Genomic DNA, 89,540 nt, shown 5'->3' with positions numbered 1-89,540 from the left:
TCTCTAAGCTGTTGGGAGTCGCAGATACCAGTTGGCTGCAACTGTTTATTAAAAACACAGCACTGTGCTAAATCGAAAGATGACGTATACGGTGTGACGCCTGCCCGGTGCCGGAAGGTTAATTGATGTGGTTAGCGCAAGCGAAGCTATTGATCGAAGCCCCGGTAAACGGCGGCCGTAACTATAACGGTCCTAAGGTAGCGAAATTCCTTGTCGGGTAAGTTCCGACCTGCACGAATGGCGTAATGATGGCCAAGCTGTCTCCACCCGAGACTCAGTGAAATTGAAATTGCCGTGAAGATGCGGTGTACCCGCGGCTAGACGGAAAGACCCCGTGAACCTTTACTACAGCTTGACACTGAACATTGACCCTACATGTGTAGGATAGGTGGGAGGCTTTGAAGCGTTGTCGCTAGATGATGTGGAGCCGACCTTGAAATACCACCCTTGTAGTGTTGATGTTCTAACGTTGGTCCCTTATCGGGATTGCGGACAGTGTCTGGTGGGTAGTTTGACTGGGGCGGTCTCCTCCCAAAGAGTAACGGAGGAGCACGAAGGTTGGCTAAGTACGGTCGGACATCGTACGGTTAGTGCAATGGCATAAGCCAGCTTAACTGCGAGACAGACACGTCGAGCAGGTACGAAAGTAGGTCATAGTGATCCGGTGGTTCTGTATGGAAGGGCCATCGCTCAACGGATAAAAGGTACTCCGGGGATAACAGGCTGATACCGCCCAAGAGTTCATATCGACGGCGGTGTTTGGCACCTCGATGTCGGCTCATCACATCCTGGGGCTGAAGTCGGTCCCAAGGGTATGGCTGTTCGCCATTTAAAGTGGTACGCGAGCTGGGTTTAGAACGTCGTGAGACAGTTCGGTCCCTATCTGCCGTGGGCGTTTGAGAATTGAAAGGAGCTGCTCCTAGTACGAGAGGACCGGAGTGGACGAACCGCTGGTGTTTGGGTTGTTATGCCAATAGCATTGCCCAGTAGCTACGTTCGGAACTGATAACCGCTGAAAGCATCTAAGCGGGAAGCAGGCCTTGAGATTAATTCTCACTAGGACTTTAAGTCCTCTGAAGGGCCGTTGGAGACTACAACGTTGATAGGCAAGGTGTGTAAGTGCTGTGAGGCATTGAGCTAACTTGTACTAATTACCCGTGAGGCTTAACCATACAACACCCAAGTGGTGTTGCTTATAGATACCTTATTTTTTATGACCAAGAGTACTTGTTATACTCGTGGGATGTTTTCAGCTTTTTCGAATGTTAAAGACAACAAGTTTTTGCCTGGTGGCAATAGCGTTGTGGACCCACCTGAACCCATGCCGAACTCAGAAGTGAAACGCAACTGCGCCGATGATAGTGTGGGGTCTCCCCATGTGAAAGTAGGTCACTGCCAGGCGCCTATTTAGAGAAAGCCTATCCTAAGGGATAGGCTTTTTTTATGCCTGAGGTTTAGCCACAGGCTACCACGCTGAGCTGATAGCCATAGATAGCCAGTGAGCGTCGACAGATACCACCAAACGCTTATTAAATGACCTCGTTGTCGAAAGATAGCGGGTTTTTTTATTGCGTGTTTATCGGTGACAGTGTTTGTATCGTTAAGATGAAAGAATGTGCCAGTATGCTGTTCCCAAAATAAGGGGGTTAAGCGCTCAGCAAATGACTAACAATAATTTCAATTCTAAAGCGATGGGTAGCTAAGATTTTAACGGCTGTTGCTGAAGTTTTGTTGGCAGGAATGATCTCTCCACAAGTCGGCATTGTAATGCCTATTACTTATGTAGAGTAGCTCTCAGTTCGGCTTTAATCGAGACTTAATATTAACCAGAGAAAAACAGCCAGCGCTATTTAAGTGTATATGGGGTTAAAGCGTGGTCGGTGTGTTCTACAATGAGTGAGCGGGTCACAGAGCGTTGTATATGGCTATAGCGTCATACGGTGTTAAATAAATAGAATAGGGTAACAGAGAGCCGATGAAGCGTGGTGAAAGGTCTGAGGAACTGACGGTTGTGTTTGAAATAAAAATGACGAACCGAAGTTCGCCATTAACAATTACGATCTAACTCTACTGGGCAGTAGAAGTAGCAGTAGAAGTCGATGAGCCCGTAGTTGAATCATTGCTTTGATTTGCTGCAATACCTACTACAGCTACACCAGCAGCAACACCACCAACTACACCAGCGGTTACGCCAGTAGCGCCAGCGGCTGAACCACCAGCTGCGCCAGCAGCTGCTTCTTGAGCTAAAACATTACCTGACATTGCAAGTGCCGCAGCTGCAACTAAAACTAATTTTTTCATGAAATTTCCCTGTATAAAAAAATGCATTACTTCTTTATTGTATGACTTCGATGGCATGTTTTCCACACCTGTTTATACTTTTATCACTGATTGCGCTGATTTTCCAGTTATTAAAGTTTTAGATCTGCTAAATATTTCTTAAAGCGATCTTTTAGCTCCGGGTGGCGTAAACCGTATTCGACAAAGGCTTTTAGATACCCAAACTTGCTGCCACAATCATGGCTTTTCCCTACCATATAGTAGGCTTGTGCCTTTTCTTTTTTCATTAAACTGGCGATAGCGTCGGTGAGCTGAATTTCGTCGCCGGCTCCAGGAGGGGTTCTGGCTAATTCTTTCCATATTTGCGCTGATAATACATAGCGACCTACCACGGCTAAGTTAGAAGGAGCCTCATCTACAGAGGGTTTTTCTACGGTTGCAATCATGTCTGCCGATTCACCCGGTCCGATGTTTGCGCCATTGATATCAGCGATACCAAATTTACTGACATCTTCTTGGGCTACAGCTTCAACCATGACTTGACTGGAGCCTGTATCATCAAATTTTCTCACCATATCGGCGAGGTTTTGGGTTTTCAAATCTGAGGTTGAGTCATCTAAAATGACGTCGGGTAACAACACCGCAAAAGGATTATCACCGATTAAAGGTTTAGCGCATAAAATAGCATGCCCTAGGCCTTTAGCGACACCTTGTCGTATATGCATAATGGTGACGTCTTTAGGGCATATAGAACGAACTTCTTCCAGTAACTGGCGTTTAACCCGTTTTTCAAGGGTGGCTTCTAACTCAAAACTGGTATCAAAATGGTTCTCAATAGAGTTTTTACTTGAATGAGTCACTAAAATGATTTCTTTGATGCCTGCGGCGATGGCTTCTTGCACGACATACTGTATTAAAGGCTTATCTACGATAGGCAGCATCTCTTTAGGGATAGCCTTAGTGGCGGGTAACATTCTAGTTCCTAAGCCGGCAACGGGGAGAACCGCTTTTTGTACTTTAGTGGTCATTTCAGTCTCTTGAAATTAAAAATATGCACGGCACTTTAACATGTGAAAATGACAATTAAAATTAGCTTAATTCATAACTGTGTACGAATTGACAGAGTTGTTATTATTTTCGCTCTCAGGTTCACGCCCTAGCATTAATTGCTAACTGCGGGCGCAGTTGTTTGTTTATATATCAGCCTTATTCGACGAACAACTTGTCTTTGTTATCTAGGTAAATCGTCTCTCCCACACCCGGTACCAGCACTATTTGCTCGACATTTTTAAAGTCTCCGTGCTGCTTTCGGTATTCTACTATGGCGATTGATTTACTTTTTCCGATACCTTTTAGAGTTACTAACTGTTCAGCGTTAGCCGTATTAAGGTTTAAGGCCTGGGTGTTTTCAGTCGCATAGAGTGGATTTAGGCCAGCAACGCAAAGCACTAAGGTGAGTAACAGTGTTTTTATTTTCATGGTTTCGCTCCTTTTTGATAAAACCATGAATAAGACTAGAGTAAGTTTTTAAATAACAAATGACTCAATTGGGTGAAATTGACAAAAACGTGAATAAATAGGCGCGAAAAGCTAGGCGAGATAACTCGCCCAGTGAGAATTACGGTAAGACCTTTTTAAAAGGTTTAACAATGACAGTGTCATAGACACCTGCTTCAATGTATGGGTCTGCGTCTGCCCAGCCTTGGGCGTCTTCTAGGCTAGCAAATTCGGCAATCACTGTTGAACCGGTAAAACCCGCTTCAGCGGGGTCTTCTGCATCAATGGCAGGGTTGGGGCCAGCCACGAATAAACGACCTTCATTGAGCAGGTCTTGCAGTCGAGCTAGGTGTGCGGTTCTGGCGAGCTTGCGTTTCTCTAAACTGTTTTCTACATCTTGAGCAAAAATAACATACCACATGGCCATTAATCCTTCTTTTGAGATAGCGAGTCTTGTTGTTCTTTAGGTAAATGTTTGTATAAGTAAATTACCGTAGCAACGGTGAATAATAAGGTTAAGCCAAGTAAACCAAAGACTTTGAAATTTACCCAGACATCTTCAGAGTAGTTGAAAGCGATATAAAGGTTTAAGGTTCCACAGCCGATAAAAAAAAGTGCCCAAGCCACGTTCACTTTGCCCCATACCGCATCAGGTAATTGCATTTCTTTACCAAGCATCTTCTTGATGAGAGGGCTACCAAACGGGAACTGGCTAAGCAATAGCACTACACCAAACAACCAGTTAATAACGGTTGGCTTCCATTTGATAAAATCATCATCGCGCAGTACTAGGGTGAGCCCGCCAAACACCAAAATAAGAACGAAAGAAATCAGATGCATCTTCTCAACTTTCTTATTTTTTAAATACGAGATGGCTAACAAAACCGCCGCTGCGATAATCAGAGCCAGTGTTGCAGCATAGATATCTTGCATTTTGTAAACGGCGAAAAAAATAATTAGCGGAATAAACTCGAAAAACTGTTTCATAATTTCCCAGTGCTAGCTGATAGTAAAAAGCCGCTAAAATAGCGGCTTTTGATAGTAGCAAGTTCTAATCTTAAACGGTAGCGGCTTTCATAGAAGCGGTAAACTCACGCAGTGAGTCTAGCATTTGTGGTTTATCGTCAAGATGTGCCTCTATAATTTTCACCACTGCAGAACCCGATATCGCACCAGCGGCCCCAGCAGCAATGCTGTCTTTTACTTGTTTGGGGGTGGCAATACCAAAACCCAGTAAAGCTGGCGGTGCGCTATATTGTTGCAATTTTTCAAGAAGGTGAGCGATCGGTGCTTCTGCTTTGGTCTCGGTGCCTGTGACTCCTGCGCGGCTGACTAAGTAGGTATAGCCCTGTCCGTATTCAGCCACCTTGGCTAGCGTTGCATCATCGGCGTTTGGAGGGGCAATAAAGATGCTTTGTAATCCGTGCTTATTCGCTGACTCTCTAAAAGGAGCTGATTCGCGAATTGGCGCATCAGCAACCAACACAGAATCTACGCCTGCTTCAGCTAGCTTTTGGTAAAATACATCGATGCCAGTAGAGTAAACCAAGTTTGCGTATAATAATAAGCCAATGGGGACTTCCGGGTGTTTATCACGAATGCTCTTAATCATTTCGATACATTTTGGTGGGGTCACGTTGGCAGCAAGGGCCCTTACGTTCGCGCCTTGTATAGTCGGCCCATCGGCTACCGGATCAGAAAAGGGAATGCCTAGCTCTAAAGCGTCTGCTCCGCCTTCTACTAATGCATCAACAATGGCTAATGACTGCTCAAGGTCAGGGTCACCTAATGTCACAAACGGTACAAATGCGCCTTGCTGCTTAGCTGCTAAGCGTTCAAATAAGTTAGCGTAACGTTGCGTCATTATAGGCCTCCTCGTTGTTCGAAAATTTCTGCCACTGTAAAGATATCTTTGTCGCCTCGACCAGATAGATTCACCAGTAATATTTGTTCTTTGTCTTTATCTTGCTTCGCCAATTTAAGGGCGTAAGCCAAAGCATGTGCTGACTCTAGAGCAGGAATAATTCCTTCACTTTCCGCTAAAGTTTGGAATGCACTTAAAGCTTCTTCATCAGTCGCTGATTCATAGCTGGCACGACCAATCGCGTTTAGGTGAGCGTGTTGAGGGCCTACTGACGGGAAGTCCAACCCTGCCGAAATGGAGTAAGACTCTTCAATTTGACCATTGGGATCTTGCATCAATAAAGAGTGCATGCCAAAAAACATCCCCTTACGGCCATGTTTTAGTGGTGCGCCGTGTTGATCGGTATCTATCCCTTTACCCGCAGGCTCAACACCAATCAGTTGCACGCCTTCTTCTTCAATAAAGTCGGCAAACATGCCAATGGCATTAGAGCCGCCACCCACACAAGCAATCACTGCATCAGGCAATCGACCTTCGGCTTTTAAGATCTGTTGTTTAGCTTCTTCACCAATCATTTTCTGGAACTCGCGCACAATGGTGGGGAAAGGGTGCGGGCCCGCAGCCGTGCCAAGCAAGTAATGGGCGGTGTCGTAACTGGCTGCCCAATCACGGAGGGCTTCATTACACGCGTCTTTCAGTGTTGACGAACCGCTATGAACGGGAATCACTTCAGCGCCCATCAGCTTCATGCGGAATACATTTGGCTCTTGGCGTTCGCAGTCAACCGCGCCCATGTAGACACGACATTTTAAGCCAAGTAGTGCGCAGGCCAACGCGGTGGCTACGCCATGCTGGCCGGCACCGGTTTCTGCAATAATTTCTTTTTTACCCATGCGCTTTGCTAGCAGGGCTTGGCCTAATACTTGGTTAGTTTTGTGAGCACCGCCGTGCAGTAAGTCTTCACGCTTGAGGTAAATTTTCGTTTTTGTCCCCGCGGTGATGTTTCGGCAAAGCGTTAGGGGGGTAGGTCTACCTGCATACTCAGTCAATAGGTGATTGAATTCTTCTAGAAATTCAGGATCCTGCTGGGCATCAATAAAGGCTTGCTCAAGTTGGTCTAAAGCGGGCACCAAAATCTGTGGTACAAACTGGCCACCAAACTCGCCAAAATAGGAATTTAATTTACTCATTATCGACTCTTATTCTTAATAAAGGGCTACTGTTACTAATCAATGTACGATTAGTACTGTCTAATTTTTTCAAACGCCGTTTTTATTTTTGCTGGGTCTTTGATACCGGGCGCTTGTTCTACGCCAGAGTTTAGATCAAGACCGGCAGCGGCAAAAGCTAAGGCGTTTTGAATGTTATCGGGGTTAATACCGCCAGCTAACATCGCACCGTGGCTGTGCTCACCTAACAGTTGCCAATCAAATGCTTGGCCAGTGCCACCACATTGACCTGCCACCTTACTATCAAATAGTACTTTGTCGGCGTTAATGGGGGCTGTCGGTAACTCTTGGTCCACCGCTAGCGCTTTCCAAACTAAGCTGTGTGTAAGTCGATCTTTAAGTTGCGCGATATACTGCTCATCTTCGTCACCGTGTAACTGAACAGCATGCAATTTAAGGTGATTGGCGACCTCAGCTACTTGTTCTACGGGGCTATTTACAAATACCCCGACAAAATTTAGTGGTGCAGCACTAACTAGCTGTTCAGCAAGCTTAAGGCTAACTGCGCGAGGAGACTTTTCAGCGAAAATCAGGCCACCATACACCGCACCAGCTTGATGGGCGGCGACGACGTCTTGATCGCGGGTCAAACCACAAACTTTGTTTTCACCTAAAATTAATTTGCGGCAAGCCAAGTCTACATCGTCTTGACTCATTAGCGAGCTGCCCACTAAAAAGCCGTTGGCGTATTTAGATAGCTCTCTAACCTGCTGATGTTTGTAGATACCAGACTCGGAAATAATGATTCGGTCTTCTGGAATTTGCCTAGCTAGCTCAGGAGTACGATCCAAAGTGATCGAAAGATCGCGCAGGTTGCGATTATTTATACCGATAACCTTGGCATTTAGCGCAATGGCTCTCTCTAGCTCTTGCTGATTACTCACTTCGGTCAATACGCCTAATTTGAGCTTATGAGCAACTTCAGCAAGCAAGCTATATTCATTATCGTCAAGTACCGACAGCATTAGTAAAATGGCATCAGCTTGGTGATAACGAGCTAAATAAATTTGGTATTCATCAATAAAGAAGTCTTTGCATAATACCGGCTGCGGAACTTGCTGTCGCACCGTGGTCACGTAGTCAAATTCACCTTGAAAATACTTGCTATCGGTTAACACTGAAATAGCTGCCGCGTAATGTTTATAGACGCCAGCGATCAGGTCTAAATCAAACTCTGGGCGAATTAAGCCCTTTGAGGGTGAGGCTTTTTTACATTCCAATATAAACTTAGCTGGGCTGCCAGATAACGCTTGGTAGAAATCTCGGTCAGTGGGGACTACTTCATCAATAAAGCTCGCCAGTGGCTGTTGCTGCATTCGTTCGGCTAACCAAATTTCTTTATCGGCGACAATTTTGTCTAAAATAGTGGTTTGTTTTGCTTCGTTCACTTGGCTCACTGACTCATCTCCGCTAATTTATTTGCTAGGATTAGCGGGCGACCAGATGCCATTTCATCGATTGCCATTTGTACGCCTTCAGCGACGTTGTCCGTCTTATTAGCTAACTTGAGTAATACTGCTACGTTTACCGCCACTGCGGCTTGCTGAGCGGCTGTGGCTTTGCCTTGTAGTAAGTCGATAGTAATCGCTTTATTTTCTTCTGGTGTGCCACCTTTAATGGCGTCTAAATCGGCTTGTGTTACGCCAAAATCACTTGGGGTTAATGTATATTCGGTGATGCTATCACCGTTGACTTCAGCGATTTGAGTACGACCATGGATAGCGACTTCGTCGAGCCCGGCACCATGAACCACCATCGCTTTTTTCATACCCAGTTGTTGTAAAGTATGAGCAATAGGGGAAATCAATGCAGGGTCATATACACCCATCACTTCCATGGTGGGATGTGCAGGGTTAATAAGCGGCCCTAGTACATTAAAAATGGTACGTGTTTTTAGTGTCTGGCGCACAGGCATGGCATGGCGTACGCCAGCATGATATTGCGGAGCAAATAGGAAACATAGTCCAAGTTCATCTAAACAGCGGCGGGCTGTTTCAGGGCTCATTTGAATGTTAATTCCCAAGGCGGCTAATAAATCCGATGATCCAGATTTACTCGACACGCTGCGATTACCGTGTTTGGCCACTTTTACGCCTAAACTGGCAGCGACAAATGCAGACGTAGTCGAAATATTGATGGTGTTATGACCATCACCGCCAGTGCCGACTATATCGGCAAACGGGTAATTGGGGCTAGGGAAAGGCGCCGCATTTTCGAGTAATGCACGCGCAGCTCCGGCTATTTCTTGAGGTTTTTCACCCTTAATTTTTAAAGCCGTTAACAAGGATGACAATACAATAGGGTCTACTTCACCTTGAATAACCTGAGAAAATACTTGTTGCGCTTGCTCAGTGCTGAGGTCTTGTCCTTGATATAGCTGTTCGAGAATAGCCTGCATTATTGCTGCTCCTGTTGTATGGCCCAGTCTAGGCTTCGGGCCAATAATGTGGCCCCTTCGCTGGTCAATATTGATTCCGGGTGGAACTGAAAGCCCACCACCTTATCTTGTTCGTTAATAACAGCCATTGGCATCTTTTGATAATGGGCGCTTACTGTTAACTCTTCAGGCATCGAAGTGGCGACCAAAGAGTGGTAACGAGCCACTGGCAGTGGGTTGCTTAAACCTTTAAACATTAAACGGTTGTCGTGCTCAATAGCGGAAGATTTCCCATGAACGATTTCTTCCGCTTTGCCTACAACGCCACCATAGCTTTCAACTAAGGCTTGATGACCTAAGCAAATACCAATTATCGGTACTTGGCCTTTACATAAATCGATAAGCTCTAACATACAACCCGCCTGCTGCGGATTGCCAGGGCCGGGAGACAACACTAATACTGGTGGGTTAGGGCTGTCATCGATGTGTTGTTTAATTTCGCAAGCACTTAAATGGTTACGGTAGATGCGAACATCTAAACCTTGGCTACGAAATTGGTCCACCAAGTTGTAGGTAAACGAGTCAAAGTTATCCAGTAGAAATACACTATGAGTCATGGCTAACGTCCTTTAAAGTAGAGCCGTGGGCGCGAGCAATGGCGTTTAATACTGCCGCTGCTTTGCTACGGGTTTCATCGGCTTCTGCTTGTGGTAGTGAATCATACACGACACCAGCACCGGCTTGTACATGTGCAAGCTGATCTTTTACAAATGCAGAGCGAATCACAATACAGCTGTCCATATCGCCGTTGCCAGTAAGATAACCAACTGCTCCACCGTAACTGCCGCGGCGTTTTTGCTCTACCTGACGAATGAGTTCAGAGGCGCGAATTTTAGGCGCGCCTACTAAGGTACCCATATTCATACAGGCTTGATAAGCGTGCAGGGCATCTAAATCACTCCGTAAGGTGCCAACGACTCGCGACACTAAATGCATAACGTGGCTGTAACGGTCTACTTTGAGTAAATCAGCTACGTGACGAGTGCCGGGTTCACTAATACGCGCAACATCGTTGCGTGCTAAGTCAACCAGCATGATGTGTTCAGCGGTTTCCTTTTTATCTAAACGTAGTTCTAACTCTAGGCGACCATCTAGGTCTTGGTTGATTGAGCCATCTTCATTAAAACCGCGTCTACGGGTGCCTGCAATAGGATAGATTTCTACATCACGGCTATCCGCTGAATACTTAATCGCACTTTCCGGCGAAGCGCCAAACAACACAAATTCGCTGTCTTGCAAATAGAACATGTAAGGGCTTGGGTTAGTGATTTTCAGTTCGCGATAAGCTGCCAAGCTATCAGGGCAAGACAGTGTGAAACTGCGAGAAGGTACCACTTGAAAAATATCGCCTTGGCGAATGTAGTCTTTCATGGTCTCTACATTTTGGCAGAAGTCACGGTCACTAATGTCGGCTTCAATTTTGCCTTGGTAGTTGTTGAGGTCTGGCGTGGCTTGTTGGTGGTTTTCGTGCTCACAGAGTTCAACTAAATGCGCCAAACGTTGGTTTATTCGTGTCTGCTCGGCATCGTCATAAATAGAGCCAATAATGTGGCTAACTTGCGCTTGGTGATCGATCAATAACAGCGTTTCGGCTAAATAAAACTGGTAGTCTGGGCAGATGTTAGTGCTGTCGGCAACATCTTGCAGTTGCTCAAAGCTGGCGATGAAATCGTAGGCAAATACGCCGCCAATAAATACGCCTTTATCTAAATCGCTTAGCTCACCGTACAGTTTGATAATGACCCGCAGCGCATCAACCGGTGAATTAGCTTTTAAGCGTGAATCTTCGTCTAAGTTGGCAGCGGGGAGAGGGTAGTTGAGCTCTAGTTGGGTCGTGTTGTGCAGGCTGATCAGTGAGGCGTCTATATTATCAGCTACAGCTGCGATGACCGATTGACCGTTTAGCGATACGGCTGAAAAACTAACTTGGCGGCCTGTGCAGGTAATTTTTAATGCAGCATCGGCAAGAATTAAGCTTTGCAGGTTTTCCTTACTATCAATCTCACTCGATTCTAGTAAAACATTATGCTGGCTTTCTTTACACAATTCTTGATAAAGGCTAAGAGGATCATGCACATAACTAGCATCTATCTGGGTATTGCTTAATTGCACCCTAGGGTGGTTACTCATGGTTCGTTACTCCTGGTTAAGGCCGTAGCGCAAATATAAAAAAGCCCGCGTTAAGCGGGCTTTTTGTTGTTCTGTACAATGTATTGGAAATACAACAACTCACACCCGTCTATTTCGGAGTGCGCCACCACCAAGATTTATTGGTTAGAAGAAAAGTTGTCATGTTTATCCTTAGTCATTCTGATAAACTAAGTTAACTGTAAATGACACGACCAAGTCAAGAAAAAATTTAGGAAATTTAATGCGATTTGATTTGCATTGCCATACTACTGCTTCAGATGGGGGCCTCAGCCCCAAAGAAATAGTAATGCGAGCCGAAAACATGCAAGTCGACGTTTTGGCTATTACTGATCACGATACCACTGCCGGAGTGGCAGAAGCGCAAGCTAACGCTAAACATTTACAAATTATCGCTGGAACAGAAATATCAACCGCCTGGCATGCCTTTGATATCCATGTGGTAGGTTTAAACCTCGATACTTCCCATCAAGGCCTGCAAGATAATTTGTTGCAGCAAAGAGATAAGCGAGAAATTCGTGCTCTCGAGATGAGCCGTCGTCTAGATAAAGTTGGCATCGTAGATGTATACACGCAAGCTAAACAGCTTGCTGGAAGTGCTCCGCTAACTCGTTCTCATTTTGCTAAAGTACTGATAGAGCGCGGTGTAGCGGCTAACTTCAATAAAGTATTTGATAAATACCTGAGCCGTGGCAATACCGGCTATGTGCCTAATAACTGGATGAGCATTGGCGAAGCGGTAGCCGTTATTCAACAAGCGGGTGGCGTAGCAGTATTAGCGCATCCCACCCATTATGAGTTGTCTAATAAATGGGTCCGCAAACTGATCGCTGAGTTTGCCGAAGCAGGGGGGGATGGTATCGAAATAGCCATGCCTCAAATATCTAAAGACCAGTTATCTTGGTTGGCTGATTTAGCTGAGCAACATCAGTTAAGTGCTTCACAAGGCTCTGATTTTCATCATCCTTCCCCTTGGCGTGAGTTAGGTAGAGGGCTACACTTACCTGAAAAGTGCCAACCGATTTGGCAACGTTGGCAAAGCCAATAGCCTTCAAGTGTTGTTAAGGCTATCGAAATAGCAGGAACCTTTATGAGTCAATTTTTCTACGTTCATCCAGACAACCCTCAGCAGCGTTTAATGAAACAAGCGGCAGCACATATTCAACAGGGTGGGGTGGTGATATATCCCACTGACTCAGGCTATGCCATTGGCTGCCATATTGGTGATAAAGCCGCATTAGAACGAATATGTCGAATTCGTCAACTTGATAAAAATCATCATTTTACGCTGATGTGCCGAGATTTATCCGAAATTTCGGAATATGCGCGAGTAGGTAACCAAGCTTACCGCCTGTTACGCAGCTGTACTCCGGGAGCTTACACCTTTATTTTTAAGGGCACTAAAGAAGTGCCACGTCGCTTACTGAATCCAAAGCGTCGCACTATTGGTATTCGTGTGCCCGATAACAAAATTGCCTTAGCGATGTTAGAAGCCTTGGGTGAGCCACTCATGTCATCAAGTTTAATTTTGCCGGGCAATGATTTTACCGAATCAGATCCGGAACAGATCAGAGATGCCTTGGAGCACCAAGTAGATTTGATTATCAACGGTGGTTATTTAGGTGAACAACCTACTACCGTTATCGATTTATCTGAAGATGAAGCTGAAATTTTACGCCATGGCGCGGGCGATACCAGCCCTTTCGAGTGAAACAAGTCAAGGTGTCGTTAACTCAACAGCTAACCTTAGCCAGTGTTAATGGTGAACCGTGGCTAGACTTTCCCGAAGACTTATTTATTCCGCCCGATGCGATGGAAGTTATTCTTGAGCAGTTTGAAGGGCCTTTAGATTTATTGCTGTACTTAATTCGCAAGCAAAAACTCGACATTCAATACTTACCCGTATTGGCGATTACCCAGCAATACATGGAGTATATTGAAGCCATGCGCTTGCTAAAATTGGAATTGGCCGCAGAGTACTTAGTGATGGCAGCATTGCTGACCGAAATTAAATCTCGAACCCTGTTACCAATACAAGAACATGATGAGGAAGAGGACGACCCTCGCGCGATGTTAATTCGTCGCTTACAAGAATACGAATTATATAAAGATGCCACCGATAAGGTTGATCAACTGCCTCGCCAGCAACGCGATACTTACCCTGCTTCGATTGCGGTACCAGAAAACTTACCCATTAAATGGGTGTACCCAGAAGTCAGCATGGATGACCTCGTTCAAGCTATGCGTGGCATTGCTCAGCGAGTGGCAAATTTTGAGCATCACGAAATTAAACGGGAAAAGCTGTCTACTCGACAACGAATGAGTGATATTTTGGCCAAGTTACAAGAGCACCGTTTTGTGGATTTTTCTCAGCTATTTACTGTCTCTGAGGGGCGTAGCGGTTTAGTCGTGAGCTTTTTAGCCATACTAGAGCTTATTAAAGAGGGCTATATTAAGTGTGTGCAAAGCCAGCCGTTGATGGCAATTCAAGTTATTTTAGTTAACACGGAAGATTGCTAGCCATGGCCTCTAAACCCAACTTAGTGAAACTAGTAGAAGCCGCATTATTTGTCGCTGCTCGCCCGTTATCGCTTAAAGAATTACAAACCACAGTATTGGCCGATGTGGGTTTAGCCCGTGCTCAAGTTAATATGATTTTGGAAGAACTCGGCCAGCGTTACCAAGACTCGGGGATCGAGCTAGTAGAAACTGCTTCGGGCTTCCAATTTCGAGCGCGTCAAGAGTATGCCTCTCAATTGGCGAACTTGTGGGCTGAAAAAGCGCCTAAATTCAGTCGCGCAATGCTCGAAACGCTCACCCTTATTGCATATCGTCAGCCAATAACAAGGGGGGAAATTGAGGCTATTCGGGGGGTAGCGGTGAGCAGCCATATTATTAGTGTATTGAAAGAGCGACATTGGATCCGTGGCGTTGGCCATAAAGAAATACCGGGCAGACCAACCCTATTTGCCACAACATCTGCTTTTTTAGACTACTTTGGTTTGAAAGATCTGGCTGATTTGCCAGAATTAGATCAATCTTTACTTGAAAAACTGCCGCAAGGCTTTCAGACTTAGCGCACTTTACCATCCGGATAAAAAATATGAGTGAAAAACTTCAAAAAGTCCTGGCTCGCAGCGGTCTAGGTTCACGTCGTGAGATGGAAGCTGTCATTGACGCAGGAAGAGTAAGTGTCGGTGGGGAAAAAGCCAAATTGGGTGACCGCATCGAAGAAGGATCTGAAGTTCGAGTTGATGGTCGAATTATAGAAATTTTAAAAGTTGAAGATACGATATGCCGTGTTCTTGCTTACCATAAGGCTGAAGGTGAAATTTGCTCGCGCAATGATCCTGAGGGACGTGAAACCGTATTTGATCGACTACCACGCTTAAAGAACGGCCGTTGGATAGCGGTTGGCCGTTTAGATATTAATACCTCGGGTTTATTGTTGTTCACCACCGATGGGGAATTAGCCAATCGTTTAATGCACCCTAGTTTTGAAGTTGAACGTGAATACGCGGTGCGTGTATTTGGTGATGTTGATGATGATATGATCCGCCGTTTACGTAGCGGTGTCGAACTGGAAGATGGCAAAGCCACCTTTACGACAGTAAGGCGTCAAGGTGGTGAAGGAATCAACCAATGGTATACCGTGACACTTAGTGAAGGCCGAAACCGCGAAGTAAGACGGATGTGGGAATCACAAGGTGTGCAAGTAAGCCGCCTTATTCGCGTCCGTTATGGTTTAATTCCGCTACCAAAAGGCTTACCAAGAAGTGGTTGGCAAGAGATGCCACTCGAACAGGTCAATTATTTGCGTAAGCTGGTGCAGCTAAGCAAGGAAGAAAATACGGTGATAAAGATTGATGATAGAGTGCGTAGCTCGCAACGCATCAGAAAATCAGTACGTAAACACCGTTCCAGAACACAGAGTCAAGCGGCTAAAAGAAGACGTTTGAAATAGAAAAAAGCTCGCAGAATAGCGAGCTTTTTTATTGCAAGTTAATGAACTAGTTAGCGAATATTGGACCCGCGCCACTCGACCAAAGAATCACAGTGGCGATTAAAATAGTCACTAGCATGACTAAGCCTACGGTAACTAGGCTACTAGCATAAATAAACCCGCGCTCTTCAGGTATATGCATGATAATGGGTACACCGGTGTAAAGCAGATAAACCGCATAGGTTACCCCAACTAAACCTGCCACCATCACAAACCAAGGTTCTGGATATAAAGCGGCGAAACCTACCATGAAGATAGGCGTAGCCACATAGGCTGACAATTCTAAGGTTTGCTGATAACTGGTATCGGTGTTAAAGGTTTTTGCCATCCATTGTGCGGCGTACGCAAGGCAAAGCACACTGGTTACTAAGGCCGCATACATTGCCACCGACATGAATATGGCACTTTCGCTAGTCAAAGAGAAGCTATTCGCTCCCACCTTCCAGCCGATATGTACGGTTGAGAAATACCCACAAATGGCTGGAATCAGCGCCATTAGTAGTAAATGTGATAAGCTCGCACCAATCCCTTCGTGGTGCTTATCAATGTCTTGCCATTCTTCTTTTGTGTGTGAAGCTAGTCCCCAAACATGACTAAATAACATAGGCGCATCCTCGCAAAATTAACATTAGTGCAACATTTATAGTTAAGTTATGCGTTATGTCTGCTAAGTCGTCAAGTAGTTTATTAAATAAACAATTTTAACACTTTTAGTCTAAAGCTATTTTAATCAGTCACTTGGGATGTTTTGATGGGATTTGGCAAAAGCAAACTGCGATTGCCTAAAGTTGAATTTATTGACCGAGCTCAAGCTTCTGCTGCTGGTTGTTGGCGCTAAGCGTCAGGCTATCTTTGTCGATACACAGTACGCTCATTTGTTGGTACCAATCACCCAATACAACACGGTACTTTGGTGTTGTACCACTCAGTGCTAATTGATGGATCTCGGGGCGATGAGTGTGGCCGTGGATCATGTAATCGATGGGATATTGGGCAAAGCGTTGTTCAACCGTTTGTTGATTCACGTCCATAATACCTAAGGATTTACTGGTATTGGCTTGCTTACTCTTACTACGAATTTTGTGGGCGATGCGTTGCCGAACGAATAAGGGGAGTAACAAGAACAGTGTTCTCAACCAAGGTTTTTGAGTAACTTCGCGGTATTTTTGATACCCCTCATCATCGGTACATAATGTGTCACCGTGAAGAATCAGTACTTGTTTACCGTATAGCTCAACCAGCTTCTCCTCTTCAAGTAAGATCATACCGCAACGCTTAGCGTAGGCTTTACCCAGCATAAAGTCGCGATTACCATGGATAAAGTAACAGGCTACGCCTTTATCAGTAAGAGTCTTTAATGCGGTTTCAACTTGTTTAGCAACGGTGGTTTTCTCATCATCGCCTATCCAAAACTCAAATAGATCACCGAGTATATAAAGGGCATCCGATGCAGGTGCTTGTTGTTCAAGGAAATCAAGAAAGGCCCGAATGATATCGGGCCGGTCTTCACTTAGATGTAAATCTGAAATGAAATAGGTCGGCACGTGAAGTTTATTCCGCTACGCTAACTGACTTAATCACCACTTCTTCGAGTGGTACATCAGAATGAACGTAGCCAAAATTACCGGTGTCAACACCTTTAATTTTGTTGACAACATCCATACCTTCTACAACTTCAGCAAATACACAATAGCCCCAGCCTTCACTGGTTTCAGCTTTAAAATCGAGGAAAGTATTATCATTTACATTGATAAAAAACTGAGCAGACGCTGAGTGTGGGTCCATGGTGCGGGCCATCGCCAGCGTACCGGTTTTATTTGATAAACCGTTGTTAGCTTCATTTTTAATCGGCGCTTTAGTTTCTTTTTCTTCCATACCAGCAGCAAAGCCACCGCCTTGAACCATAAAGCCGTCGATGACACGGTGGAAAATAGTATCGCTGTAAAAACCGTCTTTAGCATAAGCCAAAAAGTTTGCCGCGGTTTCTGGAGCTTCAGCTGCATTTAGTTTTACGACGATATCGCCAAAGTTTGTATGTAAAGTAACCATTTTTTCACCCTTTTTTGGTAAGTGCACCGATTCTAAACTTTCCTATGCGTACTGACTAGTCACCACGCTTAAATCGGCTGTTTTTCCTAGTGGGCGGTGTTAGAATATCCCGCTCTAGTGTTAGTCAGTGAATGGAACAGGAAACCAATTAGATGTTACAGATATACAATACTTTGACCCGCAAGAAACAAGCTTTTAAGCCCTTAGTAGAGGGAAAAGTGGGTATGTATGTTTGTGGAATTACCATTTACGACTACTGTCATATTGGTCATGCGCGAACGTTCGTTGCCTTTGATACTGTAGCGCGCTATTTACGTTGGTCGGGATATGAGCTGAATTTTGTGCGCAACATTACTGATGTTGATGACAAAATCATAAAGCGGGCAGCCGAAAATGGCGAGAGCTGTGAAGCGTTAACCGAGCGCTTTACTGCCGCGATGCATGCTGATTTCGATGCTTTGAATATGTTACGACCTGATATTGAGCCGCGGGTAACTACCCATATGCCAGAAATCATCGAGGTTATCGAAAAGCTAATCGCTAATGGTCATGCCTACCTTGCAGAAAGCGGTGATGTGCTGTTTGAAGTCAGCACTTATGCCGATTACGGAAAATTAAGTTTACAGAATTTAGACATGTTGCAAGCGGGTGCCCGCGTTGAAGTGGAAGAAGATAAACGTAGCCCTTTAGACTTTGTACTGTGGAAAAGTGCCAAGCCGGGAGAGCCTATGTGGGATTCACCCTGGGGCCAAGGCCGCCCAGGTTGGCATATTGAATGTTCGGCAATGAACATGAAACATCTAGGCGAAGTATTTGATATTCATGGTGGTGGCTCCGATCTCACCTTTCCACATCATGAAAACGAAATTGCTCAGTCTTGCTGTGCCCACAAAACCAATTATGTTAATTATTGGATGCACTCAGGCATGGTTCAGGTAGATAAAGAAAAAATGTCTAAGTCTTTGGGCAACTTCTTTACTATCAAAGATGTACTGGAAGTATACGACCCTGAAACGGTGCGTTACTTTTTGTTATCCGGCCATTATCGCAGCCAATTAAATTATTCTGAAGATAACTTGAAACAATCTCGTTCAGCCCTTGAACGTCTATACACTGCGCTTCGGGGTGTAGCGCTACAGCCTATCACTGACAGCGCAGCGCAAGATTATCGTGCACAGTTTAAAGCAGCAATGGACGATGACTTTAATACGCCAGAAGCTTTACCTGTGTTGTTTGAGCTAGCCAAAGAGATTAACCGAGCTAAAGACAGTGACGCAGCATTAGCCGGGCAATACGCCAGCTTGTTGTTAGAGCTAAGTGCGGTGTTGGGTATTCTTGGCCAGGATGTCGATACTTTTTTGCAAGGCGAGCATGATAGCGAAGTGGCAGAGATTGAAGCGTTAATCGTTGCTCGTAATCAGGCTCGAGCGGATAAAGATTGGGCAGCAGCAGATATTGCACGTAACCGCCTAACTGAAATGGGAATTGTATTAGAAGATGGGGCAGCAGGGACGACTTGGCGTAAGGCCTAGTTCGCTCAAGCCCTGTCCATTAAAAGGCAGCTTAGGCTGCCTTTTTACATACGGTATTTAACAAGAAGTTGTTGATACTGATCGGTTTGGGTGACCTTGGTCAATGCCGCGCGGAAACGTTTCAAATAATTGGGGTCAGTACCTTGGCTAAAGGCAAAACAGCCCTCTAATTCACCTAAACGGTAAACGGATTCAAAAAGCTCTTCATCAAAACCTAGCGCAATCGCCGTTTGAGTGATGACCTCAGGCTCAGAAGCAATAACATCTACGCGTTCACGCTTAAGCATGCGCAGCGCTTTTTCTAAATCTTCGGTTAGGGCAATTTGTTCGTATTCAACGCCTTTATATAATAAAAGCTGCTCACCAACGCTCGCCTTCATTGCGCCAAATAGTAGATTTGAAGTTGAATCAACAGTATCTAATGTTATCGCTCGAGACTTTAAGGCTATTAATTCTATATCGGAAGTGGTGATAGGGCAGGCCCAATGAAACATTTCCTCACGCCTCGGACTACGCATTGTTAAGAAAAGCGCCATATTGGGTCGGTGCTGAAGCAGGTAGTAAGCTTTTTCCCAATTCTGTACTTTAATGGCTTGGGGCTCTTGGCCCATCTCTTGCCAAACCAATCTAAGCAACTCGACTGAAATACCGGTTAAATGCGCATCTTCAACATAATTGAATGGACGCAGGTTTTCCGTTACAAAGGTAACCGTATCCGCTCGGCTGAAAAACGGTAGGCTTAAACTTAAAAGTAATAGGTAACGGATCAACATAGGCATTCCTAAATATCAATTCCTTTTAAAATTAGCTTACTTTTGATTATGTTGCCGCAGAATAAGCGAATGCTTTGTCAAACATTCGCTTTAAGCACTATTTATCGTGAAACTGCTCACAAGCTTCTAAGGTATTCTCTATTAGGGTTGCAACGGTCATTGGGCCAACCCCTCCTGGAACGGGAGTTATATAAGCAGCATGTTGACTGGCAACTGCATATTCTACATCACCGGCTAGTTTTCCACTCTCCAAACGGTTAATGCCAACATCGATCACCATAGCGCCAGGTTTAATCCATTCTCCAGGGATAAATTGTGGTTTACCTACTGCTACAACAACTAAATCTGCGCGGCGAACGTGGGCTTCTAAATCTTTGGTAAATCTATGGCAGGTTGTTGTTGTACAGCCCGCTAGCAATAGCTCAAGAGTCATTGGGCGGCCAACGATATTGGATGCGCCAACGACAACGGCTTCCAAGCCATATGGGCTAACACCAGTCGATTCGATTAGGGTAATGATACCCTTAGGCGTGCACGGGCGAAGTGCAGGTATACGCTGTGCTAAACGACCGATGTTATAAGGATGGAAGCCGTCAACGTCTTTGTCAGGTCGAATGCGTTCAATAATTTTGGTTTCATCAATGCCTTGAGGAAGAGGAAGTTGAACCAAAATACCATCGATAAGTGGATCATTGTTTAGCTCATCAATTGCGGCTAATAAAGCTTGCTCATCGGTGTTGTCATCAAGGTCAATAGACTTTGATATAAAGCCAACTGCTTCACATACTCTACGCTTGCTTCCTACATAAACCTGAGAAGCAGGGTTGTCACCTACTAATATCACCGCTAAGCCTGGAGCGCGTTTTCCTTCAGCTATACGTTGCTTAACGCGTTCAGCGACTTTGTTTTGAACTTGTAAGGCAATTTTTTTTCCATCAATTATTTGTGCAGACATCGATTCTTCTTTAACTAGTGATTGACGATTCTCGATGGCGCTATTTTGGCATGATAGACAAACAAATGTCAGATTTTTTTGAAGTGAATGATGGCTTTTTTTTAACCGCTCGCCTCAGCGGAGGACCAGATTAGCCAGTCGAAATAAAAAAGCCTACCCGAATGGGGTAGGCTTAAAGGTTTAGGCTGCCACCCAAAGTAAAACGGCAATGACTTGTGGTGAGAGGATCCTTAAACACATAACCAAAGGATAAACCGTTGCATATGCCAAGGCTGAAGCCCCTGAGGTACTGTGTATAGAATTGGCAAAAGCTAAGGCTGGTGGATCGGTCATTGAGCCAGCCATTAAGCCGCATAGGCTCAAGTAATTGACTTTGAAAACATAGCGACCAATAAAACCAATGATCAGTAGCGGAATGAGTGTAATAAATGCCCCGTAGAACATCCAATCTAAACCATCACCCTCAACTAATGTTTCGATAAAGTTAGCACCAGAATTAATCCCAACTACGGCGAGAAATAATACGATGCCAATCTCACGTAAGGCTAAGTTGGCACTAGGAGGCATAAACCAATATAAACGCCCGATACTGCCAATTCTAGCAAGTACAATTGCTACAATCAGTGGACCGCCAGCTAAACCCAACTTAAGTGGTGCGGGTAAACTTGGTATCGCTAAAGGTAATGAACCAAGTAAAACGCCTAAGCCAATACCGATAAAGATAGGTAGCATTTGTACATGTTGCAGTTTACTGCGCACATTGCCTAAGCTTTTTGCAACCTTGTCAATATCGGCACTAGGGCCAACAATGTTTAAGATATCGCCGAATTGTAGAGTGGTATCTTTATTTGCTATCAGCTCTACGCCAGCTCGGTTCAAACGAGAGATGACCACATCAAAACTGTGTTTTAAATCTAGCTCACTGAGCTTTTTACCTAATATACGTTCTTCGGTCACCACCACGCGTTCACTGCGTAATAGGGTGCCTTTGGTAGAAAGAGACTCGTTAATTTCTTGGCCAATAATCAATGTGGCTTGCTCGAGTTTTTGGCGGCTAGGCCCCACAAGATGCAGATAGTCACCACGATGCATTAACATATCAGGTGTAGGGACTTTAAGTTCACCATCCGATTTGACGCGTGAGCAAACTAAATCTTCGCCAATGAGCTTGCTCAATTCAGAAAAGGCCAAGCCATCGAGGTTAGGGTTTTCGATAATCACGTTAATGTCTTGTAAGCTTTGTTTCTTCTTACCTTTAGCGCTATCGAAATCTTCAGCTTCTTGGTCAATGTTGATGCGAAAAGCCAATCGAATAATCCACATTGATAATAAAATACCCAGAATCCCAAAGGGGTAGGCCATCGCGTAACCTAAGCCTAGCACCGTGGTTTCTTCGGTAGCCATACCAAGTTCTTGTAATATTTGTTGGCCTGCGGCTAATGAGGGGGTATTAGTTACCGCGCCGCTATATATACCTAAAAATACATTAAGGGGTAAATCAAAGATAAAGTGCAGAGCTACCGCTGTCACCCCACCTAAAAGTACAATGCCTACCGCCAGTAAGTTGAGTTTAAGGCCACTGGCTTTCAGTGAGGCAAAGAACCCTGGGCCTACTTGAATGCCGATGGTATAAACAAAAAGGATAAGGCCAAATTCTTTAATAAAATGCAGTGCGTGTGGGTCGAGGTGCCAACCAAATTGTTTGATAAAGTGGCCAACAAACAGCCCTCCAAACAATACGCCTCCGATACCCAGACCAACGCCACGTATTTTTAAACCGCCAAACCAAAGTCCTAAAACAGCAACAACGGATAAGACTAAGATTGATAAAGCTACTTCGCTCATGAGATTCCATTCCAACGTCAGTAATAGTGTGTTTTTAGCAAACCATGAGAGACTACTACTTTAGTCGTACCTTACTATTGATTTGGATTAATAAACCACCATGAATCAGCCAATTAGAAATAAGGTGGCGATTTTATTTATTTGGCCACAGATCTTAGGCGGCGATCGCGCCGTTAATAAGGTGATTGGTGACATTAAGCGCTGTTTTGAGATGATTATTGTTCAATTTGGCTAAGCTGTGACCAAACGGTAAATATGATTAAAAAACTGTTTGACGCTGACCATTCAAGTGGGTAGTATTCGCCTCCGTTGAAGGGCACAAAACAGTGCTTTAAACAAACCGGTGATAAGCGCAGCTTGGTAGCGCATCGTCGCGAAGCTCATAAAGAGTGGGACCAGAGGGTTAGCCTTCTATATAATATCAAGGTAATCGGTGATTAGCGCAGCTTGGTAGCGCATCTGGTTTGGGACCAGAGGGTCGGGAGTTCGAATCTCTCATCACCGACCAAATTTTAAAACTTAGTGTTACACTAGGTTTATTGACGCTAAAGATGCGCCCTTAGCTCATCTGGATAGAGCAACGGCCTTCTAAGCCGTAGGTAGTAGGTTCGAGTCCTACAGGGTGCGCCAATTATATGCTTTAATTAGCATGAAAAGTTTGTGGTGGGTATAGCTCAGTTGGTAGAGCCCCGGATTGTGATTCCGGTTGTCGTGGGTTCAAGCCCCATTACTCACCCCATTTACTCTGCACATCACCTAGTGATGTGCAGAAAGATAGTTTTGCGGAAGTGGCGGAATTGGTAGACGCGCTAGATTTAGGTTCTAGTATCGCAAGGTGTGAGAGTTCAAGTCTCTCCTTCCGCACCATTATTGGTGTAAGCGTGGGTAACGCTTTAAATATACCAAACAGTTTCGGTGATTAGCGCAGCTTGGTAGTGCATCGTCGCGAAGCTCATAAAGAGCGGGACCAGAGAAAATCTGGTAAACATACTAAGTCAAATTTCGGTGATTAGCGCAGCTTGGTAGCGCATCTGGTTTGGGACCAGAGGGTCGGGAGTTCGAATCTCTCATCACCGACCACTACATTAAGCCTCGTCAGTAATGACGGGGCTTTTTTGTTCTTTGATGCCGGTGGAAAGTTTGTAGGGCATTGGCGCTTACGGATATGCCCAGAGGGTCGGGAGTTCGGCTCTTATCCTTGGCTCATCACCGAGTTCTGCATTAAGCGTAGTCAGCAATGACGGGGCTTTTTTGTTTCTGTTATTTGACCGTAGTTGAACGTACTTGGTTTGAGACCAGAGGGTCGGGAGTTCGGCGTTTATCCTTGGCTCATCACCGAGGTCTGCATTAAGCTTCGTCAGCAATGACGGGGCTTTTTTGTATCTGTTATTTAACCGTAGTTGAACGTACTTGGTTTGAGACCAGAAGGTCGGGAGTTCGGCTCTTATCCTTGGCTCATCACCGAGTTCTGCATTAAGCGTAGTCAGCAATGACGGGGCTTTTTTGTTTCTGGTATTTGACCGTAGTTGAACGTACTTGGTTTGGGACTAGAGGGTCGGGAGTTCGGCTCTTATCCTTGGCTCATCACCGAGTTCTGCATTAAGCGTAGTCAGCAATGACGGGGCTTTTTTGTTTCTGGTATTTGACCGTAGTTGAACGTACTTGGTTTGGGACTAGAGGGTCGGGAGTTCGGCGCTTATCCTTGGCTCATCACCGAGGTCTACATTAAGCCTCGTCAGCAATGACGGGGCTTTTTTGTTCTTTGATGCCGGTGGAAATTTTGTAGGGCATTGGCGCTTACGGATATGCCCAGAGGGTCGGGAGTTCGGCGCTTATCCTTGGCTCATCACCGAGGTCTACATTAAGCCTCGTCAGCAATGACGGGGCTTTTTTGTTTCTGTTATTTGACCGTAGTTGAACGTACTTGGTTTGGGACTAGAGGGTCGGGAGTTCGGCTCTTATCCTTGGCTCATCACCGAGTTCTGTATTAAGCCTCGAAAGCAAAGACGAGGCTTAATAGTGTTGCTCATTATTATTGTGGTTCGTAGTGCTTAGGCGAAGCCTGTCTAGCTTAATCGTCTGCGACTAAACCCGCTCAATAGCACTAAGCCTAAACCTAATATCGCTAAGGTGCTTGGTTCATCAACGGCATGAATTGTCATTTCGCCAGTGATACTTACCTCTCGCGAGGCTAACTCTTCGTCGCCCCGATAAGCCATCTCTTCTGCTCCTGCTATGTTGAAGTCCCAGCGCCACGCTATTTCCACACCTTGTTGCCAAAGTTCATAGATTGAAGCATCCATGCCACCTGTTGTAATGTTAAAAAAGTTTTCGGTGAGGTCATCATCTACACCAGGCTGATACCAGTCGTAATTGAAAAAACCACCAATATGACTATTACCTACTTCTAAATGACCATCAACAAGTTCGAGCTCCGCAATTTTAACTGTTTCTTGGGTTGCTGTGTTGTGAAGGTGGAACCCAAAGGAGGTATAGTTGTCGTAGTTAGCTACACCGTCGATATAGCTTCCAGATAAGCCCTGATATTCGAGATCTAATAACCAATCTTCCCCTAAGTTTAGGGTCTCTAGCCCCGAAGTATAAGGAAGCAGGCCCATCAAACCACCGGTTCCTGAATTGCTAAACGTGGAGCTGTCATTAGGCATGCAACCGTTAGTATCGCAGGTGCCATTATATAGCTCTGAATGGGACTCGCTAACAATGCTTAGTGCCGAAGCCTTGCCGGTGTAGACTCCATCCCCAAAGGGAGATAAGTATATCTCTGCTGCATAGCCACTAAGAGAGGTTGTTGCAAATAAGCTTGTGACAATGATCGTTTTGTAAATATTCATAGTCGTTATCCTAATATTTAATATTCCATTATTAACCTTACTTTTATTGCGGTTATTATTAAGCACCTAACGGGCCAACACTAATAAGTGATTGTTCTATCATTAGTTGTTGCTCAGCGGTAATGATCAAATTATCATTAGTGTAAAATATTCAGACACTACAAAAGCTTGGGTGTTATCTAATTGTTATTTTAATGTTGCTTTTGTGTTCATCGATTGTGTTAAGGAGCGTGAGTGACGGGCACTCTAATTGGGAGGGGAAGCATGCGAGTTAACTATTCGCAACGATAACTAAAAGGCGTTTTAAACGGTAGTTCAACAGCCGTCTGTGATTAACGCATAAATTGGCGGGGTGGTGGCGTTACTTGCTTGGGTATACTGAAAATAACAGTTGTCGTCAGTCACCTGACCATTGTCGTTACGATCGTAACCAAGGTAGGTAAATGCAATGCCTTGTTCTTGCAATACAAAGGTGTCGTCAATATCAATACGTTTTGTGATGTCGGTATTGTCGAGATAACGCCACTTTAAGCGCACATCAGGGCTGTCGGGGTTGAACACATCAAAGATGCCATCACCATCCATATCCACGTCAATTAAGTCTGCTCGGTTCGGTACTTGTTGAGCCACATAGCTAGGCATATAGGATTTTAACGTCAGTAAATCATTGGCGGCTTTTACACTCACTTTGATTTGTTCAATGGTATTAATACGTGCGTCACTAGACAGATTGAGTAATTTAGGTGCAGCTGTTACCGCAAGGATCCCTAAAATTATAATCACTACTACTAACTCGATTAATGTGAATCCGGCGTTCTTCATCGTTCCTTAATGATGACTACATTGGCTAATCGTCGCAGTATACAAACACCTACAATTGTTCACCTAGTGCATTTTAGAGTATTAAGACTAGCTTTGTGACGCGGATAATATTTAACGATGAAAATGGTCCTAAAGTGACTAAGTGGAAAATATACGTAGGAAGTGGTGAGGATTTGCCCAAACAGGTATGCGCAGTAGCAAATATTTACGCGATATCTAGGATAATATAGCGATCAGTCTCGACCTAGGCTAAAACCACGGCTATAATGCGGCGTTTTGAAATTATGGGTCCTTAACCAAGGACAGCGGTCTCGCCAAGGCGAGTTGCTAAATGCCCATTGTTTACGTAAGTAAATTGTCAGCAGGGTGCTGACTATAGCCGAGGTAATAAAATGCAGGTTTCAGTAGAAACAACTCAGGGCTTGGAGCGTCGTGTTACGATTTCGATTGACGCTGCGCAAATCGAACAACAAGTTGAGCAAGCGCTTAAGCAAGAATCACGTCGCGCTCGCATCGACGGTTTTCGTCCTGGTAAAGTGCCAGTAAGTGTAATCAAGAAACGCTACGGTGCTGCAGTACGTCAAGACGTAACTGGTCAAGCAATGCAACGTTCATTCTACGAAGCAATCATTCAAGAAAAACTAAACCCAGCAGGTTCTCCAGCGCTACAACCTGGTGACGTTAAAGATGGTGAGTTTAGCTTTACTGCTACTTTTGAAATTTTCCCAGAAGTTGAAGTAACGGGTTTAGACGCAATCGAAGTAGAAAAGAAAGTTGCTGAAGTTAACGACAAAGACGTTGACGCAATGATCGATACCTTACGCAAGCAACAGGCCGCTTGGAAAGAAACCAAGGGCATGATCAAAGACGAATTCCGCGTTAACCTAGACTTCGTAGGTAAAATTGACGGTGAAGAATTTGAAGGCGGTAAAGCTGAAGGCTTCGATCTAGCTATGGGCGCTGGCCGTATGATTCCTGGTTTTGAAGACGGTATTCTAGGTAAGAAAACTGGCGAAGAATTCACTATTGAAGTGAACTTCCCTGAAGATTACCACGCTGAGAACCTAAAAGGTAAAGCGGCTGCCTTCGACATTAAAATCAATAAAGTTGAAAAGCCTGAACTAGCTGAAGTAAACGAAGAGTTTGTTAAGTTGTTCGGTATCGAGTCTGGTGAACTAGACGCGCTTAAAGCTGAAATCCGTAAGAACATGGAGCGCGAGCTTGAGCAAACGCTTAAAGCTAGCACTAAAGAGCAAGTACTAAGTGGTTTGTTAGATAGCAACCCCATTGATGTACCAGCAGCGTTGGTTTCTCAAGAAGTGGTTGAACTACGCAAGCAAGCTATGCAACGTTTTGGCGAAAACGCTCAAAATGCTCCAGAGCTTCCTGATGAGTTATTCACAGAGCAAGCGCAACGTCGCGTTCGCACTGGTCTTTTATTAGGTGAGTTAATTAAAGTTAACGAGCTAAAAGCAGACGACGAAAAAGTGAAAACTCACATTGCTTCTTTTGCTTCTGCATACGAAGATCCAACTGAAGTACTTGAGTACTACGCTAAAAACGAAGAGTTAATGAATAACGTTCGTAACGTAGTATTAGAAGAGCAAGCTATCGAGTTTGTACTTAATCAAGCTAAAGTAACTGAAAAAGAAGTTGCTTTTGATGAAATTATGAACAAACAAGGTGCTAACTAAGTTCTAATTTGACTTAGTTACCAGTATCTCGCATATAATGGCTCGTATGTACTTCATACGAGCCATTTTTTTTAAGGAAGAGCGCATCAATGTCTAAAGAAGTTAATCAGTCTGCATTCGACCCCATGGCGGCTTTGGTGCCTATGGTTATTGAGCAAACCTCTAAAGGGGAACGCTCTTACGATATTTATTCTCGCTTATTAAAAGATCGAGTTATCTTTTTAACGGGTCAAGTTGAAGACCACATGGCTAACCTAGTGGTGGCTCAGTTGCTGTTTCTAGAATCTGAAAGCCCAGAGAAAGATATCTTCATCTACATTAACTCGCCGGGCGGTTCTATCAGCGCGGGCATGGCGATTTACGACACCATGCAATTTGTTAAGCCAAACATTAGTACCGTATGTATGGGTATGGCGGCCAGCATGGGCGCATTCTTGTTGGCGGGTGGCGAAAAAGGTAAACGTTACTGTCTACCTAACGCAAAAGTAATGATTCACCAACCATTGGGTGGCTATCAAGGTCAAGCATCTGATATAGAAATTCACGCGAATGAGATAATCAAAACAAAACGTCGCATGAACGAGTTGTTGGCCGAGCATACTGGACAAAGTTTTGATACTATCGCTGCAGACACCGATCGCGATAATTATATGACCGCCGAGCAGGCAAAAGAATATGGTATCGTCGACGATATCTTTGCGCGTCGCGAATAGTTATAAGTTATTCACGGTCTGTATAGATAAGAACATAGTGAAAATAGCATTCTCAGCAGTTTGATTTACACTGTAGATAAGACATGAGTGTGCTAAAAGTTTGAGGTTAGCGAATGACAGATAAGCGCAAGGGTGATGGAGATAGTAGTAAGCTGCTGTATTGCTCCTTCTGTGGTAAAAGCCAGCATGAAGTCAGAAAGCTGATTGCTGGGCCTTCCGTCTATATTTGTGACGAATGTGTTGAGTTATGTAATGACATTATTCGTGAAGAAATAAAAGAAATATCGCCCAAGAAAGAAGGCAATGCTTTACCAGTACCTAAAGAAATCAGGGCTCACCTTGATGACTATGTTATTGGTCAAGACCATGCCAAAAAAGTGTTAGCGGTAGCGGTTTATAACCACTACAAACGCTTGCGCAATGGCGATGTTGCAGACGGTATAGAACTTGGCAAAAGTAACATTTTGCTAATTGGTCCTACGGGTAGTGGCAAAACCTTGTTAGCAGAAACGCTCGCGCGTTTGTTAGATGTGCCTTTTACTATGGCCGACGCCACAACCTTAACCGAAGCCGGTTATGTGGGTGAAGACGTAGAAAACATCATCCAAAAATTGCTACAAAAATGTGACTACGACGTAGAAAAAGCCCAGCGTGGTATTGTTTACATCGATGAAATCGACAAGATTTCACGTAAGTCTGACAACCCATCGATAACGCGTGATGTGTCGGGCGAAGGTGTACAGCAAGCGTTGCTTAAATTGATTGAAGGTACCGTGGCATCAGTACCTCCTCAAGGCGGCCGTAAGCACCCACAACAAGAGTTTTTGCAAGTTGATACCTCTAAAATCTTATTTATCTGTGGCGGTGCATTTGCCGGCCTAGATAAAGTGATTGAGCAACGTGCATCTACCGGTGCGGGTATTGGTTTTGGCGCCGAAGTAAAAGGCGAAGCCGATAAACGTACGCTTAGTGAAACCTTTTCTAAGGTAGAGCCAGAAGATTTGGTTAAATATGGTTTGATTCCAGAGTTTATTGGTCGTTTGCCTGTAGTGGCAACACTGACTGAACTCGACGAAGATGCCTTAATCCAAATCTTAAGCCAACCTAAGAATGCATTAACTAAGCAATACGGGGCCTTGTTTAAGCTTGAAGATGTTGAACTAGAGTTTCGTGAAGACGCTTTACGTGCCATCGCTTATAAAGCAATGGAGCGCAAAACGGGTGCTCGTGGCTTACGCTCAATTGTTGAAGCGGTTTTGCTTAACACCATGTACGACTTACCGTCGATTGATAACATCTCTAAAGTAGTGATTGATCAAACGGTGATTCAGGGTGAAAGTGACCCAATCTTGATATACAGCAACGAAGACAAAGCTGCTAGCGCAGACTAAGTCATTGTAATGTATGATTAAAAGCCAGTCTTAAGACTGGCTTTTTTGCTTATAGCGTTTGACTAACTATCATCTGTTGTTGAGGCTGGTGGATAGCTAGCACATACCTGTCCAGAAATAGGCTAGGGCGTATTAGCCCCAACGCTACTCAGAACTGACCGAATTGGCTTACCTGTGGACTTTGCTTGACTTAGCTTTCCTGACACCTGTAACCTCATTATTAGAGGGCATCTTGTTCATCTGTGTTAGGTATAGAACGGTCATTAACCGTCGGAGGGAACTATGCTGAAGGTGTTGGGCAAATCAACGTCGATAAACGTTCGCAAAGTGCTTTGGACTTGCTCAGAGCTTGCCCTTAACTACGAACTTGAAGAATGGGGTAACCAAAACGGTGAGCTGCTTAAAGCCGAGTTTCTTGCTTTAAATCCTAACGCATTGGTCCCTGTCATTACTGACGAGGACTTTGTACTCTGGGAATCAAATTCAATTTGCCGTTATCTGGCCTCCTCCATGGAGCGCTGGGACCTCTTACCTCGCTCCCCCAAGCCAAAAGCACACGTAGAGCAATGGATGGACTGGCAAGCAACAGAACTCAACAATTCTTGGCGCTACGCCTTCATGGCACTCGTTAGAAAAAATCCTTCTTATTCTGAAGATCCCGCGATTGACACAAGCGTTCGCAATTGGAATCAAAATATGATGCTTCTCGAGCGACAACTCGAGCGCTCAGGTGATTTCATACTCGGTAGCGAGTTCAGTTTGGCTGACATTGGAATTGGACTATCTACCCATCGTTGGCTGTCTACACCAATGGAGAGACCAGAGCTTCCAACGGTTCAGGCGTATTACCAACGGCTCTCTCAACGAAAGGGTTTCGTTGAGCATGGATGTAATGGGGTACCGTAAAGAGACTAACGGTGAGCGCCTCTAACAGGGTACCTGCTAATCCATTTGCTGGTTTTTGCCAAAAGCTGTCGTATTTTCTGCTAATTAGGGGGCTATCACCTAACTAGCTTTTGCCCCGTTACGTGTTACCGCTCCCTCAAAACTACTCTTAATAAACCTATGTACCCTTAATTTTTCTACTTTAGTGGACAAAGCGCTGTGATTTTACACAGTGCTTTTGCAATTCCTACTTTCTGCAAGTGATTGCATACTTTCATGCTGATGTTTTTGTTATTTTTCGAGCTAGGTGGCTGATACAGCTTAGGAAAGGTGATAACCTTGTTTTTATCAAATGTATGATAAGAGGAAAAATTCCTTGTTTAAACAAGGAATTTTTCCTATTAATAAGCTGTTATAACCCTTTGAGTACGATAGATGCCTTTTGCTTATGTTGAATTTATGCCAATTACCAGTGTTGTATTCATGCTGGTTTTTACTGTCGTGTGGAGGGTTAATCATTCAAATTTAGTTAATGCAGTGACAGCATTAGTTTCTGTTTTCATGGCCGCCTATGGTTCATTTTTGTCGTGGACTTTGGGTGAAAACTCTTCCATGGCTGATATGGCGATAGGTCTATTGCATGTGGTAAATCTATCCAGCCTGTTGTGGTTTGGTTATGCATTTTTAGTTAGTTTTAAGCAAAAAAATTATGTGGTAGCTTTGTTAAATATTTTCTACTCGCTTAGTTTGATCCTTCATAGCTTCTTCTGGGAAGTACTGATGAGTATTTGAGAACAGGGTTATAACAAGCGCATCAAGTTGCCCAAGCAAGCTTGGGCTGGGACGCCAAAACTACGCGGCGATTTAGTTTTGTGCTTCGCAATTTTTAACCAAATCGCCGCTACATTTTGTCGCCCCTTATGCGGGCGTTACATTTCTAAGGAGTTAACTTGAAGAGTCTTCGCAACTACCAACCAGAGATATTCGGTGTGATCGTTGGCTTAGCAATTTTAAATATTTGGTATTTGTCTTCAGTAGCGATTGAAGAATCGGTAGTACCTAAAAGCTATGATTACGTAATTAGAGCGTTCACTGTTGCTGTCGGTGGTTTTATAGGTGCGTTTTCTGCATTTAGACTCAAGAAACACGAAGAATATAAAATTGATAAAAATAAACAAAAAAGTGCGCTAAATTCAGCGCTTTTTGTATTGATTAGGCAAATTAACGCTATTCAATGTGTTACCAGAGACTTTGATAAGTATAAAACATCGTTCGATCGTGGCTTTTCACTACCTGCCATGAAGCCACCAGACTACTCTGCCGTAAAGCAGGATGTAGTAAACCTAAATTTTCTAGTGGAGAAAGATAAAGCTCAAATGCTTATGGATTTAACAATAGAGCAGGAACGCTTTGAGCAAGCTATAAGCGCAATAGGTATTCGTAATGAGTTCTATGTAAATGAAGTACAGCCAGCTCTTAGTTTTCATGATCTAAATGGGAAGCCTTTACTATGGTCTGAATTTGAGGAGAAACTAGGCGAACGTCTGTTTCAAGGCTCTATTAATGGTGCTGAGACAATGTATGGGCTTGTATATGCTAGTGAAAAATCCTTGCAAGATAAATATACAGACCTAAGGAAACTTGCAAAAGAGCTGTTCCCTAATGAAAAATTTCTCAAATGGGTCAAAATGTAACAAGTTAATTAACTGGACTAAAAACAGCGGGCTATTACGCTTCGCTTCATTTTAGTCCACTATTTTTCGCCAGTTATTAAGGCGTTATGTTTCTTATGAATATTTGTAATCATCAAATTAGCGCATTAAAAAATATATTGTGTACCGAAGCCTTTCCAGCTAAATGCAATCTTTGCGGTTGTAAAGTAATTCGGCAGCATACGGCATTAGCAAATATGTTAATTGGTTTGTTTGCTTTTAGTGGTTTATTGCTTTTATCATTACTAATTGTATTCTTTGAATATGCGGGTTTCATCATATTATCTGTGGTGGGTATTACGTCACTAATTTACTTTATTAGTATTACTAAAATCCCACTGATTGAATATTCACAAGAGGCTCAAGCGGTAAATAAAAAACGTACCCAAAAGTACCTATTAGGTTTGGTTGTCTTTATTTTAGTATTTTTTGCAGTGGTGTTAACCGAAACATAACAAATAAGAATAGGTGTCGCGCAGCCGACACCTTATTCGGGTGTTGAACAAGCCCGATGCTCCTTTCTATAGTAAATAACGGTGTTGATGTTGGCGGGGCCAAGGCCTTGTTAGTTTTCGCAAGGCGAGTTTGGCTAAGACGGGGTCAACGGCGTTAAGCCCTTACCCGTTTGGCGTAGTGCTAAGTTGTTATTTTTTGTGTGTTTTCATCCTCGTGTTAAGCCCTGCCATTATCCTTATACTGTTCGCCTTTCGGCTAGCTCGTTCGACTAATGCCTGTGCAGTGCATGGGGTGTTGGCAGCAAGGGCATGGCCGGGTCGCGCTGTTGTTGTCGGTTTGGAGCGCGGCGAGGTTAACGCGTTGAGGCACTCGCAGTAGTAACTGAATGCGCCGCAATACCTGTTTGGCGTTGCCCCGTAAGAAACCATAATCTCTCACCCGCTGAAATCCCTTGGGTAATACATGCTGCAAGATAAGCTTTAAGAATTGCAAGGTAGGCAAGGTGCGGATTTTGGTGGTGTGGCTTTGGCTATCTTGATACCTAAAACTCACTTGGCCGTTATGGGTACTGATGATGGCGTTATCGGGTAATACCCCGCGATACAAGTAGCGAGATAAGTACTGTAGCGCGGGCAGTCCAAAACCTACGTTGCGACAATCTACCACCCACTTAGCAGGTATCGCCTTGGGCAGAGGCAGCGCCTTGTGGTGGTTAATCGCATCCAGCATTCTCCCTCGCCATACCTTGGCCAGTGCAAAGGCGTTAAACAAGTACTGCTTGTTGGTGTGATGCCACTGCTGCTTAGCAACGTGATAGCGCCCGCCAGCCACCAATACATGTAAATGAGGATGCAGATTACGCTGGCGGCTATGGGTATGCAGTACCGTGGTAAAGCCTAATTCGCCCTTGTTCTGGCGTTTGGCAAAGTCCTTTAACAGGCTTGATGCCACCTTGAACATGATTTGGTATAAGGCTTTAGGCTGCACGTGGGCCAAAGCTCTTAGCTCATAAGGCAGGGTAAAGGTCACCATAAAGTAAGTAGTGGGTAGCAGCTTATGTTGTTGGCGAGTTAACCAGCCAGTGGTGCAATGATGTTGGCACTGCGGGCAATGCCTGTGGCCGCAAGAAAGCGTCAATTGGTCATGATGGGGGCAATGCTCACACTGCCAATGGCTCTGACCTTGTTGCTCAGTTTTACAGCGCAGCATGGCATACATTGCCCGTTTAGCATCCGCCCCTAAAAGCGGGGCAAGCTTGGCCCCATGTTGGTGAAGTAAATCAATAAAGGTGCTCATGGCTACGGCCACATTAAGGTGAGAGAGTCGGTGAGTGTATTCACCGCCCTTGCCGCATCTAATTGTTTCACTTGGGTCAACTGGGTATAGCGCGCGGTGGTGTTTAAACTGGCGTGCCCCAGCAAGTGTTGCAAGGAGCGTAAATCCAAGCCTTGCTCAAGCAGATGGGTGGCATAACAATGGCGCAGCGAGTGAGGACTAATGGGTTTATGAATACCGCAATCGCGCAATACCCGCTTCAAGGCTTTTTGTACACCGCCTTTATCCATCGGCACATCCACCTGTTTACCTTGGCGCGGAAATAACAAACGCGCATGCCGATGGCTTTGCCAGTGGGCACGTAAAACCTGAAGGGTGCGACGCGGCATGGGCACTAAGCGGTCTTTACCGCCTTTAGCATCACGCACATGGACGTGCATGGCCTGACTGTCAATATCATGAATGGTTAACTGTAAGCCCTCGCTCAAGCGCAGCCCCATGGAATACAACACCAAGAAGAAGACTTGATAGCGGGGTTGTTGAGTCATGCTAATCACTAAGCCTACTTGCGCAGGGCTTAAGATATCGGGTAAGCGTTTCACTTGAGGGGGTTTTACAATGTTTAACCACTGCCATTGTTTATCGAGGGTGTAGCGATAAAAGAACTGCAAGCCATTGCGGTCTAACTTCACGGTGCTCCAGGAATGGCTGCTAATCAGTTGAGCAAAATAGGCCTTTAAATCAGCGGTGCTTAAGGTGTCTGGGCAGCGGTCAAAGTGGGCAGAAATACGACGTACCGCACGTGAATACGCATCAATGGTAGCTGGGCGTTTCCCTTGTAAGGTTAAATTGGTAAGGTGTTGTTTATATAAAGCATTATAACGATGTTGTTGGCTAGGGTTCATGCTGCATACTCCGGTTAATCACGACCGATTGGCCGCGTAACATTGAGTATGAGATATCTGCTGCTATGCACTCTGCCGCAGAGCGGCTTCGTTCAACAAGAAATTAAACAAGGACAAAAAACAGTTGGCTTTTTGTTCACTACGTTCACCTATTTTAGCCAACCATTTTTTGCCTGTTAATTGGGCGTTAAGGCTCAAATGAATATCGAGCATAGAATTACAGAAATATTTTCCGGAAAGGCATTTGAAAGGCCTGTATTTTATAGTATTCCGGGAGGCCTGCGGTTTGAGTTGTCCGAAGGCGGAGATTGGCTAGAGCAATTTGATTTGGCTTTCAGGAAAGCCCTCGAAATATGCGAAAGTATTTTCGATGATGAAATACTGGTATGTATTCGAACTTTTGGAGGAAAATCGTTACTTTCGGTTCTACCGGTAGTTAGAGAGCTTAAAAATATAGGTTTGTATCCTCCCACTAAAAAAGAGCATTGGAAGGAGAAAAACCAAGACGATCCCGAATGGGCTACAGACGAAGACGAATATTGGCACACCATTGCATTCCATTTGCCATCAAGTGCATTGAAAAAGCTGCTGTGGTGTAGTTTGGCCTGTGACCAAGGTATAAAGCCTTGCCCTCCCGCGAGCTACTATCTATTCGATCTTAAAAAGTCCATCGAGGTCTTGCCATACGATGATAGAGGTATGGACGTGGTCGGGCCAAATCATGAATTTCTGGCAGAGCTTTATTCGAAATATTCACAATATCTTCTCGATTATGATTTGGATGCAATGAATGCTACATTTTCAAAAAAGCCTTAACAAACGCAATCTGTCGGAACGCCTTTTCGTTCCTTCGTCACTTCAAGTCATCCGCAGTTACGAGCGTTAACACCATATGAATGAGCATACTCCGTATCAAGAAAGACTTAATAGAAATCCAGATTTCATAGTGGAGTATGTAATAGATCTTTCTGAGGAACTAAAGGGAGCAAAACTTGGGCAGGGAATGCGAGTAGATTTTCTCTACGAGGGCGATAATCCTCAAACAGAGGGTGTTCACATGATCTGGCCAGAAATACTTGATTCAAAAGGCGATGTTATTCTTGATACAGTTCCAGGTAACATCCCGCAAAAAGGCAAAGCAAACATGTGGATTGTCGACGAAACTCGTCGTCCATATCATGCAAACAGGATCAAAGTCGGAACTAATGGCATTTGGTGGCGTGGAGGTCGAGTTGCTTTTGTCAAAGTCGTTAATATTGAAGGACTACAGTGTTAACAAGTTGCAGCACCCGCCCGTTCCGGGCTGTGGACTAAATTTCGCTGGCGCTCAATTTAGCCGGTGTGTAAATCGTTATGTACTTATGGAATATTATGTTTGAATGGACTAATCCAAACTGCGTGAATTTAAACGAACCATTTATCTATTTTATTCGGGTTAAAAGCGATTCAAAAGAGTTTAGGTATGTTGGAAAAGCTTCTAAGAAATCTAGACTAAATGAATATCGCCGCAATATTGAAAAAATAATGGATGGAAAACCTCGGCGTCCAGAAGTAAAGAAAGATGGAACACATCAATCAAAAGGGAACTTGAGGTATAGATTCGTTCATTTAGTTCTATCAGTGGCGTTCAAGAATAATTGGACCATTGAACAATTTCCTATTGAAAATGTTCCGAAGGACAATTTAAACGAAAGAGAAACTCAGTTAATTCGTGAACTCGAATGCAATATGAATAATGGTAAAACTTGGTCTGTAGAAGAATTTCAAGATCTAGAAAGCAGCATACTCGGCAATTAGCAGTACATAACAAGAGAATAAAGAATTGGACGTCTTAATGCTTGGCAGACGCTCATTCTTCGCGATTATAGCCAAGCTTAATACGCCTCTTATTCAGACGTGAGTAAGTAATGAGAAAGAAGCTACCGCCCGATCAATTGGAGCTCTATAAAAGAATTGATGAGATTCTTTTCTATAAGTGGGATCCGATCGGAATTTCAGATGGAGACTGGGCTAGGGACGAGTATCAATCTTACCTGCTAAGAGTTTTCACTTACGCAATAGAAAGTGATTCGCCTGATTCAATTGCCAAATATCTAGGCGTAGTCTCAACGGAAAGTATGGGCTTATCTGCAGTGCCGGAACACGACATGAATATTGCAAAAATGATCATTGAAGTAAAAGAGGGCTTGGGGCTGTAGCATGTTGCAAGCAAAACTCATAACAAGGCCAAGCACAATCGTGCAAAGCAAAATGCGCATTGCACTGGACCTCGCTACGCTCGGCCTGTGTTGATTGCTCTAAGCTTTGCTTAGCGCTGTACAGAAAGTGTGAGTGGGGATAAATGATAGTTTTACCTAAAGGGGCAGGTTGTTTACCACCGCGAGATACTGATGCTTGCTAATACCGTAAGTTTGTCTCTAAGGTTGTTTTTGCCATATCAACAGCAAGTTGTTAGCTGGCATGTTTATTTGCTCGGTTAATTGCAACTTCACACTTAAGCCCCATTGCTTTAATTGCTCAATGTCTCTTAAGCCGCCGTAACCTTGCTGGCGTAGCATCAAATCAAAATCACGGTTACTGTCGCTGCTGTATTTACCTGCTAGCTTAAAGGGACCGTAATGATAAAACGCGCCACTTGGCTTTAGGTGTTCGCCAATGGCCAAATACATCTTTTCAGCAATGGCTTCACTCATAATGTGGGTGGTATTGGCGGTATATACTGCATCACAAGGGCAAGGCCAGCTATCTCGACCAATCTGATAATTTAAGGGCCTTGGTTGTGGGCTTAGCGCGAAGAACTGTTGCCAGTAGCTAATGGCTGAGATATTGGCTTGTTGGTCTGAGCATTGCCAGCGAGTTTGTGGGCAGGCTTTGGCAAAAAAAGCCGCGTGTTGGCCAGTGCCTGAACCTATTTCAAGCACCGTGTTGTGCTGGCTGAGCCGAGCCTGTATTTGGCCTAAGATAGCGTGTTTGTTGTTATCTGCGGCGCGGTTAAAGTACTCGGCAGGGTGAGAGCTACTCATCGTCAGGGCGTTGGTGTAAGTAAGCTTTTTTAGCCAATTGTTGATTTTGAGTATTGTCTTTCATGTTTACTTTATAGTGCAAGCCCGCTTTAGCAAGCATGTGCGCCGCCACGGGAGCGGTGATCAACAAAAACATGGTTATTAGCGCTTCTTTCAGGTTTACATGGCCAAGTTCAACGCTAAAAAATATCATCGAAGCAATGAGGATACAGCCTACCCCTAAGGTGCTGGCTTTAGTGGGCGCATGTAAGCGCGTAAAGTAATCAGGAAATTTTGCCAAGCCAATAGAGCCTATCAGCATAACAATACCGCCTAACACCAATAAAACACTCACCACTATTTCTAATAATACAGACATCTGGCTTCCTTATTCGATAATATCGCCGCGCAGTAAGTACTTACAAAAAGCCGAGGTACTTACAAAGCCAAGTAGGGCAATCAATAATGCCCCTTCGTAATAACTGGCAGAGCCTTGGTAAAGGCCTAACAAGATGATCAGGGCAATACTGTTTATGTACATGGTATCAACGGCAATAATTCTGTCGGGTGTCGTGGGGCCAATAATCAAGCGCCAAGCATTTAACGCTAAAGCACAACAAATTAAGCCGCTAGCAATCAGTGTGGCGTAACTTAACATCCGAAAATCTCCTTCAAAGGCGCTTCATAGCGTTGCTTGATTAGGTCTATTAATTGCTGTTCATCTTCAAGATGCAGCACGTGTACATACAGCCATTGTCGGTCATCTGATAACTCTACACTCACCGTGCCGGGCGTGAGTGAAACGCTGCTCGTGAAAATAGTGAGAGGCAAAGGCTCTTTAATCGCTAATGGCACGGCAATAAACGCTGGTTGTAAACTGCGGTTACTTTGTAATACCCGCTTCGCCACATCGTAATTAGAGACCACAATGTCAAACACTAAACGACACGTATATACCAATACTTTGAGAGGTTTTTGGGCTACTGGCTCTTTCTCGCTGAGTGGCGCAACAATCCACGGGATAACTATGGCAAACACAGCCCCTAACACCATGTGACCACGACTAAAGTCATGCAAAATTTGCCACACTAACCATAGCAATAAGCTGTGGTAAGGGGTGGGGAACCAAATAAACTTACGCACTTTATCCATTATTTGGCTACCTCATTAAGTTGTTGCAGGCTTAAACCTGCCTTCAGTTGCTCTGCGGCTAATTGTGCATAATCGCTGACAGCCCCGCCAAAAATCACCATTAACGGCAGTAAACCTACCAATAAGCCAATGGCTAAATACTGAATAGGGTGACCTTTTAGGGCCGTGGTATTTTCACCATTAGTGCGCCAAAACAATGAAGTTCCAGCCCGTGATAAGGCGATTAAAGATATCAGCCCAGCGCCTAAAATGAGTGGCCAAATCCACATTGCTTGGCTGGCATTGGTTACAGACTGCAAAATCAAGGCTTTGCCAACAAACCCAGACAGCGGAGGCATACCAATTAAACCTATTGCCAATAAGGCAAAGATAAAGCCCAAAATGCCAGCTTGCGGCATGGCTCGGGCGGTTACAAAACGGTCTTCCGCTTTACCACGTTGTTGCTGAATTAATCCCGCCAACAAGAACATTGCGGCACACGCCACGGTACTATGTAGTAAGTAATAAATGCCTGCTGTAGTGGCCTGTACCGTATTGATAGTAATGGTCACCAATAAGGTGCCTACAGATACAATCACCAAGTTACTGCAAAGCACTCGTAAACTCTGGCTGGCCAGTACTGAAATAGCGCCAATGGCAATGGTTAATAAAGCTAGCGGCCATAACCACGGTAAAGCGATATTGGCTAACTCGCCTGCTTGGTCGCCAAACATAACGCCATGCACCCGCCAAATACTGTAAATGCCCACTTTGGTCATAATGGCAAACAACGCCGCCACTGGCGCGCTGGTACTGGCATAAGCTTTAGGTAGCCAGAAATGCAGTGGTAGCATGGCTGCTTTCAAACCAAATACTGCCAGTAACAATAATGCCCCTGACTGGGTAATTAGCAATTCGTTACTCGACAATTGCGGAATTCTATCGGCCATATCGGCAAAGTTAAGTGTACCCAAGGTGCCGTATAAGGTACCTAAAGCAAACAAGAACAGCGATGAGCCAATTAAGTTAAGAAATACATAATGGATATTGGCCTGAATGCGCTGTTTACCGCCACCGTGGATCATGAGTGAATAAGAGGCAATCAGCAATACTTCGAAAAATACAAATAGGTTAAAGGCATCGCCCGTTAAAAAGGCGCCGTTAATTCCCATGAGTTGGAACATAATTAGCGGGTGAAAAAAGGCACCATTTTTATCTTCGCCTGCGCTGGCATACATGATGACCGCTAAGCCCAAAATAGCACTTAAACTTACCATTAACACCGAGAACGCATCGGCCACTAATACAATGCCAAACGGCGCAGACCAATCACCCAGCGCATAGACTTGAATGCCTTGCTCTTTCACTTTTAGGAGCAGCACCAACGCAACAATTACCATTAAAATGTTGGCCGAAATGGACAATACCCGTTGTTTAGCTAGGGAGTTACTTAAGCTTGGGAACAGCAAAATAACCGCGACGAAAAAGGGTATTAAAACCGGAAAAATAACTAAATGGTCAAACAAACTCATTAGGATTTTTCCTCCGCCGCTAAGCGGTCAAAAGGTTCTTCACCGTCTACGTGGTCATTGCCTAAGTCGGCGCGACCGCGCATGGCTAAAATTACCGCAAAGGCGGTCATAGCGAAGCCAATCACAATAGCGGTAAGCACCAAGGCCTGGGGTAAAGGATCGGCGTAATTTTCACTGCCGTTGAGCACTGCCGGGGCACCTATGGTTAATCCACCGCTGGCAAACAAAAAGAGGTTAACCGCGTAAGACAATAAGGTAAGGCCAATCACCAAGGTAAATGTATGTCCTCGTAACATTAAAAAGATGCCACAGGCACTCATGAAGCCGACACACACGGCGTAGACTAGTTCCATTATCTTTCTCCTACGGTGAGTCGTTCTTTGGTGGTTAGCTTGCCAAGGCTGGCTAATATAAGCAGAGTTGCGCCGATGACGGTGAAGTAAACCCCGAGGTCAAAGACCAAGGCGCTAGTGAGTTCAAATTTACCTATCCATGGGAGTGATACATATTCAAACCAAGAGGTTAAGAATGGGCGGCCAAACATCCAGCTACCTAAGCCGGTTAACGCCGCGGTCACTAATCCAAGGGCTATCATATAGTGGTAACTAACACTCACCCGCTTAGCCATCCAATCAACCCCGTGTGCAAGGTATTGTTGAATTAAGGCAATTGATGTAATCAGGCCTGCAATGAAACCGCCACCTGGTAGGTTGTGCCCGCGCATAAAGATGTAAGCAGAAATAAGCAGAAACAGCGGCAACAAGCTTTGCGATACTACAGAGAGTAATACCGGGTATTTATCTTTAGCCCATAGTCGGCCATCGTGATCTTTAGTACGCATTGATAAACGCATGCGAGCAATCAGCTTGTGAATACCCAATGCTGCAATGCCAAGCACGGTAATTTCGCCAAAGGTATCAAAGCCACGGAAATCGACCAAAATAACGTTAACCACGTTAGTACCACCACCGCCGGTTTTAGCATTGGCTAAGAAGAACTCAGAAATACTATCTAAAGGATGGGTCATTAAAGCAAAACAAATACTTCCGATAATACAGCCTATTAAAGAGGCTAGAGCCAAGTCACGAACAAAGTGACTAGGGCGGCTTTTACTCGTCGGGGTATGCTGCGGGAAGAAATAGAGTGCCAGCAATAATAAAATTACCGTTACAATTTCTACCGAAAGCTGGGTGAGAGCTAAGTCGGGCGCCGAAAAGTAAGCAAAGGTAATTGATACGACTAAGCCCACTAACGATAACATTAACAAAGCAATCAGGCGGTAATGGCTCCAAATTACGGTGGCTAGCGAACCGGCAATTAATAAAATAGCCGCTACAATCACAGCACCATTAATCGGATGCCCTGGCAAGCTACCTCTGGTGGTGTCTAGATCTAACAAGGGCGGGGCGATGAGCAATAAAGCGAAGAAACACAGCCAAAACGCATAGCGTTGTAACGAGCCCGTCTCCAACTTACTATTAACTGTTTGCGCCCATCTTACACAGATTTGAATAAAGCCTTCAAATTCTGCTTTGGCGTCAATCGCTGGGAATTTACCCTCAAATTTAAATAAGGGTTTACGGTTTAAGTAAATGGCTAGGCCACCCGCAATCGCCAGTCCGCTCATTAATAATGGAATATTAAATCCATGCCAAACGGCCAGGCTATATTCCGGTAATGGATGATTGAGCACCGCGAATGATGCGCTATTTAGCAGCGGACCAATAGTATAGTTAGGGAACATACCTACCAGTAAACAAATCGCCACTAATATTTCAACGGGAACCCGCATATAGCGTGGAGGCTCGTGGGGGGTTTTGGTTAAACCCTTTGGCTCACCGTTAAAGAATACGTCATGAATAAAGCGCAGAGAGTAAGCCACGGCAAAGGCCCCAGCGATTGTCGCCAGTACCGGAATAAGCCAAGACATTGAGCCTAAAATACTTTGGTCTAAGGTTTCGGCAAAGAACATCTCTTTTGATAAAAAGCCATTGAGCAACGGCACGCCAGCCATTGCGGCCGAAGCGACCATCGCTAAGGTGGCGGTGATAGGCATGTATTTCCATAAACCGTTTAGTTTGCGCATATCTCGCGAACCTGATTCATGGTCAATAATACCGGCGGCCATAAACAAAGATGCTTTGAAAATGGCGTGGTTCATAATATGAAATACCGCAGCAATGGCGGCTAACTCGGTATTTAAACCCAGTAACAACACAATCAAACCAAGGTGGCTAATGGTTGAGTAGGCCAAAAGGCCTTTTAAATCGTGTTTAAATAATGCTGAGTAAGCACCGAGTAACAAGGTAAATAAACCAGTGAGTGATACCACCGCAAACCAGACTTCGGTGCCCGCGAGTACCGGGTAAAAACGTGCGAGTAAGAAAATGCCTGCTTTAACCATGGTGGCCGAGTGCAAATAAGCACTTACCGGGGTAGGAGCTGCCATTGCATGCGGTAGCCAAAAGTGGAACGGAAATTGGGCTGATTTAGTAAATGCACCAATCAAAAATAAACTTAAAATAGCCAAGTAATAAGGGTGTTGTTTTACTAGCTCACCGCTATTTAGCACTACGTCTAACTCGTAACTGCCTACCACTTGACCTAACAATACTATCCCCGCGAGTAACGCTAAACCGCCGGCCCCCGTGATGGTGAGCGCCATTCTGGCGCCTTTACGTGCATCACTATTGTGTGACCAAAAACTAATCAGTAAAAACGAACTGATGCTGGTTAATTCCCAGTAAAACCAAAGTTGCAGCATGTTGTTTGACATAACAATGCCCAGCATTGCTGTCATAAACATAATTAGGTAGCAGTAAAAACGCCCCATATGGTCTTTTTCTGACAGGTAATAGCGGGCATACAAAATCACCAGCAAACCAATGCCTAGGATCAGCAAACTAAATAATGCAGACAAACCATCAAGGCGAAATGATAAAGCCAAACCCAACTGCGGGATCCACTCAATGCTCTGGCTAAAGTACTGGCCAGCAAATACCGCGGGTAAGTCGAGCAAAATTAAGCAAAGGGCTAACGCCGGCAGTAAAGCGGTAGCTAGTGCGCAGGCGCTGCGGCTGAGTTTATTGGCTAGTAAGGGAACAATAATCCCCAACATGGGTAAAAATGGTACCCAAAAATAATGCATTTCAGCAAAGCTCCATTAGCTAATTAGTTGGTATCGCAGCAAAATAATAGTCATTAATTGAATGAATATCCATGCTTTGTTAACTCTAGTCTACTTAAGTTACTGATTGATTCATATGCTTGTTTTGTTGCTTGAGCTTAGCGCTTTTGAGTCATAGACTACGGAATAAGCAATAAGTAAAAACGGTGGCATAAGTTGCAATTCAAACAATGGTTTTTCACTACCCTGATTTTGTGGTTTGGTCTTCAAACCCAGTTTGCCTTAAGCGCTGAAGCTGAAAGCGAAAATTGGCCTAAGCAACAAGTGCGCATAGAGGCTTTATTGCATGCGATAGAGCAAACCGATTTGGTGTTCACTCGCAACGGGTCAGAACATGATTCTGCAGAAGCGGGGGCGCATTTGCGTATGAAGTTAAAGCGCGCGCAAAATAGTTGGTTTGCCCCAAGCAAAGAAAAGTGGACGGCTGAAATGTTCATCGACAAACTGGCCAGTAAATCATCGCTTAGCGGCAAACCTTACATGATTCGTTTTAGTGATGGCCAGCAAGTAGAGTCGGGCACTTGGTTGTATCAACAGCTTGCAGCCTATGATAATCAGCAGGTTGCTCATGAGCAAAACTGATTACCGGCTAAAATTCACACCGGTGATTCGTTACTTAGAGAAAAATGTCGACCAAAACTTAAACCTTAATGAAGTGGCTAAGTTGGCGCATTTGTCGCCCTATTATTTTCATCGCATCTTCAAAGCGGTAACCGATGAAACGCCGGCTGATTTTATTCGCCGCTTAAAACTGGAAAAAGCCGCCAATCAATTGTTTTATCATAAAGAACCCGTTACCAAGGTGGCTTTGGATTTTGGTTTTTCTAGTTCGCAAGCATTGGCCAAAGCGTTTCGAGGGTATTTTGCTATTAGCCCTTCGGCGGTAAGAAACTGCGAAAACTTAGCCACTTACAATCAATTGTTGAGAGACAGCAAGATTGGACACCTACTGCGCAATAATGGACACGCCTCAAGCGAAGATAAACTCTATGCTAGCTCAGCTAATCAACCAAGGAGAGTGTCGATGAAAACCGAACAATTTGACAATAAAACGCTAGCTTATATTAGAGTTACTGGCCCTTACGGCGAAGGCTACGATGTTGCTAGCGAGAAGTTATACCGCTGGGCTGGACCAATGGGCTTAGCGCGGGGCGAATCGCTATTCATTTATCATGATAACCCTGAGCTCACCCCGGCAGAAAAATGCCGCACTGATATATGCATTGCGGTGCCTGCCGATACCAAACCGCCAGCAGGTATTGAGATACAAACTCTCGCAAGCGGAGGATATGCCACCTTACGTAAAACGGTCACCGAATTTAGCCAGTACCCTTTGTTTTGGCAACAACTGATGAATCAAGTGGTTGAGGCAGAGCTGAGTGTTGATAATCGCCCTTGCTTTGAGCTATACCATAGCTTTGATCCGGTGACTAAACAGGCTGATGTAAGTTTTTGTAGTGCGGTAAAATTGTAAGCAAGCGAATCTTGTTGAGTTCAATCTAGGCAGCCTTATAGGCTGCTTTTTATTTGTAGAAAAACAATTCAACTGAAATGTTTTTGGTCAATTGATGTTATTTCGCAGTTCAGTATGAAAGCGGTGAAACAAATCAGGGCTAGCGGGCATTGTAAAAAATTATCTGTGAGAGCCTGCATGTTATCTTCAATTGCTCATCATCATGGCTATTTATCAACCTTGGTATCGGCTAGCCTAGCGTCTAATATATGCTCAGCTATAGGAAGGTAATGCCATGGAAAACCTAAAGAAAATTATTCAAGTGGGACTGTTTACCAGTGCTAGCTTAATGCTCAGTGCTTGCGGCGGATCAACCGGCGCTTCTAGTGATGCGAGCGTGGTACTCGATAGCAGCTATTACACCGATATGTATGACTGGAATAGCAGTGGTGGCATGGCGCAAACGCAGTTAGGCCGTGGACTAAACTTAGGCAATTTTTTAGAAGCGCCCAATGAAGGTGAGTGGACAGACGGTCGCTTGTTGGTTGAGCAAGATTTACAGATTATCGTTGATGCCGGTTTTAAAACCGTGCGTATCCCTGTGCGTTGGTCTAATCATGCTAGTGAAACCGCACCGTATCAAATTGATGCAGCGTTTATGGCGCGGGTAGAACAAGTGGTTGATTGGGCAAAAGCGGCGGGGCTAAAAGTGGTACTTAACGTTCATCACTATGAAGAAATGATGAATGATACTGAGAGTAAACAAGAAGCGCATATCCAACGTTTAGTCGGTATTTGGCAGCAAATCAGTAGTCAGTTTACCCTTGATGCTTATGATGCAGACAGCTTAGTGTTTGAGCTACTTAACGAACCTAACGGCACGATTGGTTATGATGACTGGAATGACATCATAGGCAGACTGACTCAGCTGATATGGACGGATATGGCCGATCAGCAAAACAATGGTACAGAGCAACGCACTATCATGATTGGTACCGCTAATTGGGGCCATCCCGATGGCTTAACGAAGCTAAACCTGCCTACGAGTGTGAACGCCAATAACACCATTATTACGGTCCACTACTACGAACCTTTCCATTTTACTCACCAAGGCGCGAGTTGGGTACAAGGTGCAAATGATTGGATTGGTACACCTTGGTTAGGTACCGAAGCGGACCAGCAACCATTGATCGCCTTGTTTGACCGCGTTACCGCATGGAATGAACAAGCAGGTCGAGGCTTTGAGATATTCATGGGTGAATATGGGGTGTTTTCACAATTCTCCGAAGGTGACCACCAACGCGCTTGGACAGCCTTTATTGCTCGTGAAGCTGAGAAGCGTGATATTAGTTGGGCTTACTGGGAATATGCATCTGGCTTTGGCGCTTATGACCCTGCGGTTGGCGAATGGCGCCCCGCTTTAATCGAAGCGTTGATCCCTGCACAACCCTAAAAACCACTCATTTGCCTAAGCACAAGCTTAGGCAAATGATGATGTTTCTGCACATTTCAGTTTTTTCATCTTTTGCCATGATCAAATTGCCAACCAAGCACTATAGTTTGTTTATAAGTCTGCAATATAGCTAAAAAATTCAAGTTATTAGCGCTACTGCTTAACTGGTTTATACTCAATGAACATTAGTGAAATAAGTCATGAAAATGAAGCGATGGGTAAAGCGAAGCCTAATTAGCACAAGCGTGTTGTTGGCAATCTTATTACTGCCAATTGCCATTTTAGTGGTTGGCATCAAACTAGAAATTGGTGATAGCCGCCAGTTGCTGACTAACTTGCTCAGTGAGCAGTTACAACGTGATGTTCGCATCACTGGTGATATCAGTATTGAGCTGTCATTTATCCCTGCGATTACCGTTGAGCAGATTGACATCGCTAATCCTAGCGGATTTAACCAACCTTACTTTGCGCAGGTTCGTAAAGCCAGTGCGCAACTCAGAGTGCTCCCCTTAATCAACCGTCATTTACAGATAGAGCAAGTATTACTCGATGGCTTTCATTTAGCGCTAATCAGAAACGACAGTGGTGAAAACAACTGGCAGTTTACCCAGCCAAATAAGGCCAAAGCAGCGCCATCTGTAAACCAGAGTTCTCACGAGGAAGAGGGCGGCAGTTTTTCCTGGCAAGGCATAAATTATAGCTTTGATATTAATCAGCAAATATTAATTAGTGATGCACAAATTAGCTATCAAAACCAAGCGGCCGAAGCCTTAGTCACTTGGCGCCTAGATGAGCTTAAACTTACCTCGCCAGACAGTGATACCTTGGCCATGACAGCCTTTGGTAGCATGCTCGATGAGACCTATGCTCTTCAGTCTCGATGGCAATTAGAGCCGCTGTTGCAAGGGCGGGCCGGTGATGTTGAGCTTAACATGCAAGTGGCCGACGCTCAGCTAAATTTAAGTGGGGAGATTGCCCCGCAAAGCGATCAAAATAGCCACCTAGAGCTCAGCCTCGATTGGCAAAATCCTGACTCTATCGCGCGTTTGTTAGGCGATGAATTTGCCCAATTGGCACCGATTACACTTGTTTCACGTTTTGATGGAAAGCCCGGTGAATATAGCCTCACGCCAATGAATGCCAGTTTGGGCTCTAGTCATTTGAATGGTGAACTGACTTTGAAAGGTGATTCACCACTAGAAATTAACGGCAATTTGAACATTGACCAAATTGACTTAAGCCCTTGGTTAGCGCTGGCTCAGGATGATATGTTAAGCACCAAAGCTGAGCTTAAAAGCAAACCTGTTCAGGCCCCGCTGGCGAGTACAGCAGCCTCAGAGTCTGAATCCTTGCCCTTGTTGCAGATTATTCGTTATTGGCTAAATCAAGCCGATGTTGACCTATCGTTAAAAGTTGCCAGTATTGAAGGCTTACCGCTGGAAGTATCCGCGATTAGCATAGGTTTAAAAGTTGAAGGTGAAAGCCTCAAAGCCCCCCTGCGAGCAGTGATAGACGATGTTCGTTTTAACGGCAACCTTAAAGCCAGTATCCATGATGAGCGTTTAGAGACGTCGATGCGCTTAGTGGCAAAAAAATCCCCTTTAGATAAATTAGCTAGCCGTATACCGATGCTGGCAGGCAGTAGCGGCAATATTGGCCGTTCAGTACTCAAAATTAACGCCAATGGCACCACCATTGCTGAGCTGTTGGCAAATAGTCATTTCGACTACAACATTGAAAACAGCCAGATGTTATTGCCTGCAGGTACTGCACTTAATATTCAGCACGCTAGTTTAACCGCCAGTGTAGAGAGTGAGGTGTTGGTTAAGCTCGATGGTATCTTGCTGGATATTCCGGTAAACGCGGTGCTACATGCGAGCCCATTGCGGGCGATGTTAGATAATGAACCGTGGCGGCTTGATATGCAGCTACACTCTCCGGCCATTGAGCTGCAGGTAAAGGGTGAGTTACCCAGTGGTCAATGGCAGCAAGGAGCAAGTTTAAGCCTTAACGCTGAAGGCGAACGTATTGGCTTATTAAGTCCGTGGCTAGGGGTTGACACAAATGCCCAAGGCGCGCTCAAGCTAGCGCTAGAACTGCAGGCTTCTCGCGGTCAGTCTTCGTTAAATATAAGTCACTTACAATTAGCTGATAGCCAAGGTGAATTACAAGCCTCTTGGAGCGAAGCTAAAACCGAGCAAGGTTTGGTGACCATCAAATCAAACTGGCAGCGTATCGATGTCGCACAGCTAATGGCATTAATGCCCAGTGGCGATGTAGCCCAAAATGCAAGCCAGCTTGACGCTCAAGCCGCCACAGTGGCCAAAAATAGCATAGACATTCGCCTGCCAATTTTGCCTAAAGGTTGGTCGATTCACGACGCTGACTTAGCGCTAAATATAAAGCAACTGCTGATTGGAGAGCATCAACTTAAACAGCTCACACTAACTGCTGTCGCGCGAGATGGGTGGCTACAGAAAGCACCTTTTAGTGCCGAATTAGCCGATAGCAAATTTGTCGGGAACGCTTTACTTGATTTACGTGCTTCGCCACTAAAATTGGATTTTACAATCGCGAGTCAACAGCCTAATGTTGGGCAAATACTCAAACAATTTAACATTGCTGAGCAAGCGAAAATCGAGCTTGATAGCGCTGAGCTTGCGCTCTCTCTAAGCGGTAACAATGTTGCACAACTGCTTGCCAGTACTCAGTTTAGTGCCAAGCTAAAGGGGGGCTACTGGCTATTAGTCGACCCAAATACTCAAGCCAGCGCTCGGGTTGAATTAAGCGAGGGCAGTTTAACGGCAAATCCTGAACAACCGATTACTCTCGCGCTGTCTGGGCAACTAAAGCAATTGCCCTTAACGCTGTCTTTAAGCACCTTAAGTTTGCGCGAATTTACCCAAAAGCCCAGTGCGCTTCCGATCCATTTATCCCTTGAATTAGCCGAAGTAGCTTTATCAGCTCAGGCCAATTTACCGCGGCCTATCTCGGCGCAGAACCTCACGTTAGCGGTGCAATTGAGCAGCCCAAAACTCAGCCAGTTAGACCGTTTACATGGCATTGAACTACCCCCTTTTGGCCCCATAAAACTAGCGGGTGAGTTGGTGCTTAGTCCGCAAGGATATGCCATAAATGACATGTTACTTGCCATCGCGAGCAGTGAATTAACCGGCGGGGCAAGTTTAGTCACTAGTGGTAATAAACCACTGTTAGAGCTGGCGGTAAGCGCTAACAATATCCAGTTAGACGATTTTAAAACCGGTGGTTGGCAAGGCTGGGCCCATAATTCAGACCAACAGCCAGCCGCAAATCAGCAAGACCATAGCAGCCAGCAAACGGCGGTTAATCAACAGCCTGCGCCAGCGACTCAAGCGTTGTTGAGCCAAGAATTATTTAAGCGGCTAAACGCTAAGTTTCGTTTAGATGTAGAAAAAGTGCAATCAGGCGAAGATTGGCTGGGCCAAGGAAAACTGTATTGGAGCTTGCAAGATCAGCGTTTTCGCTTAGACCCTTTGTGGATCGCTTTACCCGGTGGAGAGCTCAATGTCAGTGCCGAACTAAGCCCCTCCAACGCCGGCTTTTATAGTGAGCTTAAGGCCTCCATTGAGAACTTTGATTATGGCCTCCTCGCAAGGCGGATTAAACCGGAAACGAAGATGGGCGGTACGCTAAGCGTAAACCTTGAGGTAAATAGTGAGTTTGTTAACCCCAAGCAATGGTTTGCCGATCTTAATGGTCAAGTTGGTTTTGCTATATGGCCGCAGCATTTTGAAGCTGGCATTCTCGATTTATGGGCGGTGAGTTTGGCCAGCGCGGTGGTGCCAGAGCTTGATGACGCTGAAAAATCAGTACTCAATTGTGTGGTGGCGGTGTTTGATGGTGACCATGGTGAGCTAACTAAAAATGTCTTGCTGGCCGATACTTCAAGAATGCGAGTGTTGGGTGAAGCGTCGATCGATTTTAAGCAGCAACAAGTCAACATGGTATTAAGGCCACAAGCCAAGCGAGCGCAAATATTTGGTTTAGCTACACCCATTCAAGTGAGTGGCAGCTTTGAAGATTTCAACGTGGGGGTAGCCAATGGAGGCTTACTCGGTACCACACTTCGTTTTGTTACTAGTCCGGTGGTTTCACCATTGCGCTGGATAGTCGAAGCCCCCTTAGATGCCAACGGCAGTGAACTATGCCTACAAGCCTGGCAGCAAGCGAAACAGACACCAAGTGAGCAATAAACTCAAGTTTGAGCGCTGACCTTTTTTGTTAATGTGGACTTTCGCAAAGGCTAAGAGGCGAAAGTTGCGAACTTAATGTTTACAGCTAGGATTAATAATAAGGCTTAACGATTAAGGATGCCTATGCGATGGTCTTTGCTGCTTAAACGAATTTTATTCGCCTCTCTCCTGGCTATTTCTTTCTCTTTCTCTGCTTCAGCTGAGTTATCTATTTGCAACCGTTTGGTTGTCACGGGAAATGCCGAGTACCCTCCCATCCTGTGGCGAGATCAACATAATCCGGGCAAGTTAACCGGGCTAGCTATTGAGCTTCTCGAGCTGGCACTAATGGACACCGGTATTGAGGTCGATGCGCGAGACAGAGGGGTGTGGGCGAGGGCATTACAAGAAGCTGAACATGGCGAAGTTGACATGTTAGCGGGTGCATTTCTCACCGATCAACGCCAAACCTATATGGATTATATTGTTCCTCAATTTACTGATGTGCCCAGTGTTGTGTGGACCACTGCAGGACATGAGTTTGATTACCAAAAGTGGGAAGACTTACTCGAACGGCGCGGCGGTACCTTAGTGAACAATAGTTTTGGTCAAGCCTTTGATGCCTATGCTAAAGATAACTTAAAAATCCTTACCAGTGCTACCGCAGAGCGGTCCTTTGCTATGTTGTTAGCCGACCGCTTTGATTACGTGCTTTACGAGTTATACCAAGGCTTAACCATTTTAGAATCTGCTGGGCTAAAGGGTAAAGTGACTCCGTTACCTAAGCCTATATCGGTTGAAGGGCTTTATTTTACGTTTTCTAAACAATCGGGCTGTAATAGTGAATCTTTAAGGCGCCATTTAAGTGAGCGCGTCTCCCAGTTAACCGAGTTTAAAACTTTTGAGCGTCTGTTTGAGAAGCATATGCAAGCGTGGTCAAAGCAACAAATAAACCATGGTGTGCTTACCGATGATTAGCGGCTTGTTGGTTAAGCTGTTTTGTATACTCGCTTCACCAGTAAACGGCTCAATGGGGTGTGCTCGCTGACGGTTTTCCTTCACCTCAAGGCCTATTGTCCGCTAAATAGAGAATGTTATGAGCAAACAGCATGTTGGCGAATTGGTGCTTAGCCAAGCACAAATTGCCGAAGGGGTTAAGCATGTCGCAGCCCAGCTTAATCAAAAATTTCAAGGCGAGCGCGTTGTGCTCATTACCGTGGTACCGGGTGGTATTCTTTTTACCGCTGACTTAGTCAGGCTGCTCAATTTCGACATTTGTATGGACTACATCTCTTGTCCACATACCCCTGGAGAGCGGAATAACAAGGCTAAGATTGTGTATCAACAAAACATAAGCATTAGCCATCAGCACTTGGTTATTATTGATGATGCCATTGAATCAGGCGGTACCATGCAACGGCTAGTCACGCATTTATCCCATCAAGCTTCGCTAAAGTCACTGTCTATCGCAACCCTCTTGGTTAAACCCAGTCGAGTAGACATACCAGTAGACCAACACTTTGCTTTTGAAATGGACAGTGATGATTTACTGGTTGGCTATGGCTTACCTTGGGAGCAGCGCTACCGAAACCTTGCCTACATTTCAAAGCTGAGTCGCTAATTGAACGTCAACGTCTTACAGTCAGTGTTTTACATTTTACTGCATAGCTATACTAGAGGGATTCTGGCTTAGTGGCGCGCATTGCTCGGGTTTTTTCTTCAAGGGTTTGGGCTTCGCTTTGGTTTTAGCTTGATGGTTAGCCGCTTTACTCAGCTGAGTTTTCCACCAACCTAATTCGTCGCAACCGTGCCCGCTGGTGATTGGCTTTTGGTTTTTACAGTATTGGTCTCCGTCGGGACATAATAAGCGTACATGCATATGCGCGCTGTGGCCCCACCAAGGACGAATTTTTTGTAGCCAGTCATCGGCTTCAGTTCGCTGGTTGCAAAGCTGCTGTTTAATGGCAGGGTTAACAAATATGCGCGCGACGCGTTCATCTTCTGCGGCCACTTTGAGCATGGTTTTGTGCTCGGTGCGCCAGGTCTTTGGATTTATTGCTTGTTGTTGTGGGTTCACTACGCTAACTGCTGTGGGCTTAGCTAATTGTGAAGCAGAAAGTGGCGCATCAACAAGCTTTAACCAGATATCAACATCTAAGCCAATTTGGTGGCTGCTGTGGCCAACGTTAAATTGTCCTCCTCTTGGCATAGACATGTCGCCCACTAGAATATTGTTGATCCCTTCTGCTTGAAGTTTTTTGGCTAATTCACTGATAAATGTAAGCAAATTGGGATGGCCATAATAGCGTTGTCGCTGGCTACGAATTACTTGGTAACCGTCACCGTTCAGTGGCAAAGCATCGGCGCCGGCTAAGCAACCATTTGCATAACTGCCAATAGCCGCTGCCGGCCCTTGGTATGGGCTAGTGGCTTGCTCCCAAGGGTTATCTTGCGCGAGTATTAAGGGGCTAAATAGGCTTAGTAGCAGTAAGCCATGCTTGAGATGAAACAACGACATAGACAACACTGATCCCCTTGGTTATTCATTAACGCTTACAAATATTGAACATTAGCTAAAGTCTAGCCGCTTTAATCATCAATTGAAGCCGATTGTGGCAAAGATTTTTGCTTTTGTTTAGCACACTGTTACTCTCGGTTTAAACGACAGGGTCTGGTCAAAGAGGGGGATTCATGAATCAAACTGCGGGTTTCCCCGTGTTTTTATTTGAAACCGAAAGGCTAAGGGTAGAAGAAGTGGGCACTTGCTTAGCCGAAGACTATCTGAAGCCATTGCTACAGCGCGCTGTTGACCTGTTGAGCCCCGCAGTGGTCGCAGCCCTGCCTCAATATTTCCAAGGTATAACTACACTAAAGCATGCTGAACAGTGGTTTAAGCAAGTTTGCCTAGCAAGTCGCCTATTGGTGGTGACTAGCACTAAGCATCAACACATTATCGGCTTTATCTTCATTTATGAGGACGGCTCGGGTTCTGCGCATATTGGCTATTTGTTGGGAGAAGAATACTGGCGACAAGGTTTGGCTTTTGAGTTACTGAGGGGCTTAGTCGCTTGGGCCAGCCAGCACTGTAATTTTACACGCTTGTTGGCAGGCGTAGAGGTCGATAATATGGCCTCTAAAAAGCTACTGACCAAGCTGGGTTTTCAACGGCAACCCCCTGTTGTTGGCGCGTCTAACGAGTTTTATCAATATAGCTTAAGTTAAACACATAGAGTAAGGATCTGCTGTGCGAAAAATCTTAATATTTGGTAACTCCGGATCGGGGAAGTCAACCTTAGCTAAAGCGCTGTGTGATGCTGAACAATTGGCGCATCTAGATCTTGATACGCTTGCTTGGCAGGCAACTCAAGCTCCAACTAGGCAACCCTTGCAGCACAGTTGGCAACAGATCCGGCGTTTCATTGATACACACCAAGCTTGGGTTATTGAAGGCTGCTATAGCGATTTATTGGAGCTGGTGGCTGAGTATTCCAATGAAATTATATTTATGAATTTACCCATTGAAGACTGCATTGCAAACGCTAAAGCGAGGCCTTGGGAGCCGCATAAATATGAATCTAAAGAGGCGCAAGACAATAATCTGGATATGCTGATTAGCTGGATAGCGCAATATTCAGAAAGAACCGACACCTTCTCTAAATCGTCTCATCAGGCTTTTTATGATCATTACCGAGGCAAAAAAACCGTCATTATAGCAAATCAAACACAGTGCTAATTGCTGCTAGCAATTTTGCTAGCAGCATGTTCTGTATAGTACAGATAGTAACGCGCCAGACTGCGTTATTTGTTGCTAAGTGCTGCTTGGCTAAAGGTAATTCCATCCCAGCCTGATAACATAAACTGACGAATGTTTTGGTGATCTTCAGCGTCGGGAGTGGCAACTACATCGCGGTAATACTGACCAAATAAGTGTAAAGTTTGTTGCTGGTTTAAACCCTGTATTTGAGCAAAAGAAAACACTTTGCAAGAGCCTGAGTTTTCACCGGCGGCATTGCTTTGTTGGCCGTTCGTAAAGGCGCTTGGCGTAAACTCGAAGTTTGCGTCGATAATTGCCATGCTATCTTCAAAACGCAGCTGTTGAGTGTTTTGGTTTAATTGGTCGATAAAGCGGGCAATATTGGCCTGTGTCATGATGTTACTTCCTGTAAGGTCTGATAAATAGTTGCTTACCTTAGTGATATGGGTCGATAGGGTCAAGTGAACAGCGAAATTGTACGACTTAGCAAACAGAGCAGTGAATGATTTGGTCAGGTTAATTATTCAATAGCTTGATGCTTGAAGCGAGGAGTTGAGCAAGCTAATCTTTTGTATAAATCCTTGTTGAGTAAAGTCTCCCAATGTGGAAGCCAAATAGAAAGCCCCCGCTCTAGAGCGGGGGCTTTGTTTACAAACAGAAGTGATAACTAGAGCTTATTTCTCAGCGTAACTATCATGAGATGCTTCAAGTTTGTAGAAGGTTGCTTGAGAGTAGTCATCTAAGTCACCAGAGATGTTTTGGTTGTAAACACCCGCTTTGAAGTACATGTACTTACCACCCACATCGTAGCCACTGTCGCTCATGTCAACAACCTGAACTGCGTCTTCTTTGCCTTCTCGAGAAACGGTAACAGTCATGGTGTTGCCAACTACTTCGATACGGTAGCTAAATACTTCGCCTAGCGCGATACCATCTTCACCAACCTCAGCCGTTAAATCACCGACTAGCGGATAGAAATCCTCTTTGGTGGCGTCTTGGCTTTCATGTGCAAAGTAAACTGCACCTGTTGCTTGGTTTGGTAGCTTACGGTAGTACAAACGAATTGGCTCATCGTTTTGGTCGTGGATTTGACCAATAATAAAGCGACCTACTTCGTTAGCCGCACCAGTAGTGGTGGCGTGGTCAATTTTAAGGGTAGCTTCTAGAACGCCATCAATACCGCCGGCAGCGTTTAAGTCTGCTTCTGGAGCGCTTGAGAATACCCAGTTGTTTTTGTTCACACCTTTAGTTTTGTGAGACATGTTACCGCGACGTAGCATTTCACGAAGTTCTGTACGCGCATACTTGGTGTTTTTAGAGGTACGAACCCCTTTCACATAAGACTTAAATACTAGACCACCATCGTCTGCTGTATAGAAAATCTCAGGGTGCTGATAACCGTTTGCAAGGTTCCATTCAGACACGTCATCTGGACGTTCATTTTTGTCGTGGTCGAAAGGTTGCGATAAGTACCAGTAAGACAAGTCAAAGTTTTCGCTTGGCGCGTTACCTGCTAGCGGCGTTTCTGGTAAAGCCGGAGTTGGAGGAAGCTCAGAACGCAAACATGTTACGGTGGTTTCACAAGGGTATACCGCTGGCGCACCGAAATCACCTGAACGAAGGTCTTTACGCGCTTCTTTACGTGCTTTCTCTGCTGCTTTCATTTCTGCAATCATTGAAGCTTCAGCTGCAACTACTGCACTAGTAATGATATGACTTGATGGACAAGCGTTAATGCTACAGTTAACGGCTGCGAGTTCGGTTACACTATTCCAACCATTTTTGGTGTTGCCGTGTCCTACGTAGCGAACGTAGCGAGCATTTACCGCAGGCTCAAACTGAAAACGCTCTAAACCAAGGGCTCTACCAGAGCTCTCTTGGCCTTCTAAAACAGTGGTCCAATTTTCACCATCAACACTCATTTGGATATCAAATTTAGACTGACGCTGATTGCCTTTACTAAAGGCGGCTTGAACGGCATCAAACTCTTGAGCTGAACCGTAGTCTAGCATTGCCCATTCGCCATCACCGGCTGCAGACCAACGCGTTGTAATGTCTTGATCGATTAAACGGTCAGGGCCGTTACCATCGTGGCTGCTTGCTGTAATGGCTACTGGAGTTAATAGCGCTTCACCCGTTTCTTTATTATTGGCAAACTTTTCAACAGAATCAGGAGCAGAAGTTGACGTACAGCCTACTGCTAAGAAAACTGAAGTTGCTAACAAGCTTTTAAGATAGATATGTTTCATTTACCCATTCACCTATTGTTGTATAAATTAACCCTATATTTTGTAATATAAAATCAATTTAATGCTGTGTATTGATATGGAAATAACAGCTGTCTCCGTTTCCACATCATCTGAAACGCTATATGATAGTGTTTTCAAATCTAATGAATTCTAAATATACATAATTTAATAATACAAATGTAACTGAGTGTTAATAAATGCGATCAATGTCTAATACCATTGCTCTAACAGTGATCCATGTTCAAAGAACTGACGCTCGATTTAATGCAGATAAAGCGTTTGGCCACTGTCTTTGTGTTACGTAACGCAAGCCAAGGTTATGTAAAGCCATAGCTTGATTTGGTTTTATACTTAAGATCTCTTGTAACAGTACTTGGGCTTTGCTTAGCAGATTAGTTTCACGGCATATACTGCCCAAATAAATGCCAGGTTTGTTGCTGGTCTAATCCTTGTATTTGAGCAAAGGCAAACAGTTTACAAGAACCCGAGTTTTCTCCAGTTGTATTGCTTTGTTGTCCATTGATTAAGGCGCTTGGCGTAAACTCGAAGTTTGCGTCGATAATTGCCATGCTATCTTCAAAACGCCGCTGTTGAGCATCTTGGCTTAATTGGTTGATAAAGTAATTTTGGCCTGTGTCATTGTATGACGTCCTGTAAGGTCTGATAAATATTTGCTTACCATGGCGATATGCCCTTTCAGGGTAAAGTGAACACCTGAATCGACAGACTTAGAGAGCGGGGTAGGCGCAGCCTAAATGGAAAAAGGCCCTAATCAGCAAAAATAAACCCACCATAAAGAAGTGGGTTTTTTTTCAATCACTCAGCTGTTGTCAACTTAGTGAGTGCTTACATGGCTTGCTTATGCATGAGCGGCGGCTATTTCAGTTTCAAAATACTCTAGTAGCGGAACGGCCGAGAAATCTTCTTCAACTGAGAAAGAAAACGTTTTAAATGTAGTTTCAATCTGCAGTGATTTCAAATAAGGGTAGTGAGGGTGAGGCTGCAAGCTAATAGCGCTTATTTTCGGCCAAGCAATAAACAAATGCTCTACATGATAATCGGTATCTTTTTCACGGATAATATCGGTCCCCCAATTTGAGATTATCAAATCGTAAGCATCGGTCATGAATAGCACATCTTGCATTTTGTATTTTAAGATCCGCGCTAAAAACTGATGAAAACCCTTAATTGGCGCATCATCTAAAGTGCGAGAGGCTTGAAAACCCAATATTGATACAGGCTCCTTAATCGCTTCGCGTTGCAAAAAGTATTCATAGATCTGTTTTTTTGATTGCTTCGGCGGTAACTGTTCTGGCAAAGAAAATGGCTTACCCGTACTTTTCATCGCTTCACGAATGATGTGTACCGCCTTGGCTGCAATGTCTATAGATACGAGGCTGTAGTTAATGGTGATTTGGCTTTGGCCATAAAAAAGCTGAATGTGGCATAACAGCAAATCACCACTATGGGCGATGTAGTCGATGTCACTGTAATCTACTTTTTGTATGCGCAGCTCACCTTTGTCCATGCTTAGTAAGGTGAGTGTTGATTGCTCCAAAATAACCAGTTGGTCATAAAGCAGCATACCGGGTTTTAAATCGCGTCGAGTACCGTGAATTGGCACCTTAAAACAATAGCTAGCGGCAAGTATCTGATCTTGATAGCTTTCAAATTGTGGAGGGATGTCTAAAGGTTCTTTCACCTCCATCATCCACGGACCATATTTGATATATTCGTGACTTAGTTTGTCCATTGCTATTCCCCCAAGCCGTTTACGGCAAGTTAAATGAATCTAGCAAGCTCATTTAAGTTTAGTTCAAGTAGCGCAATATTCATCTGTCTGTTCAATATATAACCATTAATTTTGTTCTAAGATAGGCGATTATGATGGTAACGCTAGGCAGCAGATAATGGCTTTATAGCGTTATAATGGTTTGCTTGAGAGTTTTTTTATTCAAAGCCAATACCAAAAATAGTTTGGATTAGCCAGCCTGGTTTACTTTAAGCGAGCTCGAATTTCAGATAGTGCTGGGTCGCCAGGAGTCATTAATTCTAGTTTATCAAGTTGTCGTTTGGCTGCGGTTATATCGCCACTCGCTTCTAAGGCAAGCAAGTAAACATAGGCAAAACGGCGATTATCATTTTCAAGCTCTGAAGCCATATTTAGTGCAGATAATGCATTTGGCCATTGCCTTTGTACAACGTAAATTAGGCCAAGGTTATGTAAAGCCATAGCATGCTTGGGCTCTATGGTTAAGATCTCTTGTAACAACACTTGGGCTTTTGTTAGTTGACTAGTTTCACGGTAAATACTGGCCAAATTTAGCTTAGCCGGCAAAAAGCTGGGCTGGATTTTTAGGGCGTTGATGTATTGGATGGTGGCCTGTTCAGTGTCACCGACTTTATAAGCTAAGTCGGCTAGGGCGAGTTGCGCCGATAACAAATCTTGTTGTTGTTGGTAGGTGACTACCGCTTCCATTAAGGCATCTTGCATGGGTTGCTGTGCTTTTTCTGGTAATGATTGCCTAAATGCTGGTGCTAATAAGCGAATCGCTTGTAAGCGAACATTTTTATCTTCGTCATAAAGTAAACCAAAACCGATTTGAAGCTGGAGGTTATAGGGGGCTGACTCTAGCGCATGTAATACACCTAGTTTCACTAAACTTTGGGGGCTATTGGCCGCAGAGTTTAATACCGCCATGTTATTCGGTTGGCTAACATCGAGGTGGCTAAGTAATACCGCGCGGCGCATGGCGGGTAAACTTTCATCAAGCACCAAGGTAGCAATATTTTCTTGCCCCCGCTGAGGGGCTAATTGGCTGAGTAAAAGAGCCGGGCCTATATCGCTATAGTCAGCGAATACTTTGGCTTTTTTGTGTTCCAATTGTTGCTGAGACCACTGAGTATCTTTATCTTGGTGGCAATTAAGGCAAACATCTGGCGAAGCTAAGGCCTCGCTTACCCATGGGTTAGGAACGCGATAAGCATGATCTCGTCTATCATCCACCCCCATATAACGTTGTGAAGGCATATGGCAATCTATACATACCGCACCTTCAGAGCCTGCTTGATGTAAAGTGTGTTCTTGAGTATCAAAATTGCTGGGTGAATGGCATTGAGTACAAAGACTATTGTCTTGGCTTATCACTTTACCACTGTGTGGTTCATGGCAATTTGTGCAAACCACCCCTGCTGCCGCCATTTTACTTTGGCTAAATGAGCCATATACATACACCTCATCCAAAATTTGACCGTCATTATGATACAAATCAGGCACAGCGAGTCTTGGTATGTAATGCTCGGTAAAATTATGGGGGCCTGCACCATCGGTGAGGGCTACCCGCCGACTATGGCATGCAGCGCATTGGTCTGGTTGACCATGATCTAAGGAAATGGGAGAGCGTTCATAACGCTCGGCGCTGGTTTTCCCTTCTTTGAATAACCAGTGGCTGCGCTTATGTAAAGGCTGGTTAAAGCCTGAGTTGGCGATGAGGCTGGTGGAGTCACCCGTGTCTTCGGCCTTCTTGAGTGTGACATGCCTTGATGCTGGGCCATGGCAAGCTTCACAACTAACATTGATTTCACTCCATGTTGTGTTGTAATCATCAGTGGCGGCATTGTAACCGCGTTTTAACTCTGTAGAGTGGCATTCAGCACAGCGTGCATTCCAATTGTTAAACTGGCTTTTCCAGTAAAACGGTGTATCTGGTGTATGGGCCTGCTGATATAGGTTATACCAACGTTGACCCCCTTGTTCTTTGGTTCTGGAGTCCCAAGCAACGGTATAAGCTTGTAGCCTACCAGTGCCAATGTCGACTAAAATTTGTTGAAGTGGTGTGTAGCCGAACACATAAGGCACAGGATAACGAATGCCAGCTTTTCCAGTGGGGCCTGTTTCGATGTAAAAGCCATTTTCGTCGTAATTGAAAACTGTCCAACCATCTTCCGATTCAAAACGGCTATTACTAAAGTTGCCGAGTACGTTTGCTTCGGTGGCGGGCTGCATTGCTTTGGCATGATGGGATGGCTGCCAATTTTCTACTTCTGTTTCATGGCATTCAGCGCAGCTTTCATTGCCGATGTATTCTTGGGCTAAAACAACTGAACTGATAAAGAGTAAGGAAAGCGTAACGAGTTGTTTTAAAAGATACATAAAGAGCTCAATAGGAAACATCACTGATGACGACTAGAAGTGTTTAAGTGTAACGATGTAAACCATTATTAACAAAGGGCGCAGTGCGCCCTTTGTTAATGTTAGTACGACTTAATGCGACCCTGGCTGTTGCAGTTTCTCCATTACTTGAGACAAGTTGAAGCTAGCTGCTTTTTGACGTGGAGGGAATTCTTCGAAGCTTGCTAAATACTTGGCTACATAAGTTTGCGCAGGAACAAGTAAGAACACTCTATCTATTACCCAATCCCAGTAGGTATTTGAGGTGCGATCAGCGGTTTCGTATGGGTCCATTCTTAAGTTAAAGATCTTGGGTACGCGTAACTCAACAAACGGTTCTGCCCAAATTTGCAAGGTACCTTGAGCACGCTGCTCCATGAATACCATTTTCCAGTTGTTATAGCGTAATCCAGTAAGGTCACCGTCATCTGAAAAATAGAATATTTCCTGACGCGGGCCAGCCTCTTCTGCACCCGTAAGGTAAGGCAGGAAGTTATAGCCATCTAAGTGATTCTTGAATTCTTTGCCGTTGGCTTTGTGGCCTTTAAGCAATTTTTCTTTCACTTTGTCATCACCAGCAATAGCGGCAAATGTTGGCAGCCAATCCATATGGTGCATGATTTCGTTAGAAACTTCGCCTGCCTTAATCTTACCTGGCCAGCGTACCATTGCCGGAACTCGGTATGCGCCTTCCCAGTTGGTATTTTTCTCACCACGGAACGGTGTTAAGCCTGCATCAGGCCAACTGTTCATATGAGGGCCATTATCTGTAGAGTAAAAGACGATGGTATTATCTTTAATTCCTAAGTCATCTACTTTTTTCAGTAGTAAGCCTACATGCCTATCATGTTCAAGCATGCCGTCGGCGTAGTTACTTATACCTGAACTACCTTGTAAATCAGGCTTGATATGGGTACGAAAATGCATCCGGGTGCCGTTCCACCAAACAAAAAAAGGTTTGTCGGCTTTAACGGTTTTTTCCATAAAGGCCATGGCTGCTTCAACGGTTTCATCGTCGATGGTTTCCATGCGCTTCTTGGTTAAGGGCCCGGTATCTTCAATTTTCCCATCGGCGGAAGACTTAATGACGCCACGAGGACCAAATTTTTTGCGGAACTCAGGATCTTTTGGGTAATCTATATTTTCAGGTTCTTCTTCGGCGTTTAGGTGGTATAAATTCCCAAGAAACTCATCAAAACCATGGGCTGAGGGTAAAAATTCATCCTTATCGCCTAAATGGTTTTTGCCAAATTGGCCTGTTGCATACCCCATGGGTTTCAAGGCTTCAGCAATAGTGATATCTTCGGCTCGTAAGCCTAGATCTGCCCCAGGGAAACCCACTTTACTTAGACCTGTGCGTAATACACTTTGACCGGTAATAAAGGTTGAGCGTCCCGCTGTACAAGACTGCTCGGCATAGTAGTCGGTAAACATCATGCCTTCTTTCGCTATGCTGTCGATATTGGCGGTTTTATAACCCATAAGCCCAAAGGTATAAGCACTGATGTTGGATTGGCCGATATCATCGCCCCATATCACCAAAATATTGGGTTTTTCAGCAGCCATTAGGCTGGCAGATGCCAAACCCAAAGCCCCAATAGATAATATGGTAAAGCCACTTCTTAAGGTTTTTAGCATTTGTGACACACTCCCTGTATTAAAAGCACACAAAAAGCGTAGCAGTAAACGGGGGACTTTCTAGTGATAAATAATTAATTTAATAATTAGATTGGTTTTTCGCCACTTTCAAACCCTCCATTATAGTCCGTGATAAGCGCTGCTGTTTTCGCCAATACTGGTTTGTTAATGCGAACGATGTTAAAAAATATGGCGGGGGGAGCAGTATGACAACCAAAAGAAAACAGGCCGCAGTGACTATTTAGCCAAATATGTGGCAGGTTTTCGGTTTAGCTTCCATAGTTGTGAGGGGTAATTTTACTGATATATTTATTTTCATGGAAGGGACACAATGAAAACGATTCAAACAATGACATTGTTGTTTTTTTTAGTGTTGGCTTTTATCGGTCAAACGATGGCGGATACGACCGAGCCGCTTAGCTCATGGAACCAAGGGAAAACTAAGCAACAAATTATCGAGTTTGTAAACAAGGTTGTAATGGCCGATTCGCCGGATTTTGTGCCAGCGGCTGAACGGATTGCTGTATTTGATAATGACGGGACGCTATGGGCAGAGCAACCCATGTACTTTCAACTATTTTTCGCCCTTGATCGTATCAAGCAACTTGCTCCAGAACATCCAGAGTGGAATACCACCGAGCCCTTTGCTTCTGCGCTTAAAGGCGACATGAAAGGCATTATAGCGGGGGGCGAGCAGGCTATTCTCGACATCGTCATGGCTAGCCATGCAGGTATGACCACCGAAGAATTCGAAGTGATTGTTAAAGACTGGCTTGCGACCGCCAAGCATCCTGATACTCAACGCTTATTCACAGACATGGTTTATCAGCCCATGCTTGAATTGTTGAGTTACCTTAGAGCTAATGATTTTAAAACATTTATTGTATCTGGCGGGGGCATCGAATTTATCCGCCCTTGGTCTGAACAGGTTTATGGTATCCCTCCTGAACAGGTCATCGGTAGCAGTATAAAAGTGGCCTTTGAGATGCGAGAAGGAGCGCCGGTGCTTGTGCGTCAACCAGCGCTGGACTTCTATGATGATAAAGAAGGCAAAGTGGTCGCTATTCACCAGCAAATTGGCCGACGCCCAATTGCCGCGTTTGGTAACTCTGACGGTGATTTACAAATGCTACAATGGACTACCGCTGGACAGGGAGCGCGGTTTGCACTGTATGTTCACCATACTGATGAAAAGCGAGAGTGGGCTTATGACAGAGAATCTAGTATTGGTAAATTTGACAAAGGCCTAGATCAAGCGCTAGCTAAATCGTGGACCATTGTGGATATGAAACAAGATTGGAAGCGCATTTTCTCGGCAGATAAATAGCCAAGCAATCACCGACAGCCGGCACGCAGACAAACTTGGTTATTGTATCCTTAGCATGCAAAAAGGCCTCCTAAATTAGGAGGCTTCATTTTAATTAGTGACTGTCAGTCAGTAACGCTTAGCTAGTTTTATTCGTACTCAGAAGAATAAGTTTCAGAGTATGTATGTGAATAAAGCTCAAAAAGGTTACCAAAGGGGTCTTCTAAATACACCATTTTGTAAGGGCGGCTATCATCTTCAGGGTGATATCTCATAATATCCATTCTCACTTTTCCGCCGTATTGTTCCACTTTCTCAATCACACCTTCAAAATCAGTGGTTTCTAATGAGTAATGGAAGATACCGATTTTAGTGAAATCAACATTGTGCTTTTCTTCACGGTCTTTCATTTCGAACAATTCAAAACCAATACCATCTTGAGTAACAAGGTGGGCGATATTAAAGCCTTTAAAACCGTCGCCAAATACAGCGATACACATTCTGCCAATGGCTGTTTCTTTCTCTTCGATGACTTCAGACTTGCCCATCACAATCTCAAGACCTAATGCGTTGGTATAAAACTCAACCGCTTTGTCCATGTCGCCAACCATAATACCTACATGACTCATTTTCATAATATTCTCGCTTTCGTTAATTCGTTGCTTGTTTGTTTTGATGGGAGAAGTATAGGGAGACCTTTGGATTAAATGAAATTATCAAACATTATACATTTGATAAATAATTGGAATGATTGAGTCGGCAGTGCGGAAGTAGGCAGCTCGTAAGTTTTAAACCCTAAACAATCCTTAAGTAAACCTTGAGTGGTTAACGCTGAACACTCAGCTTAGGGTTTCTCAGAGTATGATCTATTAACGATAGATCGTTACTCGTTTAACTGAAAATGGCATAAAACGGCGCTTAACCTTAATATGCGCCGTTTTATCACAAAATGTTCAGCTTGTGGGGTGCTAGTTCGCCAATAGGGAGCAGGCGAGTGCGCGCGTTTTCTACACCGTGTTTACTGCCGCCTATTCTTGGTTAAAAGTTAGGCCGAGTTTGTCCCTCATCTCGGTAAGGAGCTGTTGTTGGCTTACCTTTGCTCTGGGTAATTGCAAGGGTTCAATACTTTGCCAGTTAGCCAGAGTTTGTTGCTGTTCTGCTTGCTCTGCAATCACAAAGGTAAATGGGTGGTAACCGGCAACACCTAGGCGTAAATCAGTAATTTGAAGTTGCCCGTCACGTTCATCAAAACGTAGCCATCCGTGACTAAACCACTCTAAACGAGGCAAGTAGTCGGGTTGCGAGTCTTTCACTAAATAGCGGTTATTGGCGTAGCGATGCCACTGCAATGGCGCCTTGTCACCAAGGTGGGTGAATGCTTCGTAATAATTATCTTCTTGGTAACTCATCACTCGCCAATAAATAGTGTTAAAGGGGGTTGGCATCACCAGTAGCGGGCTATTTAGTACCAGCGGGTCTTGCTTTACTCTATCAGTAATTATCGTTTGCGATAGCTGACCCCAGGCTAAGTATGCACAGCTCACCACTAAGGCGACCTTATTAATGCTTAACCAGCGTTGTGTATTGGCGCTAAACCATAAAAAAATCACGCTGATTAACAGTGGTAAGGTGTAGAGGGGATCGATGATAAAGATGCTATGCCAAGCTATGGGCGGCGAACTTATAGGCCATAATAACTGGGTGCCGTAGGTGGTAAAGGTATCTAATAGTGGGTGGGTGATTAGCGGTAACAAAATCACTAACAATAGCGCCAGTTTATGCTGACGCAAAGGGGGCTTTAGTTTCAGCATAATAAAATAGAGCAACACCGACAGAGCGGTAAGCACAAACAGCGAATGGCTAAATCCACGATGCTGCGTGTAGTTATCAATGGCATTGCCGTAATCAATAAAAACATCTAGGTCGGGCAGAGTGCCTAACAACGCGCCTACCAGTAATACTTTACGGCCAAAAGGCTTTAATCCCACAGCGGCGGCAATGCTGGCACCAAGGGCAATTTGTGTTACAGAATCCATGTTTTCCCAATATTGTGGTTCTATTCTCTTTGTTTGTTATACGGGGAAACCGCGTAGTTGATCAAATCTTTGTTACAGTCTTTTTTAAATAGTGATGCTAGTTGACAAAAGATCAGCGGGCTTAGGCGAGGGAAATGGCTAAAGCCCTAGGTGATTGTGCCGGCGTTAAAGCTCGAATAGATATAGCCGCTAAATTAGTAGGCGCTGGTTGACTAAACCAGCTCTCCCTTAGCGTATTTTCCTCGGTATTTATTGGTGACCCTCTGATAATAAAGCCTCGTTCACATTGACTCTCCTTCAAAACACAACTGGCCAGTATTCAGGTTTAACCAGCCAATAAGCCTGCGGTTGGCATTGTTCACCGGGTGTTGGTGGAACACCAGTCCGAGGAGTAACACTGCCATTTGATGCAGGCGTTATTTCGCTACAGGCAAATGTTGTGCATGACATAACTATAGTCAGGCTTAGTTTTAGTCATACCTTCATCGATAGCCTCGGGCTGTTTGGCAATATTGGGTGATTTAAAAGTACACATTACCTTGTAACCAAACGACGGTATCAGCTTGTAATCTTAGGTTTTTGTTTTCGGCGGTATACTCAACTTTTGCCCCAACAGAGGCATAGTCTGTCACCATTATTCCACCGCCCATTTCAATCTGATTGATAAATTCGTTATGACGAACATGGTAAGTTGATTTTGGATTGGCATAGAGCCAGTTGCCGTTATCAAAGGCATACATGGCATAAATACCTAACTGACCTAAGGTGGAGCCTTCTTGTTGTTGCTTGTCATTACTCGCTAACTCAATATCAGGTACATTTGATTTGTTTCCAGAGGTATAACCCAGAGACGCCATCGGGAATATGGAGATGTTGTCGTTGAGTTGCATTTTGTAAATGGCTCCAGCTAATGCGGTGGTGCTATCTTTATCACCAAGTACATCTACTGAGTAACCTAAGCCGTCGGTCACATGAAAATAGCGACCACGATAATTTAAATCGCCACTTTTATTGTCACGGGCTAAGTCCAATGAAAAAATGTTTTTGCCAAACCCTGCCATGCCGTTTAACTGAGTGGTATTTTCACTGGCGCTAAGGCCAACAGTTGAAAAGCTTGCTGTAGGGTCACCATAGTTAATCTCTTCTTCTATTTTATCGTTAGCAAACGCTGCGTTGGCGCTTAAGGTTAATAAGGTAACAATCATTGCTTTGTTCATAATTTTCTTCTCTTGATAATTAGTGATTGACGTTGCCATTATCATCAATCTATTCTTATAGGACGAGTTAGCTATTATTCGAAAATCGAATAGTAAAAGCAGGGACAGCCACTATGCTTAATCTTGAACAACTATCAGCCTTTATTGCCGCAGCAGAAAAAGGATCTTTTTCTGCTGCAGCGCGCCATACTGGTAAAAGCCAAAGTTCGGTGAGCATTGCTGTTAATAATTTGGAGCTTGATTTAGGTATTACTTTGTTTGACCGCAGCAGTAAGTACCCTAGTTTGACCCATCAAGGAGAGCGTTTGTATGAACAAGCCAAAGTGTTAATGCGACAAGCTGAACGCCTACAAAGTTATGCGCAAGCCGCAGTGAACGAAGTTGAAGACATCGTTAAAATTGCAATTGACCCTATCGTTCCATTAACCGTAATTGATATTGCCTTGGAAAAAATGTCCAGAAAATTTCCTCATACTCAAGTGCAACTATTAAAACTGTCGGGGCAACATTTGAACGACGCTGTATTAAATGAAGAGGTGCAACTGGGAGTACATTTGGCTTCTAAAGCGGTGCCCGATAACTTAGATTTCGTGTCTATAGCGCAAATTGAATGGGTCTGCGTGTGCAGCCCTGATTCAGCATTGGCTGATATGCAAGAGGTAGACAACGAAACGCTGATTGCACAGCGTCAAATTGTTTGCTCTAGTATGTTAGAAAACGCCGCCCTGAAAAATTCGGGTAAAGTATCGCAAGATACTTGGCAGGCTTTTGATCAAGACGATTTAGTGCGGTTAGTGGAACAAGGCCTAGGTTGGGCCTTTTTACCTAAACAGATGGCGGTAGAAAAACAAGCGTCGGGCACACTCATTGAGTTTGCCCCCGAGTTCCAGCGTACAGCTATGTATTACCCGGCTGACTTAGTCTGGAAAGCTAACTTGAAGCAAGGCCCCGTTATGCGTTTCTTAATCGAGCTGTTACCGCAATTGTGTTAATCACTACAAACGTTTAGTTGTGTTTTTTGGGCAAGGCTTTAGTCACTCATACAGGTTAGCTTTTACCATGAGCTTCCTAACTGAAAGTATAGGGCCCATTCTTCTGGCCCTTTGGCGACATCGACACCAGCTCTTAAGCCTAACTGGCGAGATAATAGATAACGAACCCCACCTCCTTGCGCACCTTGAAAGTTAGTATTGGTAACAGCTACGTTATGATCAAATGCTTTTCCGGTACCCGCAAAAGCTAACAAGGTCCAACGAGAGTCAATATCATAAGTCACTTCTAACTCGGCTACCGCAGTATTGTCTGCTTGGTAACGCATTGCTGCGATGCCTCGCATATCAATGAACGGTTTGGCATAAAATGGTGCGCCTTTCGAGACACTCTTCATATCGGCGCGAACATTTAGCCCCCATTTTGACGACAAGCGATGATAACCATGGGCGTAAGCCGAGTAGTTATCGTAATTAAAGTCACCGCCAAACTGTTGGTCGAATCGTTTGGCTTTGAAGGCTGTTTTTAGGCCTTGCCGGGGAGCAAAAGGATTGTCGGTACTGTCGTAGGATAGCTTCAAGGCCATTCCTGCATCTTTGCTATTAAAGCCCATCGGTTTAATGTCTGGTATTAGATTAGGCATGCCGATGGTGGCTTCAGAAGCCATATAGGTATATTCAGCGCCGGCAAAAAAGTTGCTGTCGCCAAGACGAAAATCAATCTCTTGGAAAAAATAATGCCCCTTCATTGATAGGTCAGTACCTAGCGCGTTGGAGCTTGCATAATACTTTAGGTTGATATCAGCAGTAAACAACCCACCTAAATAGCGCACATTGTCATTATCCCAGTTACCGGAGTGAAACAGCCCCGCTATTTTTGTTCCATTCGATGTGCCTGCTCCAACCACGCCAGTTACACTGGGGGGAATACTATTGACCAACTCTGGGTTGTTTAATCGTCTGTTCACCCGACTCAGACCTCGCTGATTTAGAATCGATAACATTGGAAGTGTTAATGACTTATCGGCAAATCACCTCTGAGTATTTTGATGAAATGCAACTGTCTGAGTTATTTGGTTATGTTAGTTTTGAAACCTGGCAAGTCTCTGCGCTTCAAGACATAGCCCGTATGGTAGAAGAAGACATGGGATTTGCGTTATTACCCAAAGCGCTGGTGGCAGAACGAGAAAACTTTGGTACATTAAAAGTGTTTGAACCTACTTTTCGCCCTGCTAAAAACCCTATCTACACACCATTAGAAGCCTGTTATTTGCCTCGTAGTGAATTTGGTCCCGCGCAAGCGTATTTTCTTTCATTGCTGGTATTTAGCCAAACATAAAACTAAACGGTTATTAACATCAGCTATACTCATCTGCTGCCTTATTAGTGCTGTTCTGCTTGCTCACATTGTTTTATTTACTCGGATTACTTTCAAAGGTTTTCAAGTTCATCACCTCTTGCATAAAAACATCACCGGCAAGGCTGGGCTCTTTTGCGCTAAGGTGAACAATTTCCGCAAACCAATATACCGGTGTGCCACCTTCAATAGAAAACTCAACTATTTTACCCGCATCTATCCAGGGCTGAGCAATAGTTCGAGGTAAAAATGCCCAGCCGACCCCTTCAGATACCATATTCAGCATCTCTTGCAGGTTATTTACATAACAAATGCGGTGGCCAATTTGATAGCGTTTATCTAAATTGAATTGGGCTAGATGTTTAAATTGAAGCTGCAGTAATTCCCGCATTGTAGTATTAGACACGACCTCCCCACGAGTAAACTGTTGAGAAGATGCCACCTCAACTAATTCGAAATTGAAAGCGGTAAATTGGGTGATATTTTCAAACTCAGATAGGGCTGAGGCGACAAGTCCAATCTCAGCCTTATTCGTGGTTATCCAGTCAACTACCTGCAAGGTATCACCCACCAAAACTTCTAGCTCAATATTAGGAAACTGCTGCAAAATAACTTGATAGCTTCGGCTAATCGCGGGATGACTCAACATGCTATCAATAGCCACTGAAAATGTGGTGGGCACCGCTTGGTGTAGGTTGTCTACCACCGCGGAGAAACACGAAGCCTCCCTTACGGTGGCCTTTGCTACCGGCAATAAATGCTTACCAGATTCTGTTAACACGAGCTTTCTAGTTTGGCGCTCAAACAACTGAGTATTACTTTCATCTTCTAGGGTACTGACTAACTCTGCAACGGTAGACGCGCGCTTATTTAACGCAATAGCCGCCAGCTTAAAGCTGCCTTGTTCGCAAGTAGCCACAAAGGCTTGTAGTTGCCGTAACGAATACATAGAACGGGAATCCCTTTCTCATGAAACTAAAGTAAACCAGTATTTCCTACATAATACATCACATAAAGTAGCAAGCAACCAAGCTAACCACTAAAACCTAAGGTGATGAACATGAAAAAAACAATTTTAAACTTAGCAACCGCCGCCGTATTAGCGGGATCTTTAGCAAGCGTTGCTTACGGTAATCCAGCCAACTATGTTGATGCGATTGCAAACTAGTTAACTCATTTATCCCTAAGTCGCTTTTATTACACCTCGGTACCTCCATTACATGGGTACCTAGGTGACACGCATTACACAAACACGAAGTATAAAATTTAACTCATTGAGGCCATTATTATGAAAAAATCAATCATTACGTTAGCAATTATTGCCAGTACATCACTAGGTTTAGTGGGTACATCTAACGCATGCTCTCGTTTAATCGCCGACACACCTTCGCACGGTATCACGGTTGCTCGTTCTTACGACTGGGGCGGTTCTGAGTTGCAATCTATCGCTGAAGTACAACCAGTGGGCACAAGCCGTACGACTAAAGCTGTACCTGAATATAAGAATCCCGCTAGCTGGACAGTAAAGTATCAAACCATGTCATTTACTGAAGTTGAAACCTTCCATAATACAACGGGCGAAGCGATAAACACTGAAGGCCTCTCTGCTTCACTATTATACCAAAACCCGTCTAAGGCGTTTATTAATGATGTAAAAGACGATGGTAGCGCGGCGGTACATATGTCAGATATCGTTCCTTTCTTAGTTGAGCAGTTTGCAACAGTAGAAGAAGTGGTTGAGTTTTTTGAAGCAGGCAACTTTCAAACAGCTTGGACCACTGGTATTGGCGGACACCAACATGGTTTTCACTTTTCAGTACAAGATAAATCAGGTGACATTGCATTATTCCAATTAAACGCAGGCGGGAAAATGGTGATGCATCGTGGCGATGTAAACAGCGACTTACGGGTAATGGCCAATGCACCGTTGCAGCAAGATCACCGAACTTATATGAAAGATTTCGATATGAATGACTCAACCACACTCCCTAGTTCTATTAGCTCTGCAGACCGAAATGTACGAGGTATGTACGCTACGGCAAACACTAAGTTTGTAGATGCGAATGCCGAATGGGTAGATGTACGCGGTAAAATGAAAGCTATGTTCGATTTTGGAAACAAAGTACCGCAAGATTTAGTCGACCCTACCAATGACGAGTCATATACAACCTGGGAAACTTACGTTTATAACTTAAATAGCGGTGACGTAACTTATTACAACGAAGGGAACGCAAGCCAAGTATCATTAAGCATGAGCGATGTTGCTGAGTTTACCCAGCCAATGTGTGCAGATATCTACACCCAAGCTAAAACAAACGGCGAAGTGGTATTTACCCCGTGTTCATAGGGTAATATTGACCAATAACGTAGCGATAAAAACGTGTTTAATTAGCCTCCGTAAGGAGGCTTTGTTGTATCTGGAATCCATTAAAATCATACAATGTATCGACAGAAGATCATGTTAGGTGATTCTGCTTAGAGATGATTTAAAGGCCTACTCCGAGTATTTCCCTATCAATAAATAACGGGAATTCTCAGAATCTAGGCACAACATGGGTCTATTTAAATGGGTTCATGGTGAAGGGGCCAATACAGAATGTTTTATTCCAATTTGGGGGGGAAGGAATGTAGCTATCATTGCGAAGCGCATCGTCTGCATCGGGGCCTGGTTTTAATATGTAATATTGCGCCTCAATCCCCCAACGTACAGGCATAGCGCCAATCTTAAGCAACCCAAAGTCACCAAGGCCAATGGGTACGGTGAATCGCTCTTTACCTTCAGGTTCCCCTTCAATACTTACCATTAGTATCGAACTGTATCTGGCTGGGGAAACCATGGTTGGGCAGTTAAGTGGCTTTACTGATGTAGCTGTACAGGGTTGGTTTTGGGGGGCAGTCCTCAATATCTGCAACACTGTGTTACTTTTTGAGGTTTGCATTACCAATGTAAATATTGGCATGGCTTGTCAACAGTTTGAGCCTATCACTCTCGCTTGCAATTGCAAAAGTACATATGGCCTTGCTTAGACTGTTTTAGTTTGATTTTATATTAACAACTATTTGAATATTGGCGTGTTTAGTTTGTGGTGGGTCGTTTGTGGTGGGTCGTTTGTGGTGGGTCGTTTGTGGTGGGTCGTTTGTGGTGGGTCGTTTGAAGCGTCAGTGGGAATAAATCTATCATTGAAGATAAAGCTCCCGTTACGACAGGAGGTTTATCTTTGGCTGAAACGTTTATCTGTTATTTACGTTGATACATTGGACTTGGATGAATACCTAATGCTTGTCGCTCTGCTTTGTTGGTATCAAACATAGTAAAGTCATATTTCTCAGCGCCCCAAGTATCATAACGGTCTAATACCCATTCACCGTTGTTACGGTCGGTATACATGGTCCACAATGTTGGGAAAACATCACCTACGGTATTATCTACTTGGTCGTAACCTGCAAAGGCCGTTGCCGCTGCTGCTTTTATGGAGTTCTTGGCCGCCGTTAAATCAATAACATTACGTTTGTACATGTCTTCTACTACAATTTTGGCGCGCATCCGGCGATCGGCGGGACGAATAGTTGCATCTGGTTGTATTTGCTCAGCATCTTGTACTAAGTGATAGCTGAACTCAGGATCATTAGACATAAACGCCGATCCTTCTGATTGATATATTTTCAGTTCGCCAGCGACAAACTCAATGACAGCGGTATTGCCTTGTTTATCGGCAAATTGAAAGTGGCCTGGTGTTACTGGAGCGCAATGTTCCATATCGTTCGCAGGAGGCATACCACACAAACCACTATCAATAATATTAATTGCTTTAATGGCTGTGACTAATTCAGGCACGGTTTCATAATTATCGACAGCCCAATCTAGCACCGACAATACATTCACATTTTCCTTGCCTGCGGCAGGCTTAGGGTAGGATGTGTAGGTAGCACCTAAATACAATAAGCGACCTTCAAGTCCCGCTTCGTTCATGGCTTCAGAGGTGATTTTAGGTAAGAAGCTTTCAACTTTTAATGCTGCGTATTGGCTCGTCGCTGTTACGGCATTTTTATCCTGAGCGTAACGACGTTCAATGCCGGCACCGTCACCGACTACTTTAGCGTCATCGTGGCCAAACCAATCCATGGTACGCATGGAAATGGCGACTTCTTGATTGTTATAAACAGCGGTTGTACAAGCATTCGCCACACTGGATACTGCGCCAGACATCAATGCCGATGCCGCTAGTGCTAATATTGTTTTTTTCATAATAACCTCGATATTGGTAATTTAAGATGACCAGGCTGAGTTTGTGATTACTGCTTGCTGGTTGACGCTGGTAATATTAATGGGGATATGGCATAAACAATAATTGCTGAGAGAGGGGTTTCCCCTTTATAGTGACGCTAAGTTTCAAATTTAACAGCAAATAGCATCAATCAGAGGTAACCATGGCTTTTACACTAGACCAGTTAAGCGCTTTTGTTGAGACGGTCGAACAGGGGAGTTTTCGTGGTGCAGCCATCAATATTGGCAAACATTCTTCTACGATTAGTGAGTTAGTGGCGAATCTAGAGATTGATTTGGGTTTTCAACTATTTGAGCGCAGTAAACGCAGTATTATTCTCACTGGTCGCGGTAAAGATATGTATGACTTTGCCAAGCCGGTGCTCGTTGAGGCAGGGCAGTTTCAGAATAAAGCAGATAGCGTTTTAGCCGAGCACCCTAGCCACTTTACAGTGGCCATAGATGACACTTTACGCTGCCCCGAAGTAGTCGCCTGCTATCAGGCAGTGCTTGAGCGGTTTCCTAGTATTAATCTAAAAGTGCTTAATGGCGATGTTATGCAAATACGCTCTTGGTTGCGTTCAGGGGTGGCAGATGTCGGCATGGTCGCAACTAGCATGAATACTTCAGCCGACTTTACTTTGAGCCGCAGTTTTGCCTTCGAACTGATTAATATCATCTCGGCAAAGATAAAGATAATGAACCGTTCGCTCGACATCACAACCGTCAGAGCAACACCACAAATTTTGCATAACTTTATGTTAGAAGCTGGTTTAGAAGGTACTCATAAAATCAGCAATCGCGTATTGGTTGCCAATAATGCCAATGAAATTGTTGAGATGGTGGCTGCCGGTTTGGGCTGGTCCATGATGCCTAGTTACCTAGCGCAGCGCTATATCGAATCAGGTCAAGTGCAAGAGTTTAATATTGATGATGCCAGAACAGAGCTTTGGTTTAGCGAAATAATACATTTGAGCAGTAAAACCATAAACCCAGCCATGCAATGTTTCATTGATGCTGCCAAACAAGTCACTGATAAGCTTTAATGAACGACGGTTTTCTTTGGATATAAAAAAGCATCGCCATAATACGATGCTTTTTTTATTGTGGTGATTACTTAGCTTTTAGCGTCTATTTCCTTATCTAACATCGCTAAGGGTTCACTCTTAACGTGTCTGATTTCGCGTAAACGTTGTAAGGCAATATAAAAAACCGGTACAAATATACAACCAATCAGGGTTGCTGCTAACATGCCACCAAAGCTGGTTAAGCCCAGCGCATTGCGACTGGCTGCGCCGGCGCCAGAGGCTACCACCAGCGGTAATACCCCTAAGATAAATGAAAAGGCGGTCATCAATACCGCTCGAATACGCAGAGCAATGGCTTTTTTGGCAGACTCAATAATCGATAAACCCTGTTCTTCTCTTAGGCTTTTAGCGAATTCTACAATTAAAATTGCATTTCGACTTGCCATACCTATAAGTAAAATTAGGCCAACTTGGGTATACAGGTTAATGGTTCCACCGCTGGCATAAACTAAAGAAAATGCACCAATCAAGCCTGTGGGTACACACAAAATGATAGCGACAGGAATTAACCAGCTTTCATATTGGGCAACCAAAAAGAGGTAAGTAAACAGCAGCGCTAAACCAAATAAAAACAGAGTCGCATCACCAGCGGCAAGCTCTTGGTAAGTCATGCCTGTCCATTCGTAGGCATAGCCTGAAGGCAGTATTTCGCCAGCGATCTTCTCCATTTCTGTAATGGCGTCACCAGAACTATAACCATGAGCGGGTATCGCGAGAATTTGCGCTGTGTTGTACAAGTTATAACGCGCGGTGTTGTCTGAGCCAACCAGTGGTTGGTAGCTGGCGAAGGTGGCCAGCTTAACCATACTGCCACTTTCAGACTTTACATACAGGCGACTCAGATCGCTTTCTTCATTACGGAACTCTTGCTCTGACAGTAAATTCACTTGATAATTTTTACCAAACTTTGTGAAATCATTGACATATAAGTTACCCATCATTGCCGATAAGGTCGTATTGACCTCATTTAGATCTACACCCAATGCCATGGCTTTTTGTCTATCGATATCAAGGTAAAGCTGCGGCACATTGGCGCTATAGGTTGAAAAGGCCATTGCTATCGTATCGGATTGATTCAGCGCTGCTAAATAGCTATCGAGTGCTGGTGCCATCTTTTCTACAGGTTGACCATTAAGATCTTCCACTTGCATTGTCAGACCTCCTGCATTGCCAAGGCCGGGGATTGCGGGCATCGAAAAGGCCATACCTGAGACATCGGTATCAGCATCGATGATGGCTTGCGCCTTGGCTAATAAAGCAAATTCACTTTGTTGCGGCTCGTTTCTTTCACTCCAATCGTTTAGTACCACAATCATCATGCCTGAATTTGGTGATGACGCACCTTTGAGCAAGGAGTAGCCTTTTGCCGCAATCACATGTTTGACACCGTCAAGATCAGAAATCTGTGTGACTAGATTGTCTACCATTAACTCGGTTCTATCGAGTGCTGACGCTTCTGATAAGTTCACATCGATCATAAATGAACCTTGGTCTTCAGCCGGGATGAAGTCGGTCGGAGTATTATTAGCCAATATCACTATACCTGCCAAAATCAACGCAAATAGCATGCCTGACATCGCGAGGCGACGGCCAAGGAAATTGACCGAATTAACATAGCCATGAGTGACTTGATCAACCGAGCGGTTAAAAGCAGCAAAAAAGCCAGTTTGTTTTTTTTCTTGATGCTTTAACATCACCGCACATAAGGCGGGGGTTAGTGTTAGAGCGACTATGGTCGAAATAATGGTAGACACTGAGATGGTGACACCAAATTGCTGATACATTTGCCCCACCATACCTGGTGCGATGGACACTGGACCGAATACTGCCAACAACACCAGCGCTGAGGCAACTAAAGGACCGGTGACTTCTTTCATGGCTTTGGAGGTGGCTTCTGATGGCTCTAGGTGCTCTTCCTCCATTAAACGCTCTACGTTTTCGATGACTACAATAGCGGCATCTACCACCACCCCAATAGCCAAAATTAAGCCAAACATAGAGACGGTATTGATATCAATCCCCATCGCTGCCATTACCACAAAAGTGCCGATAAGCGAGACTGGAATGGCTATGGCCGGAATGATGGTTGCACGCCAGCTTTGTAAAAATATGAACGTGACTAACACCACTAATGCGACTGCGATGTACAGAGTCTCAAATACTTCATCCATAGATACTTTGATGAAGGTTGTTGAGTCGAAAGACACTTCGTAGTCGAGCCCATCAGGAAAACGTTCGCTTAGGCTTTGCATTTGATTACGAACATCTTCTGCTACTTGTAAGGCATTAGCCCCCGGCGCTTGGTAGATAGCTAAAATAGGGCTTTCATTGCCAGCAAAAGTGGCGATGGCAGAATACTGCTCGGCGCCAAGTTCAACGCGTGCCACATCACTTAAATATACAAAGCTGCCATCATTGTTAGATGCGAGTACAATTTTCTCAAACTGTTCTGCATTGAGTAAACGACCTTGGGTTTGTATTGTGTATTGAAAAACCTGATTGCCCGCACTGGGCCTTTCTCCAATTTTACCCGCTGAGACCGTGGTGTTTTGCGCTGAAATTGCGCTAGCCACCTGTGAAGCGTTAATGCCTCTTGCGGCCATTTTTTCAGGATTTAACCAAACGCGCATAGCGTAGTTTTGCTCGCCGATAACTTGCACTTTACCAACACCCTTCACGCGTAATAAGGCATCTTTAATATTCAACGAGGCGTAGTTAGATAAGAATAGGTTATCGAACTCACCGTTTTTGGAATAAGGGCTAACGGTCATTAAGATGGAGTTAGCGACTTTCTCTACGGTAACGCCTTGTCTTTTTACCTCTTCGGGTAATTTCGACATCGCTTTGTTGACCCGGTTTTGAACGAGCACTTGCGCTTTATCTGGATCTGAGCCTATTTCGAAGGTGACGTAAGCCAGGTATGAGTTATCGTTATTGGACTTTGACTCCAAATAGATCATCCCTTCAACACCATTGATTTCTTGTTCAATCACGGTGGCCACAGTATCTCTAATAGTATTGTGGTCAGCGCCTGGGTATACCGCAAACACTTCGATGGATGGTGGAACAATGTTGGGGAATTGAGACACTGGCATTTTGACCAAGGTCAGTAGGCCAGCAATTGTCATGACGATAGACAGTACTATCGCAAATTTAGGGCGTTTGATAAAAAATTCGGCCATGGGTCTATCCTCGTTTTTCTATTTCAACAATACTGCCAGGCCTGACCGATTGCAGGCCTTTGACGATGACTTGCTCACCAAGTTGTAGGCCCGATTCAACTAGCCATTGTTGCTCAACTCGTTGGCCAACCCGCAGATACTTTTCTTTTACTTGGTGTTTGTCATTGACTACCAGTACATAGCGGCCTTGTTGGTTTTCTTGAACTGCCATTTGAGGAATGAGGATGGATGAAGACGGTTGGCTATCGACACTGGTTACGGTAACAAATTGACCGGGTACTAGTAGATTTTCTGGGTTAGGAAATTTAACTCTAAAGGTTATCGCACCATTAGTACTGTCCATTTCGTTATCGATGAAGTTAGCTTCACCAGAATGGCCATAATCAGCCCCATTGGCGAGCTGCAAATTGAAGGTAGGTTTAGCCACCTGCTTACCTTGAATCAACTGTTCTTGGAGATTATTTACGTGGCGCTTTTCATCTAACTGAATATTAACGTAAACCGATTCAAGGCTATTAATTCGAGTTAGGGGCTCAGAATCTGGCCCTACTAAAGCTCCCGTGCTCACTCTACTTTCGCCTATAATGCCATCAAAAGGCGCTGAAACTTTTGTATAAGATAGCTCTAGTTTAGCGCGTTCTAATATCGCTTTAGCCGCCTGTATTTGGGCTTGGGCCATCTGTCGTTCGGCTGCTAATTGTTCAAATTCAAGTGAAGATAAGGCTGATTTGGCGACAAGGGATTTTGCTTTAGTATGCTTTTTATCGATGATATGAAAATTGGCTGTTATCTCGCTTAATGCCGCATCAAGGCGTTGCACTTCAAGTTGAAAAGCTGTCGCATCTATTTCGTAAAGCAAGTCGCCCTTTTTTACTTCTTCACCTTCCACAAAGTGGCGTTTTTTCAGATAGCCAGAAACCCGTGGAATGATGTCAACTTTAGCAATAGCATCGGTTTTCCCGATAAACTGTTCGTTTAGATAGTAAGGTTGCTGTTGAACTGAAATGACTGAAACAAGGGGAATAGCAGTGTCCTCGATTTGGGGTTCAGATTGACAAGCAACAAGGGCGATAGGTAGTAAACCTGTTAATAATTTGGTTGAAGTGCGCATAAGTAATCTCAAATAGTAGGAACATGCCGTTCATACTAATAGCTTGTCTGGAATAGGAGAAACCAGTTACCATTAATAAAACGAATAGGTCAGGGTGTTGGGTACTGTGTCCAATGCAAGGGTTAGATCTAATGCCTCCAATGGCTCAGATAGGTGCGGGGTCAATGAGGCAAATCGTTGCGACTTAAGTAACGGCTATGTTTTTGAGCACAGGCAATACTGATGAAGTATTAAGAAAAGGTTGGTTTAAATCTATTCGATTAATGAATGGAATCTGGTTCGTTCTTGCCTGTTTCAGCGCGTATTATTCTCTCCACACAGCCAGTGCCACCTTAAAACCTAAGGGAACATCTATGAAAATAAAATTATTAGTTTTGCTCTCCACACTTACTATTTCAACGGCTGCTTTGGCAGGATTTGTGGGATCTGAAATAACATCAAACATTACTTCTGTTCAGTCTGTTCAATCGATGAGTGATGACAGCAGAGTGACACTTGAAGGTTATATTGTTAAATACATGGGGTCAGAACATTACTTATTCAAAGACGATACCGGGAACATTGAAGTTGACATCGACAATGAAGACTTTAACGGACTGGACATTACCCAAAATGACAAAATAAGGATTATTGGTGAAGTCGACAGCGGTCGATTTACCACGATTGACGTTGATCGTGTTGAGCTGGTTAACTAATAGCATTTCCGTTAAGTGTCTAAGTAAGCCTAGCGCTCAAAATAGACGGCTACTGTGTTATGAGGTTTTTAGTAGGATAAGCAGTGACGGATAGCCACGCATTATCCCATCGATTACCTCGACGGTGGTGGGTTAATAGAGTGAAACCAAAAGCATCGCAATAATGCGATGCTTTTTAGACTGCCCGTGTTCGTGCTTATTGCGCGCTCAGCACTTGCTTAAGTGTTTGCCGTTCGGCCTCGGTGATCTTGGTTTTGTTTAAAAACGGCATGTCTTTGGTGTCGGTGGCGCGGGTAACGATCCGTTCTTTCCAACGCTCTACATCTTGCCACGTATCTAACATTACCCCGCCCTGAGCGGCGGTAAACATATCATCGGTGGTCGTGCGACTGTGGCAACTGGCGCAACGCTCACTGATGATTGCCATTGCTTGCTGTTGCGTTGCATTTAGGTCACCGAGTAACTCGTTGGCCTGCGGCACGGGCTTGGCTTGGCTGCCACCCCAGCTTAGAAATAACGCAAGAACAAATAAACCAATGGCGCCACTAACGATAATGCTCGGTTTGTGAATCCCCTGATGTTTGAGGTTAAAGAAATGGCGGATCCAAGCACTTAAACCAATAATTGCACACAAAATCAACCAGCTATGGGGATGCTGATAAATCATTGGGTAATGATTACTGATCATTAAAAAAATCACCGGTAGGGTAAGGTAGTTATTGTGCACCGAACGTTTTTTGGCTTCTAAACCTGGCGCTGGATCTACCGCTTCGCCTGCTGTTACCTGCGCCACCATCTGACGCTGGCCAGGAATAATCTTAACCCATACATTGGCAACCATAATGGTACCGATTAATGCGCCCATATGAATAAACGCGCCACGGCCGCTAAATACTTGGGTAAAGCCATAGCAAAACAGTGCGCCCAATACCACGAGCACTAGGCTCAGTAGCAAAGGTTTGTTAGCAATAGGCGAACGCAACAGCCCTTCATAGAGTAACCAACCACCAGCAATACCACCAACACCTAAGGCGACGGCTTGGCTAGCACTTAAGGCCATTATTTGCGGGTCAATTAAGTAGGCGTCGGCGCGTAGATAGTAAATCCAAAACAGCAATAAGGTGCCGCTTATCCAAGTGCTGTAGGCCTCCCATTTAAACCAGTGCAGTTTATTAGGCATTTTCTCTGGGCCTACCTGATACTTGGCTACTTCATAAAATCCTCCGCCATGCACGGCCCATAAATCACCTTTAATGCCTTTTTTAAGCTTCCAGTCTGGTGGTGTTCTTAGGTTGTTATCTAACCATACAAAGTAAAAGCTAGCACCGATCCACGCGATCCCGGCTATTACATGAAACCATTTAATAAATAGGGCTAACCATTCGTAAAGCTGTGGCCACATAACTCAATTCCTTTTTGATAAACTTGCTGTCCTGCAACATAGGTTTTGGCAATGACGCGGTCGTCACCCAACATATTGATGGCAAATAATTGTTCGCTTAAATTTGTGCTGCGTTGAATGCGTTGCGCTAGCATCGGGGTTGCGGCTAGATCTAACTCGATAAAGTCGGCCTCGGTGCCAATGTTTAGGTTGCCCACTTGATGGTCGATGCCCATGGTGTGGGCTGCCCCTTGGGTACATAAATATAAAGACTCAAACGGGCTCAAGCTGGTTTGCTGCATCTGGCAAACTTTATAGGCGTCGGCTTGGTTGGCAAACATGCTTAAACTCGTACCGCCGCCTACGTCACTGGCCAATGCGATGGGCACGCCATTGGCTTGTGCGCGTTGATAATTGAATAAGCCACTGCCTAAGAACAGGTTTGACGAAGGGCAAAAGCTGATGGCTGCGCCGGATTCACTTAAGGCAATATATTCACGATCGGTAAGGTGAATACCATGACCAAATAGTGCTTTATCTCGGACTAAGTCATGGGCTTCATAGACCGCTAAGTAATCAGAATGCTCAGGGAACAATTCATTAATCCACTGCACCTCACTGGGGTTTTCTGACAGGTGAGTTTGAATATAGGTATCGGGATGTTCGTTGGCCAATTGACCCGCTTTAGCCAGTTGTTGTTCACTGCTAGTTGGGGCAAAACGTGGTGTTATTGCGTAAAGTTGGCGGCCTTGTTTGTGCCAACGTTCGATTAATTTTTTACTGTCTCGGTAGCCGCTCTCGGGGGTGTCCCGCAATGCTTCAGGGCAGTTTCTGTCCATTAATACCTTGCCGCAAATCATTCGGGCGTTATAGGCTTCGGCAACGTCAAAGAAACTGTTTACCGATTGCGGGTGAACGGTTGCGTATACGCTGGCGGTGGTGGTGCCATGGGCAAACAGCTGATTCATGAAAAATTCTGCCTGGCCGCGCGCATAAGCCGCATTCACAAACTGTTGTTCGGCGGGAAAAGTATAGGTATTTAGCCAATCTAACAGCTGTTTACCAAAACTGGCGATAATCTCTACTTGAGGGTAGTGCACGTGGCTGTCAATTAAGCCCGGAATAATCAGCCCGCTGTGTTGCTCAATGCTAATATGCTCAGAATCAATATATTGCTGGTTTTGTTGTAGGTAATCGTTGGCTTCCCCAAAATACTCAATTATCCCATTACTGGTGACTAAAATAGCATCTTCAATATAGCTATAATGTTCACTGGGATTAAGGGTTGTTTTAGCAAAATGCAGCATTTTTCCGCGATGGATTTGTAGTGCGTTCCCTGCTTTTTCCATTTTAACTGCCTCGGTACGTTGAGTAGCTAAAGCCACTTAACAACAAAGGAATGTGGTAGTGAGGCTGGGTCGACTCAGTATTAAACACCACATCAGCCAAGGGAAAAAAGCATTGCTGAAAATGGGCAAGGCAATAGGCCTCGGTAATAAAGCGTAAGCAGTAGCAATCGGGCGCTAGCTCCAACTGGTCAAACTTAACGCGGCCGTCTTGGTTAGTTTCACCCGTGGCTAAAGCTTGGTTTTCGCCAAAGCGAAACAGTTCTACCGGGATCCCTATGGCGGGTTGTCCGCGGCTGGTGTCTAAAACGTGGCAACTTAAAGTACTCAAAATAAGTTCTCCATTCTTAATAGGCTAATCAGTTGTTGCTGCTGCGCAGCTATAGTCAGTTCTTGTTCGCGAGATTGACCAAGACGTTGGCGTAACATTACTAGCATTTGTTCGGCTGATTTACCGCTAGCACAAACAATAAAAATAAAGCCATAGCGGCTTAAGTACTGCTGGTTTAGCGCTAACAAATCTTGCAAAGTTTGTGCTTGAGCCTCACTCACTTGAGATTGCTCTGCTTGGCTTAAATGCTTGCCTTGGCTGTATTTTTTTTGTAGTGATGCAAGGTCACCAATCATCGGGTGGCCAGCAAATGCTTCCAACCAGTCACTTTCGTTGAGTGGAGCAAAGGCTTGCTTCGTCATCTCCAAAAGATGCTGTTTAGAATGAAACGGGCGTAACTCAGCCAAACCTTGTTGCCAGTGTTTACTGGTGCAAATACTGGCCATTTCACTGACAAACTGGCTTGAGGGTAAGTTGTTTAAGGTTTCTAGTGCGGGTTCTAGTGCCTCTTTAGTCATCTGTCATTTCTCCAGCCAATTGTTTGCGTAATTGGTTACCTACCTGCCATTGTAGCTTTTTCTGCTTATTTGATGGTGCCTGCTGGTGGCTTTGCAGCAAACTGATCAGCTGAGCCGAGATAGACACTGCTACCTGCATGGGCAGTTTCCCGCTCACTTCGCTTAAGCCAATTGGGCAGATCAGCTGATCAGCCCAACTGGGGTTGGTGAGCTGTTCCCGCAGGCGAAGGTCAAAGCGCTGGGCTTTGGTTTGTGAGCCAATTAAACCGACAAAGGCTAAGTCTTGACGCTGCAGCGCCGCTAGACTTAATTTGAAATCTAAGCCATGGTCTTGAGTTAAAATTACCACATAGCTATTGCTAGCAACGGCCTCTATTTGTTCTTCAGGCTGTGGGTGATAGTGGGTATTCACTCCCAAATCGGCGATAGAATCGAGCCATTGCTGTCGATTGTCTACCACCGTTACATGATAGGGCAGTTGGGCGAGTATTTGGCACAGTGCGTGGCTCACATGACCCGCCCCAAAAAGGGTGATATGTGGCTGATCAACCATGAAAAATTCAAACATCACTTGTACCGCGCCACCGCAACATTGAGCCAGATCAGCGGCCAAGGAAAACCGTTCTATTTGGCTTTGCTGGTTAGCATTATTTAGTTGCTCACGGGCATGTTTGATCACGCTAAGTTCTAAGTTTCCACCACCCAAGGTATCAAATTGTTGTTGCTTAGATATCACCATTTTAGCTCCGCCAGCACGGGGTACTGACCCCGCTTCAGCGATAATGGTGGCAATACAAAATGCTTGTTGCTGCTGCTTTAAGTATTGGCAGGCATCTAACCAGTTATTGGGCAGTAGGCTATTTGACCAATTCGGCATCTTGTTGCCCCTCCAAATAGTTAAATTGTTGCTGGCAAGCCATTAAAATTCGCTCGCCAGTCGCGGGGGCGTCTAATTGAGGGACTAGCTGATGTTGGCTAATCGCGGCGATGGCATCTCGAATGGCACACCAACTGCTAATGGCTAACATAAAGGGCGGCTCGCCGACTGCTTTAGAGCGATAGATGCTATGTTCGGGATTGGCTTGGTCGAACAGGGTAATGTTCATCTGTTTCGGGTAATCGCCAATGGTCGGGATCTTATAGTTCGCTGGGCTTTGGCTTAACAAACGGCCTTGTTCATTCCAGACTAATTCTTCTGTGGTTAACCAACCTAAGCCTTGGATAAAGGCGCCTTCAATTTGGCCAATATCAATCGCAGGGTTTAGGCTGGTGCCTACATCGTGCAAAATATCGACTCTGTCTAAGCTCATTTCTCCGGTTAGGGTGTCTATAGTGACTTCACTGACCGACGCACCTAGCGAGAAGTAATAAAACGGACGGCCTTGCGCTTGCTCTCGGTCGTACCAAATTTTGGGGGTTTTATAAAAACCGGTGGTAGACAGAGAAACGCGCTCCATGTAGGCAGCTTGAACAAGTTCTCCCCAGCTTAGCGAATCATCACCTAGCTGGACTTGTCCGTTTTTAAAGCTAATTTGTTCGGCATCTAGCTGGTATTGCTGTTGGGCAAAATCGATTAGGCGTTGTTTTAATTCAGTGGCGGCAATATGCGCTGCCATCCCATTAAGATCTGAACCTGAAGACGCGGCCGTGGGTGAAGTATTAGGCACTTTGTCGGTGCGGGTTGACGTGACTAATACATAGTCAACCGGAACTCCCAAGGTTTGAGCGACAATTTGTTGTACTTTAGTGTGTAAACCTTGGCCCATTTCGGTGCCGCCATGATTTACCTGTATGCTGCCATCGGTGTAAATGTGCAGTAATGCGCCAGCTTGGTTAAGGTGTTTGGCTGTAAATGAAATACCAAACTTTACCGGGCAAAGTGCCAAGCCTTTTTTAAAGGTGGGGTTGCTGCTATTCCACTGATTTATTTGTTGGCGGCGCTGGCGATAGTTGGCGTTGCTTTCCAATTGTTGCATTAGCTCAAGCATTGCTTGATGTTGCTCCACCTCCATGCCGTAGTGAGTCGTGTGGTGTTGCTGGTTGTATAAGTTTTTATAACGAACATCTAAGGCATCTTGCTGAGTAGCTATGCTGATATCTTGCATGGCTTGTTCAATGAGTATCATCCCTTGTGGTCCACCAAAACCACGAAACGCAGTATGGGACACCGTGTCGGTTTTTAGACGATGGCCAACCACTTCTGCTTTGTTAAGGCTATAGGCGTTGTCACTATGAAACATCGCTCGGTCTACAATGGCGTCAGACAAATCAGGTGAATGGCCACAAAGCCCGTTTACTTCTAACTTGGCGCTTTCAATGAGACCGTCAGTACTTAAGCCTAATTGATAGCGGTTGTAGAAGGGGTGGCGTTTACCGGTGACAGCCATGTCTATACTGCGAGGCAGTCTCATTTTTACCGGCTTGCCTGTATGCCAACAACCTAAACTGGCTAAGCAGGCCCACTGAGCGGCTTGAGTCTCTTTGCCGCCAAAGCCTCCCCCCATGCGGCGCATGTCTACGGTGACTAGGTGAAAAGGAATGGCTAACACTTCAGCAATAAGTTTTTGTACTTCGCTGGGGTGCTGTGAAGAGGTATATAAGGTGATGCCTCTGTCTTCGGTAGGCACTGCAAGGCTCACTTGCCCCTCTAGATAAAAGTGCTCTTGGCCGCCGATGTTTTGCTCACCGCTCAGTTGTAATGGGCTAGTGGCGATATCAGCATCACTCACTGTTGTGCCCATTGTATGGCTTGGTCTTACCGTAGGACTTGGGTTGGCTGTTTTTTTGGCTTGTTCGGCGTTTAAGCAAATACTATCTGGCTCAGCATACTCGACAAGTTGTTGACTGGCGTCTTGGGCAATTTTCCACGCGAGTTGATGGCTGTTTGCCAACACTAAAGCGAGTGGTTGTTGGTGATAAGAAATATCAGTGTCACTAAGCAGTGGATCGCCTGGGAAAATAGGCCCTATATCTTGATGCCCAGGAATGTCGCTACAGCGCAATACGGCGACTACCTCGGGGTGTTGTTTTAGCTGGTCTAATTGTTGTTGGCTAATCTTACCTTTGGCAATACTGCTGGTTATTACCGCGCCGTGCAAACAACCCGCAGGGGTGATTTGGTCATCAACAAATAAGGCTTCACCAGCCACTTGTTTGGCTGCGCTTTCATGTTTAACTGATTGCCCAACCACTTGGCTTTGCCCTTGTTGGTGCAATTGCTGAGTTGTGAGTTTACGCATAAGCGGGCAACCTCGTTGGTAATTGATTGCAATATAAGTGGAAACGTTTCAGCAGGTTTTGTACCAATAATACTCGGTAAGCGGCGCTGGCTCGTACATCGTCAATCGGTTTTATATACAGTGGTACTTGCTGCTGCAGCTGTTTGAGCTTTTCGCTGGTGAACACATGGCCAACGAGGTGTTGCTCTAACTCACTTAATCGTACTGATTTTGCTGCTACGCCGCCCGCGGAGATAATGCACTGGCTGACCCGTTGCTGCTCATCAAGCTGCAGTGATACGGCTAATACTACGGTGGCAATATCATCTTCAAAGCGTTTACTTACTTTGTAAATTTGGTGTTTGGTTTCTGGTGCCAAATCGGGTAGGTGAACGGCACTGATCCATTGCTGTGGTTTTAATACCGTTTCTCGATAACCGGTGATGTAATCTTCAGGTGCGTGTACTTCGATATTACAGCCGTCGTCGACTTCAATTTTCCCGCTAAGGCTAATTAAGAGTGGGGCAATATCACCGATTGGTGAGGCATTGCCTAAACTGCCGCCTAAGGTGGCGCGGTGGCGAATAGTGATACTGCCTAGTCGTGCAAAAATCTCATCGGTGCTTGGGTAGTGTTGTTTCATGAATTGATGAACTTGATCAAGCGGTACGGCTGCACCTATTCGCCATCCACCATCAATCCGCTCTATGCTGCTAAGTTCAGGCATGGCGGTAAGATCGATGATCTTCTCGATGCTTTTCAGTTGCTGAGTCACTTCTAAGGCTAAGTCGGTGCCACCGCCTATCCATTTAGCATCGGGGTGGTTTTGTCGTATTTGTGCCAGTTCTGCTCGAGAATGGGGTTGCCAGTATTGTTCGCTTTCAAGCTTAGGGCACTCGGCCATCCAATGTTGCACAACCGATTCTTGTTGCTGAATATGATCGTGCTGTGAGTGACTATTGGCCGACACTTGTTTAGCTGCTTCTATAAGCGGCCCGTAACCGGTGCAGCGGCATAGGTTGCCAGCTAAAAACTCTTCAGGGTGTTCAGGTTGCTTGTGTTGACGAGATAAGGCGTACAGCGACATGACAAAACCGGGAGTACAAAAACCACATTGGCTACCGTGGTGGTCAACGATGGCTTGTTGAACAGGATGCAGGTTTTGTCCCTGTTTTAGATATTCAACGGTGATAATTTGTTTGCCATGCAAGGAATGCAGAGGGGTAATGCAACTGTTGATTTGTTTATAGCTGAGCTCAGCTGATGCGGTGTTACTCACCATGACAACGGTGCAGGCGCCGCAATCACCGCTGGCGCAGCCTTCTTTCGTGCCGACTAAACCACTATGCTCACGCAGAAAGGTGAGTAGCATGGTATCTGCTGCTTGTTGGCTTAAGCTAACTACCTGATTATTAATCATTAGCTGTAACATATTTTCTCCTGCCTGCCTTATTAAGTTGTCCGTTCGGTCAGCTTTTTGGCCAAATTTTTTATTCTATTTAGTCGACGGTTTGATCTTCACTGCGATAAGCATAGGTATCGGCAAAGCGCGACAATATCCAATCACCCGCCGTGACGTCTTGGTACTGAGCCTGTTCACCTTCAGCTAAACAAGAGGCGAGGGTCGCCACCTTGGTATCAAAGTCAGGCTCTACAAAAAACGGCATAGAAAAACGCGTCGTTTGCTGAGTTGGGCTAGTGACACGGTGAGGCGTCGATTTATAACAATCGTTAGTCCAACGCTGCATTAAATCGCCAATATTTACCACAAAACTGTTTTCAACTGGGCTTGCGTCTAACCACTCGCCGTTGCGATCTTGTACTTGCAAGCCACCAATTTGATCTTGATACAGCAAGGTAATACAACCGTAATCGGTGTGTGCCCCTGCGCCGTTTTGTTGGCCTTGCTGTGGTGGGTAGTGAATCAGTCTTAATACACTTACCGGGCAGCCAAAGCTTTGACTGAAGAAATCTACAGGCAGTTGCAATGCGAGTGCCATTGCTTTTAGTATTTTGAGTGCAACTTGCATACTCAGTTCATATTGTTGCTGCATCAGTTGAATAAAGCCGTCAAGATTTGGGTACTGATTTGGCCCATATAATTGGCTACAACGTGCAACTTGCGGATGATAGGGGCTTAAATCTAAGGCCATATCAAAGGTTTCTTTGTAATCACTTGGTCCATTTGGGTCTAGCTTTTCAGCGCTGACTTGTCCCCAACCGCGGTGGTTACTTGAATGCTGTATATTAATGGTTTGTTTAATTGATTCAGGTAGCGCAAAAAACTGCTCGGCCATCGCTTTTACTTGGCTAAACTGTTCAGCAGGAATGCCATGACCGGTAACGTAGAAAAAGCCCGTATCTCGACAAGCCTTATCAATAGCATTGATCACACTTGTC

The 89,540-nt window shown here is 44.6% G+C and carries 84 protein-coding genes, 5 tRNA genes and 2 rRNA genes (2 of these 91 running past the window's edge); 39 read left to right on the top strand and 52 right to left on the bottom strand.

The window, feature by feature from the left end:
- Together M0C34_RS12820 and rrf are read left to right on the top strand one after the other, a co-directional pair.
- Positions 1–1,172, top strand: a 23S ribosomal RNA gene (locus M0C34_RS12820) (it extends 1,717 nt beyond the left edge of the window).
- A 113-nt stretch (positions 1,173–1,285) separates the two neighbouring features.
- Positions 1,286–1,401, top strand: a 5S ribosomal RNA gene (rrf, locus tag M0C34_RS12815).
- Between the two features lie 666 nt (positions 1,402–2,067).
- Here rrf and M0C34_RS12810 read toward each other — a convergent pair.
- From M0C34_RS12810 to M0C34_RS12760, 11 genes are all read right to left on the bottom strand, one after another.
- Positions 2,068–2,301, bottom strand: coding sequence for a hypothetical protein (locus tag M0C34_RS12810; protein ID WP_248712079.1), 234 nt, complete (start codon positions 2,299–2,301; stop codon positions 2,068–2,070).
- Positions 2,302–2,411: 110 nt separating this feature from the next.
- Positions 2,412–3,308 (bottom strand): UTP--glucose-1-phosphate uridylyltransferase GalU, encoded by an 897-nt coding sequence (gene galU, locus M0C34_RS12805; RefSeq protein ID WP_248712078.1) that lies wholly within the window; start codon positions 3,306–3,308, stop codon positions 2,412–2,414.
- A gap of 178 nt (positions 3,309–3,486) precedes the next feature.
- Positions 3,487–3,759 (bottom strand): ComEA family DNA-binding protein, encoded by a 273-nt coding sequence (locus M0C34_RS12800; RefSeq protein ID WP_248712077.1) that lies wholly within the window; start codon positions 3,757–3,759, stop codon positions 3,487–3,489.
- A 139-nt stretch (positions 3,760–3,898) separates the two neighbouring features.
- Positions 3,899–4,198, bottom strand: a complete 300-nt coding sequence (locus M0C34_RS12795) for a YciI family protein (protein ID WP_248712076.1) — start codon at positions 4,196–4,198, stop codon at positions 3,899–3,901.
- A gap of 5 nt (positions 4,199–4,203) precedes the next feature.
- Complete coding sequence (locus tag M0C34_RS12790) at positions 4,204–4,764, bottom strand: septation protein A (RefSeq protein ID WP_248712075.1); 561 nt, start codon at positions 4,762–4,764, stop codon at positions 4,204–4,206.
- A 70-nt stretch (positions 4,765–4,834) separates the two neighbouring features.
- Positions 4,835–5,641, bottom strand: a complete 807-nt coding sequence (trpA, locus tag M0C34_RS12785; RefSeq protein ID WP_248712074.1) for a tryptophan synthase subunit alpha — start codon at positions 5,639–5,641, stop codon at positions 4,835–4,837.
- Positions 5,641–6,831, bottom strand: coding sequence for a tryptophan synthase subunit beta (trpB, locus tag M0C34_RS12780; protein ID WP_248712073.1), 1,191 nt, complete (start codon positions 6,829–6,831; stop codon positions 5,641–5,643). Before trpB ends, trpA begins: the two co-directional genes overlap by 1 nt.
- A gap of 50 nt (positions 6,832–6,881) precedes the next feature.
- Positions 6,882–8,267 (bottom strand): bifunctional indole-3-glycerol-phosphate synthase TrpC/phosphoribosylanthranilate isomerase TrpF, encoded by a 1,386-nt coding sequence (trpCF, locus tag M0C34_RS12775; RefSeq protein ID WP_248712072.1) that lies wholly within the window; start codon positions 8,265–8,267, stop codon positions 6,882–6,884.
- Positions 8,264–9,268 carry an anthranilate phosphoribosyltransferase gene (trpD, locus tag M0C34_RS12770; protein ID WP_248712071.1) on the bottom strand — a complete coding sequence of 335 codons (1,005 nt, stop codon included), beginning with the start codon at positions 9,266–9,268 and terminating at the stop codon, positions 8,264–8,266. The genes trpCF and trpD overlap by 4 nt, the downstream gene beginning before the upstream one ends.
- Positions 9,268–9,864 carry an aminodeoxychorismate/anthranilate synthase component II gene (locus tag M0C34_RS12765; protein WP_248712070.1) on the bottom strand — a complete coding sequence of 199 codons (597 nt, stop codon included), beginning with the start codon at positions 9,862–9,864 and terminating at the stop codon, positions 9,268–9,270. The genes trpD and M0C34_RS12765 overlap by 1 nt, the downstream gene beginning before the upstream one ends.
- The gene (locus tag M0C34_RS12760; protein WP_248712069.1) at positions 9,854–11,437 is read right to left on the bottom strand and encodes an anthranilate synthase component 1; all 1,584 of its coding nucleotides are present in this window, start codon (positions 11,435–11,437) and stop codon (positions 9,854–9,856) included. Before M0C34_RS12760 ends, M0C34_RS12765 begins: the two co-directional genes overlap by 11 nt.
- A gap of 241 nt (positions 11,438–11,678) precedes the next feature.
- On the opposite strand from M0C34_RS12760, the gene rnm reads away from it, so the two are divergent.
- From rnm to rluB, 5 genes are read left to right on the top strand one after another with little or no spacing between them, the layout of a single operon-like run.
- Positions 11,679–12,503 carry an RNase RNM gene (gene rnm, locus M0C34_RS12755; RefSeq protein ID WP_248712068.1) on the top strand — a complete coding sequence of 275 codons (825 nt, stop codon included), beginning with the start codon at positions 11,679–11,681 and terminating at the stop codon, positions 12,501–12,503.
- A 42-nt stretch (positions 12,504–12,545) separates the two neighbouring features.
- Positions 12,546–13,166 (top strand): L-threonylcarbamoyladenylate synthase, encoded by a 621-nt coding sequence (locus M0C34_RS12750; RefSeq protein WP_248712067.1) that lies wholly within the window; start codon positions 12,546–12,548, stop codon positions 13,164–13,166.
- Entirely contained in the window at positions 13,163–13,975 is an 813-nt protein-coding gene (locus M0C34_RS12745; protein WP_248712066.1) for a segregation and condensation protein A, read from the top strand. The genes M0C34_RS12750 and M0C34_RS12745 overlap by 4 nt, the downstream gene beginning before the upstream one ends.
- Before the next feature lie 2 nt (positions 13,976–13,977).
- Complete coding sequence (scpB, locus tag M0C34_RS12740; RefSeq protein ID WP_248712065.1) at positions 13,978–14,532, top strand: SMC-Scp complex subunit ScpB; 555 nt, start codon at positions 13,978–13,980, stop codon at positions 14,530–14,532.
- 26 nt (positions 14,533–14,558) lie between these two features.
- Entirely contained in the window at positions 14,559–15,419 is an 861-nt protein-coding gene (gene rluB / locus M0C34_RS12735) for a 23S rRNA pseudouridine(2605) synthase RluB (RefSeq protein ID WP_248712064.1), read from the top strand.
- A gap of 46 nt (positions 15,420–15,465) precedes the next feature.
- Here the strand turns inward: rluB and M0C34_RS12730 are convergent, their stop codons facing one another.
- The 3 genes from M0C34_RS12730 to M0C34_RS12720 all read right to left on the bottom strand — a co-directional run bounded on the left by M0C34_RS12730 (position 15,466) and on the right by M0C34_RS12720 (position 17,507).
- Positions 15,466–16,062 carry a Yip1 family protein gene (locus M0C34_RS12730; RefSeq protein WP_248712063.1) on the bottom strand — a complete coding sequence of 199 codons (597 nt, stop codon included), beginning with the start codon at positions 16,060–16,062 and terminating at the stop codon, positions 15,466–15,468.
- 190 nt (positions 16,063–16,252) lie between these two features.
- Entirely contained in the window at positions 16,253–17,002 is a 750-nt protein-coding gene (lpxH, locus tag M0C34_RS12725) for a UDP-2,3-diacylglucosamine diphosphatase (protein WP_248712062.1), read from the bottom strand.
- A gap of 7 nt (positions 17,003–17,009) precedes the next feature.
- Complete coding sequence (locus M0C34_RS12720) at positions 17,010–17,507, bottom strand: peptidylprolyl isomerase (protein WP_248712061.1); 498 nt, start codon at positions 17,505–17,507, stop codon at positions 17,010–17,012.
- A gap of 152 nt (positions 17,508–17,659) precedes the next feature.
- Between M0C34_RS12720 and cysS the strand changes: the two genes are divergently transcribed.
- A complete protein-coding gene (cysS, locus tag M0C34_RS12715; protein WP_248712060.1) occupies positions 17,660–19,039 on the top strand; it encodes a cysteine--tRNA ligase in 1,380 nt (459 codons plus the stop codon).
- 44 nt (positions 19,040–19,083) lie between these two features.
- On the opposite strand, the gene M0C34_RS12710 is transcribed toward cysS, so the two are convergent.
- The 3 genes from M0C34_RS12710 to M0C34_RS12700 form a co-directional block, all read right to left on the bottom strand.
- Positions 19,084–19,812: a substrate-binding periplasmic protein gene (locus M0C34_RS12710; RefSeq protein ID WP_248712059.1), complete on the bottom strand. Its 729-nt coding sequence runs from the start codon at positions 19,810–19,812 to the stop codon at positions 19,084–19,086.
- Positions 19,813–19,909: 97 nt separating this feature from the next.
- Positions 19,910–20,767: a bifunctional methylenetetrahydrofolate dehydrogenase/methenyltetrahydrofolate cyclohydrolase FolD gene (gene folD / locus M0C34_RS12705; protein ID WP_248712058.1), complete on the bottom strand. Its 858-nt coding sequence runs from the start codon at positions 20,765–20,767 to the stop codon at positions 19,910–19,912.
- Positions 20,768–20,947: 180 nt separating this feature from the next.
- Positions 20,948–22,612 (bottom strand): putative transporter, encoded by a 1,665-nt coding sequence (locus M0C34_RS12700; protein ID WP_248712057.1) that lies wholly within the window; start codon positions 22,610–22,612, stop codon positions 20,948–20,950.
- Between the two features lie 100 nt (positions 22,613–22,712).
- Between M0C34_RS12700 and M0C34_RS21210 the strand changes: the two genes are divergently transcribed.
- The 6 genes from M0C34_RS21210 (at position 22,713) to M0C34_RS12675 (ending at position 23,692) form a co-directional block, all read left to right on the top strand.
- The gene (locus M0C34_RS21210; protein ID WP_256469273.1) at positions 22,713–22,847 is read left to right on the top strand and encodes a hypothetical protein; all 135 of its coding nucleotides are present in this window, start codon (positions 22,713–22,715) and stop codon (positions 22,845–22,847) included.
- Positions 22,848–23,043: 196 nt separating this feature from the next.
- Positions 23,044–23,120 (top strand) — tRNA-Pro (locus tag M0C34_RS12695).
- A 45-nt stretch (positions 23,121–23,165) separates the two neighbouring features.
- A tRNA-Arg gene (locus M0C34_RS12690) sits at positions 23,166–23,242 on the top strand.
- Positions 23,243–23,275: 33 nt separating this feature from the next.
- Positions 23,276–23,351: transfer RNA gene (locus M0C34_RS12685), tRNA-His, on the top strand.
- A gap of 43 nt (positions 23,352–23,394) precedes the next feature.
- Positions 23,395–23,479: transfer RNA gene (locus M0C34_RS12680), tRNA-Leu, on the top strand.
- Positions 23,480–23,615: 136 nt separating this feature from the next.
- Positions 23,616–23,692 (top strand) — tRNA-Pro (locus M0C34_RS12675).
- 986 nt (positions 23,693–24,678) lie between these two features.
- Here the strand turns inward: M0C34_RS12675 and M0C34_RS12670 are convergent.
- Positions 24,679–25,464: a hypothetical protein gene (locus tag M0C34_RS12670; RefSeq protein ID WP_248712056.1), complete on the bottom strand. Its 786-nt coding sequence runs from the start codon at positions 25,462–25,464 to the stop codon at positions 24,679–24,681.
- Between the two features lie 315 nt (positions 25,465–25,779).
- Positions 25,780–26,286, bottom strand: a complete 507-nt coding sequence (locus M0C34_RS12665; protein ID WP_248712055.1) for a type II secretion system protein — start codon at positions 26,284–26,286, stop codon at positions 25,780–25,782.
- Between the two features lie 392 nt (positions 26,287–26,678).
- Between M0C34_RS12665 and tig the strand changes: the two genes are divergently transcribed.
- From tig to M0C34_RS12630, 7 genes are all read left to right on the top strand, one after another.
- On the top strand, positions 26,679–27,980 hold the full coding sequence (gene tig, locus M0C34_RS12660; RefSeq protein ID WP_248712054.1) for a trigger factor: 1,302 nt from the start codon (positions 26,679–26,681) through the stop codon (positions 27,978–27,980).
- 89 nt (positions 27,981–28,069) lie between these two features.
- Entirely contained in the window at positions 28,070–28,693 is a 624-nt protein-coding gene (clpP, locus tag M0C34_RS12655) for an ATP-dependent Clp endopeptidase proteolytic subunit ClpP (protein WP_305883129.1), read from the top strand.
- A 113-nt stretch (positions 28,694–28,806) separates the two neighbouring features.
- Positions 28,807–30,084 carry an ATP-dependent protease ATP-binding subunit ClpX gene (gene clpX, locus M0C34_RS12650; protein WP_248712053.1) on the top strand — a complete coding sequence of 426 codons (1,278 nt, stop codon included), beginning with the start codon at positions 28,807–28,809 and terminating at the stop codon, positions 30,082–30,084.
- 282 nt (positions 30,085–30,366) lie between these two features.
- Positions 30,367–30,990, top strand: coding sequence for a glutathione S-transferase family protein (locus M0C34_RS12645; protein ID WP_248712052.1), 624 nt, complete (start codon positions 30,367–30,369; stop codon positions 30,988–30,990).
- A 414-nt stretch (positions 30,991–31,404) separates the two neighbouring features.
- A complete protein-coding gene (locus M0C34_RS12640; RefSeq protein WP_248712051.1) occupies positions 31,405–31,761 on the top strand; it encodes a hypothetical protein in 357 nt (118 codons plus the stop codon).
- Between the two features lie 158 nt (positions 31,762–31,919).
- Entirely contained in the window at positions 31,920–32,663 is a 744-nt protein-coding gene (locus M0C34_RS12635; RefSeq protein ID WP_248712050.1) for a hypothetical protein, read from the top strand.
- Between the two features lie 95 nt (positions 32,664–32,758).
- Complete coding sequence (locus M0C34_RS12630; RefSeq protein WP_248712049.1) at positions 32,759–33,136, top strand: hypothetical protein; 378 nt, start codon at positions 32,759–32,761, stop codon at positions 33,134–33,136.
- Positions 33,137–33,392: 256 nt separating this feature from the next.
- On the opposite strand, the gene M0C34_RS12625 is transcribed toward M0C34_RS12630, so the two are convergent.
- Both M0C34_RS12625 and M0C34_RS12620 read right to left on the bottom strand, forming a co-directional pair.
- The gene (locus tag M0C34_RS12625; RefSeq protein ID WP_248712048.1) at positions 33,393–34,433 is read right to left on the bottom strand and encodes an IS91 family transposase; all 1,041 of its coding nucleotides are present in this window, start codon (positions 34,431–34,433) and stop codon (positions 33,393–33,395) included.
- 2 nt (positions 34,434–34,435) lie between these two features.
- Complete coding sequence (locus tag M0C34_RS12620; protein ID WP_248712047.1) at positions 34,436–35,317, bottom strand: site-specific integrase; 882 nt, start codon at positions 35,315–35,317, stop codon at positions 34,436–34,438.
- 198 nt (positions 35,318–35,515) lie between these two features.
- On the opposite strand from M0C34_RS12620, the gene M0C34_RS12615 reads away from it, so the two are divergent.
- The 4 genes from M0C34_RS12615 (at position 35,516) to M0C34_RS12600 (ending at position 37,515) form a co-directional block, all read left to right on the top strand.
- Positions 35,516–36,133 carry a DUF3885 domain-containing protein gene (locus tag M0C34_RS12615; protein WP_248712046.1) on the top strand — a complete coding sequence of 206 codons (618 nt, stop codon included), beginning with the start codon at positions 35,516–35,518 and terminating at the stop codon, positions 36,131–36,133.
- A 76-nt stretch (positions 36,134–36,209) separates the two neighbouring features.
- A complete protein-coding gene (locus M0C34_RS12610; protein WP_248712045.1) occupies positions 36,210–36,593 on the top strand; it encodes a hypothetical protein in 384 nt (127 codons plus the stop codon).
- Positions 36,594–36,688: 95 nt separating this feature from the next.
- Entirely contained in the window at positions 36,689–37,114 is a 426-nt protein-coding gene (locus tag M0C34_RS12605; RefSeq protein ID WP_248712044.1) for a hypothetical protein, read from the top strand.
- A 110-nt stretch (positions 37,115–37,224) separates the two neighbouring features.
- Positions 37,225–37,515 carry a hypothetical protein gene (locus tag M0C34_RS12600; RefSeq protein ID WP_248712043.1) on the top strand — a complete coding sequence of 97 codons (291 nt, stop codon included), beginning with the start codon at positions 37,225–37,227 and terminating at the stop codon, positions 37,513–37,515.
- A 219-nt stretch (positions 37,516–37,734) separates the two neighbouring features.
- Here M0C34_RS12600 and M0C34_RS12595 read toward each other — a convergent pair whose 3' ends face one another.
- The 7 genes from M0C34_RS12595 to M0C34_RS12565 are packed head-to-tail and all read right to left on the bottom strand — an operon-like array spanning position 37,735 to position 44,130.
- Positions 37,735–38,340 (bottom strand): DUF938 domain-containing protein, encoded by a 606-nt coding sequence (locus M0C34_RS12595; RefSeq protein ID WP_248712042.1) that lies wholly within the window; start codon positions 38,338–38,340, stop codon positions 37,735–37,737.
- Positions 38,333–38,698 carry a Na+/H+ antiporter subunit G gene (locus M0C34_RS12590; protein WP_248712041.1) on the bottom strand — a complete coding sequence of 122 codons (366 nt, stop codon included), beginning with the start codon at positions 38,696–38,698 and terminating at the stop codon, positions 38,333–38,335. The genes M0C34_RS12595 and M0C34_RS12590 overlap by 8 nt, the downstream gene beginning before the upstream one ends.
- A 9-nt stretch (positions 38,699–38,707) precedes the next feature.
- Positions 38,708–38,977, bottom strand: a complete 270-nt coding sequence (locus tag M0C34_RS12585; protein WP_248712040.1) for a K+/H+ antiporter subunit F — start codon at positions 38,975–38,977, stop codon at positions 38,708–38,710.
- Positions 38,971–39,471 carry a Na+/H+ antiporter subunit E gene (locus M0C34_RS12580; protein WP_248712039.1) on the bottom strand — a complete coding sequence of 167 codons (501 nt, stop codon included), beginning with the start codon at positions 39,469–39,471 and terminating at the stop codon, positions 38,971–38,973. The genes M0C34_RS12585 and M0C34_RS12580 overlap by 7 nt, the downstream gene beginning before the upstream one ends.
- Entirely contained in the window at positions 39,471–40,982 is a 1,512-nt protein-coding gene (locus M0C34_RS12575) for a monovalent cation/H+ antiporter subunit D (RefSeq protein ID WP_248712038.1), read from the bottom strand. The genes M0C34_RS12580 and M0C34_RS12575 overlap by 1 nt, the downstream gene beginning before the upstream one ends.
- Positions 40,982–41,335: a Na+/H+ antiporter subunit C gene (locus M0C34_RS12570; RefSeq protein WP_248712037.1), complete on the bottom strand. Its 354-nt coding sequence runs from the start codon at positions 41,333–41,335 to the stop codon at positions 40,982–40,984. Before M0C34_RS12570 ends, M0C34_RS12575 begins: the two co-directional genes overlap by 1 nt.
- A complete protein-coding gene (locus M0C34_RS12565; protein ID WP_248712036.1) occupies positions 41,335–44,130 on the bottom strand; it encodes a monovalent cation/H+ antiporter subunit A in 2,796 nt (931 codons plus the stop codon). Before M0C34_RS12565 ends, M0C34_RS12570 begins: the two co-directional genes overlap by 1 nt.
- 195 nt (positions 44,131–44,325) lie before the next feature.
- Here M0C34_RS12565 and M0C34_RS12560 point away from each other — a divergent pair, with 195 nt between their 5' ends.
- From M0C34_RS12560 to M0C34_RS12535, 6 genes are all read left to right on the top strand, one after another.
- Positions 44,326–44,751, top strand: a complete 426-nt coding sequence (locus M0C34_RS12560) for a DUF5329 family protein (RefSeq protein WP_248712035.1) — start codon at positions 44,326–44,328, stop codon at positions 44,749–44,751.
- On the top strand, positions 44,738–45,643 hold the full coding sequence (locus M0C34_RS12555) for an AraC family transcriptional regulator (RefSeq protein WP_248712034.1): 906 nt from the start codon (positions 44,738–44,740) through the stop codon (positions 45,641–45,643). Before M0C34_RS12560 ends, M0C34_RS12555 begins: the two co-directional genes overlap by 14 nt.
- A 274-nt stretch (positions 45,644–45,917) precedes the next feature.
- The gene (locus M0C34_RS12550; RefSeq protein WP_248712033.1) at positions 45,918–47,075 is read left to right on the top strand and encodes a glycoside hydrolase family 5 protein; all 1,158 of its coding nucleotides are present in this window, start codon (positions 45,918–45,920) and stop codon (positions 47,073–47,075) included.
- A gap of 206 nt (positions 47,076–47,281) precedes the next feature.
- Positions 47,282–51,310, top strand: coding sequence for an AsmA family protein (locus M0C34_RS12545; RefSeq protein WP_248712032.1), 4,029 nt, complete (start codon positions 47,282–47,284; stop codon positions 51,308–51,310).
- Between the two features lie 123 nt (positions 51,311–51,433).
- The gene (locus M0C34_RS12540) at positions 51,434–52,267 is read left to right on the top strand and encodes a substrate-binding periplasmic protein (RefSeq protein WP_248712031.1); all 834 of its coding nucleotides are present in this window, start codon (positions 51,434–51,436) and stop codon (positions 52,265–52,267) included.
- Between the two features lie 118 nt (positions 52,268–52,385).
- Entirely contained in the window at positions 52,386–52,910 is a 525-nt protein-coding gene (locus tag M0C34_RS12535; RefSeq protein ID WP_248712030.1) for a phosphoribosyltransferase, read from the top strand.
- Positions 52,911–52,946: 36 nt separating this feature from the next.
- Here M0C34_RS12535 and mepA read toward each other — a convergent pair whose 3' ends face one another.
- Positions 52,947–53,807, bottom strand: a complete 861-nt coding sequence (mepA, locus tag M0C34_RS12530) for a penicillin-insensitive murein endopeptidase (protein ID WP_248712029.1) — start codon at positions 53,805–53,807, stop codon at positions 52,947–52,949.
- Between the two features lie 173 nt (positions 53,808–53,980).
- Here mepA and M0C34_RS12525 point away from each other — a divergent pair, with 173 nt between their 5' ends.
- Both M0C34_RS12525 and M0C34_RS12520 read left to right on the top strand, forming a co-directional pair.
- Positions 53,981–54,511, top strand: a complete 531-nt coding sequence (locus M0C34_RS12525) for a GNAT family N-acetyltransferase (protein WP_248712028.1) — start codon at positions 53,981–53,983, stop codon at positions 54,509–54,511.
- 22 nt (positions 54,512–54,533) lie between these two features.
- Positions 54,534–55,022 carry a P-loop NTPase family protein gene (locus M0C34_RS12520; protein WP_248712027.1) on the top strand — a complete coding sequence of 163 codons (489 nt, stop codon included), beginning with the start codon at positions 54,534–54,536 and terminating at the stop codon, positions 55,020–55,022.
- A gap of 65 nt (positions 55,023–55,087) precedes the next feature.
- Here M0C34_RS12520 and M0C34_RS12515 read toward each other — a convergent pair whose 3' ends face one another.
- The 6 genes from M0C34_RS12515 to M0C34_RS12490 form a co-directional block, all read right to left on the bottom strand.
- Positions 55,088–55,438: a HopJ type III effector protein gene (locus M0C34_RS12515; RefSeq protein ID WP_248712026.1), complete on the bottom strand. Its 351-nt coding sequence runs from the start codon at positions 55,436–55,438 to the stop codon at positions 55,088–55,090.
- Between the two features lie 279 nt (positions 55,439–55,717).
- Positions 55,718–57,292 (bottom strand): polysaccharide lyase family 7 protein, encoded by a 1,575-nt coding sequence (locus tag M0C34_RS12510; protein ID WP_248712025.1) that lies wholly within the window; start codon positions 57,290–57,292, stop codon positions 55,718–55,720.
- Positions 57,293–57,690: 398 nt separating this feature from the next.
- Complete coding sequence (locus M0C34_RS12505; RefSeq protein ID WP_248712024.1) at positions 57,691–57,861, bottom strand: HopJ type III effector protein; 171 nt, start codon at positions 57,859–57,861, stop codon at positions 57,691–57,693.
- Between the two features lie 290 nt (positions 57,862–58,151).
- On the bottom strand, positions 58,152–59,045 hold the full coding sequence (locus M0C34_RS12500) for a hypothetical protein (RefSeq protein WP_248712023.1): 894 nt from the start codon (positions 59,043–59,045) through the stop codon (positions 58,152–58,154).
- A gap of 243 nt (positions 59,046–59,288) precedes the next feature.
- The gene (locus tag M0C34_RS12495; RefSeq protein WP_248712022.1) at positions 59,289–61,445 is read right to left on the bottom strand and encodes an ammonia-forming cytochrome c nitrite reductase subunit c552; all 2,157 of its coding nucleotides are present in this window, start codon (positions 61,443–61,445) and stop codon (positions 59,289–59,291) included.
- Between the two features lie 111 nt (positions 61,446–61,556).
- Positions 61,557–63,101 (bottom strand): arylsulfatase, encoded by a 1,545-nt coding sequence (locus M0C34_RS12490; RefSeq protein WP_248712021.1) that lies wholly within the window; start codon positions 63,099–63,101, stop codon positions 61,557–61,559.
- Positions 63,102–63,432: 331 nt separating this feature from the next.
- On the opposite strand from M0C34_RS12490, the gene M0C34_RS12485 reads away from it, so the two are divergent.
- Positions 63,433–64,428 carry an HAD family hydrolase gene (locus M0C34_RS12485; protein WP_248712020.1) on the top strand — a complete coding sequence of 332 codons (996 nt, stop codon included), beginning with the start codon at positions 63,433–63,435 and terminating at the stop codon, positions 64,426–64,428.
- 128 nt (positions 64,429–64,556) lie between these two features.
- Here the strand turns inward: M0C34_RS12485 and M0C34_RS12480 are convergent, their stop codons facing one another.
- The 3 genes from M0C34_RS12480 to M0C34_RS12470 all read right to left on the bottom strand — a co-directional run bounded on the left by M0C34_RS12480 (position 64,557) and on the right by M0C34_RS12470 (position 67,699).
- Positions 64,557–65,042, bottom strand: coding sequence for a VOC family protein (locus M0C34_RS12480; RefSeq protein ID WP_248712019.1), 486 nt, complete (start codon positions 65,040–65,042; stop codon positions 64,557–64,559).
- 393 nt (positions 65,043–65,435) lie between these two features.
- Positions 65,436–66,443, bottom strand: a complete 1,008-nt coding sequence (locus M0C34_RS12475; RefSeq protein WP_248712018.1) for a metal-dependent hydrolase — start codon at positions 66,441–66,443, stop codon at positions 65,436–65,438.
- 521 nt (positions 66,444–66,964) lie between these two features.
- The gene (locus M0C34_RS12470) at positions 66,965–67,699 is read right to left on the bottom strand and encodes a hypothetical protein (protein WP_248712017.1); all 735 of its coding nucleotides are present in this window, start codon (positions 67,697–67,699) and stop codon (positions 66,965–66,967) included.
- Positions 67,700–67,773: 74 nt separating this feature from the next.
- Here M0C34_RS12470 and M0C34_RS12465 point away from each other — a divergent pair, with 74 nt between their 5' ends.
- Positions 67,774–68,652, top strand: coding sequence for a LysR family transcriptional regulator (locus tag M0C34_RS12465; protein ID WP_248712016.1), 879 nt, complete (start codon positions 67,774–67,776; stop codon positions 68,650–68,652).
- A gap of 62 nt (positions 68,653–68,714) precedes the next feature.
- Here the strand turns inward: M0C34_RS12465 and M0C34_RS12460 are convergent, their stop codons facing one another.
- Positions 68,715–69,617, bottom strand: a complete 903-nt coding sequence (locus M0C34_RS12460; RefSeq protein WP_248712015.1) for a BamA/TamA family outer membrane protein — start codon at positions 69,615–69,617, stop codon at positions 68,715–68,717.
- Positions 69,618–69,664: 47 nt separating this feature from the next.
- Here M0C34_RS12460 and M0C34_RS12455 point away from each other — a divergent pair, with 47 nt between their 5' ends.
- A complete protein-coding gene (locus M0C34_RS12455; protein WP_248712014.1) occupies positions 69,665–69,988 on the top strand; it encodes a type 2 periplasmic-binding domain-containing protein in 324 nt (107 codons plus the stop codon).
- Between the two features lie 73 nt (positions 69,989–70,061).
- Here M0C34_RS12455 and M0C34_RS12450 read toward each other — a convergent pair whose 3' ends face one another.
- A complete protein-coding gene (locus M0C34_RS12450; protein ID WP_248712013.1) occupies positions 70,062–70,955 on the bottom strand; it encodes a LysR family transcriptional regulator in 894 nt (297 codons plus the stop codon).
- A 339-nt stretch (positions 70,956–71,294) separates the two neighbouring features.
- Here M0C34_RS12450 and M0C34_RS12445 point away from each other — a divergent pair, with 339 nt between their 5' ends.
- Positions 71,295–72,353 carry a linear amide C-N hydrolase gene (locus tag M0C34_RS12445; protein ID WP_248712012.1) on the top strand — a complete coding sequence of 353 codons (1,059 nt, stop codon included), beginning with the start codon at positions 71,295–71,297 and terminating at the stop codon, positions 72,351–72,353.
- 211 nt (positions 72,354–72,564) lie between these two features.
- Here M0C34_RS12445 and M0C34_RS12440 read toward each other — a convergent pair whose 3' ends face one another.
- Both M0C34_RS12440 and M0C34_RS12435 read right to left on the bottom strand, forming a co-directional pair.
- Positions 72,565–72,810, bottom strand: coding sequence for a hypothetical protein (locus tag M0C34_RS12440; protein WP_248712011.1), 246 nt, complete (start codon positions 72,808–72,810; stop codon positions 72,565–72,567).
- Between the two features lie 434 nt (positions 72,811–73,244).
- Positions 73,245–74,252: a linear amide C-N hydrolase gene (locus M0C34_RS12435; protein WP_248712010.1), complete on the bottom strand. Its 1,008-nt coding sequence runs from the start codon at positions 74,250–74,252 to the stop codon at positions 73,245–73,247.
- Positions 74,253–74,434: 182 nt separating this feature from the next.
- Between M0C34_RS12435 and M0C34_RS12430 the strand changes: the two genes are divergently transcribed.
- Positions 74,435–75,316, top strand: coding sequence for a LysR family transcriptional regulator (locus tag M0C34_RS12430; protein WP_248712009.1), 882 nt, complete (start codon positions 74,435–74,437; stop codon positions 75,314–75,316).
- 71 nt (positions 75,317–75,387) lie between these two features.
- On the opposite strand, the gene M0C34_RS12425 is transcribed toward M0C34_RS12430, so the two are convergent.
- Together M0C34_RS12425 and M0C34_RS12420 are read right to left on the bottom strand one after the other, a co-directional pair.
- Positions 75,388–78,540 carry an efflux RND transporter permease subunit gene (locus tag M0C34_RS12425; protein WP_248712008.1) on the bottom strand — a complete coding sequence of 1,051 codons (3,153 nt, stop codon included), beginning with the start codon at positions 78,538–78,540 and terminating at the stop codon, positions 75,388–75,390.
- Between the two features lie 4 nt (positions 78,541–78,544).
- Positions 78,545–79,651, bottom strand: coding sequence for an efflux RND transporter periplasmic adaptor subunit (locus tag M0C34_RS12420; RefSeq protein ID WP_248712007.1), 1,107 nt, complete (start codon positions 79,649–79,651; stop codon positions 78,545–78,547).
- A 197-nt stretch (positions 79,652–79,848) separates the two neighbouring features.
- Between M0C34_RS12420 and M0C34_RS12415 the strand changes: the two genes are divergently transcribed.
- Positions 79,849–80,346 (top strand): NirD/YgiW/YdeI family stress tolerance protein, encoded by a 498-nt coding sequence (locus tag M0C34_RS12415; protein WP_248712006.1) that lies wholly within the window; start codon positions 79,849–79,851, stop codon positions 80,344–80,346.
- A gap of 196 nt (positions 80,347–80,542) precedes the next feature.
- On the opposite strand, the gene M0C34_RS12410 is transcribed toward M0C34_RS12415, so the two are convergent.
- The 8 genes from M0C34_RS12410 to M0C34_RS12375 all read right to left on the bottom strand — a co-directional run.
- On the bottom strand, positions 80,543–81,748 hold the full coding sequence (locus tag M0C34_RS12410; protein WP_248712005.1) for a urate hydroxylase PuuD: 1,206 nt from the start codon (positions 81,746–81,748) through the stop codon (positions 80,543–80,545).
- Positions 81,721–83,076 (bottom strand): guanine deaminase, encoded by a 1,356-nt coding sequence (guaD, locus tag M0C34_RS12405; protein WP_248712004.1) that lies wholly within the window; start codon positions 83,074–83,076, stop codon positions 81,721–81,723. The genes M0C34_RS12410 and guaD overlap by 28 nt, the downstream gene beginning before the upstream one ends.
- A 1-nt stretch (position 83,077) precedes the next feature.
- The gene (uraH, locus tag M0C34_RS12400) at positions 83,078–83,404 is read right to left on the bottom strand and encodes a hydroxyisourate hydrolase (protein WP_248712003.1); all 327 of its coding nucleotides are present in this window, start codon (positions 83,402–83,404) and stop codon (positions 83,078–83,080) included.
- Positions 83,401–83,922, bottom strand: coding sequence for a 2-oxo-4-hydroxy-4-carboxy-5-ureidoimidazoline decarboxylase (gene uraD, locus M0C34_RS12395; protein ID WP_248712002.1), 522 nt, complete (start codon positions 83,920–83,922; stop codon positions 83,401–83,403). Before uraD ends, uraH begins: the two co-directional genes overlap by 4 nt.
- The gene (gene xdhC, locus M0C34_RS12390) at positions 83,915–84,799 is read right to left on the bottom strand and encodes a xanthine dehydrogenase accessory protein XdhC (RefSeq protein WP_248712001.1); all 885 of its coding nucleotides are present in this window, start codon (positions 84,797–84,799) and stop codon (positions 83,915–83,917) included. The genes uraD and xdhC overlap by 8 nt, the downstream gene beginning before the upstream one ends.
- On the bottom strand, positions 84,780–87,161 hold the full coding sequence (gene xdhB / locus M0C34_RS12385; protein WP_248712000.1) for a xanthine dehydrogenase molybdopterin binding subunit: 2,382 nt from the start codon (positions 87,159–87,161) through the stop codon (positions 84,780–84,782). The genes xdhC and xdhB overlap by 20 nt, the downstream gene beginning before the upstream one ends.
- Positions 87,154–88,572, bottom strand: a complete 1,419-nt coding sequence (xdhA, locus tag M0C34_RS12380; RefSeq protein WP_248711999.1) for a xanthine dehydrogenase small subunit — start codon at positions 88,570–88,572, stop codon at positions 87,154–87,156. The genes xdhB and xdhA overlap by 8 nt, the downstream gene beginning before the upstream one ends.
- A gap of 67 nt (positions 88,573–88,639) precedes the next feature.
- Positions 88,640–89,540, bottom strand: partial view of an isopenicillin N synthase family dioxygenase gene (locus tag M0C34_RS12375; protein ID WP_248711998.1) — the 3' portion only. Its footprint extends 62 nt past the window's final position; the window shows 901 of its 963 coding nt (coding positions 63–963); its start codon lies beyond the right edge, outside the window; its stop codon occupies positions 88,640–88,642.

The sequence above is a fragment of the Agarivorans sp. TSD2052 genome, assembly GCF_023238625.1.
GTDB lineage: Bacteria > Pseudomonadota > Gammaproteobacteria > Enterobacterales > Celerinatantimonadaceae > Agarivorans.
This window is presented reverse-complemented; position numbering and strand designations above follow the sequence as displayed.

Bases quoted from the DNA above. Each gene is read 5' to 3' on its own strand.
- M0C34_RS12800 (WP_248712077.1), bottom strand. From the start codon at position 3,759: ATGAAAATAAAAACACTGTTACTCACCTTAGTGCTTTGCGTTGCTGGC.
- M0C34_RS12630 (WP_248712049.1), top strand. From the start codon at position 32,759: ATGAATATTTGTAATCATCAAATTAGCGCATTAAAAAATATATTGTGT.
- M0C34_RS12645 (WP_248712052.1), top strand. From the start codon at position 30,367: ATGCTGAAGGTGTTGGGCAAATCAACGTCGATAAACGTTCGCAAAGTG.
- M0C34_RS12620 (WP_248712047.1), bottom strand. From the start codon at position 35,317: ATGAACCCTAGCCAACAACATCGTTATAATGCTTTATATAAACAACAC.
- M0C34_RS12760 (WP_248712069.1), bottom strand. From the start codon at position 11,437: ATGAGTAACCACCCTAGGGTGCAATTAAGCAATACCCAGATAGATGCT.
- guaD (WP_248712004.1), bottom strand. From the start codon at position 83,076: ATGGAAAAAGCAGGGAACGCACTACAAATCCATCGCGGAAAAATGCTG.
- M0C34_RS12495 (WP_248712022.1), bottom strand. From the start codon at position 61,445: ATGTATCTTTTAAAACAACTCGTTACGCTTTCCTTACTCTTTATCAGT.
- M0C34_RS12440 (WP_248712011.1), bottom strand. From the start codon at position 72,810: ATGGTAAGTATTGAAGGGGAACCTGAAGGTAAAGAGCGATTCACCGTA.
- rnm (WP_248712068.1), top strand. From the start codon at position 11,679: ATGCGATTTGATTTGCATTGCCATACTACTGCTTCAGATGGGGGCCTC.
- M0C34_RS12410 (WP_248712005.1), bottom strand. From the start codon at position 81,748: ATGTGGCCACAGCTTTACGAATGGTTAGCCCTATTTATTAAATGGTTT.
- M0C34_RS12790 (WP_248712075.1), bottom strand. From the start codon at position 4,764: ATGAAACAGTTTTTCGAGTTTATTCCGCTAATTATTTTTTTCGCCGTT.
- M0C34_RS12430 (WP_248712009.1), top strand. From the start codon at position 74,435: ATGGCTTTTACACTAGACCAGTTAAGCGCTTTTGTTGAGACGGTCGAA.
- M0C34_RS12665 (WP_248712055.1), bottom strand. From the start codon at position 26,286: ATGAAGAACGCCGGATTCACATTAATCGAGTTAGTAGTAGTGATTATA.
- mepA (WP_248712029.1), bottom strand. From the start codon at position 53,807: ATGTCGTTGTTTCATCTCAAGCATGGCTTACTGCTACTAAGCCTATTT.
- M0C34_RS12600 (WP_248712043.1), top strand. From the start codon at position 37,225: ATGAGAAAGAAGCTACCGCCCGATCAATTGGAGCTCTATAAAAGAATT.
- M0C34_RS12585 (WP_248712040.1), bottom strand. From the start codon at position 38,977: ATGTTAAGTTACGCCACACTGATTGCTAGCGGCTTAATTTGTTGTGCT.
- M0C34_RS12730 (WP_248712063.1), bottom strand. From the start codon at position 16,062: ATGTTATTTAGTCATGTTTGGGGACTAGCTTCACACACAAAAGAAGAA.
- xdhA (WP_248711999.1), bottom strand. From the start codon at position 88,572: ATGTTACAGCTAATGATTAATAATCAGGTAGTTAGCTTAAGCCAACAA.
- clpP (WP_305883129.1), top strand. From the start codon at position 28,070: ATGTCTAAAGAAGTTAATCAGTCTGCATTCGACCCCATGGCGGCTTTG.
- trpB (WP_248712073.1), bottom strand. From the start codon at position 6,831: ATGAGTAAATTAAATTCCTATTTTGGCGAGTTTGGTGGCCAGTTTGTA.
- M0C34_RS12670 (WP_248712056.1), bottom strand. From the start codon at position 25,464: ATGAATATTTACAAAACGATCATTGTCACAAGCTTATTTGCAACAACC.
- M0C34_RS12465 (WP_248712016.1), top strand. From the start codon at position 67,774: ATGCTTAATCTTGAACAACTATCAGCCTTTATTGCCGCAGCAGAAAAA.
- M0C34_RS12425 (WP_248712008.1), bottom strand. From the start codon at position 78,540: ATGGCCGAATTTTTTATCAAACGCCCTAAATTTGCGATAGTACTGTCT.
- M0C34_RS12415 (WP_248712006.1), top strand. From the start codon at position 79,849: ATGTTTTTGAGCACAGGCAATACTGATGAAGTATTAAGAAAAGGTTGG.
- M0C34_RS12640 (WP_248712051.1), top strand. From the start codon at position 31,405: ATGCCTTTTGCTTATGTTGAATTTATGCCAATTACCAGTGTTGTATTC.
- M0C34_RS12575 (WP_248712038.1), bottom strand. From the start codon at position 40,982: ATGAGTTTGTTTGACCATTTAGTTATTTTTCCGGTTTTAATACCCTTT.
- M0C34_RS12610 (WP_248712045.1), top strand. From the start codon at position 36,210: ATGAATGAGCATACTCCGTATCAAGAAAGACTTAATAGAAATCCAGAT.
- M0C34_RS12565 (WP_248712036.1), bottom strand. From the start codon at position 44,130: ATGCATTATTTTTGGGTACCATTTTTACCCATGTTGGGGATTATTGTT.
- M0C34_RS12455 (WP_248712014.1), top strand. From the start codon at position 69,665: ATGACTTATCGGCAAATCACCTCTGAGTATTTTGATGAAATGCAACTG.
- M0C34_RS12445 (WP_248712012.1), top strand. From the start codon at position 71,295: ATGAAAAAATCAATCATTACGTTAGCAATTATTGCCAGTACATCACTA.
- M0C34_RS12450 (WP_248712013.1), bottom strand. From the start codon at position 70,955: ATGTATTCGTTACGGCAACTACAAGCCTTTGTGGCTACTTGCGAACAA.
- M0C34_RS12435 (WP_248712010.1), bottom strand. From the start codon at position 74,252: ATGAAAAAAACAATATTAGCACTAGCGGCATCGGCATTGATGTCTGGC.
- M0C34_RS21210 (WP_256469273.1), top strand. From the start codon at position 22,713: ATGAATCAGCCAATTAGAAATAAGGTGGCGATTTTATTTATTTGGCCA.
- M0C34_RS12550 (WP_248712033.1), top strand. From the start codon at position 45,918: ATGGAAAACCTAAAGAAAATTATTCAAGTGGGACTGTTTACCAGTGCT.
- rluB (WP_248712064.1), top strand. From the start codon at position 14,559: ATGAGTGAAAAACTTCAAAAAGTCCTGGCTCGCAGCGGTCTAGGTTCA.
- M0C34_RS12700 (WP_248712057.1), bottom strand. From the start codon at position 22,612: ATGAGCGAAGTAGCTTTATCAATCTTAGTCTTATCCGTTGTTGCTGTT.
- M0C34_RS12595 (WP_248712042.1), bottom strand. From the start codon at position 38,340: ATGAGTAGCTCTCACCCTGCCGAGTACTTTAACCGCGCCGCAGATAAC.
- M0C34_RS12500 (WP_248712023.1), bottom strand. From the start codon at position 59,045: ATGGACAAACTAAGTCACGAATATATCAAATATGGTCCGTGGATGATG.
- M0C34_RS12545 (WP_248712032.1), top strand. From the start codon at position 47,282: ATGAAGCGATGGGTAAAGCGAAGCCTAATTAGCACAAGCGTGTTGTTG.
- M0C34_RS12490 (WP_248712021.1), bottom strand. From the start codon at position 63,101: ATGCTAAAAACCTTAAGAAGTGGCTTTACCATATTATCTATTGGGGCT.
- M0C34_RS12795 (WP_248712076.1), bottom strand. From the start codon at position 4,198: ATGTGGTATGTTATTTTTGCTCAAGATGTAGAAAACAGTTTAGAGAAA.
- M0C34_RS12510 (WP_248712025.1), bottom strand. From the start codon at position 57,292: ATGAAACATATCTATCTTAAAAGCTTGTTAGCAACTTCAGTTTTCTTA.
- xdhC (WP_248712001.1), bottom strand. From the start codon at position 84,799: ATGCCGAATTGGTCAAATAGCCTACTGCCCAATAACTGGTTAGATGCC.
- M0C34_RS12625 (WP_248712048.1), bottom strand. From the start codon at position 34,433: ATGAGCACCTTTATTGATTTACTTCACCAACATGGGGCCAAGCTTGCC.
- trpD (WP_248712071.1), bottom strand. From the start codon at position 9,268: ATGCAGGCTATTCTCGAACAGCTATATCAAGGACAAGACCTCAGCACT.
- M0C34_RS12480 (WP_248712019.1), bottom strand. From the start codon at position 65,042: ATGAAAATGAGTCATGTAGGTATTATGGTTGGCGACATGGACAAAGCG.
- M0C34_RS12420 (WP_248712007.1), bottom strand. From the start codon at position 79,651: ATGCGCACTTCAACCAAATTATTAACAGGTTTACTACCTATCGCCCTT.
- galU (WP_248712078.1), bottom strand. From the start codon at position 3,308: ATGACCACTAAAGTACAAAAAGCGGTTCTCCCCGTTGCCGGCTTAGGA.
- M0C34_RS12540 (WP_248712031.1), top strand. From the start codon at position 51,434: ATGCGATGGTCTTTGCTGCTTAAACGAATTTTATTCGCCTCTCTCCTG.
- M0C34_RS12485 (WP_248712020.1), top strand. From the start codon at position 63,433: ATGAAAACGATTCAAACAATGACATTGTTGTTTTTTTTAGTGTTGGCT.
- M0C34_RS12505 (WP_248712024.1), bottom strand. From the start codon at position 57,861: ATGGCAATTATCGACGCAAACTTCGAGTTTACGCCAAGCGCCTTAATC.
- M0C34_RS12580 (WP_248712039.1), bottom strand. From the start codon at position 39,471: ATGGATAAAGTGCGTAAGTTTATTTGGTTCCCCACCCCTTACCACAGC.
- uraD (WP_248712002.1), bottom strand. From the start codon at position 83,922: ATGACTAAAGAGGCACTAGAACCCGCACTAGAAACCTTAAACAACTTA.
- M0C34_RS12555 (WP_248712034.1), top strand. From the start codon at position 44,738: ATGAGCAAAACTGATTACCGGCTAAAATTCACACCGGTGATTCGTTAC.
- M0C34_RS12720 (WP_248712061.1), bottom strand. From the start codon at position 17,507: ATGGTTACTTTACATACAAACTTTGGCGATATCGTCGTAAAACTAAAT.
- tig (WP_248712054.1), top strand. From the start codon at position 26,679: ATGCAGGTTTCAGTAGAAACAACTCAGGGCTTGGAGCGTCGTGTTACG.
- cysS (WP_248712060.1), top strand. From the start codon at position 17,660: ATGTTACAGATATACAATACTTTGACCCGCAAGAAACAAGCTTTTAAG.
- M0C34_RS12615 (WP_248712046.1), top strand. From the start codon at position 35,516: ATGAATATCGAGCATAGAATTACAGAAATATTTTCCGGAAAGGCATTT.
- M0C34_RS12750 (WP_248712067.1), top strand. From the start codon at position 12,546: ATGAGTCAATTTTTCTACGTTCATCCAGACAACCCTCAGCAGCGTTTA.
- clpX (WP_248712053.1), top strand. From the start codon at position 28,807: ATGACAGATAAGCGCAAGGGTGATGGAGATAGTAGTAAGCTGCTGTAT.
- M0C34_RS12765 (WP_248712070.1), bottom strand. From the start codon at position 9,864: ATGACTCATAGTGTATTTCTACTGGATAACTTTGACTCGTTTACCTAC.
- M0C34_RS12535 (WP_248712030.1), top strand. From the start codon at position 52,386: ATGAGCAAACAGCATGTTGGCGAATTGGTGCTTAGCCAAGCACAAATT.
- M0C34_RS12515 (WP_248712026.1), bottom strand. From the start codon at position 55,438: ATGACACAGGCCAATATTGCCCGCTTTATCGACCAATTAAACCAAAAC.
- M0C34_RS12475 (WP_248712018.1), bottom strand. From the start codon at position 66,443: ATGGATTCTGTAACACAAATTGCCCTTGGTGCCAGCATTGCCGCCGCT.
- M0C34_RS12590 (WP_248712041.1), bottom strand. From the start codon at position 38,698: ATGTCTGTATTATTAGAAATAGTGGTGAGTGTTTTATTGGTGTTAGGC.
- xdhB (WP_248712000.1), bottom strand. From the start codon at position 87,161: ATGCGTAAACTCACAACTCAGCAATTGCACCAACAAGGGCAAAGCCAA.
- M0C34_RS12525 (WP_248712028.1), top strand. From the start codon at position 53,981: ATGAATCAAACTGCGGGTTTCCCCGTGTTTTTATTTGAAACCGAAAGG.
- scpB (WP_248712065.1), top strand. From the start codon at position 13,978: ATGGCCTCTAAACCCAACTTAGTGAAACTAGTAGAAGCCGCATTATTT.
- M0C34_RS12605 (WP_248712044.1), top strand. From the start codon at position 36,689: ATGTTTGAATGGACTAATCCAAACTGCGTGAATTTAAACGAACCATTT.
- M0C34_RS12570 (WP_248712037.1), bottom strand. From the start codon at position 41,335: ATGGAACTAGTCTACGCCGTGTGTGTCGGCTTCATGAGTGCCTGTGGC.
- M0C34_RS12810 (WP_248712079.1), bottom strand. From the start codon at position 2,301: ATGAAAAAATTAGTTTTAGTTGCAGCTGCGGCACTTGCAATGTCAGGT.
- M0C34_RS12710 (WP_248712059.1), bottom strand. From the start codon at position 19,812: ATGTTGATCCGTTACCTATTACTTTTAAGTTTAAGCCTACCGTTTTTC.
- folD (WP_248712058.1), bottom strand. From the start codon at position 20,767: ATGTCTGCACAAATAATTGATGGAAAAAAAATTGCCTTACAAGTTCAA.
- M0C34_RS12470 (WP_248712017.1), bottom strand. From the start codon at position 67,699: ATGGCAACGTCAATCACTAATTATCAAGAGAAGAAAATTATGAACAAA.
- trpA (WP_248712074.1), bottom strand. From the start codon at position 5,641: ATGACGCAACGTTACGCTAACTTATTTGAACGCTTAGCAGCTAAGCAG.